Annotated in this window: 68 protein-coding genes, 1 tRNA gene and 1 riboswitch (1 of these 70 running past the window's edge); of the genes, 36 read left to right on the top strand and 33 right to left on the bottom strand. The window is 41.0% G+C overall.

Going from position 1 to position 82,102, the window contains the following annotated elements:
- Together ICL16_RS15210 and ICL16_RS15215 are read right to left on the bottom strand one after the other, a co-directional pair.
- Positions 1–1,598, bottom strand: the 5' portion of a protein-coding gene (locus tag ICL16_RS15210) for a phage tail sheath subtilisin-like domain-containing protein (protein WP_190829146.1). The gene continues 217 nt to the left of window position 1, outside the view; the window shows 1,598 of its 1,815 coding nt (coding positions 1–1,598); the start codon lies at positions 1,596–1,598; its stop codon lies beyond the left edge, outside the window.
- Positions 1,599–1,965: 367 nt separating this feature from the next.
- On the bottom strand, positions 1,966–3,555 hold the full coding sequence (locus tag ICL16_RS15215) for a hypothetical protein (protein WP_190829148.1): 1,590 nt from the start codon (positions 3,553–3,555) through the stop codon (positions 1,966–1,968).
- A 334-nt stretch (positions 3,556–3,889) separates the two neighbouring features.
- Here ICL16_RS15215 and ICL16_RS15220 point away from each other — a divergent pair, with 334 nt between their 5' ends.
- The gene (locus ICL16_RS15220) at positions 3,890–4,831 is read left to right on the top strand and encodes an N-acetylmuramoyl-L-alanine amidase (RefSeq protein WP_190829150.1); all 942 of its coding nucleotides are present in this window, start codon (positions 3,890–3,892) and stop codon (positions 4,829–4,831) included.
- Positions 4,832–4,887: 56 nt separating this feature from the next.
- On the opposite strand, the gene ICL16_RS15225 is transcribed toward ICL16_RS15220, so the two are convergent.
- Positions 4,888–5,865, bottom strand: coding sequence for a CHAD domain-containing protein (locus ICL16_RS15225; RefSeq protein WP_190829152.1), 978 nt, complete (start codon positions 5,863–5,865; stop codon positions 4,888–4,890).
- Positions 5,866–6,213: 348 nt separating this feature from the next.
- On the opposite strand from ICL16_RS15225, the gene ICL16_RS15230 reads away from it, so the two are divergent.
- Positions 6,214–7,266 (top strand): DUF3616 domain-containing protein, encoded by a 1,053-nt coding sequence (locus tag ICL16_RS15230; protein WP_190829278.1) that lies wholly within the window; start codon positions 6,214–6,216, stop codon positions 7,264–7,266.
- Here the strand turns inward: ICL16_RS15230 and ICL16_RS15235 are convergent, their stop codons facing one another.
- The gene (locus ICL16_RS15235) at positions 7,267–7,671 is read right to left on the bottom strand and encodes an NIL domain-containing protein (protein WP_190829154.1); all 405 of its coding nucleotides are present in this window, start codon (positions 7,669–7,671) and stop codon (positions 7,267–7,269) included.
- 76 nt (positions 7,672–7,747) lie between these two features.
- On the opposite strand from ICL16_RS15235, the gene ICL16_RS15240 reads away from it, so the two are divergent.
- Together ICL16_RS15240 and ICL16_RS15245 are read left to right on the top strand one after the other, a co-directional pair.
- Positions 7,748–8,338 carry a thioredoxin family protein gene (locus tag ICL16_RS15240; protein WP_190829156.1) on the top strand — a complete coding sequence of 197 codons (591 nt, stop codon included), beginning with the start codon at positions 7,748–7,750 and terminating at the stop codon, positions 8,336–8,338.
- Positions 8,339–8,416: 78 nt separating this feature from the next.
- Positions 8,417–13,825, top strand: coding sequence for a trifunctional serine/threonine-protein kinase/ATP-binding protein/sensor histidine kinase (locus ICL16_RS15245; protein ID WP_190829158.1), 5,409 nt, complete (start codon positions 8,417–8,419; stop codon positions 13,823–13,825).
- Positions 13,826–13,854: 29 nt separating this feature from the next.
- Here the strand turns inward: ICL16_RS15245 and ICL16_RS15250 are convergent, their stop codons facing one another.
- Both ICL16_RS15250 and ICL16_RS15255 read right to left on the bottom strand, forming a co-directional pair.
- Positions 13,855–14,088: a DUF6737 family protein gene (locus ICL16_RS15250; RefSeq protein WP_190829160.1), complete on the bottom strand. Its 234-nt coding sequence runs from the start codon at positions 14,086–14,088 to the stop codon at positions 13,855–13,857.
- A 3-nt stretch (positions 14,089–14,091) separates the two neighbouring features.
- The gene (locus tag ICL16_RS15255; RefSeq protein ID WP_190829162.1) at positions 14,092–14,727 is read right to left on the bottom strand and encodes a Uma2 family endonuclease; all 636 of its coding nucleotides are present in this window, start codon (positions 14,725–14,727) and stop codon (positions 14,092–14,094) included.
- 209 nt (positions 14,728–14,936) lie between these two features.
- Here ICL16_RS15255 and ICL16_RS15260 point away from each other — a divergent pair, with 209 nt between their 5' ends.
- Positions 14,937–16,787 carry an alkaline phosphatase family protein gene (locus ICL16_RS15260; RefSeq protein WP_190829164.1) on the top strand — a complete coding sequence of 617 codons (1,851 nt, stop codon included), beginning with the start codon at positions 14,937–14,939 and terminating at the stop codon, positions 16,785–16,787.
- 109 nt (positions 16,788–16,896) lie between these two features.
- Here the strand turns inward: ICL16_RS15260 and ICL16_RS15265 are convergent, their stop codons facing one another.
- Together ICL16_RS15265 and ICL16_RS15270 are read right to left on the bottom strand one after the other, a co-directional pair.
- Positions 16,897–17,364 carry a BON domain-containing protein gene (locus ICL16_RS15265; RefSeq protein ID WP_190829166.1) on the bottom strand — a complete coding sequence of 156 codons (468 nt, stop codon included), beginning with the start codon at positions 17,362–17,364 and terminating at the stop codon, positions 16,897–16,899.
- A gap of 97 nt (positions 17,365–17,461) precedes the next feature.
- Complete coding sequence (locus ICL16_RS15270; protein WP_190829168.1) at positions 17,462–18,133, bottom strand: general stress protein; 672 nt, start codon at positions 18,131–18,133, stop codon at positions 17,462–17,464.
- Positions 18,134–18,438: 305 nt separating this feature from the next.
- Between ICL16_RS15270 and ICL16_RS15275 the strand changes: the two genes are divergently transcribed.
- Complete coding sequence (locus tag ICL16_RS15275) at positions 18,439–19,884, top strand: HAMP domain-containing histidine kinase (protein WP_190829170.1); 1,446 nt, start codon at positions 18,439–18,441, stop codon at positions 19,882–19,884.
- Here ICL16_RS15275 and ICL16_RS15280 read toward each other — a convergent pair.
- The 8 genes from ICL16_RS15280 to ICL16_RS15315 form a co-directional block, all read right to left on the bottom strand.
- Entirely contained in the window at positions 19,860–20,651 is a 792-nt protein-coding gene (locus tag ICL16_RS15280; RefSeq protein WP_190829172.1) for an SAM hydrolase/SAM-dependent halogenase family protein, read from the bottom strand. The two genes, ICL16_RS15275 and ICL16_RS15280, sit on opposite strands and share 25 nt — an antisense overlap.
- Positions 20,652–20,725: 74 nt before the next feature.
- Complete coding sequence (locus ICL16_RS15285) at positions 20,726–22,105, bottom strand: DICT sensory domain-containing protein (protein ID WP_190829174.1); 1,380 nt, start codon at positions 22,103–22,105, stop codon at positions 20,726–20,728.
- Between the two features lie 112 nt (positions 22,106–22,217).
- The gene (locus ICL16_RS15290) at positions 22,218–23,723 is read right to left on the bottom strand and encodes a UDP-N-acetylmuramoyl-L-alanyl-D-glutamate--2,6-diaminopimelate ligase (protein WP_190829176.1); all 1,506 of its coding nucleotides are present in this window, start codon (positions 23,721–23,723) and stop codon (positions 22,218–22,220) included.
- Between the two features lie 63 nt (positions 23,724–23,786).
- Positions 23,787–24,104: a glutaredoxin family protein gene (locus ICL16_RS15295; protein WP_190829178.1), complete on the bottom strand. Its 318-nt coding sequence runs from the start codon at positions 24,102–24,104 to the stop codon at positions 23,787–23,789.
- Positions 24,105–24,200: 96 nt separating this feature from the next.
- Positions 24,201–24,701 carry a filament morphology membrane protein FcmC gene (gene fcmC, locus ICL16_RS15300; RefSeq protein WP_190829180.1) on the bottom strand — a complete coding sequence of 167 codons (501 nt, stop codon included), beginning with the start codon at positions 24,699–24,701 and terminating at the stop codon, positions 24,201–24,203.
- A 5-nt stretch (positions 24,702–24,706) separates the two neighbouring features.
- Entirely contained in the window at positions 24,707–25,858 is a 1,152-nt protein-coding gene (fcmB, locus tag ICL16_RS15305; protein WP_190829182.1) for a filament morphology actin-like protein FcmB, read from the bottom strand.
- Between the two features lie 226 nt (positions 25,859–26,084).
- On the bottom strand, positions 26,085–26,699 hold the full coding sequence (locus tag ICL16_RS15310) for a DedA family protein (RefSeq protein ID WP_190829184.1): 615 nt from the start codon (positions 26,697–26,699) through the stop codon (positions 26,085–26,087).
- Positions 26,700–26,982: 283 nt separating this feature from the next.
- On the bottom strand, positions 26,983–28,071 hold the full coding sequence (locus tag ICL16_RS15315; RefSeq protein WP_190829280.1) for a Gfo/Idh/MocA family protein: 1,089 nt from the start codon (positions 28,069–28,071) through the stop codon (positions 26,983–26,985).
- A 308-nt stretch (positions 28,072–28,379) separates the two neighbouring features.
- Here ICL16_RS15315 and queC point away from each other — a divergent pair, with 308 nt between their 5' ends.
- Entirely contained in the window at positions 28,380–29,063 is a 684-nt protein-coding gene (queC, locus tag ICL16_RS15320) for a 7-cyano-7-deazaguanine synthase QueC (protein WP_190829191.1), read from the top strand.
- Here the strand turns inward: queC and ICL16_RS15325 are convergent.
- Positions 29,045–30,385: a CNNM domain-containing protein gene (locus tag ICL16_RS15325; RefSeq protein WP_190829193.1), complete on the bottom strand. Its 1,341-nt coding sequence runs from the start codon at positions 30,383–30,385 to the stop codon at positions 29,045–29,047. The genes queC and ICL16_RS15325 overlap by 19 nt on opposite strands.
- Positions 30,386–30,482: 97 nt before the next feature.
- Positions 30,483–31,181, bottom strand: coding sequence for a hypothetical protein (locus tag ICL16_RS15330; protein WP_190829195.1), 699 nt, complete (start codon positions 31,179–31,181; stop codon positions 30,483–30,485).
- Between the two features lie 266 nt (positions 31,182–31,447).
- Between ICL16_RS15330 and ICL16_RS15335 the strand changes: the two genes are divergently transcribed.
- A tRNA-Met gene (locus tag ICL16_RS15335) sits at positions 31,448–31,520 on the top strand.
- A gap of 34 nt (positions 31,521–31,554) precedes the next feature.
- Here ICL16_RS15335 and ICL16_RS15340 read toward each other — a convergent pair.
- The gene (locus ICL16_RS15340; protein ID WP_190829197.1) at positions 31,555–31,986 is read right to left on the bottom strand and encodes a hypothetical protein; all 432 of its coding nucleotides are present in this window, start codon (positions 31,984–31,986) and stop codon (positions 31,555–31,557) included.
- 104 nt (positions 31,987–32,090) lie between these two features.
- Between ICL16_RS15340 and pyrE the strand changes: the two genes are divergently transcribed.
- A complete protein-coding gene (gene pyrE / locus ICL16_RS15345) occupies positions 32,091–32,705 on the top strand; it encodes an orotate phosphoribosyltransferase (protein ID WP_190829199.1) in 615 nt (204 codons plus the stop codon).
- Between the two features lie 34 nt (positions 32,706–32,739).
- Here the strand turns inward: pyrE and thiC are convergent, their stop codons facing one another.
- Positions 32,740–34,116 carry a phosphomethylpyrimidine synthase gene (gene thiC, locus ICL16_RS15350; protein ID WP_190829201.1) on the bottom strand — a complete coding sequence of 459 codons (1,377 nt, stop codon included), beginning with the start codon at positions 34,114–34,116 and terminating at the stop codon, positions 32,740–32,742.
- A 7-nt stretch (positions 34,117–34,123) separates the two neighbouring features.
- A riboswitch (TPP riboswitch) is annotated at positions 34,124–34,220 on the bottom strand.
- A gap of 55 nt (positions 34,221–34,275) precedes the next feature.
- Here thiC and ICL16_RS15355 point away from each other — a divergent pair.
- The 4 genes from ICL16_RS15355 to ICL16_RS15370 all read left to right on the top strand — a co-directional run bounded on the left by ICL16_RS15355 (position 34,276) and on the right by ICL16_RS15370 (position 39,448).
- On the top strand, positions 34,276–34,860 hold the full coding sequence (locus ICL16_RS15355) for a pseudouridine synthase (protein WP_190829203.1): 585 nt from the start codon (positions 34,276–34,278) through the stop codon (positions 34,858–34,860).
- A gap of 157 nt (positions 34,861–35,017) precedes the next feature.
- Positions 35,018–36,229 carry a PAS domain-containing sensor histidine kinase gene (locus ICL16_RS15360; RefSeq protein WP_190829206.1) on the top strand — a complete coding sequence of 404 codons (1,212 nt, stop codon included), beginning with the start codon at positions 35,018–35,020 and terminating at the stop codon, positions 36,227–36,229.
- Positions 36,230–36,362: 133 nt separating this feature from the next.
- Positions 36,363–38,237, top strand: a complete 1,875-nt coding sequence (locus ICL16_RS15365; protein WP_190829208.1) for a serine/threonine phosphatase — start codon at positions 36,363–36,365, stop codon at positions 38,235–38,237.
- Between the two features lie 5 nt (positions 38,238–38,242).
- Complete coding sequence (locus ICL16_RS15370) at positions 38,243–39,448, top strand: protein kinase domain-containing protein (RefSeq protein ID WP_190829210.1); 1,206 nt, start codon at positions 38,243–38,245, stop codon at positions 39,446–39,448.
- Here ICL16_RS15370 and ICL16_RS15375 read toward each other — a convergent pair.
- Positions 39,445–39,666 carry a DUF4327 family protein gene (locus tag ICL16_RS15375; protein WP_190829212.1) on the bottom strand — a complete coding sequence of 74 codons (222 nt, stop codon included), beginning with the start codon at positions 39,664–39,666 and terminating at the stop codon, positions 39,445–39,447. The two genes, ICL16_RS15370 and ICL16_RS15375, sit on opposite strands and share 4 nt — an antisense overlap.
- Before the next feature lie 1,093 nt (positions 39,667–40,759).
- On the opposite strand from ICL16_RS15375, the gene ICL16_RS15380 reads away from it, so the two are divergent.
- The 5 genes from ICL16_RS15380 (at position 40,760) to ICL16_RS45680 (ending at position 48,302) form a co-directional block, all read left to right on the top strand.
- Complete coding sequence (locus tag ICL16_RS15380; RefSeq protein WP_190829214.1) at positions 40,760–41,170, top strand: tetratricopeptide repeat protein; 411 nt, start codon at positions 40,760–40,762, stop codon at positions 41,168–41,170.
- Between the two features lie 28 nt (positions 41,171–41,198).
- Positions 41,199–43,322 (top strand): FkbM family methyltransferase, encoded by a 2,124-nt coding sequence (locus tag ICL16_RS45670; RefSeq protein WP_190829216.1) that lies wholly within the window; start codon positions 41,199–41,201, stop codon positions 43,320–43,322.
- Positions 43,323–43,452: 130 nt separating this feature from the next.
- Complete coding sequence (locus tag ICL16_RS15390; RefSeq protein WP_190829218.1) at positions 43,453–47,607, top strand: O-linked N-acetylglucosamine transferase family protein; 4,155 nt, start codon at positions 43,453–43,455, stop codon at positions 47,605–47,607.
- Between the two features lie 61 nt (positions 47,608–47,668).
- Positions 47,669–48,073 carry a transposase gene (locus ICL16_RS45675; RefSeq protein ID WP_238360788.1) on the top strand — a complete coding sequence of 135 codons (405 nt, stop codon included), beginning with the start codon at positions 47,669–47,671 and terminating at the stop codon, positions 48,071–48,073.
- Positions 48,074–48,158: 85 nt separating this feature from the next.
- Positions 48,159–48,302, top strand: coding sequence for a hypothetical protein (locus ICL16_RS45680; RefSeq protein ID WP_238360789.1), 144 nt, complete (start codon positions 48,159–48,161; stop codon positions 48,300–48,302).
- A gap of 50 nt (positions 48,303–48,352) precedes the next feature.
- Here the strand turns inward: ICL16_RS45680 and ICL16_RS15400 are convergent, their stop codons facing one another.
- Both ICL16_RS15400 and ICL16_RS15405 read right to left on the bottom strand, forming a co-directional pair.
- Positions 48,353–48,712, bottom strand: coding sequence for a DUF5615 family PIN-like protein (locus tag ICL16_RS15400; protein WP_202895569.1), 360 nt, complete (start codon positions 48,710–48,712; stop codon positions 48,353–48,355).
- Entirely contained in the window at positions 48,690–49,043 is a 354-nt protein-coding gene (locus ICL16_RS15405; RefSeq protein ID WP_190829220.1) for a DUF433 domain-containing protein, read from the bottom strand. The genes ICL16_RS15400 and ICL16_RS15405 overlap by 23 nt, the downstream gene beginning before the upstream one ends.
- On the opposite strand from ICL16_RS15405, the gene ICL16_RS15410 reads away from it, so the two are divergent.
- A complete protein-coding gene (locus tag ICL16_RS15410; protein ID WP_190829222.1) occupies positions 49,043–49,564 on the top strand; it encodes an AAA family ATPase in 522 nt (173 codons plus the stop codon). The genes ICL16_RS15405 and ICL16_RS15410 overlap by 1 nt on opposite strands.
- A gap of 2 nt (positions 49,565–49,566) precedes the next feature.
- On the opposite strand, the gene ICL16_RS15415 is transcribed toward ICL16_RS15410, so the two are convergent.
- Positions 49,567–49,896, bottom strand: coding sequence for a nucleotidyltransferase domain-containing protein (locus ICL16_RS15415; protein ID WP_190829224.1), 330 nt, complete (start codon positions 49,894–49,896; stop codon positions 49,567–49,569).
- Between the two features lie 103 nt (positions 49,897–49,999).
- Here ICL16_RS15415 and ICL16_RS15420 point away from each other — a divergent pair, with 103 nt between their 5' ends.
- A complete protein-coding gene (locus ICL16_RS15420) occupies positions 50,000–50,332 on the top strand; it encodes a XisI protein (protein ID WP_190829226.1) in 333 nt (110 codons plus the stop codon).
- Between the two features lie 9 nt (positions 50,333–50,341).
- On the opposite strand, the gene ICL16_RS15425 is transcribed toward ICL16_RS15420, so the two are convergent.
- The 3 genes from ICL16_RS15425 to ICL16_RS15435 all read right to left on the bottom strand — a co-directional run bounded on the left by ICL16_RS15425 (position 50,342) and on the right by ICL16_RS15435 (position 54,699).
- Complete coding sequence (locus ICL16_RS15425) at positions 50,342–52,585, bottom strand: O-linked N-acetylglucosamine transferase, SPINDLY family protein (RefSeq protein WP_190829228.1); 2,244 nt, start codon at positions 52,583–52,585, stop codon at positions 50,342–50,344.
- A 107-nt stretch (positions 52,586–52,692) separates the two neighbouring features.
- On the bottom strand, positions 52,693–53,247 hold the full coding sequence (locus ICL16_RS15430) for a type IV pilin-like G/H family protein (RefSeq protein WP_190829231.1): 555 nt from the start codon (positions 53,245–53,247) through the stop codon (positions 52,693–52,695).
- A gap of 120 nt (positions 53,248–53,367) precedes the next feature.
- Positions 53,368–54,699 (bottom strand): class I SAM-dependent methyltransferase, encoded by a 1,332-nt coding sequence (locus tag ICL16_RS15435; RefSeq protein WP_190829232.1) that lies wholly within the window; start codon positions 54,697–54,699, stop codon positions 53,368–53,370.
- Positions 54,700–55,122: 423 nt separating this feature from the next.
- Between ICL16_RS15435 and ICL16_RS15440 the strand changes: the two genes are divergently transcribed.
- A complete protein-coding gene (locus ICL16_RS15440) occupies positions 55,123–55,740 on the top strand; it encodes a Uma2 family endonuclease (protein ID WP_190829234.1) in 618 nt (205 codons plus the stop codon).
- 374 nt (positions 55,741–56,114) lie between these two features.
- Here ICL16_RS15440 and ICL16_RS15450 read toward each other — a convergent pair whose 3' ends face one another.
- Positions 56,115–56,408, bottom strand: a complete 294-nt coding sequence (locus ICL16_RS15450; protein ID WP_190829236.1) for a type II toxin-antitoxin system Phd/YefM family antitoxin — start codon at positions 56,406–56,408, stop codon at positions 56,115–56,117.
- A gap of 177 nt (positions 56,409–56,585) precedes the next feature.
- Here ICL16_RS15450 and trxB point away from each other — a divergent pair, with 177 nt between their 5' ends.
- From trxB to ICL16_RS15470, 4 genes are all read left to right on the top strand, one after another.
- Positions 56,586–57,959 (top strand): thioredoxin-disulfide reductase, encoded by a 1,374-nt coding sequence (gene trxB, locus ICL16_RS15455; protein ID WP_190829238.1) that lies wholly within the window; start codon positions 56,586–56,588, stop codon positions 57,957–57,959.
- A 164-nt stretch (positions 57,960–58,123) separates the two neighbouring features.
- Entirely contained in the window at positions 58,124–59,014 is an 891-nt protein-coding gene (locus ICL16_RS15460) for an ABC transporter permease (RefSeq protein ID WP_190829240.1), read from the top strand.
- Positions 59,015–59,088: 74 nt separating this feature from the next.
- Entirely contained in the window at positions 59,089–59,277 is a 189-nt protein-coding gene (locus ICL16_RS15465; protein ID WP_190829242.1) for a hypothetical protein, read from the top strand.
- 72 nt (positions 59,278–59,349) lie between these two features.
- Positions 59,350–60,267: an ROK family protein gene (locus ICL16_RS15470; RefSeq protein WP_190829244.1), complete on the top strand. Its 918-nt coding sequence runs from the start codon at positions 59,350–59,352 to the stop codon at positions 60,265–60,267.
- Positions 60,268–60,312: 45 nt separating this feature from the next.
- Here ICL16_RS15470 and ICL16_RS15475 read toward each other — a convergent pair whose 3' ends face one another.
- Together ICL16_RS15475 and ICL16_RS15480 are read right to left on the bottom strand one after the other, a co-directional pair.
- The gene (locus tag ICL16_RS15475; protein WP_190829246.1) at positions 60,313–60,732 is read right to left on the bottom strand and encodes a hypothetical protein; all 420 of its coding nucleotides are present in this window, start codon (positions 60,730–60,732) and stop codon (positions 60,313–60,315) included.
- Between the two features lie 121 nt (positions 60,733–60,853).
- Positions 60,854–62,485: a CTP synthase gene (locus tag ICL16_RS15480; protein ID WP_190829248.1), complete on the bottom strand. Its 1,632-nt coding sequence runs from the start codon at positions 62,483–62,485 to the stop codon at positions 60,854–60,856.
- 125 nt (positions 62,486–62,610) lie between these two features.
- Between ICL16_RS15480 and ICL16_RS15485 the strand changes: the two genes are divergently transcribed.
- From ICL16_RS15485 to ICL16_RS15515, 7 genes are all read left to right on the top strand, one after another.
- Positions 62,611–64,347 (top strand): N-acetylmuramoyl-L-alanine amidase family protein, encoded by a 1,737-nt coding sequence (locus ICL16_RS15485; protein WP_420485279.1) that lies wholly within the window; start codon positions 62,611–62,613, stop codon positions 64,345–64,347.
- Positions 64,348–64,972: 625 nt separating this feature from the next.
- Entirely contained in the window at positions 64,973–65,818 is an 846-nt protein-coding gene (locus tag ICL16_RS15490) for a WecB/TagA/CpsF family glycosyltransferase (RefSeq protein WP_190829252.1), read from the top strand.
- Between the two features lie 65 nt (positions 65,819–65,883).
- On the top strand, positions 65,884–68,118 hold the full coding sequence (locus tag ICL16_RS15495; RefSeq protein ID WP_190829254.1) for a GumC family protein: 2,235 nt from the start codon (positions 65,884–65,886) through the stop codon (positions 68,116–68,118).
- 188 nt (positions 68,119–68,306) lie between these two features.
- The gene (locus tag ICL16_RS15500) at positions 68,307–68,864 is read left to right on the top strand and encodes a serine O-acetyltransferase (RefSeq protein WP_190829256.1); all 558 of its coding nucleotides are present in this window, start codon (positions 68,307–68,309) and stop codon (positions 68,862–68,864) included.
- Positions 68,865–69,146: 282 nt separating this feature from the next.
- Positions 69,147–70,184: a glycosyltransferase family 2 protein gene (locus tag ICL16_RS15505; protein ID WP_190829258.1), complete on the top strand. Its 1,038-nt coding sequence runs from the start codon at positions 69,147–69,149 to the stop codon at positions 70,182–70,184.
- Positions 70,185–70,289: 105 nt separating this feature from the next.
- Complete coding sequence (locus tag ICL16_RS15510; protein WP_190829260.1) at positions 70,290–71,459, top strand: glycosyltransferase family 4 protein; 1,170 nt, start codon at positions 70,290–70,292, stop codon at positions 71,457–71,459.
- Positions 71,460–71,563: 104 nt separating this feature from the next.
- Positions 71,564–71,833 carry a type II toxin-antitoxin system ParD family antitoxin gene (locus ICL16_RS15515; protein ID WP_190829262.1) on the top strand — a complete coding sequence of 90 codons (270 nt, stop codon included), beginning with the start codon at positions 71,564–71,566 and terminating at the stop codon, positions 71,831–71,833.
- A gap of 251 nt (positions 71,834–72,084) precedes the next feature.
- Here the strand turns inward: ICL16_RS15515 and ICL16_RS15520 are convergent, their stop codons facing one another.
- Together ICL16_RS15520 and ICL16_RS15525 are read right to left on the bottom strand one after the other, a co-directional pair.
- Positions 72,085–73,002, bottom strand: a complete 918-nt coding sequence (locus tag ICL16_RS15520) for a histone deacetylase family protein (protein ID WP_190829264.1) — start codon at positions 73,000–73,002, stop codon at positions 72,085–72,087.
- 54 nt (positions 73,003–73,056) lie between these two features.
- Positions 73,057–73,278 (bottom strand): hypothetical protein, encoded by a 222-nt coding sequence (locus ICL16_RS15525; RefSeq protein WP_190829266.1) that lies wholly within the window; start codon positions 73,276–73,278, stop codon positions 73,057–73,059.
- A gap of 231 nt (positions 73,279–73,509) precedes the next feature.
- Between ICL16_RS15525 and ICL16_RS15530 the strand changes: the two genes are divergently transcribed.
- The 3 genes from ICL16_RS15530 (at position 73,510) to lnt (ending at position 79,320) form a co-directional block, all read left to right on the top strand.
- Entirely contained in the window at positions 73,510–74,802 is a 1,293-nt protein-coding gene (locus tag ICL16_RS15530; RefSeq protein ID WP_337907015.1) for a chloride channel protein, read from the top strand.
- 137 nt (positions 74,803–74,939) lie between these two features.
- A complete protein-coding gene (gene gyrA, locus ICL16_RS15540) occupies positions 74,940–77,525 on the top strand; it encodes a DNA topoisomerase (ATP-hydrolyzing) subunit A (RefSeq protein WP_190829268.1) in 2,586 nt (861 codons plus the stop codon).
- A gap of 91 nt (positions 77,526–77,616) precedes the next feature.
- Positions 77,617–79,320 carry an apolipoprotein N-acyltransferase gene (gene lnt / locus ICL16_RS15545; protein WP_420485280.1) on the top strand — a complete coding sequence of 568 codons (1,704 nt, stop codon included), beginning with the start codon at positions 77,617–77,619 and terminating at the stop codon, positions 79,318–79,320.
- 64 nt (positions 79,321–79,384) lie between these two features.
- Here the strand turns inward: lnt and ICL16_RS15550 are convergent, their stop codons facing one another.
- Positions 79,385–80,614, bottom strand: a complete 1,230-nt coding sequence (locus ICL16_RS15550) for a hypothetical protein (RefSeq protein ID WP_190829270.1) — start codon at positions 80,612–80,614, stop codon at positions 79,385–79,387.
- A gap of 526 nt (positions 80,615–81,140) precedes the next feature.
- Between ICL16_RS15550 and ICL16_RS15555 the strand changes: the two genes are divergently transcribed.
- Positions 81,141–81,776, top strand: coding sequence for a PEP-CTERM sorting domain-containing protein (locus tag ICL16_RS15555; protein WP_190829272.1), 636 nt, complete (start codon positions 81,141–81,143; stop codon positions 81,774–81,776).
- Positions 81,777–82,102: the final 326 nt, after the last annotated feature.

An 82,102-nucleotide genomic window follows, 5' to 3' on the forward strand; every position in this document is an offset into this window, starting at 1 on the left:
AAGCGAATCTGCGACCACAAAGGTTCATCATTGGGTTCAAAGACTACCCATTGCGTACCACGATAAAGACTCTCTTCGATGTACAATGCCAACCGACGGACAGGAATATACTTCCACTCAGATGCAAGACGATCATTACCTTGCAAAGTGCGCGCACCCCAAACTACACGCCCAACTGCGGGGAAAGTACGCAGACAGTTAATACCTAAAGGATTGAGTTCTCCATTCTCTGCGTCGTTAAGCGCTACGCTCAGTTGAGGAACGCCCACTAAAGTTGCTTCCAACCCTGCGGGAGCTTTCCACACACCACGTTGAGCATCAGTACGCGCAAAAATACCAGCTACAGCACCGCAAGGCGCAAACTCTTCCATTTGATTGTCACGCAATGGGTTTGGTTGCTTTAGTCTAGGGAAAAACAGCGCTGCATTCTTGCTAGTAGTACCGACATTATCTTTATTTGGGTCGGTAAACTTCTCCTTAGCTGTAGCTTTATCCTTCCAATTACTAGGTGGATCTACTATCAGCATGGCGCGACGCTTCTCACAGTAAGTAGCAGCCTTTGAGATTAAGTTTACATCCACATCATTGGTGGCTAAGTAGGGCGGAATGCAAAGGAGATTGAACAGGTCAACTTTTTCTAAGGCGTAAAGACCCTTTTTGTTTGCCTCTGCTTGAGGTGGGGTAAAGTCATCATTTTGAGTTAACCACTCACCATCCGAAACTGCGTCAGCGATCGCTTTCTTTGCATCTGCCAGTGCTTTCTTAGCGGTATCAATAGCGGCAGAGTCTTGTGGAATGGCATTCTTGAGGAACTCAAGATGTTTCTCTGCTTTAGTCACAGGGTCTTGTAGCTCATTTTGTGCGTCTACCAATGCTTTGTAAGCATTTTCCACCGCCTTCTTTGCAGCATCGATAGCAGCAGAGTCTGGTGGATTAGCACTTTGCAAATCTGCAAGTTTCTTCTGCTCTTCAGCAAGCTTCTTGTGCGCCTCATGAGCAGCCGCAATTTTAGGTAGAGTCGGTACAGTAGCAGGCCATTTATCCTCCCAACGCATCAACTGTGATTCCGCCTCTAACACCTTATCAATACGCCGTGGACTACTATTTTCCACCGAGATATTGAGAAAACGTTCTGTGAAGCCACCAGGGCTAGCATCTTGAATAGTGAGATTGAACAAGTCAGTCTTTTTCAATCCCATACGTGCTGCCACATCCTCTGAAACATCAGTATCTATGATGGCTCGCAAGTTCATTCCCCATTTTCCTTCGTATGCTGCCTCCAGTTTGATGGCATCGATACTCAGCTTGGTTTTGGTTTGGGTATCTTTTTTTGCATGGTATAGGCGTACAATAATCGCTTGGCTACCGCCGTTCAGAAAAAAGTCACGTACAGCATAGCCAAGGGTACTTTCTACCCAAAGACCGCCAAAAATACGCTCAAAGTCACCGTAACTGTTAATAGTAATTGGATCATCTGTTGGTCCGCGCAGGGCGCGACCAATGAAAGCAGTAATGGAAGTTGCAACTCCAGTTATTGTGCGTACACCGCTAGGAATTTCTTCGATGTAAACGCCTGGATATGTAGGTGTGATGGGCATGAAAATTTCTCCCTTTCAATACTTAAACCTGCTGTATCACTATATATTTGAGTTTCTGACACAGCGCGATCGCCGCCGACTAAACTAGTAATAAAACAGAACTCATTTGTGAGCTACCATCATAAGCTCTGCTTGATAGAAAACTGTTATTACAGCTAACTAGTATGAGTTTCTTTAATTATGACAGTTCAATTACTGGCGAATAGTACCCACAAGGGTACTTTTTTTTGATTTTGTAGAAAGTTGAATTTAAATCAGAATGTCCCCCCAAGGATCAGAGAGTTGGGGGGATATGCAAAAACTAATAACACTAACCGAAACCGACTTTCTTTACCAAAGTGGCATCAAAATTCCAAATCTACAATCGTTAATAGCTTCTTTTTAACATCTGACTCATGATATTAAAATACTTGTCAATTCCCCCAATTAAATCGAGAATACTGGCAACATTGCGGGGAGGGTTTTTAATTAAGGTATCTTCAGCAATTAAACGGTGAAAATCTACTTTTATTTCTCCTGTACGCTCATTTTGACTTTCATCATAAAATTTCACCCCGGCTAATTGCATAATCTTAATAATCTCTTGAGCAATAATGCCATAGCCAATAGTCGAAGGATGAATGCCATCTAGGGAAAATAAACCGCCTTGTGTGCGCCCCTGTGGCTCGGCTCGATAAAAACGAGAGTCAGGTACTGGTGTTAGAGCTTGTAATTCTGGTGGTAACTTGTAGGCTCCGCCAACTTCTTCCCACCAATTTGGTTGGGCGGTAGGATCTTCTATGTACCGTCTTGAAGCTAATCGATCCAGTAATCCAGCAGTTTCAAATAAATACCAATCTCTACCTTCACTACGCGCTTGTCGTACAGCATCAGTTATGTAGTCATTGTACTGGTCAATGGCACTATCAATCGATCTTGCTTCCAGTTCTGTGAGGTGCGCGTGTTTATCTGGGTTAAAGTCTTCATCTTTAATCCAAGGTAAAGTATAGTAAGGAAAAAATCGAGAACCCTGTCTCACCTTACTACGTACACCACGGGCAAATGGAACGATAGTAATGTGAGGCACTGTACCGAAAATTACATGACGAGCGCGGATTTTCTTCACTTCCGCAACGAGCAAGTCTAGTTCCGCTTTAAAATGAATGGGACGCCAAACAGTGTAGCGATCATTTACGTTCATATCATCATAACCAACATCGCTCCAAGAGACATTAAATGTGAGAATACTACCTAAAGCATTATTCGCACCAATCAGTACAATGAGCGTTTCAATTCCTTCTGCTCCTAATGCTGCGGCTGCTTGTAATGGAGTCAGAGCCTTACCATTAGCATCCCTAGCTGAATTTAAAGCTCTAATTGCCGATCGCTCATTATGATATTCAACCACTTGTCTGAGAAAATCATCTTTGGACGGATTCTGCCTAATCACATCTAGACAAATATCTGCATTGCGTGACAGAGTATTACGCAAATCCCAACCATATACTGCCAAGTTATGATTTATCTCTCTTTGCGTTGCATAGAAAGATTCACTCCGCTCCCAATAATCCTCAATTGTGTCCAAATGGTTACGTAAATACAGCAAAGCTGGCAGTAGATTTAATAAGTTTATACTATCCCCAAACTCCTCTTGTAAGTCCAAAGCCAAACGCTCTATATTTAGAGGTAATCCATCTTTTGGTCCATTATAAGTGGGATAACGCAGTCCATCCCAACCCAAGGTGCGAGCGATGATGGCTGGATATGATAGTCGTGTATTAAAAATTGCTCCACTTTGGTAACCATGTGTAATGGAATCACCAATGGTAACTAGACGATTTGGGGGATTTCCTTCCTTGACAATGTTTACAGGAATACCCAGAGTAGGATCTGTAACTGGTTTTCGTGCTTCTGTGTGGACTTCTACATCTGATGGTGTCTTGCGATCGCGTAAAGAAGCCGGAGCCTGATTAGTCATAGTATACCTTTTTTAGCGTAAGTGATGCTCTATATACTTTACAACTAGAAGCTCTGCATTAACTTTGGGTGATTGCCATAAAATCGACGTGATGTATCGCGTCGATTCTCGCCAATTTTTATTAATAATATTTTTTTAATATTTTTTGACTCTGGACACTTAATCAACCATATTCTATCATAGAAAAACTGCAAAGTTGATTTGTCCAGATACTGATATTGTGGACGTGAGCAGTCCTAAATGATTGAGCTTGATTTAGGACAGTTGACAGCCCAAACAAACTGTTGACAGTGCCATAGAGTTTCTACAATATCAATAAATTGAGGTGCATCACATGAGATTTGGTATTGACATCGGACATAATTGTCCTCCTGACACTGGAGCACCAGGTTTAAAACTAGAGGATGAACTAACTCTAGATGTGGGAAATAGAGTGATATCAAAGTTGACGCAATTGAAACATGAAGTAATAGAATGTAAACCAAAAAATGCAAATTCAGTACGTGAATCTTTGTCAAAAAGATGCTTCAATGCTAATGCTGCTAAAGTAGATATTTATGTATCCATTCATTTTAACGCCTTCAATTGGCAGGCGAATGGTACAGAAATATATGCGGTTAGTGATGAAGGTAGAAAAATAGCATCTCCGGTATTAGATGAAATTGTCAAGCTAGGATTCTTCAACCGTGGTGTGAAGAGTGGAACTCATTTATATGTGCTTAGAAACACAGACATGCCAGCGATTCTAATTGAATGTTGTTTCTGTGATTCGCAAAAAGATATGAATATTTTGGATCATGAAGCAATGGCAAATGCTATTGTTAAAGGACTAACAGGTGAAATACCATCTCCTGGAGTTAATCCTGTACCAGACGAAGAACAGAATGTAGATACTACTATTCTTAGATTGCAAAAGGCTTTAAATCAACTGAGAATAACAGACCAAGATGGTAAAACCTTAGAAGAAGATAACAAAATTGATGCAGTGACACAATCTGTACTCTTAAAATTTCAGAAAATTGTGGGAATTCAACCAACTGGAATTATCGGTGACAGTACTTGGAAGGTGATAAACTTAATTTTAGCTAAACGCATTATAAGACCAAACCACGCGGGTGGGCCAGTAGTCAGATACATACAACATCGTGTAGGTACTGAGATAGATGGTGTTTACGGTACGCAGACAGAAAAGGCGATTAAGAATTTTCAAAGGCAAAATAATTTAGTTGATGATGGAATTATCGGTCCTCTTGCTTGGGAAAAATTAATTGGTTAGCATTTATTATCTTCTCAGGAGGGTTTAGCTCTAAACAGAGCTACCCTCATGTTTCCTCAAATGGGGTGCAGAAGTGTTAAATGAAATCTGTGCCGTGTTTCATGATTCATATAGCGCTGCTGCAAAGGTTGCCACTGCTGCCACGACTCGTAACGATTGGATGCTAATAAAGTAGCCAAAGTAGGAAGCTGAGAGTGAATGTTGGAATCAAGCGCATCTGCAAGCCACTGTGTTAAAACAGCACTATCTTGTATCGAACCCAAAATTTCTTGGATATTTTTCACTTCTGTAACATAAGCTTTGAAAGACTCGGCGTAGGAGTCAGTAAATAACTCCATTTGATAGCGTAGGCGTTTGGCTTGTTTACGCAAATCATGCAGAGTTTCTCCAGTTTCTGTCAATTCATGCTCAATCTTGTGAGCTTCCCAATCTGTGGGAATCACAATTTCTGAATCTTCTATTAGGGTTCCCACTAACCAACCTGGATGTAATAAGAAGCTACTTACTTCAGGCAAAAGTAAATCTGGTAGCACTTCTTGAATTGGCACAGATGCTAGAGGTTGATAACTTGGTTCCTCTAACCATTCCTTAAATTCCTGTTTTAAAGATTTGTAACGTTCCTCTTTGAATATTTCCCTCACACGTAAGAGCGCATCTTCACGTTGTTTATCCAAAACATCCAAAGCTTTTTGCAACAGTTTCTGTTCTTTACCTGGTAAATTTGGTTGATATCGGTTTTGTAAAGTTTCTTGAAGAACATCTAAATCGCGGAGATTACCTAAACAACGGGCAATTTTACCGATATTTTTCTCGCTTACTGACTTAGGTAAATCTATAGCTGGAGCAAACCTGCTGACAGCAGTGCGTAGACGACGCAACCCTACCCGCATTTGATGCAACGCTTCTGGATCTTTATCTTTCTTTACATCTGTTTCCCATTTCAGGGTTTTCTTAAAATGTTTTTGTAACGCTTGGTGAGCGTAGTTGCCTAAGGTTTCCACCGTGTAAACTCGCGGTTTTGTTGCTAACGTCATGATATTTGACACACCTGAATTCTAATGTTTATTTCTTTGTAGTTATTGAATATTAGCATTAGATAAAAATTATCATCTCTATTTTAAATATTTTTTTTTGTTATATTTATGTCAAGAAAATATTCTTATTACTAATGATTGATTAAATTTTCTATACAATCAATAGAAATAAAAATTGAATGTTTTTACCTTTAGAAAATTGATTGACGACTATCGCAAGTTTATTTGATGTAAGCTCATGAGCTAAGAAATCAATAGTTAACAATTTTAACTAGATATTTACAAATTTTTCAAGACTGCGATATAACTCTAAATAGCATAATTAACTTTTTCTGGTGGTGATTTATCATACACAATTCTGACTTGCTTAATCAAATTTTACTTAATTTTGCCGATAGTTTTCATAAACACAGGCAAGATTTATCAACTGTGCTACTAACTGCTCATGGGCAGTTGTGGTTGGGTTCAGATGAAACTTCAACGATTGAAAATCTTTCTTTTACGGAAGAAAAATCTTTTTTAGAACATCGTCAATATAGGGTAGCAGAATTTATCAGTTTACCAGCGCCAGAAGATCAAGAGATTGATATTGAAGGGCTAGCTTATGCTGATCATTACTTGTGGTTAGTGGGTTCTCATAGTTACAAACGGAAAAAACCTAAAGCAAAAAAAAGTGATGAAGAAAATTTTCAAAGACTAACTGAAATTAGCTCGGAACCAAATAGGTATATTTTAGGACGTATTCCTTTAGTTGAAGGTAAATTACTATCTTCTTGTCCACATCCTGATGATTCTAGTATACACCTAACTGCTGCTAAACTGGAGATAACTCAACAAGGTAATTTGTTAACGGCAGCTTTAGCAAGCGATCGCCACTTGGGCTTGTTTGTCAAAGCAGGAATCCCAGGTAAAGAGAATGGCTTTGATATTGAAGGGTTAGCGATCAACCAAAAACGCATTTTTTTAGGTTTGCGCGGTCCGGTGTTACGCGGTTGGGCTATAATGCTGGAAATAGAGTTAGAAGATTCTACTACCGGATTGCAACTGCGGGAACTAGGACAAGAGGGACTATACAAAAAGCATTTTATCTTCTTAAATGGGTTGGGTATTCGGGATTTATGCTTTGATGGTGAAGATTTGTTAATTCTGGCTGGACCGACAATGGATTTAGATGGTCCTGTACAAGTTTATCGTTTGCAAGGGGGTGTGACAGCAAAGAATTTCCATTACCCTGAACTTGTGCTGGATATTCCTTTTGGAAATAGAGAGGAACATGCGGAGGGAATTACTTTATTTAATGACATAGCTGGAATACCTTCTGTATTGGTAGTTTACGACTCTCCGGCAAAGACTAGGTTGGTTGGTGATGCTGGTGTGTTAGCAGATGTATTTAGACTCTAACTAAAGATTAGTGGAGATTGCTTGTAAGGGGCAGGTGGGGATACACTGTTCGCAGACTATACATCGTGAACGGTTGAATGTTAACTTGTAAGTTTGCGCGTCAAGATTTAAAGCTTCTGTAGGACAAACTCCAGTACACAAACCACAGTGAACACACAAGTCTTCATCTATAATTATCTCTCCTAAAGCTTGGGAGACAGTAATGTTTTGCTCGCGCATCCACTCTACTGCTGCTTCCAACTCATCTATATCCCCCGACAATTCTAGTACTAGCTTGCCGATTTGATTTGGGGCGACTTGGGCGCGGATAATATTTGCTGCCACATTAAAGTCTCTTGCCAATCGGTAGGTGACTGGCATTTGTACGGTACGTTTGGGGAAAGTTAGGGTTACTCTTTTTTTCACGTCTCCATTGTAGCTTCGCTTTCCCAAAAAATGCTACTTATAAAAGCATCACGTCGTGTTACACATAATCTTCGCTATGGATACCAATTCACCTGAATCACAGGTTACATCTGTTGAATCAAATTTAGGGAAGCGATGGAGAAACTTCTTAATTGTAATGGTAGCAATTGTTTTGAGCGTTGCTTTAGTCTTCGGACTGCGTACTGAAACAACAGACGTATCCCTGGCTCAGTTAGATCAAGAGTCTACACCGCTAGAAGTAGCATTGAGCAACGGTAAACCATCGTTAATGGAATTCTATGCTAACTGGTGTACTGTCTGCCAGAAAATGGCACCAGATATTGCTGAGTTAGAAAAACAGTACACTGACAAAGTTAATTTTGTCATGCTCAACGTAGATAATACCAAGTGGCTGCCAGAAATGCTCAGGTATCGAGTAGACGGCATTCCCCATTTTGTGTTTTTAGATAAAGATGGGAAATCTCTAGCACAGGCGATCGGCGATCAACCTCGTACTATTATGGCAAATAATCTAGAAGCCTTAGTTGCGGGTGCATCTTTGCCTTATGCCCAAGCTAGTGGACAAGTTTCTAAATTCTCTGCACCAGTTGCACCAACGAATAATCAAGACGATCCCCGCAGTCATGGTAGTCAGGTTGTGAATTAAATAGTACAGACGCCCCGGCGGAGCGTCTGTACAAAAAATGGGAACAATATATTTTGAACCACTATTAATCTTGAACATATGGTAGCTTCTTTCAGCAGCATTCCCGGTTATAGTTGTAGCGAGTTGCTTTACGAAGGTTTGAGAACTCTTGTCTATCGAGGACATCGCTTGAGCGATCGCTTGAGCGTAGCAATCAAGCTGCTGAAAAATCCCTACCCTAGTTTTACCGAATTAGTGCAGTTTCGTAATCAGTACACCATTGCCAAAAATTTAGACATACCAGGGGTTATCCGCCCTTACTGTTTGGAACCCTACCACAATGGTTATGCTTTGGTAATGGAAGATTTTGGCGGTATCTCACTGCGTGAGTATATTCATACATATAGTTTTGATGTATGGCAATTTTTACATGTCGCCCTTCAACTCACAAATATTTTGGATGGACTTTACCGTCAAAAAGTTATCCATAAAGATATCAAACCCGCAAATATTCTCATACACCCAGAAAGCCTGCAAGTAAAACTCATTGACTTTAGTATTTCTTCGTTGTTACCCAGAGAAACCCAAGAAATACATCATCTTAATGTTTTGGAAGGTACATTAGCTTACTTATCACCAGAACAAACGGGTAGGATGAATCGCTTAATTGATTACCGTACAGATTTTTACTCGGTGGGTGTAACTTTCTACGAGTTATTAACGAGAAGATTACCCTTTGAAGTTGATGAGCCGATGGAACTAGTACATTGTCATATTGCCCAATATCCACTTTTAGTGAATGAAATCAACTCAGAAATTCCCCCAGTACTGTCGCAAATTGTGGAAAAATTGATGGCAAAGAACGCAGAAGATCGCTATCAAAGTGCTTTGGGGTTAAAGTATGATTTGGAGCAGTGTTTAGCTCAGTTGCAACAAACTGGTAAAATTGAACTGTGGAAAATTGGACAAAGAGATATATGCGATCGCTTCTCGATCCCAGAAAAACTTTACGGGCGGCAAGCGGAAGTGGAAACTTTACTCGCCGCTTTTGAACGAGTAAGTGTTGGTGCGAGGGAATTAATTTTAGTAGCCGGATTTTCGGGCATTGGAAAAACAGCAGTAGTTAACGAACTCCACAAACCAATTGTCCGTCAAAGAGGTTATTTTATTAAAGGTAAATTTGATCAATTAGGGCGTAATATTCCTTTATCAGCATTTGTTCAAGCTTTTCGGGATTTGATTGGGCAATTACTCACCCAAAGCGATTACCAACTGTCACAGTGGAAAACAAAAATACTTGATGCTTTGGGTGAAAACGCTCAAGTAATTATTGAAGTAATTCCCGAATTAGAGTCTATCATTGGACAACAACCTTCAGTCTTAGAACTTTCTGGTAATTCAGCGCAAAATCGCTTTAATTTGTTATTCCAAAAGTTTATTCAAGTTTTTGCCACTATTGAGCATCCGTTAGTTATTTTTGTGGATGATTTGCAGTGGGCTGATTTAGCGTCGTTAAATTTGATGCAATTTCTACTTAGTGAATCATCTACGAGTTATCTATTAATCATTGGTGCTTATCGAGATAACGAAGTAGAGACGTTCCATGATACGTCTCTACATCCGCTGAAGGTAACACTAAATGAATTTCAGAAAAATCAAATCATCTTTAACAAAATTACTCTGTCACCGTTAAATGAAAATCATCTTAATCAGTTAATTGCCGATACGCTCAGTTGTACAACTGACATTGCATTACCTTTAACACAGTTAGTATATCAAAAAACTCAGGGAAATCCTTTCTTTAGTAACCAATTTCTCAAAGCTTTGTATGATGATGGGTTAATTACTTTTAATTCCACCTCCCTGATAAAGGGGGAACAGAGGGGGGTGGGATGGCAGTGTGATATCGCTCAAGTTAAAGTGCAAGCTTTAACTGATGATGTTGTTGAGTTTATGGCGCTACAATTGCAGAAGTTGCCTGACTCAACTCAAAATGTGTTGAAGTTAGCGGCTTGTATTGGCAATCAGTTTGATTTAGTAACATTGGCTGTTGTTTGTGAAGAATCGCCAACAGAAACTGCTGCTTCTTTATGGAAGGCATTGGAAGAAGGTTTGATTTTACCTAGTAGTGAAGTTTATAAGTTTTATCAAGAAGATGGGGGGCAATGGGGAATCGGAGTAATTAACAATGCCCAATACCCAAATTACAAATTCCTTCATGACAGAGTGCAACAAGCTGCATATTCATTAATTTTAAGTGAACATAAGCCAGCAGTTCATTTAAAAATTGGTAGATTGCTGCTGAAAGCTGCTACCAATCGTGATGATAGTATATTTGAAATTGTCGGGCATTTAAATCGGGGAATTAACTTAATTTTTCAACCACAAGAACGAGAACAACTTGCTCAACTTAACCTTTTATCAGGGCAGAAAGCTAAAGCGGCGATCGCTTATACATCAGCATTAGAATATCTTCAGATTGCCGTGAGTTTACTCAAGCCAAATGCATGGGAAAGTCAGTACATTTTGACTTTGAATATTTATGAGGAGTTAGTAAATTTAGCTTATTTAAATGGAAATTTTGAACAGATGGAAATGTTTTCAAGCATTGTTTTACAACAAGCTAAAACTCTGCTTGAGCGCATTAAAGTATATGAATTAAAAATTCAAGCCTATGCAATTGGGCAGAAATTTGCCCAGGCTATACAAGTGGCGCGAGAGGTATTGCAGCTATTAGAAATTAATCTTCCTCATACACTGACGCCAAAAGATAATCATCAAGCTATACAAGAAATCACCTCAATTTTTCACAGTAAAAACTTGGTAGAACTAACCAATCTACCAGTAATGACACAACCAGAAAAACTAGCAGCAGTAAGAATATTATCGAGTGTGGCAACTTCCGTATATCTTGGACAGCAGGATTTATATCCATTCATTGTTTTACAGCAGATTAAACTGTCATTTGATTATGGCTTCACACCTAGTTCTGCATATGCATACTCATGCTATGGACTAATTATGATTGGTTGTACAAATGATTACAATAATGGCTTCATAGCTGCTAATTTAGCTCTAAATTTGCTGGAAAAGTTTCCTACTAAAGAATTTACAGCTAAAGTCATAACAATAGCATATGTTTCCAGTAAATGTTGGAAACAACATATTAGAGATGGAATGAAACCTTTATTACATGGTTATCAAGTTGGTAGAGAAACAGGAGATTTAGAATTTGCAGCTTACTGTGTTTTTCACTATGGCGCTACATCATATTTGTGTGGGCTAGAACTAAATAATCTCTACAAAGAAATGAAATTATATTATGATGCAAGCAGAGAGCTAAAACAACAGACATCTCTCAACTATCAACAACTTTATCTTCAAGCTGTTATACATTTATTAGGAAAAGAATATAATAGGGATGTGAATGAAGTAAACCAAGAGGCAATACATTCTCTTTTCCTCAAAGCTAACGATCAATTTGGTCTTTGTATCTTATATACTCTGAAGCTAATAGAAGCTTATACCTTTGCCAATTTTGCATTAGCCCTAAGATATGCGCAGGAAGTAGAAAAATATCCCGATGGTATGTCAGGGTACTATCTACTTGCCATCTTTAATTTTTATAGCTCTTTAACTTATTTAGCTAACGCTCAAAAAGATACCAGCTTACTTCATGTCAAAGCTAATCAAGAACAAATGAAAATCTGGGCAAATCATGCGCCAATGAATTTTCTACATAAATTTTACCTGGTTGAAGCAGAAAAGCATCGCGTATTGGGACAAAGAGCCGAGGCAATCGAATTATATGATCGCGCTATTACTCTGGCTAAAGAAAATGAATATATCAATGAACAAGCCCTCGCCAATGAGTTAGCTGCTAGATTTTATCTAGAGTGGGGTAAAGAAAAAATTGCCCAAGTTTACATAATTGAAGCATATTACTGCTACGCCCGTTGGAGTGCAAAAGCTAAAACCTCGGAGCTAGAAAAACGTTACCCGCAATTACTACAACCTATACTGCAACAACAAGTACTGACTTTTAATAGCTTAGAAACTATCTCTACCCAATCTACCCAAACAACGCACACTACCTCCACTAACGTTGAACTAAAAGAAGCTTTGGATTTTGCTACCATCCTGAAAGCATCTCAAGCTCTTTCTGGGGAAATTTATTTAGATAAGCTGTTGATTAGTTTACTCAATGTTGCGATCGTTAATGCTGGAGCTAGTAAATGTGTTTTGATGTTGTTATGGGATAATAACTTACGGGTAGAAGCAGTTGCTCAACTAGGGCAAGAGCCAATTGTTTTACAAGCCCTGCCTGTTGATGACTGTTTGGATGTTCCTGTCAACTTAATTTACACCGTTAAACGCAGTTGGCAACCAGTAGTCATCAACGATGCCAGAAAAGAGGTAATGGTAACTGATTACATCATCCAAAACCAACCCAAAAGCTTATTATGTATCCCCATTATTAATCAGGGTAAACTACTGGGAATTTTGTATCTAGAAAATAACTTGACTACCGGAGCGTTTACAAAGGAGCGGGTTGAAGTGCTTAATCTTCTTTGTACTCAAGCTGCTATTTCTCTAGAAAACGCTAAACTATATCAAAAAACACACAGTTACGCGCAACAGCTAGAACAATCTCTACAAAACTTGCAACAAGCACAAACTCAGTTAGTACAAAGCGAGAAAATGTCCTCCCTGGGTAACTTAGTTGCAGGTGTTGCCCATGAAGTTAATAACCCCATCGCATTTCTCAAAGGAAGCTTAAACAACGTCGAAGATTACGTCAAAGATTTACTGGGTTATCTACAATGCGTGGAGCATCACCATCCCCAGCTAGCATCGGCTGTCACTGACTACGCCGAAGAGATTGATTTAAAGTTCCTTACAGACGACTTACCCAAATTAATTACTTCCATGAAAGGTGCAACGGAACGCATTAAAGATATTAGCACCAGCCTGCGCACTTTTTCTCGAGCAGACACATCGGAAAAAGTTACTGGCAATATCCATGAAGGTATTGATAGTACCCTGCTGATTCTCAAGTATCGTCTCAAAGCTAACGAATATCGTCCCGCAATTGAAGTAGTCAAAGCTTACGGAAAACTACCATTAGTAAAATGCTTTTTAGGACAACTTAATCAGGTATTTATGAATATTTTAGCCAATGCTATTGATGCCATTGATGAAGAATCTCAAAAGTACTCTTTTGATGAATTAAAAGCAAATCCCAAGCAAATCACTATTCAAACAGAGGTTTTGCCATCATCTCATACCGCTGTGATTAAAATTAAAGATAATGGTCCTGGTATGTCACAAGCAGTTCTCGCAAAAATTTTTAACCACTTATTTACTACCAAAAGTGTTGGTAAAGGAACAGGATTAGGGCTAGCGATCGCTCGTCAAATTGTCGAGGAAACCCACGGTGGTAAACTGAGTTGCAATTCTATATTAACACAAGGAACCGAATTTACGATCCACCTACCCCTGTTGTAGAGACGCCCCACCGGGGCGTCTCTACACATTTATTGCGAATCGTAAGAATCTAAAACACCACTACGCACAATCAGTTGAGGCCAAATTAACAAGAAAAAGCCCATCCACGTTAATATAGGTATAGAGACAAGAATAGTTAACCAAACAATTTTAAATATTAACCAGCTACCAGTAATTATAGTAACACCAGTGAGTAGAATAGACCAAGGTTGACACCACCAAGGTTTATACTTCCAAGGACTTGTGGGTTTTTGTTCAGACATTTTTTAATCCTTTGACAAACGTTGGCGCAACTCTCGCACAGCAATTCCAGTCCCCTTTTCGCTTGCGGCTTCCAAACATTGAAATGCGAGCGTTTGCAAATCAATACCTGGAAAGTACCGACTGACAGTTTGTGGTTGGTATTCAGTTTCTTGTAAGCCGTAGATTTTTAGCTGGTTTCTTTTCAACAACCAAACCTCTGGCACTTTATAAGGAAAGTAATCGTTTACATCTGTGTAGGTTGTCACATCGATTTCAATCACTAAATCGGGGGATGCATCGATGCCCCATTGTAATCTATCTCGCCCAACAACCGATCGCCAGTTATCGATGTAGAAGCAGTAGTCTGGCTCAATTCCCCCGAATTCTGGTAAATCCATCGTGATGGGTGTGAATGCTTCGTAGTTGCGATTTTGAGAATCGAGCAATGCTTTCACTACATCAGCTAGAATATTGGCATCTCGTCCGTGTTTAGGCAGAGGAGACATTAGTAGAATTTCTCCTAAACGGTACTTAATTCTGGGAATGGAGGAATCTCCCCGGCTTTTACATAAGATTTGATAATTTTGCCAGGAACTTGGCATCCGCACAACAGTTCCCGGTGGTAGCTGAATTTTTTCTGGCGAGATAAGGGCATACATGGAAATAAATTTATACTCTCAGCTTGCTGGGATGAGAAGGGAATTTAAGTTACCTTAAACTGAATTATATGTCAAGATTTTCAGCCCTGCACTATTGTAAGATGGAAAGCAGTGCGTCAGTCTAAAAGATATAACATACAAGCTCAGTAAATTTCCGAAACTAGGGATTACAATCTTGTTGTCCTATATGTCCTAATACACGAGGGTGTATGCGGTTATTTAGACTTAAACGCCGCTGGTTTCTTCTATCGTTATGTGTCATTTCAGTTATTGTCGCTTGTCAGGCAGCTCCTGAAAGACGTACACAGCAAATTACGCAACACAATGCTATTATCTTTGTGGCAGATGGGTTGCGTCCAACTTCGATTAATCCGAAAGATACTCCAGCTTTGAACGAGATTCGCGAACGGGGAGTAAAATTTTCCAATAGTCACTCTCTGTTTCCTACCTTCACTACCGCCAATGCATCTGCGATCGCTACCGGTCATTATTTAGGAGATACTGGTGACTTTAGTAATACTATCAAAGTTAATGCTCCTGTTAAAACTGCTAAAAACAGCTTAGTTCCCTACTTAGAGAACAATTTAGTTCTTCGAGAAGTAAACCGACAGTTTGGTGCTAACTATCTCAATGAAGAAAGTCTACTGGCAATTGCCCGAAAAGCAGGTTTCAGCACGGCGGCTGTGGGAAAAATTGGTCCTGTCTTCATTCAAGATATTACTCAAGACAAGGGTGAAGCAAGCATTATTTTTGATGACTCCACTGGTACAGATAAAGGAATTCCCTTGAGTCAAGAAGTTACTGAGCTACTTAGTAAGAATTCTCTCCCAAAAGCTACTCCATCACGGGGAGACAATGGCAAAGCAGGCGATAGCAAAACACCAGGTACTAAAGTTGCCAATGTTGAACAGCAACAGTATTTTGCTGATGCCACTACTAAAGTAATTTTGCCCCTATTTCAAAAACGGCAAAAACCTTTTGTCTTAGTATACTGGTCCCGCGATCCAGATGGAACTCAGCACAGCCACGGCGATAGCCTCAACCAACTAGTTCCTGGTATTAACGGTCCTACTACTCTAGCAGCACGCAAGAATGTAGACAAGAACTTGGCGCAAATTCGCACTGCACTTTCAGATTTGGGCTTACAAGAGACTACCAATATCTTTGTTGTCTCGGATCACGGTTTCTCAACTATCAGTAAAGAAAGCAAAACTAGTTATGCGGCAACGCTTTCTTACCCAGATGTACCCAAAGGTTTCCTCCCAGTTGGGTTTGTGGCAATTGATATAGCACAGGAATTGCAACTGCCTCTGTTCGATCCAGATAACAACAATGTTTTAATTGATCCAACTAAGGGGCAATCTTCTCGAAATAATATCATTGCCAAAGACCCCAAAAACCCAGATATAACCGTAGCTGGTAATGGCGGTTCTGATTTGATTTATTTGCGTAACGCCGTAAATAAAAAAGAAATTGCCAACAGAATAGTAGATTTGCTGCTGAAGCAGGATTATGTAAGTGGTATATTTGTGGATGAGTCTTTGGGTAAAATTCCTGGGACTTTACCTATAGAGGCGATCGCACTTCGGGGAGCTGCACGTACTCCCACACCCTCAATTATGGTTAACTTTCGCTCCTTTGACACGGGTTGCGGTATTCCTACAGCATGTGGTGTAGAAATATCGGATACGACTTTACAGCAAGGGCAAGGTATGCATGGTAGCTTTAGTCGTGCTGACACCTACAATACAATGGCAGCAATTGGTCCCGATTTTAAACAGGACTATGAAGATTTAATGCCTGCAAGTAATGCTGATGTTCCAAGAACTATAGCAAAGATACTCAATCTCAAGTTATCGCCTCGGGGTAAACTAGTAGGTCGAGTCTTAGATGAAGCGCTTAAAGGTGGACCCGATAGCTTCAATCATAAATCTTTTACGCTTAAGTCTCCTCCTGCTGATAACGGTTTAACCACAGTTCTCAAGTATCAAACAGTAGGCAAAACGCGCTACTTTGATACTGCTGGGTTTCCTGGTCGTACTCTAGGATTATCTACATAAAAATCAACAGTTTAGTCGGTTTTAACCTACTTGAGCTATAAGCCTAGAACTAAAGTTCTAGGCTGCTTGCGGAAGAACGAAAGATACCTGCCCAAGGCATTGATATTTTCTACTGTGCCTTGTTTGTTGCTGGAGCTACTTTTACAGCAACCTTTACTCCTTTAACTCCTTTAATCTCTTGAGCTAAAGTAGGAATCTTATTAAGTTGCTCTTGTGTGGGTACTGTTCCACCGATAGTCACAGTACCTTCTTTTGACGCAACTGTTAACTGACTAGCTGGTAAATTTGCTTCTAACTTCGAGCGAACTTCACTTTGCAAATCAGCATCAGCTCGATCAGTATCACCACCAGTAGCATCGTTACGTTGCTCACGAGCGCGAATATCAGAATTTAATTGATCTCTACGAACTTCGCTGGTAGCATCGCTTTGTGATTTTTCCGCAGTTTCTTTTGTTGGTGCGTTAACGGTTTCAGTTGTACTGCTGGGAGCGTCACTACTGGTTTTCGATTCGGTTTGGCAACCAGCCGCACCTACAACCAAAACACCACTAATTAGTAAGGGAATAAGCTTTTTCATTTTCATTCTCCAGTAGAATATTTGTTGAAAACGGTTAATTTGTGTGTAAGGTTGAGGAGCGAATGTTGAATGCTGCTATCTATTGACAAACAAAACTTTATATGGTGTGTGTACGCCGATCTACAACAACAACCTGATCTTTGGGAATAGTTTCAGGAGCGGAACTGACAGGTTCTACATAATCGGTTTGATTTGAAGCTACACCAGGTGCGTTGTAGATACCAAATTCTTGGATACCCCTGCCTGTGAGAATATTTTCGGCACGACGGATATCGTCATCGGTTCCATCGACAATCACTAGATAATCACCACTAGAGACGCGATCGCTGTAAACTCTAGCTCTTTCTTCAGGAATACCCAAACCAACTAGCCCGCCTAACAAACCACCAGTGGCAGCTCCAATGCCAGCACCAACTGCGGCTGTAGCTAGAGTAGATGCTACCTCACCTGCGAGCAAAATGGGTCCCACACCAGGAATTGCTAAAGTACCTAAACCTACTAGTAATCCTGTGAGTCCGCCTAAAACAGTACCTGTAACTGCTCCTTTGGCAGCTCCTTCATCTGCTTTATTCCCTACATGTTCCTGTGTTTGCGCACCGGCAATATCACCATAGTGATCGCCATCTTTGGCTATTACAGAAACCTTATTCATATTGAATCCTGCATCTCTAAGTTCAGTAAGTGCATACTCTGCATCACTGCGGCTAGAGAACACACCTACTGCTCGTTGATGTCCACGTAGCTCATTTAAAGGTTTGCTGAAAGCCATTGTTTATCCTCCATAAACAATCAAAAAGCACAGAAATAATTTTTTTTAGTGCTTTTTGCTTTATTTGCGCTTATATATATGTTTTCCCTTATTTTTCTGTTTTTTCCATCATCCAGAGGTTTAAACTATTTATCTGCCAATGGATGGGTTATTAGATGTATGAACGATGATGTAACGTCTCCATAGCAGAGGAAATTGCGCTTTTTGTTGTTCGGTTCTACGACTTTCATAAAACCACAAATACCGATAACCTCATAGGTAGTAGTTCAATGCTTGCATAAAGCGAATTTAAGGGGTGGAAACTTGTGTACGAATGGATATTACCTAGTGTCTGGGAAATTTTAGCTTTTCATCAGTCTACTGTGGCTGAGTGTTCATCTGCTAAAGCGGAACAGCAATGGCGTGTGAGCGTCGCAGCAATAGAACAACTGTTACTAAATACTTTAGCAGATGCATCTCCTGACGCCACACAAGGATTAGTTTTAGCAGCCCCAGCACCAGTATTGAGCAATTTCAACCTGACGCAAAGCTTGCAGACAGTAACTTTTACAAATCAGCCATTTAATCCTTTGGCGCTGATGCCATTTGAGATGCCAACTGATGTGACTGTCGCAAATCAATGCGCCGCTTCTGAGTTAGTATTACCGTTATTGAAACAAGATCCGTTGGTAAGAGAGCAGTTTTGCTTAATTTTTACTACGAAATTTAGATTAGTGCTAGTTTTAGCAGAAGACAACAATGGTCATAAAAAGTTTTCTTTTTCCTTTGAGCCAGAAGTAGTTGAACAGACGTGGCGATCGCTCGGTGCGCGAGTCATACTAAGTAATCCAGATTTATTTACCAAACTGGAACAATCAGTACAAAAGTATGCTCCCGTAACACCAGATTACCGCATAGTCATGAAATTTAGCCAGTTGTTGCTTCAGGAATTACCAGAAGAAGCATCAGAAGGACAAAGTGATGCGGTACATAAGACTGAGAATCCCCAATCCCCAATTCCCAATCCCCAATCTCCAATCCCCGATGTAGAATTGCTGCAAGCCTTTGCTCATGAAGTGCGCACTCCTCTTTCCACAATTCGCACCATCACTCGTTTATTACTCAAGCGGCGCGACTTACCTGCAAACGTAATTAAGCGCTTGGAGATGATCGATCATGAGTGTACAGAGCAAATTGATCGTATGGAATTGCTATTTAGAGCCGCAGAACTGGAAACATCCCGTGCTGTAAAATGTACAAGCACTCAATTAACAGCAATGTCTCTTGATCAAGTCTTACAGCAAAGCATTCCACGTTGGCAACAAGCCGCAACTCGGCGTAATTTAAATCTAGATGTTGTTTTACCTCAACAATTACCAACAGTTGTGAGTAATCCTAACATGTTAGACCGAGCGCTCACTGGTTTAATTGAGAACTTTACCCGTAGTTTGCCCTCAGGTAGCCATATTCAAGTCAAGGTCATACCTGCGGGCAGTCAACTCAAGTTACAATTACTGACTAAACTCCAATCTCAAGGTGAAACACATGCTACAACAGCACAATGTTATCCACCTATTCGTAAAGCTCTTGGCCATTTGCTCACATTTCAACCAGAAACGGGTACGATTGGTTTAAATTTTGCTGCCACCAAGCATCTGTTTCAAGCAATTGGCGGCAAACTTACTGTCAAAGAACGTCCTTTAAGTGGGGAAATTTTAACAATTTACCTACCATTGGAAGTTAATCATCAACCAATCGGAGTAACTACTTGATTGACTCGCGGTTTGCCAAAACGTTCCCAAGCATTGCCACCCCGCAGAAATAGTTCCATCCAACGAACTGACTTAGAACCATCAGCTCTCGACCAACCGGAACTGCCAGGAGAAAAAGCTAAAGTTCCTTCTGGAACTCTAAAACTACCATCTGAGTATACAGCATCGCTGACAACATCCCCAACGCGAATCACAATCTTTTCTTCGGGTTTCAAGTTCACAGTATCTGCCGGAATGGTTGTTTTGATATTACCGTACCCATCAATCCAAGCGACTCGGTCGTAAGGTGGATTGGGAATATCGCTATCTTCTAAAACTTCACCTAACAAGCTCAAATCACCCTGAGCAATCTGAATCGCCGCACTAGGAAAAACATCACGAGAGCGAAATTGCGATCCGCCCCTAGATACCTTGACAATATGCATAATTTGTGCATATTCTTTGATAAAAGAAAGAGTATAACCAGCGTTAACACCTACCACCTTAACGTTACCAGGTAGCAAAGCGTATGTTAATCCTTCACCTTCATTATCCTTTCGCGGTTTTTTGTCATCTTGACGGGGTGCGCAGTTATGATAAATTAAATACTCTTTTGGTCCAGGGTTAAGACCAAGTTGAGCAATCCAAAAACCTGTAGCTAAGGTGCTAAAGGCTGGTACTGAAAGTGAATTGATTTGCGCATTGGGCAATCCCATCAATAAACGTTGTTGAACCTCAGCAAAAGCCGCGTCCGCATTACCGTAGTCTGCAATTAGATTGATAAACATTGTTTGTTGCTAATTGTTAATTTCTCAATTGCTAATTGTGAGATTGCTAATTGTTAACTGTCAACTGATTGATTTTAATTTTCTCGGGCTATAGCCAACTGTACTGTAAAGGTAGAACCTTCAAATTGCTTACTTTTAACAGAAATAGAGCCGCCACTACGCCCAAGTAACTGCTGTATAATAGTTAAACCCAAACCCGCACCACCGGGATCAACCTTGGCGACAGGACGTACACGGTAAAAACGCTCAAAAATTTTGGTAATTTCGCTTTCCGCTATACCAATACCAGTGTCACGGAATTCCAGTTGGACATAATCACTTTGAACACTAGCACGTACCCACACTTGTCCACCATTTTCGGTAAACTTAATGCTATTGGAAAGCAAATGAATGACAATCTGCTTGATCCCGCCACTGACACACCATACAGCAGGGAGTTCCGTGGGTACAGTGTAAGCTAACATGATGCCTTTTTCTTGCGCTAGAGGTTGGTAGGTACTCACTACTCCAGGTACAATATCACATAAGTGTACTGACTCTAAACTCATCTTTTCTAGATTACTTTCTAATTGGACTAACTCCAATACCCCATTAATCAAAGAATTTTGGCGAGCGCACTCTAGTTTGATCATCTGGAGATAACGTTGGCGTTGAGGAATTTTTAAATTAGGGGAGTCCAGTATACTCAAAGCTGTCTTAATATGAGTCAGAGGGATACGCACTTCTTGACACAGATTGTTCAGGTATTCATCTTTAAGTTGCAAAAAGTTTTGTAATTTTTGATTTTGCTGTTGTACTTTAGCCAAACGATTTGCTACCTTTTGGCGATTAATTTCATCTTGTCGTTGCAGTTGTGTGAGCAAAAGATGACTTAATGTTTTTGATTCTGGTGCTGGGGGACAAATAAAATTAACAGGTAACGAGGATAATTGAGGTAAGATAGACTGTTTAATGCCATCAAACACTCGTTGAATGACTCTGCCCTCAAAAGTAGTAATCAAGAATAGAGATTTATTTTGCTTTTGAGTACTTGACAAATCACGTTTTTTTTGCTTTCTTTGCGGTTTATAAGCCAATATTAAACTGCAAAACTGCGGTGACAAAATCATCACAAAGTATTCCCGTCGTAGCAGGCTATCTGGTGGGAATTGTACTTGGATAGAAGTGGGAGTGTGAGGGAGTGTCCCGACTCCCATCGCTTCAAAGTAGCAGGTATAGGTAGCATCAGATACTCCTAGTAAGGTTTGATACCGTTGGATTTCTGATTGCCAAATTTTGCCTGGAGGAAGTTTTACCCATAAACTAGCTAAAATCTGCTGTTCGATGAGTAAGTCGATTTGCGCCCGAAGTTGCGACAGCAAAGCAGCACAACTGAGTGGCAATGAAGAAGGAGGTGCTTGTACACCCATTGCCAACTGGTAAACTGACAGTTCCCGAGCCAAAGAAAAATGCATGAGTTAGGCGTTCTGAGGCAAAATAAAAAGGAATTTTGAATTGCTAATCGCTAATGGTTAATTGTTAATTGTTCTATTAACCATAAACCATTAGCCATTAGCCAGTCTTCCATTAACTTGTTTTTTTAACTCTTTGTTTTAAAGCATCTTGTGCATGTTCTCGGTCATCAAAATGAATTTTTTCTGTGCCGAGAATTTGGTAGTCTTCGTGACCTTTGCCAGCTAGCAAGACACCATCTCCTGGTTGTGCTTGCAAAATAGCGGTACGAATAGCAGTAGCCCTATCACATATTACTACTGGACTTGCCGTTTCTGGAATTCCTGTTAAAATATCTTGTAAAATTCTTTGTGGGTCTTCAGTGCGCGGATTATCAGATGTCACAAAAGCTGTATCTGATAACTCAGCCGCTATTTTACCCATTTTCGGACGCTTAGTGCGATCGCGATCGCCACCGCAGCCAAAAACACAAATCATCTTCCCAGGAATAAACGGACGTGCAGCTTTGAGTAAATTTTCTAAACTATCTGGCGTGTGAGCATAATCCACAATCACACTAATATCTTGCTCAGGACTAACTTGTACCCGTTCCATCCGTCCAGGTACTCCTGTAAAATCACTTAAAGTCTTTGTTACCAAATGTAAATCTAATCCTAAATGTAAAACCGCTCCCACAGCAGCCAACAAATTTTCCAGATTATATTGACCAACTAAAGGCGATCGAAAAGCAACATCACCCTTTGGTGTATGCAACATCCCACTAACACCATTAGGCTCATAATTCAAATCACTCATCCACAAATCAGCCGTGGAATCATGAACACTATAACTCCAAACCCGTTCTGAATCTACCAGAGCAATTAATCGCTGACCGTAAGAATCATCTAAATTAACAATCGCACGTCCCCTAAGATAATTAGAACCAAACAACAAAGCCTTAGCCGCAAAATAATCTTCCATATCGTGATGGAAATCGAGATGATCTTGGGTAAGATTAGTAAACACAGCCACCTCAAACTGACAACCCAAAACTCGTCCCTGAGCCAAAGCGTGAGAACTAACTTCCATCACCCCAAACTCATTACCAGCATCCACAGCAGCAGCCAACTGCTGTTGTAACTCCACAGCAAAAGGCGTAGTATGGACAGCAGTTTGCACAAAACCCTGCCAACGAGTATAAAGCGTACCCATTAAAAGCGTAGGCAAATGAGCTTGAACAAGAAAATACTCAATCAAATGAGTAGTAGTAGTCTTCCCATTCGTACCAGTCACACCCACCAACTTGAGCTTTCGTCCGGGATAGCCATAAAAACAAGCAGCTAATTGCCCACAAGCCTCAACCATATTAGCAGCAGTGATAAGATAGGGAACCCCCCCAGACGACGGGGGATGTTTTTGCGCCGCACTAGGAGAAACAATTGCCGCAATCGCACCAAGAGCGATCGCACTCTCCCAAAAATCCCCACCATCAACCCTTGTTCCCGGCATCCCAATAAACAAATCACCCGCACCGCACGCATGAGAATTAGTCTTCAAACCCAAAACATCAGCATCCAGAGCCGGATGCTCAGACAAACCCCCAACACCATCAACCACCGCCAACAAATCCCGCAACTTCATCTTAATTCACCCACAAACTATCTTCGGCTTATTCTGCACCATGTATCTTGTTTTTACAAACAGCTAAACATACTTCCGGAGCATTTGCTCCAACTGTTGCACAGTAGCACGAGGAGACGGACGAGGCAAAAGCTCCTCTCTTACCTTGGCGTCTTCTCTTCGAGACGCTGCGCGTTCGCGAAGCGTCCCGAAGGGAAGGCGGTCCAAAAAAACCACCGGCACCTCATACTGATAAACCTCAAACCAATCCGCCCTAGTCGTAATATCCCGAACCTCCAACTCCAAACCAGCAAAAACCCCCCTCTCCACAATCTCCATCAACTTCTCCTGCAAACCCTCACACAAATGACAACCAGGCTTACTGTATAAAACCAATCGCATAGAACATCCAAATAGACTTAACAAATATTAAACCTCCTTAATAGAAATTTCCATTAAGGAGGCAGTACAGCAGCAAAAAATTAAACTCTGGTTTCCTTAGAAATCATCCAGATACTGACTAAGGCGACTAATAACGGGATCATCTTCAACAGGATAGCTAGCAGTCGCATTCACAAAAGTAGGAGTAGTATTAACCACTTCTCTTGTTGGTACTGATGGCGTTGGAGACTGACTGACAGAGGACTGATTGACAATAATAGCCAACTGTGCTACCTGTTGACTTAGTTGTAGCAGATGACTTTCAATCGTCTCCAACCGATGAGATTCTTTAGCAAAAAAACGTTCCTCAAGGTCAGTGATTTGACTTTTTAGTGCGGCAATTTGTTGTTCCATCCCTGATGTTGCTGCTGGTTTTGGGGTAGGTTTTACAGATTCCGGTACGCACAAAGACTGCCACAAGGCTTCTTTACACAGATCGCTAAAAGTCTTGTCTGGATCTTTCTCCAAATAGCTCTCGACGAGAGCTAACAAGCTTTCATCAGCAACACCTGGATCGAACGTAACGGATTTCACTACCTTTTTTGACCATTGGAACATTTGCTTTATGACCTAGCAGAGCGACTGGCAGATAACTGTGCCTCTCCATAAATATACTGCCCTAAGGCGTTAGCTTGGCGAGATGGTGCAGCTAAGTGAGCGTTAATCTTCGCCTCTTTGAGTAGACGTTGAACATCTTCCCAAAAGAACTCTCCACCGCCTCCAGTAAGAATTACGTCAGTGACACGTTCTGGCAGCCATGCTAGCACACGGCTACAAATTTCACGAGAAAACATTTCTATGAGGTTGGGGAGAAAATCATCTAGGTTGGTGGGTTTGGAAGCGCCTTTGGGACGGTAGTAGCGATCGCCTTTAGCTCTGTTTACAGTTGCAATCAAAGACAGAGACTGACTATCTGCGCCCTCAATTTCGGCTGCCACTAGTTCATAGAACTTGCTCATACCAAAGTCATCACTCTTAGAAGCACCTCGTGCAAAGCGGAAGTTATCCACCATGAGGCAATCAGTAGTTTGGTGTCCGATATCGACAATTGCCACCGACACTTTAGTAAAATCGGGCATCACCGCGCCTTTTTTTGGTTGGGCTTCACACCACAGTAAGCTGCCATAGCCTTCTGGCATCACCCAAACCTTGCTAATGTTAATTGTCACAGGTTCGCCACGAAAGTTCATAACGTGGGGACCACTTAATTGGCTAATTAGTTGTGCTTTTTCTTTTTCAAATTGTTCTTGAGAAAGATAAGGCAGCCCGAGAATTACGGATATTTCATCTTTTAGCTTAAAGTAGCCGGCACAAGCTAACGTTTTTACTAGTGCCGACTCTACTTTTGATTGCCCCACTCCTAAGTTTGCCCCAAAATCTGCAGCTAGTTGACCAACTGCATAGCCACTGCCTTGATACTCTAGCCACAAATCCATTAATGGATCGGTTGCGCGGGCTTCAAAAACACCTCCCCGCACTTTTTCCATTGACATTTGCTGGACGTTTGCCGAAATGAACATCACGTTATTCGGTTCGCGGCTAACGCAAGTCTTTGTCGAAGTTCTACCTAAGTCAACACTGAGAATCTTCTTCCCGGATACGTTACTACTAGGCTGAGTAGGAGGAGTAGCATTAATTGGAGTAGATGCCGAAACTCTATTCATTGGTATAGCTGCGGCATTCATGGGGGTAGCGGCGGTAGGTTGGTCTGTCATTTAAGCTCCTAGTACAAGCAATCGCTTTTACAAGTTATCATGCTCATCTTACAAAAATGCGTGTATCAGAAATTATTAGTTACGTCAACTGCATTCATAAATTTAGCTAAGATTACTTAATACTTCAGATAGAGCGATAACACAGTTGACTCTACTATTTAACATCTTTAAGCAAAGATTACACGAGAGTTACTCTAATTTAAAGTTTGTTTTTACACAAATTTTTTTATCTTCGCTTGTTTTGTTGTTTACGCTTGACCACCCAGACGACAAATGCTATCACTAATGTGACTATGACAATTTTGGACACAGGGGCAAGGTACTTGTCCACCAGTTCATACTGGCTACCTAATGCATATCCTGAATAGGTTAGCAAACCTACCCAAGCTGCACTACCTAAAGTAGTATAAAATAAGAAAGGTACTAAGTGCATACTGCTGATACCCGCAGGCACAGAAATTAATGTGCGAATTCCCGGCACTAACCTACCAATTAAAACAGCTCTGCTACCTTGTCTGTCAAACCAGCGCTTGGCTTTATCAATATCTTTACTAGATACACTCAACCACTTGCCATATTTATCAGCCCAATCTTTGAGACGCCTTTCGCCAACAAATTTACCTGGGTAATACCAAACTAGTGCGCCTAATGTTGAACCTACCAAACCTGCCAGAAATACACCAAACACATTCAGTTTTTCTGGAGTCGCCCTGGCGGTAAAGCCTGCTAAGGGCATAATTAGTTCTGAAGGTATGGGAGGGAAGAGGTTTTCTAGGAACATAAGCATTGCGATGCCGATGTAGCCTAAGGAGTTGATGGTATTAGTGATCCATTCGAGCATAGAATTGATTACCTAAGATTTTAGATTTTAGGGATTACCAACAGAGAAATTATCCATCTTGTGGATTGGGCATCATCTTGTGGGGTGGAGAGCAGCGCCGTGCTCTGGTTCCCAGAGTTGAGGCGACTGCGGAGCATCCTTGCCCGCCCCTAAAAGCAGGCAGGGATGCTTACTTCCACAATTCGTAATTGTATACTTTTTTATTTGGTAGTCCCGGAGATTAGGAATTGCTAAACAGTTAATTGTCAACTGTCAACTATAATCCATAATCCCAAATCCAAAATTAAATTGTTGGTGTCAATGATTGCACTCTAGATTCAGGTTGCCATTCTAACGGATTCCAAACCTTATCTTCCAGAGCCATCTGCTCAATTAAGCTTGCTAATCGTAGAGCCTTCAGCGCTTGTTCTCCCCCTACTGAGGGTTCATTGCCACCACGCACACAATTAACAAAATGTTCTAGTTCTGCTCTTAGGGGTTCTATGTTACCAGTATATACTTTTTCGATCACTCCATCTTGTTTATAAAGGGTTTGCCGATAGTCACCTGAATTAGTGGTGTGTCTGTGAATCAAAATTTCATTTCTGAGAAAATCTGTCTCTGTGAATGAGTTTTTACAATGAGCTACTATGCGGCGAATTTTACGGTGAGTAACTTTGCTGGCTGTTAAGGTAGCAACGATCCCATTGGCAAAACCCAAGGTAGCTGTTACATAATCTAAATAACCAGAATCCAAGGCACGAGTACCACTAGCTGTTAATTTCACTACGTTCGACGCGGCTAATTCTAATAGTAGGTCGATATCGTGAATCATTAAATCCAGCACAACGGAAACATCGTTGGCTCGATTTGAATAAGGACTTAAACGGTGAGATTCTAACGCCAGCAATTCTTCTGTTTTTAGCACTTTGCTCAATTCCCCAAATGCTGGATTGAAGCGCTCAATATGACCTACTTGTAGAATACATTGAGATTCGGCTGCCGCATTCACCAGGAATTCAGCTTCAGAAATACTTGCGGCAATCGGCTTTTCAATTAAAACGTGAATTCCTGCCAATAAGCAGTTAATTCCTACAGCGTAATGCATCCGGGTGGGAACAGCGATACAAACAGCGTCTACATGAGGTAGTAGTTCTGCGTAATCCTCAAAAAAACGTACCTTGTATTTGCTGGCGGTTTCTAGCCCTCTCTCGACGTTAATATCTGCTACGCCTACCAGTTCAACATCTTTCATTGAACTCAGTACACGAGCGTGGTTTTGTCCCATATTACCCACGCCGATTACACCTATGCGGATCGGGCGGTGTTGATTACGATGTCCATACCCATTTTGTTCTCCTGCTAACATAGTATTATTATTTTGCACTCTCATTCTCTCCTCAACCACCAAATTTAGAGACGCTACAATCATTGGCTTTGTTACTTAAAAGCCAATGATGAGTCATCTAAAACCATCCAGATGGTAACATAGAGGTTCTCTCTATGAAGAATTTCAAAGTTTGTTATGAGTTCCCGCCATTTAAGTTTCTTTTTTCTAGTTAGTTATCTTTGATGCTATGTGGCGCTTTACACCAAGTAAGATTTGTAGTTTTTTTGACGGGAAAAACTATGAGAGCTAATTGTAGGGCAACCAAGAATAATGGAAGATCAACAAATTAATTAAATATTAACATTAAATTGATGAAAGCTGTAATTCTATTGTCAGGAGGATTGGACTCTTCCACTATTTTATACCAAGCTCTAGCTGATGGATGTGTGTGTTACTCAATCTCGTTTGATTATCAGCAAAGACACAGAAAAGAACTACACTGCTCAGCAGCGCTCGCCAAACGTGCTGGTGTCGCTCAGCACAAAGTGGTAAATTTTGATTTACGGCAGTGGGGTGGTTCAGCGCTAACTGACAACTCCATCGAAATACCTGTGTTGCGATCGCTTGATGAAATGGCACAAAATATTCCCGTTACCTACGTTCCTGCGCGTAACACCATCTTCTTAAGCTTTGCTCTAGCTTATGCCGAAACACTTGCTGCCCAACGAGTATACATTGGTGTCAATGCCTTAGATTACTCAGGATACCCCGATTGTCGTCCCGATTATATTCAAGCAATGCAGGAGGTTTTCCGTTTAGGAACAAAACTTGGTCGTGAAGGACAACCCATTACAATTGTTACACCTCTAATTAACTTGAAAAAAACCGAAATTATCCAATTAGGAAATCAACTAGGAGTTCCTTGGGAGTTAACGTGGTCTTGCTATACTGGTGACGAAATCGCTTGTGGTGTTTGCGATGCCTGTCGCTTGCGTCTAGCGGCTTTTGCTGAACTAGGACAAGTTGATCCGGTGGCTTACAAACGTCGTAACTGAATTTGGTGCAGGCGTGGACCCATCACAGATACAATAGTGAATTCTAGATTTTGATAACGGAAAGTTTCACCCAGTGAAGGCATTTTCTGCCATTGGTACAGCAGAAAGCCGCCCAGTGTCTGATAGTCCTTTTTTAAGGGTAAGCTAGTATGTAAAAATTCATTGAGGTCTTCTAAGTTTATTTGTGCCTGTACCAGTAAAGTCTGTTCGTCTAAAGTCTGAATCAGCAACTTATTAGTCTTTTCTGGTTCAGTTGTATCACCAATAATTTGATCAACTATATCTTGAATAGTCAGCAGTCCCACGATGGAGCCAAATTCATTTACTACCATCATCATACTTGGCTCACCTTGCTGCATTAAAGGCAACAATTCATGTAAAGGTGTATGTTCTGGCACAAACCGTGCTGGGCGCATCCAAAGCTGAATTTGTGTTTCTAGAGATATTTTCTCCATCGCCAATGGTTTTGCCAAGTCTTTAAAGTAAATTATACCGCGAATATCATCTAAAGACTCCCCAATTACTGGGTAGCAAGAGTGACCATTTGCTACCATGGTTTTCAAAAAAGTCTGTAAGGTAGCATTTTTGGGTAGGGAGACAATACTGGTACGAGGAACCATGACTGATTGTGCCTTCGCATCCCCAAACTCAAAAATGTTTTTTAGCAGTTCTCGTTCCTCTGCTTGCAACCCAGTAGATTCTCGCTCCGTAGAAATAATGAGTTGCAATTCTTCAGATGTAACGGGTGGACGCCAGCTTCTAGCTGTGTACTCAATGCCAAAAAGACGCAACAGCCAACGAGTGGATTGGTTCAAAATCCAAATGAAGGGGTTAAAGAATCGTACAATTGCTTTAACAAAAGGTCCCAAAAATCGTGCTAACTGTTCTGAGTACAGTAAAGCTACTGATTTGGGACATAATTCCCCTAGAACAATTTGTAGGTAAGCTAAGAAAAAAAATGTGAGCGGAATTGACAAAGAATGAGCCAAGAACAAACTAATTCTGCTCGGTAAGGGAGAAGATAATAGCCATGTATTGACTAGCACAACTATTGTACTTTCGCCAATCCAACCCAGCGCCAAACTAGAGAGGGTAATACCTAGCTGGGTTGTAGATAGCAGTCTATCAATACTACGTTGCAACAACTGAACGGCGATCGCTTGAGAGTCACCTGTTTCTACTAATTGGAGGATACGCGATCGCCGCACCGTTACCATAGAAAACTCTGCTGTCACAAAAAAAGCATTGATAGTAATCAGTAGCGTTACTGACAACAATCTTAGCCCCACATCTACCCAATTCAAGTTACTCCAAGCACTCACTACCAAAGCACATGTAAAATGGACACACCCAAAACAAGAAAGAGAGTAGGGGAGTAAGGGAGTTTAATCGACTCTCACAAACTCCCTTTCTCCCCCACTACCTTTCTACCGGAATATCTGATACTACAAGCCGCAGTCTTTGTGCGGGATAATCTGTCAGAGAGAGTGAAATCCGCTTAACATCATCAAGTAAAGGCGTGGGAACGCTAACTGTACCAGAAAATGCAGGTCCATTTGCTGGTAATTCTGCTGGTAAGCCGTCTGTACTAGCACTTAGCGTTCGTCCTTTATCATCAGTGACATCCAAAAAACTATACAGAAAACGTACAGAATCTTTACCTTGATTTTGCATTTTTACTTTTAGCAGCAAAGCACCACCAGAAAAGCGAGCAGATTGCACAGCCAGAGAAACGCCTTCATTCTGAGCTGCGAGCGGAAATCCTGCTTGGGGTTTTTCAACTTCTTCTGGAGATTTTTGGGCTTCTAGCTTTTTCTGATTGTTATTGCTTTCTTCCTCATCTTCGTCTTTTTGGCGTGTTTTAGCAATTTTAGCTTTGCCTTCAATTCGTGCCTTGACAACTTTGAGGATTTCCTGCTCACTCAGTAAATCTAGCCCCCCATGTTGGGTGTTAGACTTACTGCTAGCAAACTTGGTAGCGGGACGAGCATCTGGTGCTGTCACACCTTTAAGCGCTTTACTCCCGATATCAAATCCTAAAAATGCGCTGATAAACCCAGATCCCAACATCAGGGTTAACAAACTTAACGTTAAAACTACAGTGGAATTTAGTTTCATAGCTGACGAGCTACTGCTACTATATTGCTAATTTATTCATAAGTATTAAAGCTTTTTACTTCAATACATAGGGACTTAATCAATATTAGTCGGCGCTATCCTCTTGTCAAATTATAAATTTCCGTGTTTACAACCTACTCGCTCATGATATAATGGATTAATGTTGACCACAATGTTTACTAATATCTTAGTTATGCTAAAGTAAGGATATAGCATAAACTAAGCTAGTTAAGTAAAAAAACTGGAAAAACGCAAAAACAAAACGAGCGCCTTTGGCCGATTGGGGAGGCAGCGAACTCATAATTCGCCTTCAGACTGGTTCGATTCCAGTAGGGCGCATTTGTAGAGACGCGAAATTTCGCGTCTCTACGTTTTATCTAGGTAAAGAAGTTTCAAAACGGAATTCAGTTCCCATTCTGAGTTTATGGGCATTCAATTGGGGAGAAGCTAATAATGAGGTGTTGTAAGGATTAGGTAAATCTGGAGTCCGAAGATAGGGATCGTTGCTCACCTGTTGGGTAAGCACATCACGATAGACAATATTCACCAACTCAGCATCTCGTGCAATCTCACTTTCTGGGAAGGAGTTGCGAAAAAAAGAGCCAGGTCCAATGATCCAGTTTACCTGACGCTGGAAAGTTTGATTCTCATAAAAATCGGGATCATTTTGAAAATAAGCCCGGTTAAACACGTCATTAGTTTCTTCATAATTAATTGTTTTTGTTTGCGCTACTGCCACAGACGAAAAAGCAATAGTAGCAATTAGCACTATAACTGCACTGAGTGATTTACACTGGAAACCCATATATATTACACCTGTATGTTTTTTGCGAATCTTAACTTATGCTGGAAACACATGAACTTTTGTAAGTTCATCCATTGGTGTAACATAAATTTAAACGTGTTGTAATGCTCGATCAAGCCAAAACCTTTACTGAGTCAAATGTTTGGGCAACTACTGCTGATTTGACTACTGTACGCAAAAAATTACTAGATTTATTTTGTCACCTCGCATATCAAGAGGGTAATTTTGTCCTCTCCTCCGGGCAGCAAAGTTCTTATTATATTAATGGTAAGCAGGTAACGTTACATCCGCAAGGTGCTGTGGCGATCGCACGCACTCTCTTATCCCTACTACCCCTAGATACCCAAGCCGTCGCTGGTTTAACATTAGGAGCAGATCCTATCGTCAGTGCTGTGAGTGTAGTTTCCGTGTATGAAAATCGCTCAATCCCAGCCCTAATTATTCGTAAAGAAGCCAAAGGACATGGTACAAAAGCATACATTGAAGGTCCTAACTTGCCAGAAAATGCAAAAGTCGTAGTTTTAGAAGATGTTGTCACCACTGGACAATCTGCCATGAAAGCCGTTGAACGGCTAACAGCAGCAGATTATACAGTTGAGCAAGTAATTTCACTAGTAGATAGACAGCAAGGGGGAGCAGAGTTTTACCAGTCAGTAGGGTTAAAGTTTGAGGCGGTATTTACCATTGAGGAAATTCAACAGCGGTATCGGGAAATGTAGAGACGCCCCAACGGGACGTCTCTACAAACAATACCTAACTAGTTACTACTTGCTTGTCTTTCGCCAAAAACTTCTCCAGTTCCGTGAGAGCATCAGCATCAACTTTAGTTTGCATTGGGCAGAATTTAGGTCCACACATGGAGCAAAACTCAGCTGTTTTGTAAATGTCAGCAGGTAAAGTTTCGTCGTGATATTCCTTAGCGCGTTCAGGATCGAGTGCTAATTCAAACTGACGGTTCCAGTCAAAGTTGTAACGAGCGCGAGATAGTTCATCGTCTCTGTCTCTTGCACCTGGGCGATGCCTAGCAATATCGGCTGCGTGAGCTGCAATTTTGTAAGCAATTAAACCATTGCGCACATCTTCAGCATTTGGTAAACCTAAGTGTTCTTTAGGTGTTACATAGCACAACATTGCAGTACCGTACCATCCTGCCAACGCTGCGCCAATTGCTGAAGTAATGTGATCGTAACCGGGAGCAATATCAGTTACCAATGGTCCTAGCACGTAGAAAGGTGCTTCCGAACATTCTTCCATTTGCTTCTTGACATTGAACTCAATTTGATCCATTGGCACATGTCCAGGACCTTCTACCATCACTTGTACATTATGCTCCCAAGCTTTACGAGTCAATTGTCCAAGAGTTTTAAGTTCTGCTAATTGTGCATCATCAGAAGCATCATGAGTACAACCAGGACGCAGTGAATCACCTAAACTAAAAGATACATCGTATTTCTTAAAAATTTCGATAATGTCTTGGTAGTGGGTGTAAAGCGGATTTTGTTTGTGGTGATGTAGCATCCACCGTGCTAAAATACCCCCACCGCGAGAGACAATGCCAGTAAGGCGGCTTCTTACTAGGGGCAAATGCTCAATTAATATTCCCGCGTGGATGGTTTGATAGCTGACTCCCTGCTGAGCGTGTTTCTCGATAATGTGAAGAAAGTCATCTGGTGTGAGTTTCTCAATATTCCCGTGGACACTTTCTAGAGCTTGGTAGACTGGTACAGTCCCAATGGGAACAGGTGAAGCTTTGATGATGGCAGAGCGAATTTCATCTAAGTTTCCACCACCAGTGGAAAGATCCATCACTGTATCAGCACCATACTTCACCGCTAAGTTTAGCTTAGCAACTTCTTCCTCAAGGTCAGAAGAGTTGGGGGAAGCACCGATATTGGCATTTACCTTACATTTGGAGGCTACACCAATGCACATCGGCTCTAGATTGGTGTGGTTAATATTCGCCGGGATAATCATTCTTCCCCGCGCCACTTCTGCTTGAATTAGCTCAACAGGTAAATTCTCCCGTTGGGCGACGTAGTGCATTTCTTCGGTAATGACACCCTGACGTGCGTAGTGCATTTGGGTTACATTATTCTGTCCACGCCGCTTGGCAACCCATTCTGTCCGCATATTTGCTTTCCTCAATATACAGCTTCCCTCCGCCGGTATTACCCGGATTCAGGTGTTAAGGGTGTGATCTCAGCCTGGTTTTACAGGCACCCCTAGCATGAGAATTGATTCTATCATTGTGGATGGGGGTAAGCGCAATAGAGATGGCATTATGGAAATATGGCTCAATATCGATACATAATATTTTACAAACCTTATGGTGTTCTGAGTCAGTTTACCCAGGACTCGCCGACACGTAGTACTTTAAAAGATTACATTGATGTTCCCGATGTATATCCTGTAGGGCGTTTGGATTGGGACAGTGAGGGTTTACTTTTGTTAACAAATCATGGACAATTGCAACATCGTTTGTCTCATCCTCGGTTTGCTCATGAACGTACTTATTGGGTACAAGTGGAGCGAATACCGGATGAGGATGCGATCGCCAACCTGAAAAAAGGTGTAAAAATCCAAGATTACCTAACTCGTCCGGCAAAAGTAAAATTGTTACCTGAAGAACCACCGTTACCTCCGAGAGATCCACCAATTAGATTTCGCCTCAACGTGCCAACAGCTTGGTTAGAAATGACTTTAACAGAGGGAAAAAACCGCCAGGTAAGAAGAATGACGGCAGCGGTGGGATTTCCGACTTTACGACTAGTAAGAATTAGTATCAATAATTTACAATTAGATGGTTTACAACCAGGTCAATGGCGCGAGCTTACCGCCAGTGAACAGAAATTGTTACACAAATCGGTTTTTTAACTGTAGAGACGTTCCGGCGGAACGTCTTTCCATCTAAATTTTTTCGCTATTTTGCCAAAATTATAGTAAAATAATTTTTTCCTACCACCTTTTCAAACTCAGTATTTAGGTGCAAGCTGAAGTTTGATGATTCCCAATCAGCAATTTAACTTGCCCCATGCTTGCCGAAAATCAAGATATTGTGTTAACGCCTGCACACTTGGAACTTGTGCCTGAAAAAGCTTGCGATTTAGAAATTTGTTCAGCAGAAACCCTACGTCGTACCCAAGACGAACTGCTGTGGTATCGGAAAATCTACGACAATACCCCCTGTGTATACTTCAATTTGGATGCGTTGGGGACAATTTTGTTAGTAAATCAATTTGGTGCAGACTGTTTGGGGTATGCGCCACAAGAATTAATCAAAAAGCCAATTTTTGATTTGTTTGCTTTGTCAGAGCAGCAAAAGTTAGCTGACGAATTGATGAAGTTGTGTTCATCACCTATTGACATCGTTAAGGAGGAATTTCGCTTGAACTGCCCTGCAAGTAAAATTGTGTGGGTAAAGGTTGTAGCGCGGATAGTACCTGATGAGAATGTGCCGACAATAATTATGGTTTGTGAGGATATTACAGCTCACAAGCAAGCAGAAGACGAAAAAGTTAGTCTCAATCGCCTGAAAGAAGAGTTTCTCAGTACGGTTTCCCACGAATTACGTACACCACTGACAAATATGAAAATGGCAATTCAGATGCTGTTGATTGCACTGAATCAGGAAAAAAATTTATCCGAGTCAGCAGCAGAACGAGCTAGAGCGACTCGCTACTTAGATATACTGAATAATGAGTGCGATCGCGAAATCAACCTCATTAACAACTTTCTCGATTTACAGCGCTTGGAAACCAACCCTAAACCACTGGTATTGGAAACAATACAGGTAGAGGAATGGCTTATGAGGGTAATGGAACTATTTAAAGCACGTAACCGCCACTGTTCTCATCACCAGATGGGACTCTTTGTAGACGCTGAGCTTCCAGCATTGATTATTGATCAATTTAGCTTAGAACGAATTTTACTAGAATTGCTTGCCAACGCCTGTAAATTCAGTCCTGAGGGTGAAAAAATTACCGTCACCGCTCAATTAAAATCAGATTATATCCAATTACAGGTGCTCAATACGGGTGTAGAAATTCCTCAAGGGGAAATACCACGTATATTTGAAAAATTTTACCGCATACCAAGTAACGATCCCTGGAAACAGGGTGGTACAGGGTTAGGATTGGCACTGGTAGAAAAACTCACATCTGCCTTGGGGGGAACAATTGAGGTGAAAAGTGAGTCAAATAATACCTGCTTTAGTATTCAACTTCCGGTAGCGCGTCAAAATTAAAATTGCCACAAAAATTCACATGTGAAACCACAATATTGTAATATTTACTGTAGGCAAGTGCTGCCAATTGTGGCACTCTGGATCTAAGTGGCTACAAGCACTTTGGAACTGGAATCAAGGAACTTCCACAATAATGCTGATTTGCCCTCGGTGTAGCTTTGAAAATTCTGACAATAACAAATTTTGTCAAAATTGCGGAAACTCCCTGACTCACAGGGATTGTCCTCAATGTACAACCCTTGTGCCTGTAAATGTCCAACTTTGTCACAACTGCGGTGCAGAATGTGGAAAATTTTGGTGGGCAATTATTACAGGAAATCCCTCACGCACAAACTCCCCCACTCAAGAATGCTATTTAGACAACAATCAACGTTATCAACTGCTCCAAGCATTACCACCTGTAGACGAAGCGAGTGGTGAGATAGAGGTGAGGGTATTAGACTGCTTACCATATCAAGTGTCGCCACTGAAAACAATCTTGGCACAGCAACAAAGTTTGATGCCGCAATCAATTGAAGCAAATGGAATTCCTCACACTGCTAAACCTTACATTGGTTTACAAACTCAGTGTCATCAGGGAATACCACCATTACATGATGCATGGGAACAAGATCGTGTACAAGTGGTTTTAATTGAAGATCGATCCGATTGGCAGTATTTAATTGACTTGTGGCAAGAAGACAAAACAACTTCGTTGCAGATCGTACATTGTTTGTACCAGATGACTCAACTGTGGATAGTGCTGGAGAAAGTTAATTGTTGTCAGAGTTTATTGGAGTTGTCGAATCTACGATTGGATGAAGACGGGGCAGTTGCTCTACAAAGGTTGTATGTGGATAGTGCGCCCATGCCACAAAGCCAGGAAGATGAACCACCTTTAACGATTAAAACTTTGGGAAGAATATGGCAAGCTTTATTTCGACAATCCCAACGCACACAATTTGGCTCAATAGTGCAATTATTGGGAGAAATCGAAATGGATAAGATTCAGACGATCGCTCAGTTACAATCGAGTTTACAATTGATCGCTTCTGAACTACAAGGTATCCCAAAAAGTACAAAAGCCGACACTCCACTAGAAATCACTACTAGCGCACCAACGATCTTACAATTGGAAGATACAGAGGGAAGTGGTGTAAAAAACGATGATATGCCAACAGTTGTCTTGCCCATGCAGCTAATTAGTTTGGAAAATGCTGGACTTACTGATGTAGGAAGACAAAGAAATCACAATGAGGACTATTTTGGCATTGAAAATCAAATTAATAAGTTAGAGTTGCCTAATAGCCGCTCTGTACAAGCCCGTGGTTTATTTATTTTATGTGACGGAATGGGAGGGCATGCAGGTGGGGAAGTGGCAAGTGCTTTGGCAGTCAATAACTTACGACAATTCTTCCAAACACGTTGGATTAGTAATCAACTACCAACTGAAGCGGAAATTCGTGAAGCAGTAAAGCAAGCAAACAAAGCTATTTACGATCTTAATCAAAAAGATGCCCGTTCTGGTGTTGGACGGATGGGTACAACTTTGGTAATGTTACTGCTCCAAGATACTCATGTCGCAGTCGCCCATGTAGGAGATAGCCGTTTGTACCGTTTTACTCGCAAGCGAGGATTAGATCAACTTACAGTAGATCATGAAGTTGGGCAACGAGAGATTTTACGGGGTGTAGAACCTAGTGAGGCTTATGCCCGTCAAGATGCTTACCAGCTGACTCAAGCCCTTGGACCGCGTGATGAGAATTTTATCATTCCTGATGTACAATTTTTTGAGATTAATGAAGATACTTTGTTTATTCTTGCCTCAGATGGTTTATCAGATAATGATTTACTAGAAACTAACGTCCAAACTCACTTAGAACCTCTGTTGAATAAGAATACTCATTTAGAAAGTGGTGTTAAAGATTTAATTGATTTAGCTAACACTTACAATGGTCATGACAATATCACAGCCGTGTTAATTCGAGCAAAAGTGCGTCCAAATTTGGAACAACAAGCTAGGGGTTAGGGGATATGGTAATGCTAACCCTGTTAGAAACGCAAAAAAAAACGCCTCTCCAGCAGTGGAGCTTTGAGAACGAAACTGTGATTCGAGTTGGTCGTTCGGGGGATAATGATGTTGTTTTAACTAATAGTTTAGTTTCTCGGCATCATTTAGAAATTAGGAAGATTGGTTCTGATGATGGTTTGTGGCAGGTAACTAGTCAAGGTACTAATGGTACTTTTATTGACGGCGTTTTAGTGACGCAAAGAATTTTACCAAATGATGCTTTGCTACAACTAGCCCAAGGAGGACCAATTTTAAAATTCCAGGTTCAAGAGCAGACAATACCACAAAATACAACCCCTAATGGTTGCACCCACGAAGGTAATTCTCCTGATAATTTGTTTTGTATCCATTGCGGTCAACCCCTCAATGTGCAACAGACTATTCGTAATTATCAGGTGTTACGGACTTTAGGACAAGGTGGTATGGGTACTACTTTTCTCGCTTGGGATGGAGTAGGGAATATGTCTGGACACCCGCAGTTGTTGGTGTTAAAACAAATGAATGCTGATATGGCAAAGGTTGCTAAAGCAAGAGAGTTATTTGAGCGAGAAGCAAATACGCTCAAATCTCTTCACCATGCTGGGATACCTAAATATTACGACTTCTTTGTCGAAGGTGGGAAGAAGTATTTGGCAATGGAATTAGTTCATGGGCAGGATTTAGAAAAACTTATTTATCTTAAAGGTCCTGTGACGCCAAATCAAGCGATCGCTTGGATGATTCAAACTTGTGACATTTTAAGTTATTTGCATAATCAGGAGCCGCCACTAATTCATCGTGACATCAAACCAGCTAATCTGATGGTGCGAAATGCCAATAATCAGATCGTGGTTTTGGATTTTGGCGCTGTGAAGGAGATAGGCACAACCCCTGGTACTCGTATTGGTGCAGAAGGTTACTGCGCACCAGAACAAGAAAGAGGACAACCTTTGACTCAATCAGATTTGTATGCTATCGGACCTACGTTAATTTTCTTAGTCACTGGCGAACACCCCTTCAAATTTTATCGCCAGCGAGGACGAAATTTTCGTTTTGATGTCACAAAAGTGCCGACAATTACACCTGATTTAAGGGATGTGATTGATCATGTGACAGAACCGTTGCCACGCGATCGTTTTCAAACTGCCCAGGAATTAGCCGCTGCATTAGCTATGTGCAAGGTATCCTAGTTTTCATCATCCCAAGTTTCTACTTCAATCAACTCGCTCAGTGGATCTTGCATACTAAATCCAAAGTCCAACAATTCCTTTTTCCAGTGCTGCCAATCATCGCCATAGAGCAAGGCGATTTTCCAGATACTATCACTTGGCTTGATAATTTTCGATTCTACAAGTGATTGCACATTACGTTGCAATTTCACCATCGGGTGAATTACTTGCTGAGTCATAACCTCGATTAATTTGTTAATTTGGTTTGGGTAATACTTAATTAAAACCGCATCCCTCAAGAGAGGTATTGCCTATGCGTAGAGGGGTATACTTTAGCAATGCGAGTTCTAACTTCTTCAATATAGCATAGCATACTTTACTAAATTACTCAAAAATTCGGTTTTGTACGGTAATTACCACTGAGAAGGAGTCAGGAGACAGGAGACAGGAGTCAGGAGAATTTTTTACTCTCATCCTGAGTGCCAAGCCACCTGATTTAAAGCTTGTACGGCATTAAATATAGCTCAGTTTACCGTTTATACAAATAGCTCTTTTGGAGGATGAATTGCTAAATTTTCTGCTCAATGTGTTGTTAAAACCTATAATAACTGTAGAGACATTACATGTAACGTCTCTACAATTAGGTATCGTCTTTCATTCACAGATATTTTATTCCATATGCGATCGCCATGTACTCAAGTACATGGCTAATAGCTCAAGTCCGTTAAACCGGACTAAAAATCAACACCCTAGTCGGCTTTAGCCGACTTAAGCTATAAGCCTAGAACTGAAGTTCTAGGTAGGCAGATTGCAGAAGAATGAAATAGCCTTAATCTTTCATTCGTGATTGTAAAAACTAAATTTTGTTTTGTCTGAGTCGAAACTTTGTAGCTTTTTGAGAAGATTTTAAGTTACAACAACTGTGCAGTAAAGTGTAAATATTTACTGTAATTAGTGGAACTTCCTCTAGAGTATAGCAAACATCAATAGTTCTACTAACTTCTACAAAACTTTATAATCTTTTAATTATTGTCTTATCCCAATTCTTCTTATAGTTGGCAGACGTTTTTACCCCCCAACCCCCCTTTGAAGGGGGGCAGGAGGGATCTTGTCTTGGCTTGTTTCGCCGTATTACCTCGTACTCCTCGTTCCCAGTCTCTGACTGGGAATGCCTACTTGGAGGCTCCGCCTCCCTTATACCTCGTTCCCAATCTCACCCCTTCACCAAGCAAAAAATTCTAAATATGATGATAGTTTTTGTAAAAGCCGTGGGTATCCTGATAACGAGAGGCTAGAGCATATCTCAGTAATTACCACAAGAAGGAGCAAAACATGGCTAGTTCGGGGGAAGAGTACGTAATAGCCCATCGCAAAAAAATTGAACGGAGGCAAAAATTCTTAACATGGGTATCCATTATATCTTTCCTTGGTTCCACAGTATTTGCCGCAGTTCCTGCATTGCAACATGCTCTTAACAATCCACAGCCAGCAACAGCCTCAAGTAGTAGTGCTGAATCTCGATTACAGCAACAAGCGCGAGGTTTCGAGCAGGTTTTACAACGGGAACCAGAAAACCAAATCGCCTTAGAGGGGTTGGTAAACGTGCGCCTCCAATTGAAAGACACTAAAGGTGCTAAGGAACCTTTGGAGAAGTTGGTGAAGCTGCACCCCCAACGCCAAGATTACAAAGTGATGTTGGCGCGGGTGAGGAAAGAAGTGGGTAAGGGCGATCGCTCTCACTAATTGCTAAACATACTTATAATTTTATAATATGTCACTATTTTTACCAAGATTTAAGAAAAGTGGTCATTTAGATCAAATTCATATAACAGTATGCGTTGTTGGCTCACGTAAGATAGCAAGCCAGGACGATTATGGGTATCAAGGTTGGAATATTTTTGCGCCTAATCTTACTATCTATGGTTTTGATGCCGATACAGATACATGTGAACAGGCAAATGCCGATCTCAAAGCCAGACAAATTAATTGGACTGAAAAACATATACCTCAAGCTCTGTGGGATTGTGCAGGTAAATCTACACTTTATGTGACAAAATATCCCGGCTGTAGTTCATTATATCCTCCCAGCCAATCATACATTGAGCGGTTTGCTGGGAATTCAGAACTGATAAAATTAGCTTACACTGTGGAAGTTGAGACAACAACTTTAGATGCCTTTTGTCACTCACAAGAAATAGATGAAATTGATTTCATCCAACTTGACGTTCAAGGTGCAGAACTGCCTGTTTTACAAGGAGCATCTTCCATTTTAGAACGCAGTACATTGGGCATTGTTACCGAAGTAGAATTCACAGAATTATATACAGGACAACCTTTATTTGGTGATATAGATGTTTATTTAAGAAATCTTGGGTTTACTCTATTTGATTTGAGTAATATGCATCGTGATATTCGTAGAATGCCTTTAGCATCAACAAAACATAAAGGCTCGCTAATTTGGTCTGATGCTTTTTACTTTCGTGATTTGATTCGAGAAGATTTAAATACCCTCAAGACACCTGAAAAAATTTTCAAATTAGCTTGTATTGCTGATGTTCTTAGCTTTCCTGATTATGCTCTAGAACTTCTAGCATATTTAACCGTGCAATATGGCAAAGACGAAAAATACAACTTTGCCGATGACATTATTGAAAGTTTAGCTCACGTTCCAGGTATGATGATGCCAGGAGAAAAACTAGCTTCTTTACCTATTGTTGAAAAAATTCGCGAGTACAGCAGTAGTTACCACGCTAAGACTATTACTGTAAGTTCTAATTTGACATCAAATAATCTATCTTTTTTGCACAAACAAGCATACCAATGTTTACTTTTGGGTGAGTACAGTCAAGCTGTCAACCTTTATGAACAAGCAATTGAGCTTGAACCTAATATCAAATCTAACTACTGGTATTTAGGATTATTGCTGCTACTTCAAGAGGAAGAAGCAGAAGCACAAGCAACTTGGTTTTTAGGAATTGCAGAAAGCGAACCGGAAGAAACTGATATGTGGATAGCCGAACTAGTACAAGTTCTGCACACAGAAGCAGAACGTCGGGATGCTATAGAAGATCTGGTTGTAGCTTCGGCGATTCGAGAAAGTATCAAAGCGATCGCACCCGAATATATTGTGAATAATAATAGAGTTAAATATTCTTCTTTGGATGAAGAGAGTGTTATTGAAAATTATATAAACACAATCGATTTAAAAAATAAATACTGTGTAGACATAGCCGCTAGTGATGGAGTAACTATGTCAAATACCTATTTTCTTTTCCAAAGAGGATGGTCAGGATTAGCTGTTGAATATGATAACGCAAAGTTTGCTGCTCTGGCTGCTCACTATATTAATTTTCCCAACGTTAGTCTCAGCAGATCAATGGTGACGCCAGACAATGTAGTTAATTTATTAGAAGCTAATCATGTGCCGAAATATTTTGGGTTATTAAGTCTTGATATCGACGGTTATGATTACTTTGTCTTAGATAAGATTTTAACTTCATTTCGCCCATCTATAATTTGTGCTGAAATCAATGAAAAAATTCCGCCTCCATTAAAATTTACTGTTAAATGGGACTCAGAATATGTATGGGAAAATAATCATTTTTTTGGTCAAAGTATCTGTCAATTAAATATTTTATGCGAAAAATATGAATATGCCTTGGTAGAATTACACTATAATAATGCTTTTCTGATTCCCAAAGAACTTAGTCCCTATCCTTCACTTACACCGGAAGAAGCTTATAGAAAAGGCTATCTTGAACAACCAGATAGAAAGCAAAAATTTCCTTGGAACGCCAATATAGAGGAAATTCATAGCCTATCACCAGAGAAGGCGTTAAATTATGTCAACAATTTTTTTGCACAATATCAAGGCAAGTATATTTGTTCTTTGTAAAGAATATTCAATATTGCTGTTCAAGAGTATTAGGTTTGGTTAGATTTTTGTAATTTTACCCAGCATAGATTTAGAGTATTTATACAAAATTTAAAATTACGTGCCTAGCAGAAATAGGATTTTTCCACCAATGACAATACCAATTAACTATCAAACTATTCAAACTGCGATCGCCTTCATGTCAAAGCCAGAATTACCTATTCACTTCTTTACTATAGTCCTGAATGGACAACCATTTATCCGCTACCACATAGAAATATTCAAACAACTACCTTTTCAATGGCATTGGCACATTATTGAAGGTGTGGCGGACTTAAAGCACGATACTGCTTGGAGTATTCAATTAGGTGGATGTATTAGTGATAAACTTCATCACAATGGTCGTAGTAATGACAGCACAGAGGAATATCTAGACGAACTGGCGCGACTTTACCCCGATAATGTCACAATTTACCGCAAGCCAGAGGGCGTTTTCTGGGAAGGAAAACGCGAAATGGTAAATGCACCACTTGTGAATATTCAGGAAGAATGTTTGCTGTGGCAGGTGGATGTAGATGAGTTGTGGACAGTTGAGCAACTGTGTGCTGCACGACAAATGTTTATTGACAACCCTGATAAGACAGCTGCTTTCTATTGGTGTTGGTATTTTGTTGGGGAAAATTTGGTGATTAGCACTCGTAACTGTTATGCTCAGAATCCTCAACAAGAGTGGTTACGAACTTGGAGATTTAAACCAGGAGCATTCTGGGCAGCACATGAGCCTCCCGTATTAGTAGAACCATGGTCAGATGGTAGAAATAGAAATGTGGCAGCAGTTAATCCTTTTGTGCATGAACAGACAGAACAGCTTGGTTTAATTTTTCAACATTTTGCTTATGTAACAGAAGAACAATTGCAATTTAAAGAGCAATACTACGGTTATACAAACGCCGTATCGCAATGGTTAAAGTTGCAACAACAAGCTAAATTTCCAGTTTTTCTAAGTGAATATTTTGCTTGGGTTGGAGATCGGACTCTAGTAGATACTGCAAGTTCATGCGGTATTATACCAATTGCACAAAGAGAAATTAATAGCAATGTTTGGAAATTCTTACAACCAGATGAAGTGCAACAACATGCACAAATTCAGAAACCAGCACCGATAATCGTGGTAGACGGTGTATTTTTCCAACTTTATCAAACTGGCATTGCTCGTGTTTGGAAATCTTTGCTAAAAGAATGGGTAGATAATGGCTTTGCTCAGCATATTATTTTGCTCGATAGAGCCGGAACTGCTCCTACAATTCCTGGTATTAGGTATCGCCAAATTCCAGCTTATGATTATGGTCATACCGATGCTGACCGGGAAATGCTACAGCAAGTGTGCGATGAAGAAGGCGCTGAAATATTTATATCCACTTACTACACAACGCCGACTACAACGCCTTCTGTTTTCATGGCACATGACATGATTCCTGAACTGATGGGATGGGATTTAAGAAATCCCATGTGGCGAGAAAAGCATTATGGAATTAAGCACGCAGCAGCGTATATTGCAGTTTCAGAAAATACAGCGCGTGACTTGGTTAAATGTTTCCCTCATATTACTTTAGATTCTGTTATAGTTGCTCAGAATGGCGTTGACCATAAAACTTTTGCGGTAGCTACCCAAGAAAAAATTAATCAGTTTAAAACCAAATATGGTATTGTCAAACCCTACTTTATTTTGGTAGGTGCTGGCAGTGGTTATAAAAATAGCATTCTTTTCTTCAAGGCTTTCACTCAACTAGCAACTAAACAAGGATTTGATATTGTCTGTACAGGAAGTGGGGGTGTATTAGCACCTGAGTGGAGAGTCTACACATCAGGTAGTACTGTACACATGTTGCAACTTAGTGATGAAGAGTTAGCAACAGCTTACTCCGGTGCTGTAGCACTTGTTTATCCATCTAAATATGAAGGTTTTGGATTGCCTGTACTGGAGGCAATGGCATGTAGTTGTCCTGTAATCACTTGTCAGGTTGCTTCAATCCCAGAAGTGGCAGGAGAAGCAGCGATATATGTGAAAGATAATGATGTAGATGGACTGGCAAATGCATTGTGCGAGGTGCAAAAACCCCATGTTCGCAACTCATTAATTTCTCAGGGTTTAGAACAAGCAAAACAGTTTTATTGGTCAAAAATGGCGAAAACTGTCAGTTCTGCTTTGATTGATGCTACTCTCTTACCTTTAAAGTTGAAGGAAATTAATTTAATTATTTTTCCCGATTGGTCGCAGTCAGAAGATATACTCGGTTTAGAGTTGCAACAAGTAGTCAGAACCCTCGCTACACATCCTGATAGTCAATACATTACTCTACTGGTTGAGACTAGCAACAGTACCGACGACTATGCTGAATTTTTATTATCTGCTGTGAGTATGAATCTTCTTATGCAAGAAGATTTAGATAGCGCTGAAGAATTAGAAATTTCTTTTGTTAGACAGTTTGATGATATGCAGTGGCAGGCTTTGCTACCTCACATCAAAGCAAGAATTATTTTGGAGCATGAAAATAAACAAGCTTTAGCAAAAGCAGAAACTCTTCCTTCCTGTATAGTAGAAAACTTCACTGACACACAAACTGGAAAGTTTTTTTTTCACCTAAGTCAGAAACTTTTTCAGGAAGAAAGGTGGCAAGAGGTGATCGCACAATATCACAAGCTGCTAAAAGTTCAAGTATGTGAGCCAGATATTTATTGGCAATTAAGTGAGTGTTATCGACAGTTAAATCGGCTAGACGAATCTTTTAGCATTCTCCAAGAAGGGATTAAACTTTACCCATCAGATGGAAATTTGCATTTTTCGTTAATTATAAGCTTACGTCGCAATGGACGAACTCAAGAAGCAATCGAGAGTGCGAGCGCTGCCTCTAACTCATTACCTGATGATTACACTTTTAAGCTGCTCAAACATTTAATTGTCCCGACAATCTACAATCATCAAGATGAAATCAGTTTTTATCGTGAGCAGTTTACTCATGGACTACGAGATTTAATCCAAGAGACATCCCTAAAAACTGCAGAAGAGAAACAGAATGCTTTGGCAGGGATAAGTCGCCTCACAAACTTTTATTTGTCTTATCAAGCTCAAAATGATGTAGAGTTGCAACGTAAATATGGAAAGTTAGTGCATGAAATTATGGCGGCTAACTATTCTAACTGGGTTGTACCTTTATCAATGCCGAGTCTCAAGCCTAATAACAAAATTCGTGTAGGATACGTTTCGCATTACCTGCACTCTTACAGTGGAACACTGTGGTTAACTGGCTGGCTGCGTCACTGCGATCGCGCAAGCTTTGAAATCTACTCTTACTATACAGGAAACTCTCCAGACCCAATTACACAACAATTTCAAGATTATAGTGATGTTTTTTACCATATCCCTCATAATTTGGCAGCAACTTGTGAACAGATAATAGCCGATCAACTACACATCCTCATCTATCCTGAAATCGGGATGGACTCACAAACAATGCAAATGGCTGGTTTGCGACTTGCGCCTGTACAATGTGCTGCTTGGGGACATCCGGTAACAACTGGCTTACCAACAATTGATTACTTTTTATCTAGTGAGTTAATGGAACCAGATAATGCACAAGAACATTACTCAGAAAAACTGATTCGCTTACCTAACATCGGTGTTTCTTACCCCAAACCATATATTCCGCCAGTAATCAAGACTCGCTCAGATTACAACCTACTAGATGATGCAGTCATCTATTTATGTTGCCAAGCTCCTTTTAAGTACCTGCCACAATATGATTTTATTTTTGCGGAAATCGCTCGTCGTGTTCCTCAAGCTAAATTCGTGTTTTTGCGTGGCACTATATTGCAAGAGCGTCTGAACCGTGCTTTTGCCGCAGTAAATCTTAAAAGTGAGGATTACTGCGTGTTCCTCACCATTCCAGAACGGTTTGACTATCTGATGATCAACTTACTTTCAGATGTTTACTTAGACACTTTCACTTGGTCTGGTGGTAATACTACCCTAGAGGCGATCGCTTGCAACCTACCAATCGTCACCTCTGGTGGAGAATTTATGCGAGGGCGTCACTCTTACAGCTTCCTGAAAATGATAGGAGTGACAGACACCATTGCGGAAAATGAAGCAGAATATATCGAAATTGCTGCCAAACTAGGACTAAACCCAACTTTGCGACAAGACATAGCAGAAAGAATCAAACAGCGTCACGATTATCTCTTTGACGACAAAACCTGTGTCATCGGTTTAGAAACCTTCTACAAACAAGTTATTCATAGTTCGTAGTAAGCACTTCAGTGGTTAAAAAATTTAGTTCGTAGTAAGCACTTCAGTGCTTAAAAAATTCATGTACGAATATCGCAAACTCACACCAGAACAAAAAGCTGAATTAGTTAAACACCGCTTAAGTCGCGGCTACCCACCCCACTCGCCACCCCATCCAGTGCAAGATCGTCCATTTTACCTATTGACAGCAGCTTGTTACGAACATAAGAGCCATATGCACTCTGAATCTCGCCGTCAGCAACTGCTAAATACGATCTTCGAGAAATTCATTACAGATGACGTCACAGTATGTGCTTGGGCTATCTTGCCTAATCACTATCATCTACTAGTGCATATTGTAAACTTTGATGTATTAAGTGACTTATTTCGCAGAATTCATGGCGCAACTTATCGTCAATGGAATCTTGAGGAAAATGTAACTAAGCGAAAAGTTTGGTATAGTTGGAGCGAGTCGCTAACGCGATAGCTTCGCTTCACGTGCTATTCGCTCTGAACAACATTACTATACAACTCTTAACTATATCCATTACAACCCAGTTAAACATGGTTTAGTGAAATCTCCTTATGACTGGGTTGAAAGTAGTGTTCATTGGTATTTACAAACTTATGAGCGGCAATGGCTACGTGATTGTTGGACTCAGTATCCAGTGAGAGAGTATGGTAATGATTGGGATGATTTTGATTATGAGCGCTGAAGCGCTCACTACGAACAGGTCACTTCTTGATAAACCATTTTAAATTAATATTATTTGATGGGTAAATGAACAATTTGGTCTTGATATTCGTTCTCAAAAGAATATTCTGCAAGCAAAATTAGTTCTTCAATATTATCACCTGCGCTTAAATTAGAATTAAGAATAAAAATACCAGGCATATGACGCCCTTCAGCAATATGGTCATTTAGGTGTACAGGCATAGATTTACGATTATTTGTTACTAGTACAAAGTTATATTCTTCACACCAATAAAGAATTTCTGGGTCTAAAGTACCTTTTGCAGGAGTATCTGGTTCTCCCACGGCCCAAACAACCAATTCAGGTTTCTGCCGCCGCAGTTGATTAAAATATATTGGGTCAACATTTTCATCCATTAGATATTTGAGCATTATTCCCCTGTTTCATTGCCTCTCTTTCCTGTTTAATTTTGCGTAAACGAATAATAGCTGGAGATGGGTTCATTGCTTGAGCTTTGCGTTGCTGGTGTCCCCACTCTAACCAGTCTGCAATATAATTACTTACAGCATCTTTGTTGTGTAAGTAGTAAAGAATTGTTGCATATACTTGTTCTAGCGTAATAGATGTGTATGTCTGGGCGATTTCTTCGGGAGTACGAGAACGGTAAATATACTCATAAAGAATTGTTTCGATCCCAATACGCGAACCTTTGATACGAATGTCGTCGGGTGCGAGAAAGCTAAAATAATCTTCAAGTTGCATTGCTTAACAATGATAGAAGCCTATTAAAGTATACAATAAAAAGTTTAACGGAAAATGAAAATAGAGATGAAATAATTCGATTGATAAAAAAATTAGATTTGGGAATTAATGATGTAAAAGTTAAAGAACCGGAAATAAATATAAAAATCTTAACTCAAGAACTACCACCTGATATTAGAAAGGTACTGGACAAAAGCACAATACTAGTAGTTGATGAATTTAATGCTAGGCTCCACCCTCTGATCAGCCGTGCGATAGTTGAATTATTTAACTCTAATGAAATCAATCCTAATAATGCACAACTGATATTTATGACACATGATACAAATCTACTTAGTAACCAACTCTTTCGTAGAGATCAAATTTGGTTCACAGAGAAAAACCGATACGGAGCTACAGATTTATATTCTTTAGTGGAATATAAGGTACGTAATGATGCTTCATTTGAAAGTGACTACATTAAAGGTAGATATGGTGCTATTCCTTTTATTGGTAAATTGATTCACTTAATTAGTGAGTGAATCTAATGTCCATAAAGCAATTTTCCTTCTTCTACTATTTTTCTAGTGAGAGAAGCCGGGACGGTTTTGAATGTTTCTACATCAGAGAGGGTTTTGACGACAACATCTACGTCTACCATCAAATCGTCCAAAGCATTTAACGCCCGAACTCCCCATTCAATCCGGTCAAACCCTGGAATATCATCGGGTACAATGACGCATAAATCTAGGTCACTGTATTTATTCGGTGTTCCCCAAGCATAAGACCCAAATAGGATTATTTCTTTAGGGTTTAGCTCAGCAACTAAACGCTGGGTTACTTCAGCAATCAGTTTGTCTGTGATGGGTATCATATCGCATTCGCTGTTAATTTTTACAATGTTTTACACGCTCAGTGGTTGAGTGAAGTCCAATTCGCTTACTAGTTTACAATGAGAAACAGGAGGTGATTGTTCAATGGCTGTAGAGCAATATCGTCAAATCATCCAACAGTTAATTTTAGAAAGGGCTTCTCGGCGATCGCCGATAGAGGAAATTGAGACACAAGCCATTCTGGATACCGAGCGCGATCACTACCTCTTACTACATACAGGCTGGCGCGGTAATCGTAGGACTCATGGATGCAGTATGCATCTAGATATCAAAGACGGTAAAATCTGGATTCAGCATGATGGAACCGAGGTCGGCATTGCTACAAAACTGCTCGAATTAGGTGTGCCGAAAAATGATATTGTTTTGGCGTTTCACTCTCCCTATATGCGTCAATTTACCGAGTTTGCCACCAATTGAGCGTAGATTTTACGAATCTCCTTCCATATACCGTTGCCACATTTGCTCATAAGCCTTTTCCATCTCGCGAGTAAACTGCTTAGCGTTCCACAAAGGAGCAGTTTGTCGCGATGATTTCAGCTTACAGGCAATTTTGTCTCGCAAACCCTGATCTTTGCCCAAACGTACACCCCACTCGACATATTCTTCATCACTCCAAGCAATGCCTTCAGTTATACCAGCATTCATCATCATTGTGTAGCTGTTACGAGCCGCGAATTGCTCACCTACTCTGGTTACTAAGGGAATACACATCCATAGAGTTTCTAAGGTTGTCGTCGCTCCATTGTAAGGGTAAGTATCCAGTACTACATCAGCAATGCCTAGATTTGCGCGATGAACTGATTCTGAAGGAACATCAGGGATAAATCGCAGCTTGGCGCAATCTACACCCTCTTCTTCGGCTATTTGATAAAAAAAGTTTTTCAGGGATTCTTCCTCAGCAGTACCTTTAATCAAAAAGTAACTATTAGGCACTGCTTTAATAATTTGCATTTGCAGCCGTACTGTATCAGCATTGCGTTTGTAACTTTTTTGGGCACTAAGATATACAATTGCATCGCTGGGTATATCTAGATGTTCGCGTCGGAGATTAGGTACACCCACTTCAAAACCATCCACAGCTATATAGGTTGTGGGCAAGCGCCAGATTTTTTCGCTGTAATATTCTTGAGCGTATTCTGGCAAAACGTAGCGATCGGCGATAAAATAATCAACACCTGGAATTCCAGTAGCATCCCAACCCAACCATGTCACTTGTATCGGAGCAGGTTTTATCGCTAAAACCTCACAGCTCACATCCAGGGTAATGCTATCTAAATCGATCAGAATATCGATTTCATCGTTGTAAATTTGCTCCACAATTTCATAGCTGTTGCTTGCTTTATGAACTTTATCCACCTGACCGAGAAACCATTGATGCAATGGTTCGGTTATGTTGTAATTATTAATAAAGTAGCCATGAAGTTGAAAGCGATCGCGGTCATGATGCTGAAACAACCATCGCGCTAACCAGCCAACAGAATGTCCCCTAAGACAGTAAGACAGGTATCCAATTTTTAATTTTTTCGGAACCACGCCCGGCCGTTGGCGCTCTTGATGCCTTTGACTGTATTTCTCTACTTCTTCATTGGCATAAATTTTAGTATTGGCTTGGCACAACTGAGCAAGTTGATTCTGAATCTGTCTATCATTTCTGGGGTTATCTCGAAAGTATGGGGCGAAAAAATATGAATTGAATAATCGTGAAACCTTGACTGAACTTAGATCAGTTGGTTGTTCTTCAATCAGCTTAAGTAGCAGTGATTCATGTCGTTGAAAGACTGAGCGTGCTTCTTCCCAATATCCACCAGCCGTCATCAAACCTCGAAGAACCAGTTGGTTTACCGACACTGTGTCTGCTAATTGTGTTACTAGAGAATAGCATAATTTAGCAGTCTCTATGCCTTGATCGTATTGTTTGGCATTTTGATAAAAACAAGCTAAATGACGCAAAACTTCTGTATTCTTTCCATCCAATTGTAAATATGATTCAGCAAAACGTGCTGCTATTACTGGTTGCCACTGAATGTGACCAATGTTAACCATTGCTGGCAACAAGATACTTAAGAAAGTTAAAGTCTGATTGCGAGCGCGAACATGAGTTAAACAAGCTTCTACTAATTCTTGTGTCGAAGGGTGCAAAGGTGCATACTCTAAAACACTCTGCAACATTTGCATTAATAGCTCAAAATCTACTACTACCTGTTGCTCTGATCGAAGTATTTCAATTACTTCTAAAAGAGTCGTTAACCCTTCATCTAAATTATTTTGAAGCTTGATAGTAAGCAGAATCAGGTGTAATAAATTATTAATATCTGTTGGGCAAATTTCCTTGATTTGCTGCCGAATTCTCCAAACTGCTACATAATCTGCTTGCTCTTTGAGCCGTTGTGCTTCTGTTTGCAGTACTTGTACCAACTCGGCATTCCACAGTTCGACTTCTTCTGGCTCACCCTCCACCATTGTCATAAACCAAGTCGTCTGAGCCTCTACTTGTTGCCCTTGTAAGAGTAACATTAAGCCCAAACGCCAATAATACAACTTCACATCTGGCTCAGCATCAATTGCTAGCTCGTAAAGTCTAGCAGCCTGCAAGTAATTACCTTCGATCTGGTATTTTTCAGCTTGCTGCTGCCATTTTTGCGGAGTAATTAAAGAAGATTGAGTATTCATAAAAACTTGTGTTTACAAAGAAGCGAGTAGTGCTAATTCACACTACCCACTTCAACAAACTTTCAATTCAAAAAGGTTAGAGCCTTCAACAAAATGCTTCTGTTTTCTTACTTACCCATATTTTTGTAAGTAGCGTCGATGGTAGGGCAATCCACTGTCGAAGTTGGTGGACCTGATGGTGTTGCTTGAACAGGATCGATGGATTCACAAGCAAAAGCTACGGTAAGTACTTCAGTACCACTACCAGTTCCACCTAATGTTGTACCTACAACTCCAAAGTAGGATCTAAGTGCAGGTTTGATCGAAGATCCCCAATTACCTACCAACGCACTATCTGCGTCAGTAAAAGCTTCGTACTTGAAATTCTCGGTTTGAGTTTTAACACCAATGCCCACAGCTTGGACGCTAGTTGTGAATACGCTATTTTCCAAGAAGTATGCTTGTTGGGCACGGTTGATCGCGCCGACATTCTGTTTAGCTTCAGACTGCTTTGCTTTAGAAATCTGACCGAGGAGAGAGGGCAAGGCAATGGCTGCTAAAACACCGATAATGATCACAACGACGAGCAATTCAATCAGGGTAAAACCTTCATCGCCTTTTTTCTTTCGATTGAGATGTTGTAGAAATTTAACTTGGAGTTCCGGCTTGATTACTGGCTTCATTTTCAGGGTTTCCTTGAGGGGGGGTATAGGATTGATTGGTTCTAGATGTAACTTACCCACTTGGGCTTCTATTCACATCACTTTCTGTCAAAAAAATTGCACTTCTACTACAGTGATTGTTCAAGCCGATCGCTCCAAAAGCACGTACAAAAATACTTCTAGCTTACATAAAAGTTTTTTGACTTCATTCCATGCTGCCTCCTCGCTCACAGGCTCTAGGGTGACAGGATGCAGCGGTCTAATCTTAGACCAGCGTTCCACTAGGGAGGTAATCGGCTGTACTCCCTCCCAAAGCGGTAGTATGCAAGCTGCAATCGTACTTTCGATTTCTACAGGTCTATTAGTTGGCACCCTGATATAATCGCTTAGTCGAAATGATCGCTGCTCGGTAATGCACTCTATCAAGTCTTCTTTTACTTTGGGCTTTTGCAACACCGGATGTAGATGCACCCGCCCATTAAGCCAGTCAGATTCGCTCCACTCAGCAACTGGTACAACAGGTTCCTCTGGGTTTGGATAACCACACCAAAAATCAAGTAGACGATGACAGGGATGCAACAATTCAAACAGATGTAATCGCTGTTCCACATTTATTTCCGGTAAAGTCATGCCGAGAAATACCGGTAAATTGTCTGGCTCTTTAAACAAATCCGTTAATTCCCAATGACGCCAATTTACCATGCTAGTAAATTCCAAGTCGGATGCTCGCAACATGGCAAACATCTCAGGAATTGTAAAGCCGTTGTCACTCTGAAGCAGGTAATTCATGAAAACTGATTGTTTGCCTTCTTCTCCTTCAAAACCCGGATGCCAAGTTCTGGATTTGATGTCAACTCCATCTTTCAAAGATTTCATTGTTTCCAAGATAATTTCTGCTTCTAAATCTCCAGGATTGCTCTCCGTCAATCCCATAGCACCAAAGAGTTTTTGTGCCCGGAAATATCCCGCTCTTTGCAGGGCGCTATGTAAATTAGTGCGAATCATCCCGAACGGCTTGAGCACAGATTTCATCGTCTTTAATGCGGCGATCGGATCGGGAAGCAGGTAAAGCGTTTCATCATTATTGATATAGTCAAATTCCATGCCCAAGCTTGGTAAATCATAAATTGAGAGGACGTGGAATTCTGCGTTCTCAAACCCATGATGCTCTAAGCGATGCCGAGCTAATTTAACAGATTCTTCAGAAATATCAATACCAACAATTTTGGCTTCTGGATTCGCTTCTGCCAACATTAAAGATTTATAGCCACTACCGCATCCTGCATCTAAAATGACTTTTCCTTTTGTTTCTGTAAACTTTTGGTATCTTAAATAGTAAGAAGTTACCAAGTTATGAATAAACAGGGCATTCAAGTCATCTTTGGGCGACTTCTCTAGTGGAATTCGCGGATAAGGACAACTTTCATATTGCTGACGAATTTTCTCTAGTATCTCAGATGCTTGATTTGTCATAACTCGTCTCTAAAGTTTGTGGGCAACCTTTAGTATTCCCACTTGAATTTGCTATCTCATCAGCTAGCGGCGAACTTCGTTTTAATATTCCCAAATCTTTAGACTTCTATCACAGCTTAATTTATTTTCGATAAAATTGTAGTCGTTATGAGTTTATATATGTAGTGATGCTAACGCGATGTGCTACTTATTGTTTTGTAACAATTGAGTAGGTATATAAACTCTTGAAAAGAAAAAACCCAAAATCCACTGATTTTAGGGATAATCTGACCGATTGAGCGGTTCGGGGGAATTATGTTTTCTATTGAATATTTTATAATTGCAGTATTCTGCTGTATAGATGATTTACATCTGCGTCCGACATGACGGATTTTAATATTCTGGTTACGGAATATGATGAATTTCTAGAAACTGGAGGTGAACATGACTCAAGCCTTACCAAAACTAGTAACCTTTGAAAAATTTGCCGCCTGGTATCCAGAAAATTCAGAACGTCGCTATGAACTACACAATGGAGTAATTGTTGAGATGTCACAACCGCTAGGAGATCATGAGGAGGTTACAGGTTTTTTAGCTTCCCAGCTTACGGTTGAATTTATCAGATTAAAGTTTCCTTATTTCATACCCAAAACAGCGCTGGTAAAACCACCTGAGAGCGAGTCTGGTTATTCGCCTGACGTGTTGATAGTAAATCGCTCTAATTTAGCTTTTGAACCGCTATGGAAAAAGGAATCAACTGTGACACTCGGCGCATCAATTCCTGTGGTGATTGAAGTTATTGGTACTAACTGGCGTACTGATTATCACAAAAAATATGCCGATTATGAAGAAATGGGAATTCCTGAATACTGGATTGTTGATTATGCTGGCTTGGGAGGCAGAGAATTCATTGGCGATCCTAAACAGCCTACTATCTTAGTTTGCTCTTTGGATGAGGGTGAGTATCGGGTTCAAAAGTTTAGGGGTAGCGATCGCATCCAATCACCAACCTTTCCAGAGCTTACCTTAACTGCTCAACAGATTTTTAGCGCTGGGATTTAGAGCAGTGCATCCGGCAAGGTATCGGGCGATCGCATAAACTAAAGCCAAGTTGCTACCAACTGCGCTACGATTGAACATATGAGAGAGGATAGAAGTGTTTTGAGGATTGAATTTCAAGCCAAAATTTAAGCAGGGGTTATCTAAATTCCTGATGAGTACAAACAAGAACTTAGAGAAGGTGATGATATTAAAGTTATTATTATGGTGAAAAAGAACTCACCAAGACAAAAAGATATTATTGATGAGTTGACTGAGAATCCTATTCAAGTGGATGGAATTCTTAACCGTGAGGAGATTTACATCGGTTAAAACCGACTAAATTGTTGGTTTCAGTCCGTTAAAGTGCTTCAGGCTCTATAATAACTTTGTACTTATTACTCATCCGCAATCCCAAGTTTTTGGCGTAGTTCTGCGAATACTTCTTCAGCCGGACGCCCTTGTCCTTGTTTCATTTGTTCCAGCCCTCGCCTAATGCCCTCAATGGTTTCTCTAAACTCTGCTGCCTCAACGAGTTTCTGGTATGATTCGGCGTCTTGAACTACAAGTTCTGCCTTTCCATTGACAGTTAGCACCAGCGGATGCTTAGTCTCCTTTATTTGCTCTACAAACTCACTAGTGCGTCTTTTGAAGTCAGTTAGGGAATGAATGTCTTTAGAGATGTCAATCATACTTTTCGCACATAATTCAATGCTAATTTAATGATATTTTATTTCTGTGTCATCTTGAATAAAAATTCATCACCAATGTAGAGACGTTCCCTCATCGTTCATACAAGAGTTGCTTTCTTGTCAAATGGGTTATTATAATAAATAAAGTGAAGTCGTTATGAGTTTGTATATATTGCCATGACCAACCAAGTAGAAAACGTAGTAATTATAGGTTCCGGTCCCGCCGGCTACACAGCAGCTATCTACGCAGCAAGGGCTAACCTCAAACCTATTGTATTTGAAGGTTTCCAAGCTGGTGGGCTACCTGGTGGGCAGTTGATGACAACGACGGAAGTGGAGAACTTTCCTGGGTTTCCCCAAGGAATTACCGGTCCACAATTGATGGACAAAATGAAAGCTCAAGCGGAACGTTGGGGGGCTGAGTTATACACTGAGGACGTAATTGAAGTAGACTTGAGTCAGCGTCCTTACACTGTCCGCTCAGAGGAACAGGAATTTAAAACCAATAGTATCATCATCGCCACTGGTGCAACAGCAAAGCGTCTCAATCTACCCAGCGAACATCAATTCTGGAGCCGGGGTATCTCAGCTTGTGCTATTTGTGACGGTGCTACTCCGATATTTCACGGATCTGAATTAGCGGTAATTGGTGGTGGCGACTCGGCAGCAGAAGAGTCAATTTACCTAACTAAATACGGCTCCAAGGTAAACATGCTGGTACGTACAGAGAAGATGCGGGCTTCTAAAGCTATGCAAGACCGCGTTTTGAGTAACCCCAAAATTCATGTACACTGGAACACAGAAGTAATTGATGTGGTTGGTGACGAAAAGCACATGAATGGGGTGAAAATCCGTAACTCCAAAACAGGCGAAGAACGCCTACTGCAGGTTAAGGGTTTATTCTACGCTATTGGTCACAATCCCAATACTTCTTTATTTAAGGGAAAACTCGAACTGGATGAAGTAGGTTATATTGTTACTAAACCCGGTTCACCAGAAACTAGTGTCGAAGGTGTATTTGCGGCTGGTGACGTGCAAGATCATGAATATCGTCAAGCAATTACAGCAGCAGGTAGCGGCTGTATGGCGGCGATGTTGGCTGAGCGTTGGTTGTCTTCTACTGGTTTAATTCAAGAATTCCATCAAAAGCAGGAAACTCCAAGTAATGAGTTAGAGCATCAACCAGAAGAGCAGAAAACTGATGAACAACTGGCGGCTGAGTTTGATTTAAATGCTACTCGCCATCAAGGTGGCTATGCTTTACGTAAGCTTTTTCATGAGAGCGATCGCCCGCTCATTGTCAAATACGTTTCTCCAGGTTGCGGTCCTTGTCATACCCTCAAACCTATTTTAAACAAAGTTGTCGATGAGTTTGACGGTAAAATTCACTTTGTCGAGATTGATATTGACAAAGACCGCGATATTGCGGAGAATGCTGGTGTTGTGGGAACGCCTACAGTTCAGTTTTTCAAGAATAGGGAATTGTTAACTGAACTTAAAGGTGTGAAGCCTAAGAGTGAGTACCGCCGATTGGTTGAGAGTAATTTGTAATGGGATGTATTGATACCCCCCAACCCCCCTTGGCAAGGGGGGCTATTGGAAAGCCAGAGCTACGGCAGGCTTTGTACGTGTAGCCGCACCCTTGAGGGTGCGATCGCCTATTCAAATTTTCTGTAGGTGAGTTACACTGCGTTAACGCACCCTATTGTTTCTATATGACGGTTACTAAAAGTTCGCTACCGAGATTTTTACGTTTTGGGGAGAGTCGCAGTCTTTCTCAGCAGTTGATGATGATTGGGATAGTGATTACGTTATTTTTTATATTTATCACTTTCTTTGCTCCTGTATTTCAGGGGTGGGGATGGATAAAAGATCCTTTAGATTCTTTGAGCCATGATATTCACAAACCACCTTCTGGCGAATATTGGTTTGGTACTAGTCGCCAAGGTTATGATGTGTTTTCGCGTACTTTGTTTGGTGCGCAGGCTGCGCTGCAAGTAGTTTTGCTGGCAACAGCTTTGAGTATGATTATCGGTGTACCTTTGGGTATGGTGAGTGGGTATGTAGGTGGTAGATTGGATCAGATGTTGATATTCTTAATGGATAGCATCTACACTCTTCCCGGACTTCTACTTTCTGTTACACTAGCATTTGTGGTGGGACGTGGAATATTAAATGCTGCTCTCGCTATTAGTATTGCTTACATTCCCCAATATTACCGTGTTGTCCGTAACCACACGGTGAGCGTAAAAACAGAAGTATTTATTGAAGCTGCACAAGCATTGGGTGCTAATACTTGGCAAGTTCTTTCCCGGTATCTATTTTTCAACGTAATTCAAAGCGTACCCGTACTCTTCACTCTCAACGCTGCCGATGCAATTTTGATTTTGGGTAGTTTGGGTTTTTTAGGGTTAGGACTTCCTGAAGAAGTGCCAGAATGGGGACGTGATTTAAAACAAGCTTTAGAAGCCCTACCTACAGGCATTTGGTGGACTACACTTTTCCCAGGATTAGCTATGACATTGATGGTGGTAGGGTTGTCGCTACTTGGTGAGGGATTAAATGAATTTGTTAACCCTCGTTTACGCAAACAAATCCGGAATTAGTCAAAGAACGTATGTTAATAATGGGAGAAACCCGTCTCCTATTTATTTATTGTAATTTTTACTGAGAGATTATTGTGAAAGATAACATTTCCTTAGTTGCCGCCGCTGCTGGTGGATTTATGCTTTCCGTTGCCCTTTCTGGTATCTTACATGGTACTCCCGTAGTGTCGTGGCATCCACAGAAAGTGAGTTCAACCCAATTAGCTATAGAATTCGCTTTTGTTTCCAACGAGCGGAGCAATACTCAAGAAAAACAACAGTGAGTTATCTCCTCCTAGTGAGCGATCGCCACTTATCATTTGTGGTTCCATAATCATTAATATACAGGACTACATATGCAAAACTTTCAAATAATTGGCATTGACTTAGGAGGAACAGCAATTAAGCTAGGGCGTTTCACCCAAGATGGCACTTGTTTACAATCCTTAACTGTACCAACACCCCAACCACCCATACCAGAAGCAGTTTTACCAGTAATAGTAGATGCAATTACTCAAATTGACCCAGAACAAAGTACTATTGCTATAGGTGTTGGTACTCCAGGTCCATCTGATGCTCAAGGACGTATAGCCAAAATCGCGATTAACTTACCAAGATGGCTTGATGTTCCCGTAGCAGATTACCTAGAAGCGAAAACAGGCAAACCCACAGTTGTTGCCAACGATGCCAACTGTGCTGGTTTGGGAGAAGCTTGGCTAGGGGCAGGGCGACAGTACAAAAATCTCATTATGCTCACTCTGGGAACTGGTGTGGGTGGAGCAATTATTTTAAATGGTAATCTGTTTATTGGGCATCATGGAGCAGCAGGAGAATTAGGATTAATTACTCTCAATCCAGATGGTCCAATATGTAATAGTGGTAATCAAGGTTCTTTGGAACAGTATGTTTCCGTCACAGCCATCCGCCGTCGCACCGGGAAAGAACCAGAGGAGTTAGGCATACTCGCCCAATCTGGAGATGCTGAAGCATTGACATTTTGGCAAGAATATGGTAGATATTTAGGCGCAGGGTTAGCAAGTTTGATTTACGTGCTGACACCAGAAGTGATCGTTATTGGTGGTGGCGTTAGCGCGAGTGCAGAATTTTTCTTACCTTCAGTTAAAGCAGAAATTGAGCGCCGAGTTGTACCTATATCTCGCTTGGGTTTACAGATATTACCAGCACAATTGGGCAACTCGGCTGGGATTGTTGGGGCGGCGAAGTTGGCACTGTTAGGAGTCAGGAGTCAGGAGTCAGGAGCCAAAATTAGTTAGCTTGGATAGACTTTCCTCCTTCTGCCCTCAGCATAGCTGTCTTCTTCACAAAGAATATCCTGTTGTTTTGTGAATGTAATCCATAACTTTTTTGTAGGAGTCTGGATTACTCACAGGGTTGATAATGATTGGGATGGTACTATCTGGGAGCCAAAACGTTATTCTGCCATTGGGTTCTTGACAAAATGAGCTAATACATTTGAGATTAATTACGTATTCATTTCGCTCGTAAATAATTTTTACCCAATGAGCGTGATCAATTCCCAACTCTTGTACCTGACGCATATACTTTAAAATGCTTTGATAGTCTTTCTGGTTACTTTGCGGGTTGATGACTATGGGGATGGCACAATCTGGTAACCAAAATGTCACCCTGCCATTCTGTTCCGAACAAAAAGCAGTAACACGCTCCAAGTTAACTATATATCTATTTCTTTCATAATGGATTTTCATCCAGTACGCCACAAAATACCCTCAACTCCCAAGTTTTACAGTAATCAATCGCGGTGTCACATCTGCCACTAAATAGTTGTCAGATGTTTAAAGTACCACTAACCAATCTCTTATAACCTAAAATCCAAAACTGTCATACTTCTACAGGCTTTTTGGTAGAAGTAGTTTGAGTATGGGCTACTGCTGCTTCGATAAAACCTTTAAATAAAGGATGAGGTTCACTCGGAGTCGATTGAAACTCTGGATGGAATTGGCAAGCAATAAAGAAGGGGTGGTTGGGTAATTCTACCATTTCTACTAAACGTCCATCGGGAGATGTGCCACTGATTGCATAGCCCGATTCTAAAAACATGTGCCGATAGGCGTTGTTAAATTCGTAGCGATGCCGATGTCGTTCATAAATCACTTCTTCTTGATAAAGCTGGAAAGCTAGAGTGTTGGGAAGAACACGACAAGGATACAGACCTAAGCGCATTGTACCGCCTAAGTCGATCACATCTTGCTGTTCTGGTAATAAGTTTATCACTGGATGTTTGGTATGAGGAGCAAATTCGGCACTATTAGCATCGGTTAATCCCATGACGTTTCTTGCCCATTCAATCACGGCGCATTGCATTCCCAAGCATAAACCTAAGAAGGGAGTTTGAAGATTGCGCATGTAATGAATTGCCGCAATCTTGCCATCTACTCCTCTGACGCCGAAACCTCCTGGTACTACTACGCCATTTACTCCATTTAAATGGGTTTCGACTCCTTCTACCTCTAATTTTTCTGAGTTTACCCAACGTAATTTTAGTTCACAATTCATGGCGATCGCTGCATGCCGTAGTGCTTCTACTACCGAAAGATACGCATCGCTTAATTGTACATATTTACCGACAATGGCTATCTCAACTTTATGTGTTGGACTATACATTCTTTCTACCAGAGTTTGCCATTGTGCAAGATCTGGTTTACGTTGTTCCATGTTCAACAATTCTAGTGTTTGCTGCGCCAAGCCTTCCCTTTCCGCAATCAATGGTACTTCATAAATACTTTTGGCATCAATTGATGGGATCACACATTCTACAGGTACGTCACAAAATTCTGACAATTTCTGTTTTAAACCTGCTGCTAGCGGGCGATCGCATCGACATATTAAAATATCTGGTTGAATGCCTATCGAGCGCAATTCTTTCACCGAGTGCTGTGTTGGCTTTGTTTTCATTTCTCCTGCTGAGGCAATCCACGGTATCAAAGTTACGTGCATGTACAGCACATTTTGCCGTCCCACATCTTTACGAAATTGGCGAATTGCTTCTAAAAAAGGTAGTGATTCTATATCCCCCACCGTGCCACCTATTTCTGTAATTACTACATCCGGCATAGTGTCGTTGGCAACTCTCAAAATTCGTTCTTTGATTTCATTAGTAATGTGGGGAATCACCTGCACTGTACCGCCATTATAATCACCGCGTCGCTCTTTATTAATTACAGCTTGGTAAATAGAACCAGTTGTCACACTGTTGAGGCGCGACATGGAAGTATCGGTAAAACGTTCATAATGCCCCAAATCTAAATCTGTTTCCGCACCATCTTGGGTAACAAATACCTCCCCGTGCTGAAAAGGACTCATTGTCCCCGGATCAACGTTAATATAAGGGTCAAGTTTCAGAATTGACACCGAATAATCTCGTGACTTGAGCAAACGTCCCAGACTTGCTGCTACAATTCCCTTACCAATACTAGAAACTACGCCGCCAGTGACAAATACAAACTTACTCATAGTATTCTCAATTTCTAGCAACTTCACAAAATATATCTAGCTATTGTGCCACAGTTGTACAGACGCTCCGCCGGAGCGTCTCTACTGAATAACCTTATAAACTATTCTTTCATTTTGACGTGAGAATTATTGTAGGATTATTATTAACTTCTATAGTCACTACCGACCCTTTGGCAAATGAGCGATCGCTCAAGGTAGTTTATCCGCCGACAAACCACCGCACAAGCGCACAAAAAATTTTCTTTATCGGTACAGCACCACCAACTGGACAGGTTGTTATTAATGGTAAGCTAATTGACCGCAGTAAAGCAGGTCATTTTGCTCCCAGTTTTCCTCTACAGTTGGGAGAAAATGTTTTTACTGTACAATACCAGAAACAGGAAAAGATAATTAAGGTGACGCGGGTTTCTTCTGTACCAGAGACACCTCAAGGCGTGGGATTTGCTCCTAACTCGCTCACTCCCGCAGTAGATATTGCCAAACAACCCGGAGAATTAATTTGTTTTGGAGCGATCGCCACTCCAAATGCTAGTGTATCTGTAAAATTAGGCAATAGCACCGTTGCCCTGACTCAACTGCAACAAACGCAATTACCTGCCAATTCTGCTGCCCTCACAGGCACAAATCAGTCTTCCACTCAATCTGCAGCAGGCAAATACGAGGGTTGTACAACAGTAGAAACAGTAGCTTCGTTAGGAAAACCCCAGTTTGAATTAACTTTTAATGGTCAAACTATAACTCAACCAGGTACTGGCTCAATTCAAATCCTTTCCCCGAATCAGTTACAAGTTGCTCAAGTGACGGTAGAATCAGGTGTAGCTCGCACTGGTCCGAGTACAGATTATTCTCGACTTACACCTCTACCCAAAGGTACCAAGGCAACAGTTACAGGTAGAGAAGGTGAGTGGTTACGTTTAGACTACGGTGGTTGGATTAATAGTAAAGAAACCACAATCATACCCTTCCCTAACCCTCCCCGCACGATTATTCGTTCTGTTGGCTATCGTAAACGCCCCGATGCGACAGAAATGATATTTCCGCTACAAGAACCTGTACCTCTGAGTGTACAACAAGGTACTCGCACTTTCACTCTTACCCTTTATAACACCACTGCCCAAACCGACATTATTCGCTTGGATAATAACCCCTTAATTTCTCGCCTAGATTGGCAGCAGGTGGCTCCAGGACAGGTACAATACACGTTTAACCTCAAAAAAGACCAACAGTGGGGATATCAGCTAAGATACGAAGGTACAAACTTAATCTTATCTTTACGTCATGCGCCGACAATTACACGTAAAAAGCCTTTATCTGGTGTGAAGATCTTACTCGATCCCGGACATGGTGGTGCTGAATCTGGTGCAAGTGGACCTACAGGCGATCTGGAAAAAGATGTAAATTTAATAGTGTCTAAGTTATTGCGCGATGAGTTAGTGAAGCGAGGGGCGACAGTGGTGATGACGCGGGAGGATGACAAAGAACTTTCCCTCGTGGAAAGACAGGCAATCATTGATAAAGAACAACCATCCATAGCTCTTTCGATTCATCACAACTCTTTGCCTGATGAAGGTGATGCACAGAAAATTCAGGGTTTTGGGACTTTTTGGTATCAACCCCCAGCCCATAGTTTAGCTGTTTCTATCCACGATTACGTTGTGAAAAAGCTGAAACGTCCTTCTTATGGGGTGTTTTGGAATAACTTGGCATTGACTCGCCCAAGCGTTGCCCCCTCGGTGTTGCTGGAGTTGGGCTTTATGAGTAATCCTAATGAGTTTGAGTTAGTGATGAATCCGGTGGAGCAGAAAAAGATGGCAGTGGCGATCGCTGATGGTGTTGTAGAGTGGTTCAAAGTCCGTATCTAGCTCTCAAAATTTTTTTTGGGCTATTAATGTTTACCTGTGCAAATGTTAAGTATCAAAGAAAGCACTTTTTTTGATATGTTGTCAGTATTTAAACTGCATAACTCTGATCAATACTAGCTTTTTCTTCATAATCTCTAGAGCGTAATCTTGAGAATAAATGCTTTTTTGATACCAATATCATGAATGTATTTACAAGTTTTCAACTTAGTGTAAGTATTTCTACCAAAACTTTACATATTCTTTAAAGATTTGTTTTTCTTTCCACATACTAACTTTATAGTTCTGCTTGGAAATTAGTGAAAATGTAGCTATATTTATTTCTGGGAATAAATAAATAAAGACGGAAACAAATATTCAAATAATCTGTCTAACGTAACAAACCAGAAAAAGGATCAACTTCTAATTTAATTATTTTTATGATCTTCACCACTTAACTGTGTCAGCTGCTCATACTAGCAGTAAAGTATAACACGTCCGTAACAGGGTATAAAAACTATGTAATCGATGGGTTAGTGCATTTATTACTATTGGTAGAAACGCTGAATCGGTAATAAACATATCTTTGTTCTAAATGCACTAAGTAGTTTTCGCATTTACTTGTAAAATTGATTCCAAAAAAATAACAATGCTTAAAACTCACAATATCACTTATTTGAATAGTGATAGTAAGTTTATTGATTTACTGAATGTAACAGTAAACAATATCACATTAATGGAGTTATTAGATAAGCTAAAGTATGGTGGTGTTGTATTTACCCCTAATGTAGACCATTTGATGAAACTGCAAAAAAGTCAAGAGTTTTACAAAGTCTACCAACAGGCAGATTACAGGGTATGCGATAGTAAGGTCTTAATGTACGTAGCCAGTTTTTTAGGTACACCCGTCTTAGAAAAAATATCTGGTTCAGATTTATTTCCGGCTTTTTATAGCTACTATCAGCATGATGAAAACATGAAAGTATTTTTGCTTGGCGGTGAAGAAAGAGCAGTTAAAAGAGCGCAGAAGAATATTAATACTAAAGTAGGTAGGAATATTATCGTTGCAGCTCATTCCCCCTCTTATGGATTTGAAAAGCGTGAAGATGAATGTCAACAAATCGTGAAAATGATTAATTCTTCGGGGGCAACAGTCCTAGCAATTGGAGTAGGAGCGCCCAAACAAGAATTATGGATAGCCAAATATAAAAATCAGTTGAAGAATGTTAAGATATTCTTGGCTATAGGAGCAACAATTAACTTTGAAGCTGGGAATGTCAAGCGATCGCCAAAGTGGATGAGTGAAGTTGGACTTGAATGGCTATATAGATTATTAATGGAACCAAAACGACTTTGGAAGCGATATTTATTGGACGCAATCCCATTCTTATGGCTAATTATCCAACAAAAGTTTCAGCTATACGAAAATCCTTGGAAAAAAGTCCAACATCAAACGATACAAATTCAGCCATCAGGAAGAGGTAAAAGGAAGTAGATAAATTAGCTTATTTCTAATTCAAGCTGATTGAGATACGTGCAATCTACAAATAAGGAAACTGTATGGAAAATAAAGGTAATACAGAGGATATAAATTTACAGAAATACTGGCTAGTTCTCAAACGTCGTTGGCTGGTAGGCTCGTCGGTATTCGTAGCCTGCTCAACTTTAGCCGGGTTTAGTTTATTTTTAGAAAAACCGTCTTACGAAGCGAGTGGAAAGCTTCTATTCTTAACCAATAGAACCTCCTCTTTGACTGGAGTAGGAGAAAAAATCGGGCATTTAGAGTCGATTAAGCGAGAATCCAACCCCTTAGACACGCAAGCTTTGATAGTGCAGTCTGAGCCTGTTATTCAAAAAGTAATAAATAATCTAGAACTTAAAGATAAGAATGGTGCGCCTTTACGCCCAGAGGCAATTTCCATCAAGGCAGAAGCATTAACTGGTACAGATGTTCTGAAGGTTTCTTTCATATCTACAGATGCTGAATTAGCTAAATCAGTAGTTAATCAGGTGATGAAAGTTTACATCGATAAAAACATTTTAACCAATCGATCAGAAGCCATATCAGCGGGTGAGTTTGTCACCACACAATTGCAACCAGCGAAAAGACAAGTAGACAAAGCAGCAGAAGAACTACGTCGGTTTAAAACGAAGAATCAAGTAATTGATTTACAAGAAGAAACAGAAGGCACAGTTAAAACAATTACTAGTATAGATGAAGAATTAAATAATGCTAAATCTCAATTAGCAGATTTGGGCGCTCAGGAAATACAAATAACTAGGCAAATAAATTTGCCTACACAAAACGCTGTAGATATAACTTCTCTAAGTCAAATACCTGGAGTACAAGAAGCATTAGCTGAACTACAAAAGGTACAAAATCAGCTAGCAGCAATGAGAACTCGCTACAGTGATGCCCATCCATCAGTAATCGATCTGCAAGAGAAAGAAGCAGCTTTAAATTCCATATTACAACAAAGAACTGCTCAATCTTTAGGCAGCGAAACTCAAGTAGCTCCAGGAAAGTTACAAATAGGTAAAATCAAACAAGATTTGACTGCAGAGTTCGTCAAGTTGCAGTCACAACGTTCAGGTTTAGAGCAGAAAATCAACACTTTGTCTGAACTCAGAAATGCTTATAAGCAAAGAGCTGATATTCTACCCACATTAGAGAAAAAGCAAGGAGAACTAGAGCGCAGTTTGTCAGTAGCACAAAAAAGCTACGAGAATCTGTTAACTAGACTACAAGAAATCAAAGTCGCAGAAAATCAAACTGTAGGTAACGCTCGCGTGCTTCAAGACGCCAATGTGGAAAGTAACCCAGCGGCAATGAAGAAGAAACTAGGAATTTCTGTCGGTGGAGTATTTGCTGGGTTACTACTTGGTGTAGCAGCAGCATTTATAGTAGACTTAATTGATAGAAGGTTGAAAACAGCTAAAGAAGCAGAGGAACTTTTTGGTCATACTTTGCTAGGACTAATCCCTCAGTTTGAAACTAGCGACACATCAATTACAGATAAAAACTTTGAAGGATCTTCTCCCCGAATTATTGTCGCCACGTCTCCTCGCTCTGTAGTTCATGAAGCATACCAAATGCTAGTAGCAAATCTTAAGTTTACAAGCTTGGATAAAAAAGTTCGCACAATTGTGGTGACAAGTTCCCAAGCAGGAGAGGGGAAATCAGAAGTTTCTGCTAATTTAGCTGCGGTGATGGCTCAGGCGGGAAGAAGAGTTCTGCTCGTTGATGCAGATATGCGTCAACCCACTCAACACCACCTTTGGGATAGAATTAACGCTGTGGGTTTGAGCAACGTGATGGTTGGTCAAGATGAGTTTTCATTTGCTGTACAAAAAGTTACATCTTACTTATCAGTGCTTACTGCTGGTGTGATGCCACCCAACCCTATGGCATTAATAGACTCAGAACGTATGAGTTCTCTACTGGACATGTTGTCTCAGAAGTATGATTATGTTATAATAGATACTCCACCATTAGTAGGAACTCCTGATGCAGCAGTTTTAGGTAAAATGGCAGATGGAGTCTTGATTGTAGTCAGACCAAGTGTTTTAAATTCTAACAGTGCAGTAGCCGCAAAATCTCTATTAGCACGTTCTGAGGCTAATATTTTGGGAATAGTCGCCAACGGTGTGGATGTTAAACAAGAGCCTGAAAGTTTCTTTTATTACCCCAGTAACCGTAACGACTATAGCGTTGAGAAAGTAAGTAATAGAACACGTACAGTGTCTGTTGGTAATACGCATAAAAGTGAGAGAACCAGGGTTGAAGAAGAATAAGCAATATCCGTGATGTCGCACTTGTTCTCTAAAATCGTCAAGGGTTATTTGTCAATTGTCAACACAAATGACAAATGACAAATGACAATCCTTCCAAGTCAATGTGCAACATGAAGTACCGCTTATGAATAGAAAAACCCAGTTCCTGGGAAAATTTATGAATTGGAAACTGGAATAGCAATAAAATTATGGCTGCACAAATGTCCGCAACTACCATTGCTAGCCAAACAGAATCTACTTTAAGTTTATGGCAGCAAATCAAAGAAGATTGGATTGCTCACGGAAAAGATTGGACTAAACCTGGTTTCCGAGCAGTAGCAGTGCTGCGTTTCGGAGTTTGGCGAATGAAAATTCAACCCAAATTTCTGCGTGCACCTTTGAGTATCCTCTATCGCATGCTGTATCGCAAAGTTCGCAATAACTATGGAATTGAACTTCCTTATAGTGTACAACTAGGTCGCCGCGTTGTGATCGAACACCAAGGCGCAATTGTCATTCATGGGGATTGTGCGATCGGTGATGATAGTATTATTCGCCAAGGTGTTACCTTGGGAAACCGCTATCTAAATCGTCCTTTTGATGCACCAAAATTAGGTAAATCTGTCAATGTCGGTGCTGGGGCAAAAATATTTGGCAATGTCACTATTGGTGATGGTGCAAATATTGGTGCCAATGCTGTAGTTCTTTGCGATGTTCCCCCAGGCGCGACAGCAGTTGGTGTACCCGCAAAAATTATTTTAAGCTAATGCACTGACATATTGCACTTTTTTCGTTAAGACTGTCATTTGTCATTTGTCAACCTTAACGTCAAACGGTATATAGCAATCCTAAATGATTCACGAACACCAAGAAACCCGGTTTCTTGGAGAAACCGGGTTTCTAATGGCTAGCATTTGCAACTCGAATAGGACTGCTATAGCTTCATTCAACTTATTAGCAAATTCGATTTTTTCATCTCAGTTTAAACAGTGTTTGTGAGAACACTTACTTTGTCTTGTTCATTTATTTAAATTACCAAGGGTAGCTCTATGAAAAAAGTATCTGTTATCATCCCGGTTTACAAAGTTGAGAACTATATTGCGGCAACAGTACAATCTGTTCTTGCGCAAACCTATACAAATTTTGAACTTCTAATTATAGATGATGGTTCTCCCGATCGCAGTATCGAAATCTGTCAACAATTTAGCGATCCCAGAATTAAAATTATTCATCAACCAAATCGAGGAGTTGCTGCTGCAAGGAACACTGGTATACGGCATGCCCAAGGAGAATATTTAGCTTTTCTAGATGCAGATGACTTATGGGAACCAACGAAGTTAGCAAAACATGTTGAGCATTTAGAGCAAACACCAACGGTTGGAGTTAGTTTTTGTCGCTCTGCTTTCATTGATGAGAAAGATAAACCTCTGGGAATATATCAGATTAGTAAACTAAAGGAAATTACCCCATTAGATTTACTTTGTCGTACTCCTATTGGTAACGGCTCTGTACCAGTTATTCGCCGCGAGGTTTTGGAAGATATTAAGTTTCAAGATAATCTTTATGGTGTTGTAGAAGATTTTTATTTTGATGATGATCGACAATTGCACCCATCAGAAGATGTTGAATGTTGGTTACGCATTGCGATTAAAACAAAATGGAAAATTGAGGGTGTTCCTGAAGCTTTGACACTTTATCGAGTTAATCCCACAGGGCATTCAGCGCAACTGCTGAAAAAGTTAAATTCTTGGCAAAGGTTAATAGAAAAAGCTGGCTCTTACTCTCCCGATTTGATGGCTTCGTTGGAAGATATAGCTATGGCTTACCAATTTAGACATTTAGCGCGAAGGGCAGTAACTTTGCGCAATGGTTCAACCGCTGTACAACTTATTAACAAAGCTATACTTACCTACTGGCGCATTTTATTTGAAGAACCACGGCGCACACTCATGACTTTAGGCGCTGCTTATTTTCTCTTGATTTTACCCCAGTCATTTTATCATAAAATTGAAAGCCTTGCTTTAAAAATTACCGGAGCTAATCAAAAACGTCACATTCTTCAACAACAAGTTGTACGTTCAACGTAGAGACGCTTCGCCGGAGCGTCTGTACAATCCAATGTAAAGACGTTCCGGCGGAACGTCTCTACTAAAAATATAATTTGTATAAATAAAAATACATATAAAAATTTTATGTCTAAACCCCTGCGGATTTTATATGCAGTTGGTCCGGAAGATGTGATAGAAGCTTATAATTACTGGATTAAAGGTTTAGATGCTCCTTCACAAGTATCAGTTACTTTTTCCAGTCAATTTTATGAAGTTTGCAAAACTTTAGATGCTCAAGGTTACGTAATTGCCCAGTCTAACAAGTTTGAAAAAGTGCAAGACGATCGCTTTATTATTGAGCGTCGCCCAGTGCCTTGGTCTCCTGGGGCATTGTATCATTTAAGACAAATTTACTGTGGATTAAGCTTACTCGCTTCTGCACTTCGCTTTAGAGCCAACGTTGTCGTTGCAGATAGTGGTACTACCTATTGGTTCGTTTTATCTTTATTTAGCTGGTTAGGGATCACAGTAATTCCATCACTGCATTGTATGTTGTGGTGTAAATATTTACCTCTGCGTTTAGTAGATAAACTGAATTTATCTCTCTCGCGTAATTTGTTTGCTTCAGATTGCAAGGCAATACTTGTAGCATCGCAAGATATAGCAAAACAAATTTCCCAATTGACATGTGGTAAACACCAACCAATTTTAGAATTCTTTTCTTCTTATCGTCGCTCAGACTTTGCCAATATACCTGAACCATCACCCCCATCACCTATGCGAGTTCTATTTGCAGGTAGAGTTGAGCAAAATAAAGGTGTGTTTGATTTACTAGAAATTGCCAAGGGTTTTGCTACAGAGGGTAAAGATATAATTTTTGACATCTGTGGTGAAGGTTCAGCATTAGAGCCTTTGCGTCAAGCAGCTATACAAGCAGGAGTTGAGCGATCATTTATCTGTCACGGGTACTGTAGTAAGCCGCAAATGCGATCCATGTTTGCTCAGTGCCATGTTGTGATTGTACCCACACGTACAGATTTTATTGAGGGTTTTAATCGAGTTGTCTGTGAAAGTATTTTATCAGGGCGTCCAGTTGTTACCTCAGCAGTTTGTCCGGCATTGTCTTATGTTGCAGATGCTGTAGTTGAGGTTCCTCCCAATGATGTTCAAGCTTACGGTGATGCATTGGTGAAGTTATTGTGCGATCGCCAACTTTACGAACAAAAAAGACTTGCTTGCCAAGTAGTACAAGAGCAGTTTTACGATCCTACCAAAAGTTGGGGTGCTGCGCTCAAATCTATCCTGCTTACTTAATAGATCCCCGACTTCGTAAAAGTTGTCGGGGATCTTGGAATGCGCGATTTTCATGCCCGGTATAGCGGATTGCTATACTAGAGTAAACTTGGAAGATAACCGCCATGAATATTTCCCTTACACCAAAACAAGAACAGTTCATTCAAGAACAACTCAAAAGTGGCAGATACAGCACTAGTGATGAGGTGATCGCGCAAGCATTACAATTGCTAGAAGAAGACGAGCGTAATTATCTGCATTGGGTAGAGGAAAACCGTGAAAAAGTAGCAGTGGGTATTGAGCAAGCAGATAAAGGACAACTCACCAATGGCAAAGTTGCTATTGCTAGAGTGCTTGAGAATATTCTTGATAAAACCCATCAGTCTCAAGCATGAGCACCTACAGCTTAACGGATGAAGCAATCCGAGATTTAGAAGATATTTCTAAATATAATTAATCAAAATTATGGTTAACTTCACACCAGCGGGAATGCCACAACCTAAAGTTGTCGATAATGCAACTCCGCCTTTAGAAAATGGCGCTCGCCTCACGCGCCAAGAATTCGAGCTGCTACTGTTGTAAGTTACCTTAGTATTGGAATTACAATGATGTAGGCATTCCCAGCCGGAGGCTGGGAACGAGGGGGCTAGGCTAGGCAGGGTTGAATGGTTGCTACTACTGATTGTCCGAGTGCTGATAAGTCGTAGCCGCCTTCTAAGCCAAACAGAATTTTGCGCGTGATGCCCAGGCAATATTCGGTGAATAAACCAAAGTCTTGTGGTTGTAAATTTATGCTGGCTAGGGGATCGTCGGCGTTGGCGTCGTAACCAGCACTGATAATTAGTAAATCTGGTTGAAATTTTGATAAAAAGGGTACTACTTTTTTTTCAAACGCTGGTTGGTAAATGCTAATGTCGCTGCCGGGAGGAAAGGGCAAGTTTAATACATTATTATGAAAGCCGCGTTCTGTGGCTCTACCAGTACCTGGATAGGAGGGGTACTGATGTAGGGAACAGTAAGCAATTTGCGGGTTAGTTTCGACTATTGCTTGAGTGCCATTACCATGATGCACATCCCAGTCAAGAATGGCGACGCGGTTAACTCCTGGTTGTTTGAGGGCATAGAAGGCAGCGATCGCCGCATTGGAAAATAAGCAAAATCCCATCCCCACAGTACTTTCAGCATGATGTCCCGGTGGACGAGCTAGCACAAAAGCCGGATTACTAGTTGCGATTACAGTATCAACACCATCCAACCAAGCACTTACTGCTAATAAAGCTACATCATAACTGCGTGGAGAAACTAGCGTATCTCCATCTAGATAACCACCCCCCGAAAGAGCGATTTGTTGAATTTTGTAGATATAACGCTGAGTGTGGATTTTTTCCAACAGAGGCATCAGCGTTTGTTCTTGGGGTGGGGTTGGCACGCGCCACTCTATATCACTTGCAAATGGCGCTTCTTTGAGGGCTGTGACAATCGCTGTTAAGCGTTCTGGCTTTTCTGGATGGAGGTATCCAGTCTTGTGATCCAGAAACTCATCTGAATAGATGACTGGGAACATAGGACGAAAAAGTAAGGCAGCGGGACACTGATTGAAATTGTATCCTGACTATAACTAGTCTTTGCCGAATCCGGTCATTTCATCACTTGGTTCATCAAGCATTTCTGGTACTATAGCTGGGTTATTCCTGACTTCTTCCGGAGGTAAGTCCCGCATTACATCATCAATGCTCGGAGGGTGCTTAATCATGTCTAGCACTTCTGGGCTTAATTGTGAAGCATCTGCTTCTGGATTTGTCTTTTCTGCTTGATTTGGAGTTGTTTCCTTACTACTCATAACAATTGCTTTTGTGTACTTGCCTCAGCTTAAACTCTCATATCGTCAAGCACACACTATCTTGGGGCTTAAATCCAGTACATACACGCTCTTAGGCTCAGATCCCCGACTTCTTTAAGAAGTCGGGGATCTGTTTGTTTACGTCTGAATTCTTTCTTAAAGGGGATGTTTTATATTTTAAAAAAGGTAAAGTTTTTGTATCTTTTGTTTCCTTTTGTTCAGGAATAAGCAGTGCTACCAAATCAGCATCCTCCTCAAGAGCCAACTCAACGCAGAACATTGCTTCAGCTGTTTGGATTAGCTAGGCGCAATCCTTTCATGATTTCACGTTGGGTTTTATGCTGGGCGCTTGTTGGGACTGTTTGTGGTCTATTTGCTGGGTTATACTGGAATGTTCTAGAACTAATAACTCATAGACTGCAACAATTTCACTCTTCTAGTCTCCTCTGGGTGATGCCAGTAGCTGGTTTGGTAATTGGACTGGTGATTTATTTCCTTGGCAATCCTGGAGAAATCGCCGTAATTGTCGATAATATCCATTTTCGCGGTGGACGTCTCGATGCTCGCAAAAATCCTTCAATGATTTTGGCTTCCCTAGTTAGTATATCGGCTGGTGGTAGCGCTGGTCCAGAAGCACCGCTGGTACAGGTGACGGGATCTTTTGGTACTTGGGTTGGTGATCGCCTGAAACTCCAAGGCGAAGATCTACGCTCTATGAGTTTAGCAGCAATGGCAGCGGGGTTCACTGCACTATTTGGCGCACCTCTTGGCGGTGCTATGTTCGCTCTAGAAATTTTGCACCACCAGCATATTGTCGAGTACTACGAAGCCCTAATGCCAGCTATTGTTTCGAGTTGTGCTAGTTATCTGGTGTTTGCCACAATTACGCACTTAGGAATTGCCCCTACCTGGCATTTCCCTAGCTACCGCCTAGAAAACATTGATGACTTTGCTAGTGCTATCATCTTTGGTATTCTGGGAGCGGTGGCTGGATGGGTGTTCATCGGCATTTTTCGCTTTTGCGATGCCGTCTTTGCCCAGATTCGCTTACCAATTTATGTCCGCACAACATTGGCGGGGTTATTTTTGGCGATTTTAGCTTCTTTGCTGCCCCTAACTCGTTACTTTGGACATGAGGAGTTAGATTCCGTTGTCAATCATAACTTTGGTGCTGTTTTCTTATTGGCGCTTGCCTTTGGTAAAATGGTGGCGATCGCCGTTACCGTTACAGGTGGGTGGCGCGGTGGATTTATCATCCCCTTATTTTTTACTGGAGCTTGTTTGGGTAAAGCAGTAGCAATCTTAGTTCCTGGACTTAATCCTACCCTTGCCATGATTTGTACAATGGCGGCTATTAATGCAGCCGTGACGCGCACACCTGTAAGTACAACTTTGCTGCTGTCGAAATTAACCAACTTCAGTCCCTTCACTCCCATCCTGTTTGCCAGTTTGATGGGATTTTTTCTCGCTCCCAAAGTTCCCCTGATTGCTTCTCAACTTAAGACTCCATCAATTAACAGTTAACTGTGTCCAAGCTAGTAAAAAGCAAAATGTGCTAGAATTGTATCAAAATACGGCAATTATTCAACAGTTGTTGGGAATAATTTTGCTTTTTTTTCAGTATAAAGGCAAAAATCTGCATTTTTGGAGTAATTTAGGTTATGACATTCTCTCAGGAGAGGATTATCCCGACTGATCTGGGGAATGAAATGTCCCGGTCTTATTTAGAATACGCCATGAGCGTAATTGTAGGTCGGGCGCTGCCAGATGCCAGGGATGGTCTGAAACCTGTGCATCGTCGGATTCTTTACGCAATGCATGAACTAGGGCTAACCCACGATCGCCCGTTTCGTAAATGCGCCCGTGTAGTAGGGGAAGTATTGGGTAAATATCACCCTCACGGCGACACAGCAGTATATGACGCCTTGGTGCGGATGGCACAGGATTTTTCCATGCGATCGCCTTTAATCGAAGGACATGGTAACTTCGGTTCAGTAGACAACGATCCTCCAGCGGCAATGCGATACACCGAATGCCGTTTGCAAGCTTTAACAGGTGCAGCCCTACTGCAAGATATAGAATCGGAAACAGTAGATTTTGTTGATAACTTCGACGCTTCCCAGCAAGAACCCACAGTCTTACCAGCACGTATCCCCCAGTTACTGCTCAATGGTTCCTCTGGGATTGCTGTGGGGATGGCAACTAATATCCCCCCCCACAATTTAGGAGAATTGATTGATGGATTAGTAGCACTAATTCACAATCCAGAAATTACCGATATTCAGTTAATGCAGTATGTACACGGACCTGATTTTCCCACAGGGGGACAGATTCTCGGTACAGCAGCAATTAAAGAAGCTTTCACCACTGGGCGCGGTTCAATTACCATGCGCGGTGTAGCTACTATTGAAACCGTAGAACAACGGGGACGCCCAGATAGAGAAGCAATTATTGTTACCGAATTGCCATATCAAACCAACAAAGCAGCGCTGATTGAAAAAATAGCTGAGTTGGTAAATGAAAAGCGCATCGAGGGAATTGCAGATATTAGAGATGAAAGCGATCGCGACGGAATGCGCATTGTCATCGAACTCAAGCGTGACGCCTATCCGCGCGTAGTATTAAACAACCTTTACAAACTAACGCCAATACAAGCAAACTTTGGAGCAAATATGCTGGCGTTAGTCAACGGCGAACCCCAAATACTCACCCTCAAGCAATTCTTAAACGTATTCCTAGACTTCCGCATCGAAGCAATTACCAGACGTACACAGTACGAACTGCGTAAAGCTGAGGAACGAGATCACATACTTCAAGGATTACTCATTGCCTTAGCAAATTTAGATGCAATTATCAGCCTAATTCGCAATGCACCAGATGCACCCACAGCTAAAGGTGAGTTAATTACAACACACGGTCTTAGCGAAGCGCAAGCAGATGCAATTTTGCAGATGCAACTGCGACGTTTAACCGCCCTAGAAGCAGATAAAATCCGTTCCGAACACGAAGAATTACAAACACTAATTGCTGACTTACAGGATATTTTGGCACGGCGAGAACGAGTGCTAGAAATCATCGAAACTGAAGTTACGCAAATCAAAAATACCCACGCCACACCACGGCGCACAGTAATTTCACCCAGCGAAGGAGAATTAGAAGACCTTGACCTAATTGCCAATGAAAAAGTTGTCATTCTGCTGACAGAACAAGGATACATCAAACGAATGCAGGTAAATACCTTTGAAGCGCAAAGCCGCGCTACCAGAGGTAAAGCAGCAGCAAAAATGAAAGAAGACGATGGAGTTGAACATTTCTTCACTTGCTGCGACCACAACAGTGTTTTATTCTTTAGCGAACGCGGTGTAGTTTACTGCCTCAAAGCCTATCAAATTCCCATCAGTTCTCGCACCAGTCGTGGCACACCAATCGTGCAAATGCTGCCAATACCTAAAGAAGAAAAAATCACCTCCATAGTACCAGTAAGCGAGTTTACCAGCGATGAGTATTTAGTCATGCTCACCAAAGGCGGTAACATCAAGAAAACAGAATTAGCAGCATTTAGCAACATTCGTGCCAATGGCTTAATTGCGATTTCTTTAGAAGAAGGCGATCAACTTCGCTGGGTGCGCCGCGCTAGAGTAGAAGACAGCATTCTCATTGGTTCTCGTCAAGGCATGGCAATTCACTTTAGATGTACCCATGAACAATTGCGTCCCTTGGGTAGGGCAACTCGTGGAGTAAAATCCATGAAGCTGCGCGATAAAGATGAATTGGTAGGTATGGATATACTGCCTGCAGCAATTCTAGACACATTAAATACAGAAGTAGAAGCCGAGGTAATTGAGGAGATCGAACCAGAAGAAAATGAAAATGAAGAGTCCACAGAAATCCTCAGCAACGGAAGTCCTGGTCCATGGGTATTAGTTATTACAACCGGAGGATATGGCAAGCGCGTTCCAGTATCCCAGTTTCGCTTGCAAAATCGTGCCGGTCAAGGTTTGATGGCAACCAAATTCAAAAACCGGAAAACTAAAGACCAACTGGCAACCTTACACATCGTCAACAACGACGAAGAGATTATGATGGTGACAAGTCGCGGTATCATCATCCGTCAAGCAGTGAATGCGATTTCCATACAATCGCGCTCGGCAACTGGAGTGCGAGTACAGCGCCTAGATGAAGATGACGCTATTACCGGAGTAGCAATTATTCCCCCAGATACAGGTGATGTGGCAGAAGCAGAATAAGAAGCAGGGGAAGCAGGGGAAGCAGGGGAGGCAGGGGAAGAATTTTACCCGTTTACTGCCTTACCTAATTGCTTTTAGCAGTGGTATTCTCATGGGGCTTACCGTAGCACCTGTGGGAGCATGGTTCTTAGCTTGGTTCGCCCTAGCCCCTCTGTGGGTGTTAGTTATTACTCGCTCCTCCCCCACTCTCCCTTACTCCCCCACTCCCCCACTCCCCCACTCCCCCACTCCCCCTTACTCCCCCACTCTCCCTTACTCCCCCACTCCCCCACTCCCCCACTCCCCCACTCCCCCTTACTCCCCCACTCCCCCTTACTCCCCCACTCCCCCACTCCCCCACTCCCCCACTCCCCCACTCCCCCACTCCCCCACTCCCCCACTCCCCCTAGCTCTCCTATGGGGTATCGGTTATCACGGTGTCGCCCTATCTTGGATTACGGGGATTCATCCTATGACTTGGATGGGGGTTCCTTGGTTGACAAGTTTGGCGATCGCCTTATTTTGTTGGGCATTCATCACCCTCTGGGGAGCTGCATTAGTTGCCATCTGGGCAACTCTCATGAGGGTGATTTTCATCCAAAATCCTTTGCTCCGTGTTCTCATTGGCACAGCTCTATGGTGTGGCTTAGAAGCACTGTGGAGTTCCGGAGCTTTGTGGTGGAGTTCTTTATCTTACACTCAAAGCCCGTATAATTTGGTAATTTTACACTTGGGACAAGTTTCTGGTCCTAGTGCGGTGACGGGGGCGATCATTGCTGTAAATGGCTTGATTGCAGAAGGATTTATAAACCGCAGAGACACAGAGGGCGCAGAGAGAAGAATTTTTTCCTCTGTGTCCTCTGTGCCTCTGCGGTTTTTTTATTTCAAAATCGCCGCAGTAATATTAATTACTCTCAATCTCGTCGGTTTTTACTTATACACTCAACCCCTGAGCCAAACACCGGATACTGCGCTAAGAGTGGGGATTGTTCAGGGTAATGTACCTAATGAAATTAAGCTTTATCCTGAAGGTTTTCGTCGCGCTATTGAAGGTTACACTAATGGGTATCTGACTTTGGCTAATCTTGGTGTAGAGGCGGTGTTAACTCCGGAAGGTGCTTTGCCTTTTCGTCAGGGTGATATTGTACGTAGCTCTTTGGTGGCAGGGGTGCGGGAAAAAGGTGTGGTTGCTTGGATTGGGGGTTTTGGTGACAGGGGACGCAGTTACACTAATAGTTTGTTTACTTTTTCGGGTGATGGAGAGATTAAAAGCCGTTATGATAAAACTAAGCTTGTGCCTATTGGTGAGTATGTTCCTTTTGAGGAAATTTTAGGTGCGATCGTTCAGCGATTGTCGCCTTTGGATGAACATCAAGTGGCGGGTTCACCAAATCAGGTGTTTGATACGCCTTTTGGTCGTGCTATTGTTGGTATTTGTTACGAGTCAGCTTTTTCTATTCATTTTCGCAATCAAGCGGCTAAAGGTGGGCAATTTATTCTTAGCCCTTCTAATGATGCTCATTATAGTGCGGCTATGCCTGCTCAGCACCATGCTCAAGATGTTATGCGGGCAATTGAAACTGATAGATGGGCTGTACGGGCTACGAATACTGGGTATTCTGCTTTTGTTAATCCTCATGGTAGAACTTTGTGGATTTCTAGGCATAATACTTATGAGGTTCATGCAGAAACAATTTATCGACGACAAAGCCAGACTTTATATGTGCGCTGGGGTGATTGGTTGACTCCGTTGTTGTTAGGGTTGGGTGTTTTAGGGTGGTTTCTGGATAGAGGTATTTTTTCACGACGAAATTAATAGATATCTCCGAAAATGAATGTAGAGACGCGAAATTTCGCGTCTCTACAAGCATGGCAGAAAACTACAGTAAACGGAATACAACAGGACAATTGATAATTGCACCAGTTGAACCGAACTTACCACCGTTAGGACCAGTTAGAAAGCCTGCTTCAACAAGTCCCAAAATTTGGAACTCTTCCCTCAATTGTGAGCGATAATTCTTATCAATCGCCTCTTGAGTCCACTCATAAAGATTAGCATCCCAAAGTGGGCTGTAGTCTGTAGCTAGAGTTGGGATACCGCCAAAGGTGTTATTTGGGCGGTATCCATCAGTCAAAGCTGCAAACAAACCTTGGCGTTGCGGGTTGGTGCAGCCGTCTTGAGAAGGTCCATTCACGGCGATGAAGATTCGCTCAACGGCACTGGAGAAACTGTCATCGTTACCTACTTCTACTCTCTGTAAGGCAGGGGCAAAAGTCGCACCTTCAATAGCAGCTACTGTTGGATCGTTAGCGTCCATTGAGATATACCAAACAGGACGCCCGAAGCTAAAGCCGTTGACTAGGTTCAAGGTAACTGTCATTGCTTTAGTGTCGATCGCCACTACTTCATCATGAACTAATTTGTAGTCGGGGTTGCCGTTAGGGGCATTAATTTGGGAGGCATCTACATTGAAAGCAATCATCGGCGCGTTGTAGACGTGACCTCCTGAATTACGAATACGAACCAGGGGGCTGTAAGCTTTATCACCTACCGAGCCTGGTTGTGCCGCTGTAGGTGGAAACGGACGATTGCTTGGACCTGGTTGTACTTGCCGTTCTGGCGTGAAATCAACTTTACCCTCGTTGAAGATAATATCTCCTTTTGAATTGAAGTTCCCAACACGTACCCCAGATGCCGAATAAGATAGCTTAGACGACAAGTTTAAACCGAGGGCTTTGGCATTCTGTGCATCGTCAGTATCAGTGAGAATATACCAGACAGTTTCTCCTGTTCTCATCTGACCTTTATACAAGGGAATTGTGATTGTGCCTTTTTGGAAATCAACTCTTCCTGTATTTAGAAGTTGAACTGGACCAACCAGACTAGTATTGACAGTGGATGGAGGTGGACCAAAGTAAGATGCAGCTGCATTTGCACCCACTGCAGCCGATGGGGGAAAAAAGTTGCAACCAAGTCCAGGTCCTAATGGTCCAGGTCCAGGTCCAGATTCGGCAAGAGCCATTAAGGGTAAAACAGTAACCGTTGCTATTGTGGTCAAAATTGCTTTTAGCACATTAACTGTGGAGCGGAACTGCAACAGGTTCATCATCTTTAATTCCTCAAATTAATATTGGCGTTTAGCTATTAAACATCTCCGCTATTTAATTGCGTGTTCGTCAAAACTCTTCTTAGAGAAGCAATTAATTACGTCTCTAAGTTTTTTCTAGAGATGTTTATTCGCTTTAACTTGTCTTTATTTCCACAAAGATATTACTTGAGCTATCTAGTTAAATATGAGTTTTTCCTGAGAATAAAACTAGTTTTTTCTGAGAATTTTCATAGGTAAAGATATGTCTTAAGAAGGATTGTATTTTGTTTTTTTGTATTGTTTTCAACATAAATGGTCAGATTTAAGGCAATGCCCACCACATGTAGTTTTGGTGGGCATTGCTACGTGTATTTCAAAAATTAAATAGTAGCTCTATGCTAGATGAGAATAAACTGAGATTTGGCTAAGAATATGCTTAATAAAAAATAAGTTTTTAGTAAAATTTTACGGACTTGACAACAATTTAAAATCTAGTATTCTAATCATCATAGTCTTAATTTCTTACCTTGTAATTCATTCAAAAAATATGATTTATACTGATGCAAGCTCTGAACAATCTGGTATTATTAACGGTAGTTTTGAAACTGGCAATTTTACTGGTTGGTCTACAATCGGTACTTCCTTTGTTGATACGTCAGAATTTGGAAACGATCCATCTTCCGGAAACTACAGTGCTTTACTGACAACTGGAGCAGCCGAAGATGGAGAATTGAATGTATTTTCTGACGAAGCGATAGAATCTTTCTTGGGCTTAGTTCCTGGTAGTTTAGATAGTCTGATTGTTAATAACGCAATAGAAGGATCGGCAATTCAGCAAACCTTCACAGCAAAAGCAGGCGATCGCTTAAGTTTTGATTGGAATTTTCTCACTAATGAAGCTACACCAAACTCAGATGGTTTCAATGATTTTGCTTTTGTATTAATCAACGGAGAAGTTTATAAACTGGCTGACACTTTTTCATCGTTTTTTAGTTCTTCTGCCAACGAATTTGATACAGAAACTGGATTTAACACTTTTTCTTATGATGTAACCACTGATAGCATCACGTTAGGATTTGGAGTATTAGATACAGGTGACAAAATGATGGGTTCTGGACTAATAATTGACAATGTAAAATTGGAAAATAGTGTCCTGGGAACAGTTTCAGTGTTGGATATATAATCATCTAGATTGGTATGATTGCAAAACAGTTGCCAAGAAGAGAAAATTAGCGTGCGATCGCACTACACTGTATTATCCATTAGAGCAGGTCAGTTTTGTAGAAATACAATTTTCTTGTGGGGTGGGCTTCTAGCCTGCCCACTAAACTCTGGGCGGGCAGGATGCCCACCCCACGCTCGGCAAATTCCTTTCGTCCCCTCGTTGCCTTTCAAGAGGCTCCGCCTCTAGTCATAACAACAATTGTCGATCTTATACGAAGTTGCTAAAGATAGTATCATTTGATGGAAGATAAAAGAAGACCATCAACTATGCCACGCTTGAGAATT

This window comes from Iningainema tapete BLCC-T55, from assembly GCF_014698965.1.
Lineage (GTDB): Bacteria > Cyanobacteriota > Cyanobacteriia > Cyanobacteriales > Nostocaceae > Iningainema > Iningainema tapete.

Bases quoted from the DNA above. Each gene is read 5' to 3' on its own strand.
- ICL16_RS15265 (WP_190829166.1), bottom strand. From the start codon at position 17,364: ATGAAAAAGCTTATTCCCTTACTAATTAGTGGTGTTTTGGTTGTAGGT.
- ICL16_RS15310 (WP_190829184.1), bottom strand. From the start codon at position 26,699: ATGCTCGAATGGATCACTAATACCATCAACTCCTTAGGCTACATCGGC.
- ICL16_RS15360 (WP_190829206.1), top strand. From the start codon at position 35,018: ATGCTTGCCGAAAATCAAGATATTGTGTTAACGCCTGCACACTTGGAA.
- ICL16_RS15240 (WP_190829156.1), top strand. From the start codon at position 7,748: ATGGATACCAATTCACCTGAATCACAGGTTACATCTGTTGAATCAAAT.
- ICL16_RS15450 (WP_190829236.1), bottom strand. From the start codon at position 56,408: ATGATTGACATCTCTAAAGACATTCATTCCCTAACTGACTTCAAAAGA.
- ICL16_RS15470 (WP_190829244.1), top strand. From the start codon at position 59,350: ATGCAAAACTTTCAAATAATTGGCATTGACTTAGGAGGAACAGCAATT.
- ICL16_RS15460 (WP_190829240.1), top strand. From the start codon at position 58,124: ATGACGGTTACTAAAAGTTCGCTACCGAGATTTTTACGTTTTGGGGAG.
- ICL16_RS15245 (WP_190829158.1), top strand. From the start codon at position 8,417: ATGGTAGCTTCTTTCAGCAGCATTCCCGGTTATAGTTGTAGCGAGTTG.
- ICL16_RS15500 (WP_190829256.1), top strand. From the start codon at position 68,307: ATGGCTGCACAAATGTCCGCAACTACCATTGCTAGCCAAACAGAATCT.
- ICL16_RS15290 (WP_190829176.1), bottom strand. From the start codon at position 23,723: ATGAAGTTGCGGGATTTGTTGGCGGTGGTTGATGGTGTTGGGGGTTTG.
- ICL16_RS45675 (WP_238360788.1), top strand. From the start codon at position 47,669: ATGTACGAATATCGCAAACTCACACCAGAACAAAAAGCTGAATTAGTT.
- ICL16_RS15480 (WP_190829248.1), bottom strand. From the start codon at position 62,485: ATGAGTAAGTTTGTATTTGTCACTGGCGGCGTAGTTTCTAGTATTGGT.
- ICL16_RS15495 (WP_190829254.1), top strand. From the start codon at position 65,884: ATGGAAAATAAAGGTAATACAGAGGATATAAATTTACAGAAATACTGG.
- ICL16_RS15250 (WP_190829160.1), bottom strand. From the start codon at position 14,088: ATGTCTGAACAAAAACCCACAAGTCCTTGGAAGTATAAACCTTGGTGG.
- ICL16_RS15330 (WP_190829195.1), bottom strand. From the start codon at position 31,181: ATGAAACTAAATTCCACTGTAGTTTTAACGTTAAGTTTGTTAACCCTG.
- ICL16_RS15225 (WP_190829152.1), bottom strand. From the start codon at position 5,865: ATGACGTTAGCAACAAAACCGCGAGTTTACACGGTGGAAACCTTAGGC.
- ICL16_RS15260 (WP_190829164.1), top strand. From the start codon at position 14,937: ATGCGGTTATTTAGACTTAAACGCCGCTGGTTTCTTCTATCGTTATGT.
- ICL16_RS15365 (WP_190829208.1), top strand. From the start codon at position 36,363: ATGCTGATTTGCCCTCGGTGTAGCTTTGAAAATTCTGACAATAACAAA.
- ICL16_RS15430 (WP_190829231.1), bottom strand. From the start codon at position 53,247: ATGAAGCCAGTAATCAAGCCGGAACTCCAAGTTAAATTTCTACAACAT.
- ICL16_RS15510 (WP_190829260.1), top strand. From the start codon at position 70,290: ATGTCTAAACCCCTGCGGATTTTATATGCAGTTGGTCCGGAAGATGTG.
- ICL16_RS15490 (WP_190829252.1), top strand. From the start codon at position 64,973: ATGCTTAAAACTCACAATATCACTTATTTGAATAGTGATAGTAAGTTT.
- ICL16_RS15215 (WP_190829148.1), bottom strand. From the start codon at position 3,555: ATGACTAATCAGGCTCCGGCTTCTTTACGCGATCGCAAGACACCATCA.
- ICL16_RS15375 (WP_190829212.1), bottom strand. From the start codon at position 39,666: ATGACTCAGCAAGTAATTCACCCGATGGTGAAATTGCAACGTAATGTG.
- ICL16_RS15255 (WP_190829162.1), bottom strand. From the start codon at position 14,727: ATGTATGCCCTTATCTCGCCAGAAAAAATTCAGCTACCACCGGGAACT.
- gyrA (WP_190829268.1), top strand. From the start codon at position 74,940: ATGACATTCTCTCAGGAGAGGATTATCCCGACTGATCTGGGGAATGAA.
- ICL16_RS15340 (WP_190829197.1), bottom strand. From the start codon at position 31,986: ATGGGTTTCCAGTGTAAATCACTCAGTGCAGTTATAGTGCTAATTGCT.
- fcmC (WP_190829180.1), bottom strand. From the start codon at position 24,701: ATGTTCCAATGGTCAAAAAAGGTAGTGAAATCCGTTACGTTCGATCCA.
- ICL16_RS15550 (WP_190829270.1), bottom strand. From the start codon at position 80,614: ATGATGAACCTGTTGCAGTTCCGCTCCACAGTTAATGTGCTAAAAGCA.
- fcmB (WP_190829182.1), bottom strand. From the start codon at position 25,858: ATGACAGACCAACCTACCGCCGCTACCCCCATGAATGCCGCAGCTATA.
- thiC (WP_190829201.1), bottom strand. From the start codon at position 34,116: ATGCGGACAGAATGGGTTGCCAAGCGGCGTGGACAGAATAATGTAACC.
- ICL16_RS15520 (WP_190829264.1), bottom strand. From the start codon at position 73,002: ATGTTCCCAGTCATCTATTCAGATGAGTTTCTGGATCACAAGACTGGA.
- ICL16_RS15505 (WP_190829258.1), top strand. From the start codon at position 69,147: ATGAAAAAAGTATCTGTTATCATCCCGGTTTACAAAGTTGAGAACTAT.
- ICL16_RS15270 (WP_190829168.1), bottom strand. From the start codon at position 18,133: ATGGCTTTCAGCAAACCTTTAAATGAGCTACGTGGACATCAACGAGCA.
- ICL16_RS45670 (WP_190829216.1), top strand. From the start codon at position 41,199: ATGTCACTATTTTTACCAAGATTTAAGAAAAGTGGTCATTTAGATCAA.
- lnt (WP_420485280.1), top strand. From the start codon at position 77,617: ATGGGGCTTACCGTAGCACCTGTGGGAGCATGGTTCTTAGCTTGGTTC.
- ICL16_RS15370 (WP_190829210.1), top strand. From the start codon at position 38,243: ATGGTAATGCTAACCCTGTTAGAAACGCAAAAAAAAACGCCTCTCCAG.
- pyrE (WP_190829199.1), top strand. From the start codon at position 32,091: ATGCTCGATCAAGCCAAAACCTTTACTGAGTCAAATGTTTGGGCAACT.
- ICL16_RS15415 (WP_190829224.1), bottom strand. From the start codon at position 49,896: ATGATACCCATCACAGACAAACTGATTGCTGAAGTAACCCAGCGTTTA.
- ICL16_RS15280 (WP_190829172.1), bottom strand. From the start codon at position 20,651: ATGTTTATCAATCTAATTGCAGACTACGGTAATGCGGACGCGGCTTTT.
- trxB (WP_190829238.1), top strand. From the start codon at position 56,586: ATGACCAACCAAGTAGAAAACGTAGTAATTATAGGTTCCGGTCCCGCC.
- ICL16_RS15400 (WP_202895569.1), bottom strand. From the start codon at position 48,712: ATGCTCAAATATCTAATGGATGAAAATGTTGACCCAATATATTTTAAT.
- ICL16_RS15440 (WP_190829234.1), top strand. From the start codon at position 55,123: ATGACTCAAGCCTTACCAAAACTAGTAACCTTTGAAAAATTTGCCGCC.
- ICL16_RS15380 (WP_190829214.1), top strand. From the start codon at position 40,760: ATGGCTAGTTCGGGGGAAGAGTACGTAATAGCCCATCGCAAAAAAATT.
- ICL16_RS15425 (WP_190829228.1), bottom strand. From the start codon at position 52,585: ATGAATACTCAATCTTCTTTAATTACTCCGCAAAAATGGCAGCAGCAA.
- ICL16_RS15435 (WP_190829232.1), bottom strand. From the start codon at position 54,699: ATGACAAATCAAGCATCTGAGATACTAGAGAAAATTCGTCAGCAATAT.
- queC (WP_190829191.1), top strand. From the start codon at position 28,380: ATGAAAGCTGTAATTCTATTGTCAGGAGGATTGGACTCTTCCACTATT.
- ICL16_RS15295 (WP_190829178.1), bottom strand. From the start codon at position 24,104: ATGCGATTGGTTTTATACAGTAAGCCTGGTTGTCATTTGTGTGAGGGT.
- ICL16_RS15525 (WP_190829266.1), bottom strand. From the start codon at position 73,278: ATGAGTAGTAAGGAAACAACTCCAAATCAAGCAGAAAAGACAAATCCA.
- ICL16_RS15285 (WP_190829174.1), bottom strand. From the start codon at position 22,105: ATGCATTTTTCTTTGGCTCGGGAACTGTCAGTTTACCAGTTGGCAATG.
- ICL16_RS15515 (WP_190829262.1), top strand. From the start codon at position 71,564: ATGAATATTTCCCTTACACCAAAACAAGAACAGTTCATTCAAGAACAA.
- ICL16_RS15355 (WP_190829203.1), top strand. From the start codon at position 34,276: ATGGCTCAATATCGATACATAATATTTTACAAACCTTATGGTGTTCTG.
- ICL16_RS15315 (WP_190829280.1), bottom strand. From the start codon at position 28,071: ATGAGAGTGCAAAATAATAATACTATGTTAGCAGGAGAACAAAATGGG.
- ICL16_RS15555 (WP_190829272.1), top strand. From the start codon at position 81,141: ATGATTTATACTGATGCAAGCTCTGAACAATCTGGTATTATTAACGGT.
- ICL16_RS15405 (WP_190829220.1), bottom strand. From the start codon at position 49,043: ATGCAACTTGAAGATTATTTTAGCTTTCTCGCACCCGACGACATTCGT.
- ICL16_RS15420 (WP_190829226.1), top strand. From the start codon at position 50,000: ATGGCTGTAGAGCAATATCGTCAAATCATCCAACAGTTAATTTTAGAA.
- ICL16_RS15390 (WP_190829218.1), top strand. From the start codon at position 43,453: ATGACAATACCAATTAACTATCAAACTATTCAAACTGCGATCGCCTTC.
- ICL16_RS15220 (WP_190829150.1), top strand. From the start codon at position 3,890: ATGAGATTTGGTATTGACATCGGACATAATTGTCCTCCTGACACTGGA.